Annotated in this window: 135 protein-coding genes and 8 tRNA genes (1 of these 143 cut by a window edge); 53 read left to right on the top strand and 90 right to left on the bottom strand. The window is 39.6% G+C overall.

From position 1 onward, the window contains the following. The 3 genes in view from JG735_RS02035 to JG735_RS02025 are tightly spaced (at most 39 nt apart) and all read left to right on the top strand, a layout consistent with a single transcriptional unit that may run on beyond the window. Positions 1–140 carry the 3' portion of a hypothetical protein gene (locus JG735_RS02035; protein ID WP_201333324.1) on the top strand. The gene continues 37 nt to the left of window position 1, outside the view, so 140 of the gene's 177 nt are visible here — the last part of the coding sequence; its start codon lies beyond the left edge, outside the window; its stop codon occupies positions 138–140. Positions 141–179: 39 nt separating this feature from the next. Further along, a complete protein-coding gene (locus JG735_RS02030) occupies positions 180–974 on the top strand; it encodes a peptide deformylase (protein ID WP_201335184.1) in 795 nt (264 codons plus the stop codon). Continuing rightward, complete coding sequence (locus JG735_RS02025) at positions 953–2149, top strand: dicarboxylate/amino acid:cation symporter (RefSeq protein WP_201335183.1); 1197 nt, start codon at positions 953–955, stop codon at positions 2147–2149. The genes JG735_RS02030 and JG735_RS02025 overlap by 22 nt, the downstream gene beginning before the upstream one ends. Here JG735_RS02025 and JG735_RS02020 read toward each other — a convergent pair. Genes JG735_RS02020 through rpe form a run of 3 tightly spaced genes read right to left on the bottom strand, consistent with a single transcriptional unit; the run spans position 2085 to position 4138 of the window. After that, positions 2085–2915, bottom strand: a complete 831-nt coding sequence (locus tag JG735_RS02020) for a 3'-5' exonuclease (RefSeq protein ID WP_201335182.1) — start codon at positions 2913–2915, stop codon at positions 2085–2087. The two genes, JG735_RS02025 and JG735_RS02020, sit on opposite strands and share 65 nt — an antisense overlap. Then, positions 2908–3498, bottom strand: coding sequence for a phosphoribosylanthranilate isomerase (locus tag JG735_RS02015; protein ID WP_201335181.1), 591 nt, complete (start codon positions 3496–3498; stop codon positions 2908–2910). Before JG735_RS02015 ends, JG735_RS02020 begins: the two co-directional genes overlap by 8 nt. Position 3499: 1 nt before the next feature. Beyond that, positions 3500–4138, bottom strand: a complete 639-nt coding sequence (rpe, locus tag JG735_RS02010) for a ribulose-phosphate 3-epimerase (RefSeq protein ID WP_201335180.1) — start codon at positions 4136–4138, stop codon at positions 3500–3502. Positions 4139–4269: 131 nt separating this feature from the next. On the opposite strand from rpe, the gene rpmB reads away from it, so the two are divergent. Genes rpmB through JG735_RS01990 form a run of 4 tightly spaced genes read left to right on the top strand, consistent with a single transcriptional unit; the run spans position 4270 to position 6235 of the window. After that, positions 4270–4473 (top strand): 50S ribosomal protein L28, encoded by a 204-nt coding sequence (rpmB, locus tag JG735_RS02005; RefSeq protein ID WP_012081696.1) that lies wholly within the window; start codon positions 4270–4272, stop codon positions 4471–4473. Positions 4474–4516: 43 nt separating this feature from the next. Next, the gene (gene argJ, locus JG735_RS02000; protein WP_201335179.1) at positions 4517–5701 is read left to right on the top strand and encodes a bifunctional glutamate N-acetyltransferase/amino-acid acetyltransferase ArgJ; all 1185 of its coding nucleotides are present in this window, start codon (positions 4517–4519) and stop codon (positions 5699–5701) included. Positions 5702–5732: 31 nt separating this feature from the next. After that, complete coding sequence (locus tag JG735_RS01995; RefSeq protein WP_201335178.1) at positions 5733–5963, top strand: DUF465 domain-containing protein; 231 nt, start codon at positions 5733–5735, stop codon at positions 5961–5963. 2 nt (positions 5964–5965) lie between these two features. Then, entirely contained in the window at positions 5966–6235 is a 270-nt protein-coding gene (locus JG735_RS01990) for a hypothetical protein (protein WP_201335177.1), read from the top strand. Here the strand turns inward: JG735_RS01990 and accA are convergent. The 4 genes from accA to fabG all read right to left on the bottom strand — a co-directional run bounded on the left by accA (position 6225) and on the right by fabG (position 9490). Beyond that, positions 6225–7160 (bottom strand): acetyl-CoA carboxylase carboxyl transferase subunit alpha, encoded by a 936-nt coding sequence (accA, locus tag JG735_RS01985; protein ID WP_201335176.1) that lies wholly within the window; start codon positions 7158–7160, stop codon positions 6225–6227. The genes JG735_RS01990 and accA overlap by 11 nt on opposite strands. A gap of 2 nt (positions 7161–7162) precedes the next feature. Beyond that, positions 7163–8386, bottom strand: coding sequence for a beta-ketoacyl-ACP synthase II (locus JG735_RS01980; RefSeq protein ID WP_201335175.1), 1224 nt, complete (start codon positions 8384–8386; stop codon positions 7163–7165). Between the two features lie 74 nt (positions 8387–8460). Beyond that, complete coding sequence (gene acpP / locus JG735_RS01975; RefSeq protein ID WP_012081691.1) at positions 8461–8697, bottom strand: acyl carrier protein; 237 nt, start codon at positions 8695–8697, stop codon at positions 8461–8463. A gap of 49 nt (positions 8698–8746) precedes the next feature. Next, complete coding sequence (gene fabG / locus JG735_RS01970) at positions 8747–9490, bottom strand: 3-oxoacyl-ACP reductase FabG (protein WP_201335174.1); 744 nt, start codon at positions 9488–9490, stop codon at positions 8747–8749. A gap of 79 nt (positions 9491–9569) precedes the next feature. Between fabG and mraY the strand changes: the two genes are divergently transcribed. From mraY to JG735_RS01940, 6 genes are all read left to right on the top strand, one after another. Then, complete coding sequence (mraY, locus tag JG735_RS01965) at positions 9570–10634, top strand: phospho-N-acetylmuramoyl-pentapeptide-transferase (protein ID WP_201335173.1); 1065 nt, start codon at positions 9570–9572, stop codon at positions 10632–10634. Further along, on the top strand, positions 10631–11818 hold the full coding sequence (locus JG735_RS01960) for a Mur ligase family protein (protein ID WP_236584137.1): 1188 nt from the start codon (positions 10631–10633) through the stop codon (positions 11816–11818). Before mraY ends, JG735_RS01960 begins: the two co-directional genes overlap by 4 nt. A 40-nt stretch (positions 11819–11858) precedes the next feature. Further along, positions 11859–11934 (top strand) — tRNA-Phe (locus JG735_RS01955). A 108-nt stretch (positions 11935–12042) separates the two neighbouring features. Beyond that, positions 12043–13920, top strand: a complete 1878-nt coding sequence (locus tag JG735_RS01950; protein WP_201335172.1) for a TonB-dependent siderophore receptor — start codon at positions 12043–12045, stop codon at positions 13918–13920. Continuing rightward, positions 13917–14339, top strand: coding sequence for a hypothetical protein (locus JG735_RS01945; RefSeq protein ID WP_201335171.1), 423 nt, complete (start codon positions 13917–13919; stop codon positions 14337–14339). The genes JG735_RS01950 and JG735_RS01945 overlap by 4 nt, the downstream gene beginning before the upstream one ends. After that, positions 14336–16225 carry a bifunctional diguanylate cyclase/phosphodiesterase gene (locus tag JG735_RS01940; RefSeq protein WP_201335170.1) on the top strand — a complete coding sequence of 630 codons (1890 nt, stop codon included), beginning with the start codon at positions 14336–14338 and terminating at the stop codon, positions 16223–16225. Before JG735_RS01945 ends, JG735_RS01940 begins: the two co-directional genes overlap by 4 nt. Before the next feature lie 132 nt (positions 16226–16357). On the opposite strand, the gene JG735_RS01935 is transcribed toward JG735_RS01940, so the two are convergent. Genes JG735_RS01935 through JG735_RS01865 form a run of 15 tightly spaced genes read right to left on the bottom strand, consistent with a single transcriptional unit; the run spans position 16358 to position 29880 of the window. Further along, entirely contained in the window at positions 16358–16915 is a 558-nt protein-coding gene (locus JG735_RS01935) for a putative peptidoglycan-binding domain-containing protein (RefSeq protein WP_201335169.1), read from the bottom strand. Beyond that, complete coding sequence (locus tag JG735_RS01930) at positions 16908–17228, bottom strand: phage holin family protein (RefSeq protein WP_201335168.1); 321 nt, start codon at positions 17226–17228, stop codon at positions 16908–16910. Before JG735_RS01930 ends, JG735_RS01935 begins: the two co-directional genes overlap by 8 nt. A gap of 25 nt (positions 17229–17253) precedes the next feature. Continuing rightward, complete coding sequence (locus tag JG735_RS01925; RefSeq protein ID WP_201335167.1) at positions 17254–17541, bottom strand: hypothetical protein; 288 nt, start codon at positions 17539–17541, stop codon at positions 17254–17256. Further along, a complete protein-coding gene (locus JG735_RS01920) occupies positions 17538–17957 on the bottom strand; it encodes a DUF1353 domain-containing protein (protein WP_201335166.1) in 420 nt (139 codons plus the stop codon). The genes JG735_RS01925 and JG735_RS01920 overlap by 4 nt, the downstream gene beginning before the upstream one ends. Before the next feature lie 3 nt (positions 17958–17960). Next, positions 17961–18617 carry a hypothetical protein gene (locus tag JG735_RS01915; protein WP_201335165.1) on the bottom strand — a complete coding sequence of 219 codons (657 nt, stop codon included), beginning with the start codon at positions 18615–18617 and terminating at the stop codon, positions 17961–17963. A gap of 9 nt (positions 18618–18626) precedes the next feature. After that, complete coding sequence (locus tag JG735_RS01910; protein WP_370583958.1) at positions 18627–20918, bottom strand: SBBP repeat-containing protein; 2292 nt, start codon at positions 20916–20918, stop codon at positions 18627–18629. Next, positions 20918–22078 (bottom strand): DUF2460 domain-containing protein, encoded by a 1161-nt coding sequence (locus JG735_RS01905; RefSeq protein ID WP_201335163.1) that lies wholly within the window; start codon positions 22076–22078, stop codon positions 20918–20920. Before JG735_RS01905 ends, JG735_RS01910 begins: the two co-directional genes overlap by 1 nt. Then, complete coding sequence (locus JG735_RS01900; RefSeq protein ID WP_201335162.1) at positions 22075–26340, bottom strand: tape measure protein; 4266 nt, start codon at positions 26338–26340, stop codon at positions 22075–22077. The genes JG735_RS01905 and JG735_RS01900 overlap by 4 nt, the downstream gene beginning before the upstream one ends. Further along, positions 26333–26491: a hypothetical protein gene (locus JG735_RS01895; RefSeq protein WP_201335161.1), complete on the bottom strand. Its 159-nt coding sequence runs from the start codon at positions 26489–26491 to the stop codon at positions 26333–26335. Before JG735_RS01895 ends, JG735_RS01900 begins: the two co-directional genes overlap by 8 nt. 5 nt (positions 26492–26496) lie before the next feature. Beyond that, on the bottom strand, positions 26497–26766 hold the full coding sequence (locus JG735_RS01890; RefSeq protein ID WP_201335160.1) for a hypothetical protein: 270 nt from the start codon (positions 26764–26766) through the stop codon (positions 26497–26499). 47 nt (positions 26767–26813) lie between these two features. After that, a complete protein-coding gene (locus tag JG735_RS01885; RefSeq protein WP_012081851.1) occupies positions 26814–27113 on the bottom strand; it encodes a hypothetical protein in 300 nt (99 codons plus the stop codon). 9 nt (positions 27114–27122) lie between these two features. Continuing rightward, positions 27123–28025, bottom strand: coding sequence for a phage tail tube protein (locus JG735_RS01880; protein ID WP_201335159.1), 903 nt, complete (start codon positions 28023–28025; stop codon positions 27123–27125). Further along, positions 28025–28228 carry a hypothetical protein gene (locus JG735_RS01875; protein WP_201335158.1) on the bottom strand — a complete coding sequence of 68 codons (204 nt, stop codon included), beginning with the start codon at positions 28226–28228 and terminating at the stop codon, positions 28025–28027. Before JG735_RS01875 ends, JG735_RS01880 begins: the two co-directional genes overlap by 1 nt. 9 nt (positions 28229–28237) lie before the next feature. Next, the gene (locus JG735_RS01870) at positions 28238–29197 is read right to left on the bottom strand and encodes a major capsid protein (protein WP_201335157.1); all 960 of its coding nucleotides are present in this window, start codon (positions 29195–29197) and stop codon (positions 28238–28240) included. An 11-nt stretch (positions 29198–29208) separates the two neighbouring features. Continuing rightward, positions 29209–29880: a hypothetical protein gene (locus JG735_RS01865; protein ID WP_201335156.1), complete on the bottom strand. Its 672-nt coding sequence runs from the start codon at positions 29878–29880 to the stop codon at positions 29209–29211. Between the two features lie 101 nt (positions 29881–29981). Between JG735_RS01865 and JG735_RS01860 the strand changes: the two genes are divergently transcribed. From JG735_RS01860 to JG735_RS01845, 4 genes are read left to right on the top strand one after another with little or no spacing between them, the layout of a single operon-like run. Then, positions 29982–30275 carry a hypothetical protein gene (locus JG735_RS01860; protein ID WP_201335155.1) on the top strand — a complete coding sequence of 98 codons (294 nt, stop codon included), beginning with the start codon at positions 29982–29984 and terminating at the stop codon, positions 30273–30275. Between the two features lies 1 nt (position 30276). After that, positions 30277–30648, top strand: coding sequence for a hypothetical protein (locus tag JG735_RS01855; protein WP_201335154.1), 372 nt, complete (start codon positions 30277–30279; stop codon positions 30646–30648). Then, positions 30645–31157 carry a hypothetical protein gene (locus tag JG735_RS01850; protein WP_201335153.1) on the top strand — a complete coding sequence of 171 codons (513 nt, stop codon included), beginning with the start codon at positions 30645–30647 and terminating at the stop codon, positions 31155–31157. Before JG735_RS01855 ends, JG735_RS01850 begins: the two co-directional genes overlap by 4 nt. After that, complete coding sequence (locus JG735_RS01845) at positions 31147–32430, top strand: hypothetical protein (protein WP_201335152.1); 1284 nt, start codon at positions 31147–31149, stop codon at positions 32428–32430. The genes JG735_RS01850 and JG735_RS01845 overlap by 11 nt, the downstream gene beginning before the upstream one ends. Before the next feature lie 2 nt (positions 32431–32432). Here JG735_RS01845 and JG735_RS01840 read toward each other — a convergent pair whose 3' ends face one another. From JG735_RS01840 to JG735_RS01795, 10 genes are all read right to left on the bottom strand, one after another. Then, positions 32433–32714: a hypothetical protein gene (locus JG735_RS01840; protein WP_201335151.1), complete on the bottom strand. Its 282-nt coding sequence runs from the start codon at positions 32712–32714 to the stop codon at positions 32433–32435. After that, positions 32711–34183: a hypothetical protein gene (locus JG735_RS01835; protein ID WP_201335150.1), complete on the bottom strand. Its 1473-nt coding sequence runs from the start codon at positions 34181–34183 to the stop codon at positions 32711–32713. The genes JG735_RS01840 and JG735_RS01835 overlap by 4 nt, the downstream gene beginning before the upstream one ends. Then, positions 34180–34437 (bottom strand): hypothetical protein, encoded by a 258-nt coding sequence (locus tag JG735_RS01830; RefSeq protein ID WP_201335149.1) that lies wholly within the window; start codon positions 34435–34437, stop codon positions 34180–34182. The genes JG735_RS01835 and JG735_RS01830 overlap by 4 nt, the downstream gene beginning before the upstream one ends. Further along, positions 34434–35630, bottom strand: a complete 1197-nt coding sequence (locus JG735_RS01825; RefSeq protein WP_201335148.1) for a PBSX family phage terminase large subunit — start codon at positions 35628–35630, stop codon at positions 34434–34436. The genes JG735_RS01830 and JG735_RS01825 overlap by 4 nt, the downstream gene beginning before the upstream one ends. Beyond that, a complete protein-coding gene (locus tag JG735_RS01820) occupies positions 35617–36003 on the bottom strand; it encodes a terminase small subunit (RefSeq protein ID WP_201335147.1) in 387 nt (128 codons plus the stop codon). Before JG735_RS01820 ends, JG735_RS01825 begins: the two co-directional genes overlap by 14 nt. After that, on the bottom strand, positions 35996–36388 hold the full coding sequence (locus JG735_RS01815) for a VRR-NUC domain-containing protein (RefSeq protein WP_201335146.1): 393 nt from the start codon (positions 36386–36388) through the stop codon (positions 35996–35998). The genes JG735_RS01820 and JG735_RS01815 overlap by 8 nt, the downstream gene beginning before the upstream one ends. Then, entirely contained in the window at positions 36385–36558 is a 174-nt protein-coding gene (locus JG735_RS01810) for a hypothetical protein (protein WP_201335145.1), read from the bottom strand. The genes JG735_RS01815 and JG735_RS01810 overlap by 4 nt, the downstream gene beginning before the upstream one ends. Next, positions 36551–37183 (bottom strand): hypothetical protein, encoded by a 633-nt coding sequence (locus tag JG735_RS01805; protein WP_201335144.1) that lies wholly within the window; start codon positions 37181–37183, stop codon positions 36551–36553. The genes JG735_RS01810 and JG735_RS01805 overlap by 8 nt, the downstream gene beginning before the upstream one ends. After that, positions 37173–38105 (bottom strand): DUF6291 domain-containing protein, encoded by a 933-nt coding sequence (locus tag JG735_RS01800; RefSeq protein ID WP_201335143.1) that lies wholly within the window; start codon positions 38103–38105, stop codon positions 37173–37175. The genes JG735_RS01805 and JG735_RS01800 overlap by 11 nt, the downstream gene beginning before the upstream one ends. Before the next feature lie 93 nt (positions 38106–38198). Then, complete coding sequence (locus tag JG735_RS01795) at positions 38199–38582, bottom strand: phage regulatory CII family protein (RefSeq protein WP_201335142.1); 384 nt, start codon at positions 38580–38582, stop codon at positions 38199–38201. 146 nt (positions 38583–38728) lie between these two features. On the opposite strand from JG735_RS01795, the gene JG735_RS01790 reads away from it, so the two are divergent. The 4 genes from JG735_RS01790 to JG735_RS01775 all read left to right on the top strand — a co-directional run bounded on the left by JG735_RS01790 (position 38729) and on the right by JG735_RS01775 (position 41298). After that, positions 38729–38989 carry a hypothetical protein gene (locus tag JG735_RS01790; RefSeq protein ID WP_201335141.1) on the top strand — a complete coding sequence of 87 codons (261 nt, stop codon included), beginning with the start codon at positions 38729–38731 and terminating at the stop codon, positions 38987–38989. A gap of 501 nt (positions 38990–39490) precedes the next feature. Further along, the gene (locus JG735_RS01785) at positions 39491–40210 is read left to right on the top strand and encodes a LexA family transcriptional regulator (protein ID WP_201335140.1); all 720 of its coding nucleotides are present in this window, start codon (positions 39491–39493) and stop codon (positions 40208–40210) included. Between the two features lie 163 nt (positions 40211–40373). Further along, the gene (locus tag JG735_RS01780; protein ID WP_201335139.1) at positions 40374–40553 is read left to right on the top strand and encodes a hypothetical protein; all 180 of its coding nucleotides are present in this window, start codon (positions 40374–40376) and stop codon (positions 40551–40553) included. Beyond that, positions 40540–41298 (top strand): hypothetical protein, encoded by a 759-nt coding sequence (locus JG735_RS01775; RefSeq protein ID WP_201335138.1) that lies wholly within the window; start codon positions 40540–40542, stop codon positions 41296–41298. The genes JG735_RS01780 and JG735_RS01775 overlap by 14 nt, the downstream gene beginning before the upstream one ends. A gap of 10 nt (positions 41299–41308) precedes the next feature. Here the strand turns inward: JG735_RS01775 and JG735_RS01770 are convergent, their stop codons facing one another. The 4 genes from JG735_RS01770 to JG735_RS01755 form a co-directional block, all read right to left on the bottom strand. Beyond that, the gene (locus tag JG735_RS01770) at positions 41309–41536 is read right to left on the bottom strand and encodes a hypothetical protein (protein ID WP_201335137.1); all 228 of its coding nucleotides are present in this window, start codon (positions 41534–41536) and stop codon (positions 41309–41311) included. 151 nt (positions 41537–41687) lie between these two features. Next, positions 41688–42344 carry a hypothetical protein gene (locus JG735_RS01765; protein WP_201335136.1) on the bottom strand — a complete coding sequence of 219 codons (657 nt, stop codon included), beginning with the start codon at positions 42342–42344 and terminating at the stop codon, positions 41688–41690. Continuing rightward, on the bottom strand, positions 42326–42529 hold the full coding sequence (locus JG735_RS01760) for a hypothetical protein (protein ID WP_201335135.1): 204 nt from the start codon (positions 42527–42529) through the stop codon (positions 42326–42328). Before JG735_RS01760 ends, JG735_RS01765 begins: the two co-directional genes overlap by 19 nt. Before the next feature lie 239 nt (positions 42530–42768). After that, a complete protein-coding gene (locus tag JG735_RS01755; RefSeq protein WP_201335134.1) occupies positions 42769–42987 on the bottom strand; it encodes a hypothetical protein in 219 nt (72 codons plus the stop codon). Between the two features lie 329 nt (positions 42988–43316). Here JG735_RS01755 and JG735_RS01750 point away from each other — a divergent pair, with 329 nt between their 5' ends. From JG735_RS01750 to JG735_RS01715, 8 genes are all read left to right on the top strand, one after another. After that, on the top strand, positions 43317–43655 hold the full coding sequence (locus JG735_RS01750) for a hypothetical protein (RefSeq protein WP_201335133.1): 339 nt from the start codon (positions 43317–43319) through the stop codon (positions 43653–43655). A gap of 72 nt (positions 43656–43727) precedes the next feature. Continuing rightward, positions 43728–43940, top strand: a complete 213-nt coding sequence (locus JG735_RS01745; RefSeq protein ID WP_201335132.1) for a hypothetical protein — start codon at positions 43728–43730, stop codon at positions 43938–43940. A gap of 446 nt (positions 43941–44386) precedes the next feature. Further along, the gene (locus JG735_RS01740; RefSeq protein WP_201335131.1) at positions 44387–44557 is read left to right on the top strand and encodes a hypothetical protein; all 171 of its coding nucleotides are present in this window, start codon (positions 44387–44389) and stop codon (positions 44555–44557) included. Further along, a complete protein-coding gene (locus JG735_RS01735) occupies positions 44554–45429 on the top strand; it encodes a hypothetical protein (RefSeq protein WP_201335130.1) in 876 nt (291 codons plus the stop codon). The genes JG735_RS01740 and JG735_RS01735 overlap by 4 nt, the downstream gene beginning before the upstream one ends. 1 nt (position 45430) lies before the next feature. After that, positions 45431–46201 (top strand): phage recombination protein Bet, encoded by a 771-nt coding sequence (bet, locus tag JG735_RS01730; RefSeq protein ID WP_201335129.1) that lies wholly within the window; start codon positions 45431–45433, stop codon positions 46199–46201. Then, positions 46198–46635, top strand: coding sequence for a single-stranded DNA-binding protein (ssb, locus tag JG735_RS01725; protein ID WP_201335128.1), 438 nt, complete (start codon positions 46198–46200; stop codon positions 46633–46635). The genes bet and ssb overlap by 4 nt, the downstream gene beginning before the upstream one ends. An 8-nt stretch (positions 46636–46643) precedes the next feature. After that, on the top strand, positions 46644–46901 hold the full coding sequence (locus JG735_RS01720; RefSeq protein ID WP_201335127.1) for a DUF6378 domain-containing protein: 258 nt from the start codon (positions 46644–46646) through the stop codon (positions 46899–46901). Beyond that, positions 46898–47215, top strand: coding sequence for a MazG-like family protein (locus tag JG735_RS01715; RefSeq protein WP_201335126.1), 318 nt, complete (start codon positions 46898–46900; stop codon positions 47213–47215). Before JG735_RS01720 ends, JG735_RS01715 begins: the two co-directional genes overlap by 4 nt. 216 nt (positions 47216–47431) lie before the next feature. Here JG735_RS01715 and JG735_RS01710 read toward each other — a convergent pair whose 3' ends face one another. Beyond that, a complete protein-coding gene (locus JG735_RS01710; RefSeq protein WP_201335125.1) occupies positions 47432–47650 on the bottom strand; it encodes a hypothetical protein in 219 nt (72 codons plus the stop codon). Positions 47651–47872: 222 nt separating this feature from the next. Here JG735_RS01710 and JG735_RS01705 point away from each other — a divergent pair, with 222 nt between their 5' ends. The 7 genes from JG735_RS01705 (at position 47873) to JG735_RS01675 (ending at position 50753) form a co-directional block, all read left to right on the top strand. After that, on the top strand, positions 47873–48103 hold the full coding sequence (locus tag JG735_RS01705; protein ID WP_201335124.1) for a hypothetical protein: 231 nt from the start codon (positions 47873–47875) through the stop codon (positions 48101–48103). Positions 48104–48242: 139 nt separating this feature from the next. Beyond that, positions 48243–48980: a Rha family transcriptional regulator gene (locus JG735_RS01700; protein ID WP_201335123.1), complete on the top strand. Its 738-nt coding sequence runs from the start codon at positions 48243–48245 to the stop codon at positions 48978–48980. Between the two features lie 20 nt (positions 48981–49000). Next, a complete protein-coding gene (locus tag JG735_RS01695; protein WP_201335122.1) occupies positions 49001–49180 on the top strand; it encodes a hypothetical protein in 180 nt (59 codons plus the stop codon). Then, positions 49177–49728: a hypothetical protein gene (locus JG735_RS01690; protein WP_201335121.1), complete on the top strand. Its 552-nt coding sequence runs from the start codon at positions 49177–49179 to the stop codon at positions 49726–49728. Before JG735_RS01695 ends, JG735_RS01690 begins: the two co-directional genes overlap by 4 nt. After that, positions 49725–49934: a hypothetical protein gene (locus JG735_RS01685; protein WP_201335120.1), complete on the top strand. Its 210-nt coding sequence runs from the start codon at positions 49725–49727 to the stop codon at positions 49932–49934. Before JG735_RS01690 ends, JG735_RS01685 begins: the two co-directional genes overlap by 4 nt. After that, the gene (locus JG735_RS01680) at positions 49906–50193 is read left to right on the top strand and encodes an HU family DNA-binding protein (RefSeq protein ID WP_201335119.1); all 288 of its coding nucleotides are present in this window, start codon (positions 49906–49908) and stop codon (positions 50191–50193) included. The genes JG735_RS01685 and JG735_RS01680 overlap by 29 nt, the downstream gene beginning before the upstream one ends. Then, positions 50193–50753 carry a helix-turn-helix domain-containing protein gene (locus JG735_RS01675; RefSeq protein WP_201335118.1) on the top strand — a complete coding sequence of 187 codons (561 nt, stop codon included), beginning with the start codon at positions 50193–50195 and terminating at the stop codon, positions 50751–50753. The genes JG735_RS01680 and JG735_RS01675 overlap by 1 nt, the downstream gene beginning before the upstream one ends. A gap of 302 nt (positions 50754–51055) precedes the next feature. On the opposite strand, the gene JG735_RS01670 is transcribed toward JG735_RS01675, so the two are convergent. Beyond that, positions 51056–51445 carry a hypothetical protein gene (locus tag JG735_RS01670; RefSeq protein ID WP_201335117.1) on the bottom strand — a complete coding sequence of 130 codons (390 nt, stop codon included), beginning with the start codon at positions 51443–51445 and terminating at the stop codon, positions 51056–51058. An 82-nt stretch (positions 51446–51527) separates the two neighbouring features. Here JG735_RS01670 and JG735_RS01665 point away from each other — a divergent pair, with 82 nt between their 5' ends. From JG735_RS01665 to JG735_RS01620, 10 genes are all read left to right on the top strand, one after another. Beyond that, positions 51528–51725, top strand: a complete 198-nt coding sequence (locus JG735_RS01665) for a hypothetical protein (RefSeq protein WP_201335116.1) — start codon at positions 51528–51530, stop codon at positions 51723–51725. Beyond that, a complete protein-coding gene (locus tag JG735_RS01660) occupies positions 51712–51996 on the top strand; it encodes a hypothetical protein (protein ID WP_201335115.1) in 285 nt (94 codons plus the stop codon). The genes JG735_RS01665 and JG735_RS01660 overlap by 14 nt, the downstream gene beginning before the upstream one ends. A gap of 54 nt (positions 51997–52050) precedes the next feature. Then, positions 52051–52638: a BglII/BstYI family type II restriction endonuclease gene (locus tag JG735_RS01655; RefSeq protein ID WP_201335114.1), complete on the top strand. Its 588-nt coding sequence runs from the start codon at positions 52051–52053 to the stop codon at positions 52636–52638. Between the two features lie 12 nt (positions 52639–52650). Next, a complete protein-coding gene (locus JG735_RS01650) occupies positions 52651–53280 on the top strand; it encodes an MT-A70 family methyltransferase (protein ID WP_201335113.1) in 630 nt (209 codons plus the stop codon). Between the two features lie 48 nt (positions 53281–53328). Next, positions 53329–53556 carry a DNA-binding transcriptional regulator gene (locus tag JG735_RS01645; protein ID WP_201335112.1) on the top strand — a complete coding sequence of 76 codons (228 nt, stop codon included), beginning with the start codon at positions 53329–53331 and terminating at the stop codon, positions 53554–53556. Between the two features lie 175 nt (positions 53557–53731). After that, positions 53732–53917, top strand: coding sequence for a hypothetical protein (locus JG735_RS01640; RefSeq protein WP_201335111.1), 186 nt, complete (start codon positions 53732–53734; stop codon positions 53915–53917). 141 nt (positions 53918–54058) lie between these two features. After that, positions 54059–54739, top strand: coding sequence for an antA/AntB antirepressor family protein (locus JG735_RS01635; protein WP_201335110.1), 681 nt, complete (start codon positions 54059–54061; stop codon positions 54737–54739). Then, positions 54736–54963: a hypothetical protein gene (locus JG735_RS01630; protein ID WP_201335109.1), complete on the top strand. Its 228-nt coding sequence runs from the start codon at positions 54736–54738 to the stop codon at positions 54961–54963. Before JG735_RS01635 ends, JG735_RS01630 begins: the two co-directional genes overlap by 4 nt. 324 nt (positions 54964–55287) lie before the next feature. Continuing rightward, on the top strand, positions 55288–55551 hold the full coding sequence (locus JG735_RS01625; protein WP_201335108.1) for a helix-turn-helix domain-containing protein: 264 nt from the start codon (positions 55288–55290) through the stop codon (positions 55549–55551). A gap of 40 nt (positions 55552–55591) precedes the next feature. Next, on the top strand, positions 55592–56674 hold the full coding sequence (locus tag JG735_RS01620; protein WP_201335704.1) for a tyrosine-type recombinase/integrase: 1083 nt from the start codon (positions 55592–55594) through the stop codon (positions 56672–56674). 17 nt (positions 56675–56691) lie between these two features. Here the strand turns inward: JG735_RS01620 and JG735_RS01615 are convergent. Beyond that, positions 56692–56768 (bottom strand) — tRNA-Arg (locus JG735_RS01615). Positions 56769–56824: 56 nt separating this feature from the next. Between JG735_RS01615 and JG735_RS01610 the strand changes: the two genes are divergently transcribed. Then, a complete protein-coding gene (locus JG735_RS01610; protein WP_201335107.1) occupies positions 56825–57343 on the top strand; it encodes a phosphoribosyltransferase in 519 nt (172 codons plus the stop codon). 98 nt (positions 57344–57441) lie between these two features. Here JG735_RS01610 and mqnP read toward each other — a convergent pair whose 3' ends face one another. Further along, complete coding sequence (gene mqnP, locus JG735_RS01605; RefSeq protein WP_201335106.1) at positions 57442–58299, bottom strand: menaquinone biosynthesis prenyltransferase MqnP; 858 nt, start codon at positions 58297–58299, stop codon at positions 57442–57444. A gap of 43 nt (positions 58300–58342) precedes the next feature. Between mqnP and miaA the strand changes: the two genes are divergently transcribed. Then, on the top strand, positions 58343–59242 hold the full coding sequence (gene miaA / locus JG735_RS01600) for a tRNA (adenosine(37)-N6)-dimethylallyltransferase MiaA (RefSeq protein WP_201335105.1): 900 nt from the start codon (positions 58343–58345) through the stop codon (positions 59240–59242). Here the strand turns inward: miaA and nuoN are convergent. From nuoN to JG735_RS01510, 18 genes are all read right to left on the bottom strand, one after another. Next, positions 59239–60726 carry an NADH-quinone oxidoreductase subunit NuoN gene (gene nuoN / locus JG735_RS01595; RefSeq protein WP_370583464.1) on the bottom strand — a complete coding sequence of 496 codons (1488 nt, stop codon included), beginning with the start codon at positions 60724–60726 and terminating at the stop codon, positions 59239–59241. The genes miaA and nuoN overlap by 4 nt on opposite strands. Continuing rightward, on the bottom strand, positions 60723–62249 hold the full coding sequence (locus JG735_RS01590; RefSeq protein WP_201335103.1) for an NADH-quinone oxidoreductase subunit M: 1527 nt from the start codon (positions 62247–62249) through the stop codon (positions 60723–60725). Before JG735_RS01590 ends, nuoN begins: the two co-directional genes overlap by 4 nt. 11 nt (positions 62250–62260) lie before the next feature. After that, the gene (gene nuoL / locus JG735_RS01585) at positions 62261–64150 is read right to left on the bottom strand and encodes an NADH-quinone oxidoreductase subunit L (protein WP_236584127.1); all 1890 of its coding nucleotides are present in this window, start codon (positions 64148–64150) and stop codon (positions 62261–62263) included. Positions 64151–64159: 9 nt separating this feature from the next. Next, positions 64160–64462, bottom strand: coding sequence for an NADH-quinone oxidoreductase subunit NuoK (nuoK, locus tag JG735_RS01580; protein WP_012081676.1), 303 nt, complete (start codon positions 64460–64462; stop codon positions 64160–64162). Then, entirely contained in the window at positions 64459–65013 is a 555-nt protein-coding gene (locus JG735_RS01575; RefSeq protein WP_201335101.1) for an NADH-quinone oxidoreductase subunit J, read from the bottom strand. Before JG735_RS01575 ends, nuoK begins: the two co-directional genes overlap by 4 nt. Positions 65014–65024: 11 nt before the next feature. Continuing rightward, positions 65025–65636 (bottom strand): NADH-quinone oxidoreductase subunit NuoI, encoded by a 612-nt coding sequence (gene nuoI / locus JG735_RS01570; protein ID WP_201335100.1) that lies wholly within the window; start codon positions 65634–65636, stop codon positions 65025–65027. Between the two features lie 9 nt (positions 65637–65645). Then, complete coding sequence (gene nuoH, locus JG735_RS01565) at positions 65646–66638, bottom strand: NADH-quinone oxidoreductase subunit NuoH (RefSeq protein ID WP_201335099.1); 993 nt, start codon at positions 66636–66638, stop codon at positions 65646–65648. Position 66639: 1 nt separating this feature from the next. After that, the gene (locus JG735_RS01560; protein WP_201335098.1) at positions 66640–69123 is read right to left on the bottom strand and encodes an NADH-quinone oxidoreductase subunit G; all 2484 of its coding nucleotides are present in this window, start codon (positions 69121–69123) and stop codon (positions 66640–66642) included. Next, positions 69116–71392, bottom strand: a complete 2277-nt coding sequence (locus JG735_RS01555) for an NADH-quinone oxidoreductase subunit G (protein WP_201335097.1) — start codon at positions 71390–71392, stop codon at positions 69116–69118. Before JG735_RS01555 ends, JG735_RS01560 begins: the two co-directional genes overlap by 8 nt. Positions 71393–71401: 9 nt before the next feature. After that, positions 71402–73444, bottom strand: coding sequence for an FAD-dependent oxidoreductase (locus tag JG735_RS01550; RefSeq protein WP_201335096.1), 2043 nt, complete (start codon positions 73442–73444; stop codon positions 71402–71404). 12 nt (positions 73445–73456) lie between these two features. Then, on the bottom strand, positions 73457–73699 hold the full coding sequence (locus tag JG735_RS01545) for an NADH-ubiquinone oxidoreductase subunit E family protein (RefSeq protein WP_201335095.1): 243 nt from the start codon (positions 73697–73699) through the stop codon (positions 73457–73459). 12 nt (positions 73700–73711) lie between these two features. Next, a complete protein-coding gene (nuoD, locus tag JG735_RS01540) occupies positions 73712–74944 on the bottom strand; it encodes an NADH dehydrogenase (quinone) subunit D (protein ID WP_201335094.1) in 1233 nt (410 codons plus the stop codon). A 9-nt stretch (positions 74945–74953) separates the two neighbouring features. Then, positions 74954–75745 (bottom strand): NADH-quinone oxidoreductase subunit C, encoded by a 792-nt coding sequence (locus tag JG735_RS01535; RefSeq protein WP_201335093.1) that lies wholly within the window; start codon positions 75743–75745, stop codon positions 74954–74956. Beyond that, positions 75745–76254: an NADH-quinone oxidoreductase subunit B family protein gene (locus tag JG735_RS01530; RefSeq protein WP_201335092.1), complete on the bottom strand. Its 510-nt coding sequence runs from the start codon at positions 76252–76254 to the stop codon at positions 75745–75747. The genes JG735_RS01535 and JG735_RS01530 overlap by 1 nt, the downstream gene beginning before the upstream one ends. Beyond that, positions 76236–76625: an NAD(P)H-quinone oxidoreductase subunit 3 gene (locus tag JG735_RS01525; protein ID WP_370583463.1), complete on the bottom strand. Its 390-nt coding sequence runs from the start codon at positions 76623–76625 to the stop codon at positions 76236–76238. Before JG735_RS01525 ends, JG735_RS01530 begins: the two co-directional genes overlap by 19 nt. A gap of 136 nt (positions 76626–76761) precedes the next feature. After that, positions 76762–78492 (bottom strand): ATP-binding protein, encoded by a 1731-nt coding sequence (locus JG735_RS01520; protein ID WP_201335090.1) that lies wholly within the window; start codon positions 78490–78492, stop codon positions 76762–76764. Between the two features lie 2 nt (positions 78493–78494). Then, positions 78495–79340, bottom strand: a complete 846-nt coding sequence (gene nfo / locus JG735_RS01515) for a deoxyribonuclease IV (RefSeq protein WP_201335089.1) — start codon at positions 79338–79340, stop codon at positions 78495–78497. Continuing rightward, positions 79333–79809 (bottom strand): hypothetical protein, encoded by a 477-nt coding sequence (locus JG735_RS01510; protein ID WP_201335088.1) that lies wholly within the window; start codon positions 79807–79809, stop codon positions 79333–79335. Before JG735_RS01510 ends, nfo begins: the two co-directional genes overlap by 8 nt. A gap of 45 nt (positions 79810–79854) precedes the next feature. Between JG735_RS01510 and JG735_RS01505 the strand changes: the two genes are divergently transcribed. Then, a complete protein-coding gene (locus JG735_RS01505) occupies positions 79855–80163 on the top strand; it encodes a hypothetical protein (RefSeq protein ID WP_201335087.1) in 309 nt (102 codons plus the stop codon). After that, entirely contained in the window at positions 80160–81410 is a 1251-nt protein-coding gene (gene tviB, locus JG735_RS01500; RefSeq protein WP_305080210.1) for a Vi polysaccharide biosynthesis UDP-N-acetylglucosamine C-6 dehydrogenase TviB, read from the top strand. Before JG735_RS01505 ends, tviB begins: the two co-directional genes overlap by 4 nt. Here the strand turns inward: tviB and JG735_RS01495 are convergent. From JG735_RS01495 to JG735_RS01485, 3 genes are read right to left on the bottom strand one after another with little or no spacing between them, the layout of a single operon-like run. Then, a complete protein-coding gene (locus tag JG735_RS01495) occupies positions 81407–81862 on the bottom strand; it encodes a Mut7-C RNAse domain-containing protein (protein WP_201335085.1) in 456 nt (151 codons plus the stop codon). The two genes, tviB and JG735_RS01495, sit on opposite strands and share 4 nt — an antisense overlap. Continuing rightward, positions 81841–82587 carry a metallophosphoesterase gene (locus JG735_RS01490; protein WP_201335084.1) on the bottom strand — a complete coding sequence of 249 codons (747 nt, stop codon included), beginning with the start codon at positions 82585–82587 and terminating at the stop codon, positions 81841–81843. Before JG735_RS01490 ends, JG735_RS01495 begins: the two co-directional genes overlap by 22 nt. Beyond that, entirely contained in the window at positions 82584–83243 is a 660-nt protein-coding gene (locus JG735_RS01485; RefSeq protein WP_201335083.1) for a S24 family peptidase, read from the bottom strand. The genes JG735_RS01490 and JG735_RS01485 overlap by 4 nt, the downstream gene beginning before the upstream one ends. 87 nt (positions 83244–83330) lie before the next feature. Between JG735_RS01485 and JG735_RS01480 the strand changes: the two genes are divergently transcribed. After that, on the top strand, positions 83331–84587 hold the full coding sequence (locus JG735_RS01480) for a DNA polymerase IV (protein ID WP_201335082.1): 1257 nt from the start codon (positions 83331–83333) through the stop codon (positions 84585–84587). A 28-nt stretch (positions 84588–84615) separates the two neighbouring features. On the opposite strand, the gene JG735_RS01475 is transcribed toward JG735_RS01480, so the two are convergent. After that, on the bottom strand, positions 84616–84885 hold the full coding sequence (locus JG735_RS01475) for an RNA-binding protein (protein WP_012081655.1): 270 nt from the start codon (positions 84883–84885) through the stop codon (positions 84616–84618). A 240-nt stretch (positions 84886–85125) separates the two neighbouring features. Here JG735_RS01475 and JG735_RS01470 point away from each other — a divergent pair, with 240 nt between their 5' ends. Next, a complete protein-coding gene (locus JG735_RS01470; protein ID WP_201335081.1) occupies positions 85126–87018 on the top strand; it encodes a methyl-accepting chemotaxis protein in 1893 nt (630 codons plus the stop codon). A gap of 2 nt (positions 87019–87020) precedes the next feature. Further along, positions 87021–88325 (top strand): chemotaxis protein CheW, encoded by a 1305-nt coding sequence (locus JG735_RS01465; RefSeq protein WP_201335080.1) that lies wholly within the window; start codon positions 87021–87023, stop codon positions 88323–88325. On the opposite strand, the gene JG735_RS01460 is transcribed toward JG735_RS01465, so the two are convergent. From JG735_RS01460 to JG735_RS01325, 28 genes are all read right to left on the bottom strand, one after another. Next, positions 88322–89143 carry a protein-glutamate O-methyltransferase CheR gene (locus tag JG735_RS01460; RefSeq protein ID WP_201335079.1) on the bottom strand — a complete coding sequence of 274 codons (822 nt, stop codon included), beginning with the start codon at positions 89141–89143 and terminating at the stop codon, positions 88322–88324. The two genes, JG735_RS01465 and JG735_RS01460, sit on opposite strands and share 4 nt — an antisense overlap. Next, entirely contained in the window at positions 89136–89660 is a 525-nt protein-coding gene (locus JG735_RS01455) for a hypothetical protein (protein WP_201335078.1), read from the bottom strand. Before JG735_RS01455 ends, JG735_RS01460 begins: the two co-directional genes overlap by 8 nt. Continuing rightward, a complete protein-coding gene (cheB, locus tag JG735_RS01450; protein WP_201335077.1) occupies positions 89635–90717 on the bottom strand; it encodes a chemotaxis-specific protein-glutamate methyltransferase CheB in 1083 nt (360 codons plus the stop codon). Before cheB ends, JG735_RS01455 begins: the two co-directional genes overlap by 26 nt. Positions 90718–90820: 103 nt before the next feature. Continuing rightward, positions 90821–90894: transfer RNA gene (locus tag JG735_RS01445), tRNA-Arg, on the bottom strand. After that, positions 90885–91175, bottom strand: a complete 291-nt coding sequence (locus tag JG735_RS09930; protein ID WP_201335076.1) for a cupin domain-containing protein — start codon at positions 91173–91175, stop codon at positions 90885–90887. Before JG735_RS09930 ends, JG735_RS01445 begins: the two co-directional genes overlap by 10 nt. Further along, positions 91168–93246 (bottom strand): elongation factor G, encoded by a 2079-nt coding sequence (fusA, locus tag JG735_RS01435; protein WP_201335075.1) that lies wholly within the window; start codon positions 93244–93246, stop codon positions 91168–91170. Before fusA ends, JG735_RS09930 begins: the two co-directional genes overlap by 8 nt. Before the next feature lie 101 nt (positions 93247–93347). Beyond that, positions 93348–93818, bottom strand: coding sequence for a 30S ribosomal protein S7 (rpsG, locus tag JG735_RS01430; RefSeq protein WP_201335074.1), 471 nt, complete (start codon positions 93816–93818; stop codon positions 93348–93350). 101 nt (positions 93819–93919) lie between these two features. Beyond that, entirely contained in the window at positions 93920–94294 is a 375-nt protein-coding gene (gene rpsL / locus JG735_RS01425; RefSeq protein ID WP_012081647.1) for a 30S ribosomal protein S12, read from the bottom strand. 89 nt (positions 94295–94383) lie between these two features. Further along, the gene (gene rpoC, locus JG735_RS01420) at positions 94384–98907 is read right to left on the bottom strand and encodes a DNA-directed RNA polymerase subunit beta' (RefSeq protein ID WP_201335073.1); all 4524 of its coding nucleotides are present in this window, start codon (positions 98905–98907) and stop codon (positions 94384–94386) included. Continuing rightward, positions 98885–103045: a DNA-directed RNA polymerase subunit beta gene (rpoB, locus tag JG735_RS01415; RefSeq protein ID WP_201335072.1), complete on the bottom strand. Its 4161-nt coding sequence runs from the start codon at positions 103043–103045 to the stop codon at positions 98885–98887. The genes rpoC and rpoB overlap by 23 nt, the downstream gene beginning before the upstream one ends. Before the next feature lie 119 nt (positions 103046–103164). Further along, complete coding sequence (gene rplL / locus JG735_RS01410) at positions 103165–103548, bottom strand: 50S ribosomal protein L7/L12 (RefSeq protein ID WP_201335071.1); 384 nt, start codon at positions 103546–103548, stop codon at positions 103165–103167. 20 nt (positions 103549–103568) lie between these two features. Next, a complete protein-coding gene (gene rplJ, locus JG735_RS01405) occupies positions 103569–104081 on the bottom strand; it encodes a 50S ribosomal protein L10 (protein ID WP_201335070.1) in 513 nt (170 codons plus the stop codon). Between the two features lie 75 nt (positions 104082–104156). Next, positions 104157–104864, bottom strand: a complete 708-nt coding sequence (gene rplA, locus JG735_RS01400) for a 50S ribosomal protein L1 (RefSeq protein ID WP_201335069.1) — start codon at positions 104862–104864, stop codon at positions 104157–104159. Positions 104865–104919: 55 nt separating this feature from the next. Continuing rightward, positions 104920–105345, bottom strand: coding sequence for a 50S ribosomal protein L11 (gene rplK, locus JG735_RS01395; RefSeq protein WP_012081641.1), 426 nt, complete (start codon positions 105343–105345; stop codon positions 104920–104922). A gap of 19 nt (positions 105346–105364) precedes the next feature. Beyond that, on the bottom strand, positions 105365–105895 hold the full coding sequence (gene nusG, locus JG735_RS01390; protein ID WP_201335068.1) for a transcription termination/antitermination protein NusG: 531 nt from the start codon (positions 105893–105895) through the stop codon (positions 105365–105367). A gap of 12 nt (positions 105896–105907) precedes the next feature. Beyond that, positions 105908–106087, bottom strand: coding sequence for a preprotein translocase subunit SecE (gene secE / locus JG735_RS01385; protein ID WP_201335067.1), 180 nt, complete (start codon positions 106085–106087; stop codon positions 105908–105910). A 16-nt stretch (positions 106088–106103) separates the two neighbouring features. Next, positions 106104–106179 (bottom strand) — tRNA-Trp (locus JG735_RS01380). Positions 106180–106208: 29 nt separating this feature from the next. Next, complete coding sequence (rpmG, locus tag JG735_RS01375) at positions 106209–106361, bottom strand: 50S ribosomal protein L33 (RefSeq protein ID WP_201335066.1); 153 nt, start codon at positions 106359–106361, stop codon at positions 106209–106211. A gap of 36 nt (positions 106362–106397) precedes the next feature. Further along, positions 106398–107597 (bottom strand): elongation factor Tu, encoded by a 1200-nt coding sequence (tuf, locus tag JG735_RS01370; protein ID WP_201335065.1) that lies wholly within the window; start codon positions 107595–107597, stop codon positions 106398–106400. Positions 107598–107684: 87 nt separating this feature from the next. Then, positions 107685–107759: transfer RNA gene (locus tag JG735_RS01365), tRNA-Thr, on the bottom strand. A gap of 87 nt (positions 107760–107846) precedes the next feature. Then, positions 107847–107923: transfer RNA gene (locus JG735_RS01360), tRNA-Gly, on the bottom strand. Positions 107924–107928: 5 nt separating this feature from the next. Next, positions 107929–108014, bottom strand: a tRNA-Tyr gene (locus JG735_RS01355). A gap of 31 nt (positions 108015–108045) precedes the next feature. Then, a tRNA-Thr gene (locus JG735_RS01350) sits at positions 108046–108122 on the bottom strand. A gap of 97 nt (positions 108123–108219) precedes the next feature. Next, on the bottom strand, positions 108220–110160 hold the full coding sequence (tkt, locus tag JG735_RS01345; protein WP_201335064.1) for a transketolase: 1941 nt from the start codon (positions 110158–110160) through the stop codon (positions 108220–108222). Continuing rightward, positions 110160–111035 carry a polyprenyl synthetase family protein gene (locus JG735_RS01340; RefSeq protein ID WP_201335063.1) on the bottom strand — a complete coding sequence of 292 codons (876 nt, stop codon included), beginning with the start codon at positions 111033–111035 and terminating at the stop codon, positions 110160–110162. Before JG735_RS01340 ends, tkt begins: the two co-directional genes overlap by 1 nt. After that, complete coding sequence (locus tag JG735_RS01335; RefSeq protein WP_201335062.1) at positions 111036–111347, bottom strand: YbaB/EbfC family nucleoid-associated protein; 312 nt, start codon at positions 111345–111347, stop codon at positions 111036–111038. 11 nt (positions 111348–111358) lie between these two features. After that, complete coding sequence (gene panD / locus JG735_RS01330) at positions 111359–111724, bottom strand: aspartate 1-decarboxylase (protein ID WP_201335061.1); 366 nt, start codon at positions 111722–111724, stop codon at positions 111359–111361. Between the two features lie 2 nt (positions 111725–111726). Then, the gene (locus JG735_RS01325) at positions 111727–112113 is read right to left on the bottom strand and encodes a ferredoxin (protein ID WP_201335060.1); all 387 of its coding nucleotides are present in this window, start codon (positions 112111–112113) and stop codon (positions 111727–111729) included. Positions 112114–112163: the final 50 nt, after the last annotated feature.

Genomic DNA, 112163 nt, shown 5'->3' with positions numbered 1-112163 from the left:
CATATGATGATAAAACGTACGGAACTATGATTCCAGGACCTTTTCAGCGATTCCTAAGAACATGCAAAATCTGGCAGTTTATCCGATTTATCATCATCAACCTCAAAATGTTGGCAGTCGTTTCTAAATCTCACCACTAAAACAAGGGGCTTTGCCCCCTTATACCTCAAAGGAACTCAATGGCAAAGATTCTGACCTATCCTGATCATACATTATTACAAATTTCAGGTTTTGTCCGAGACTTTAAAGATCCAAAAATCAATGAAATCGTCGAAGAGATTAAAAAGACAATTGAAGAGAACAACCTCCAGGCACTTGCCGCTATCCAAATCGGTGTACCTCTACGCATCATCGTTTTGAAAAAGAAGGATGGCAACTATGAAGTGATGATCAATCCCACGATCTATGGGAAAGAGGGACAATATTTTGCTTCAACGGAAAGTGATGAGAGTTTACCAAACATAGAAGTGACCGTCAATCGCTATCCTGTTATAAAGATCATGTATGAAGATCTTCAAGGCAACCAAAAATTTTATATTGCCAAAGATGATGAAGCAGTTCTGCTTCAGCGAAAGATCGATATGGTATTTGGTGGATATCTGTTTGATAAGCTCTCAAAAAAAGAGCAGAAAAAGTTTTTCAAAGAGTACGGAAGCTACGGTGACACTTGTCCTACCTATTTCATCAAAGACAGAATTTTAACAGCCCTTCGTCTCTTCTTGGTGGGTCATTTCTTCTTGCTTCTCCTTGCCATATTCGTAAATTTTGCTCGATTTGTTCTAACATACAATACGCCTCTTTTTCTATTGGAATTTGCTTGGCTTATTTTTTATGCAATCTATGCTCGATATGAAACCAAAAAATATAAAAACTGTACTTCCTGTCAAAATGCAAATATTATAGGAACAAGTGCTCTTTATATGGCAATAATAGCAGCTCTTTATGGAGGCTCATGGCTCATAAAAAGCTTTTGAGCGTAGAAAACCTCACGCTTATAGCTATTGGAGCGGGAATTGCCTTTGGCTACTTTTTTCCCGCACTCTCTACTGAACTCAAAGTAGTTGGCCAAATCTATCTTAAACTTTTAAAAATGCTTATCATTCCTTTGGTATTTGCTTCTATATTTATCGCTATCGCATCATTAAGTGGCAAAGAGGAACTCAAATCCATTGGCTTAAAAGCCTTTTTGTATTATCTGAGCACAACGGCCCTCGCAGTGCTACTTGGAATCATGATCTTTCATCTCATCAATCCGGGTGCCGGCGAACATCTCTTGCAAATCCCGCAAAATGTAACGATTGAAAAAAAAGAGCTTTCACTATCGGACTTTTTGCTCTCCTTTATTCCGGCCAATATCTTTGAAGCTTTAAGCAAAGGGGCAATTTTACCCATTATCTTTTTTACGATCCTTTTTGCTATCGCTACTCTCTTCATCGAATCACACAAACGAACAGTGCTCTACAACTTCTTTGATAGTGTTAATGATGCGATGATGGTTCTTGCAAAATGGGTTATCGCTTTAACACCGATTGGCGTTTTTTTCCTCATTGCTGCAACAGTAGCCAAAAATGGATTGGAGCCGATTTTTGAGTTATACAGCTATGTATTGACGGTCCTTCTTGCTCTTATGCTGCATGCTCTTATCACCCTTCCATCCATTGGATATTTCGTTGGAAGATTTAACTCATATCACTATTTTCTTCAGATAAAAGAAGCCCCATTGATCGCCTTTTCCACCGCATCAAGTTCTGCAACACTGCCTGTAAGTCTTGAAGTTGCCGAGGAAAAAGGAGGAGTCAGTAAAAAAGTAGCCGGGTTCGTTCTGCCTCTTGGAGCAACCATCAATATGGACGGTACCGCTTTGTACGAATCGATTGCAGTACTGTTTATTGCAAATATCAGCGGAGTGGAATTAAGTCTTGTTCAGCAAATAACTATATTTGTAACAGTCACATTTGCTTCTATAGGTGCGGCTGGAATACCGGGAGCAGGACTCATTATGATGACGATGGTCCTTGACAGCGTAGGACTCCCTGTTGAAGCTATAGCACTTATCATTACCGTTGATCGGTTTTTGGATATGTTCAGGACTGCTGTGAACAACTGGGGAGATCTTTTGGGGGCAAAGCTGATTCAGAAGCTTTTGTAGTCTTTTTTGTTTTTTTCCGTTTCGCACTTTTGCTAAATTTGATCAAATCCTCTGTGGTTTTCACATCATTTGGCAATTTTTCAAAAGACATCTGCAAAATCTTATATGCTGTTAATGCATCGGCATATGCGCGATGGCTTACAGCAGTATTGATCCCCAAACTCTCATTTAAAAACTCCAGACCATAGCGTTCACTTTGAATCGTTTTTCTCGCCAGATCAATGGAGCAAAGCTTTCTATTGGCCAACTTTTCAAAACCAAGCTGTTCCAGTTTGCTGGAAATAAAGTTGTAATCAAAGCGTACATTATGAGCAACAAAAACCGCATCGTGTAAAAACTCTTTAAAAGCCAGCAAAACCTCTTTTTGAGAAGGCGCATTCTCTAAATCTGTTTGTATAATACCGGTTAATTTACTGATGTACTCAGGGACATCCTCGGCATAGATAAAACTTTCAAAGCGATCAATAATTGTATCGCCTTTGAATTTGATGGCTCCTATCTCAATCACTTGGGCAAATTCCGGTTTGCTTCCATTTGTCTCGATATCGACAACGACAAACTCCTGCTCTTGGTATGGCGTTACCGCTGTTTTCAAAAAAATTGTATTCTCTTTTTCATCCAAAGGGAATCCTCTGGCTTTGAGTGTTTCATAAATAATTTGAGGATCTTCAAACAAGCCAAAAAGATTTTGCAAAAGCCCAAAAAACTGCTCTTTTTGCATCGGTTTTTTGGTCAATTTGAAAGCCAGTTTTTCCAGTTTATTCAAACTTTGCCTTTTGGATAAACTCTCGAACTTTTTGGGGATCTTTTTTTCCCTTTCGAGTCTCTACTCCACTACTTACGTCTACACCGTAAAAACCGTACCGTTTCACTTCCAAAACGTTCTTTGGACTAAGACCTCCTGCCAAAACGATTTTTGAGCAGTCTATATTTTCGAACCACTCCAGTGCCACTCTTCGGCCGGCTCCTCCAAACTCCGGTACATACGCATCTACCAGCCTGTAGCGATCGGAAAATTTTAAGATATCTTCAGCACTTTTTGCCCGGACTACTGGCAACGTTTTTGTTTGAAGCTGTTCAAAAAAAGACTCTTCCACGTCAAAATGGATCTGGGCAAGACTCATATTGCAATATGAGCAGATTTCATCGATTTTTGCAGGTTCTTCGTAAACAAACAGTCCGACCCGTTCTACAAAAGGAGGAAGCTTTTTGCTGATTGTTTTTGCCTCTTGGGGATGAATGTAGCGGGGAGACTTCTCATAAAAGACAAATCCTAAAGCATCTGCACCGGCTTCTATCGCAACAAGTGCATCTTCAAAATTTGTAATACCGCAGATCTTTACTCGCACATCATACCTTGAGACTCGCTATTGCCTGTGCATAGTCCTTGTGTCCAAAGACATAACTTCCAGCAACCGCTACATCAACACCGGCGGCTTTCAGCTCATGGATGTTTTTATCGCTCACTCCTCCATCCACTTCGATAAGACACGAAGGATTATGCTTTTCAATCAGTTCTTTCGTCTGTTTGATTTTGTCAAAAATTGGGATAAACTTCTGCCCTCCAAAACCCGGATTGACACTCATCAAAAGTACCATATCTACATATTTGATGATCTCTTCAAGCACATTAACCGGAGTTGCTGGATTGATGACAATTGCAGGAGAGATACCATAATCTCTTATTTTTTGCGCAGCTCTATGATGATGCTGTTCACTTTCGTAATGAAACGAAATAAATTTTGGCTTCAGCGAGGCAAAAAGATCGATAAAAAAGCTGTTGTCTTCCACCATCAGATGCACATCCAAAGGCTTCGTAGCCACTGCGGCAACTGCTTTGGCAACAACCGGTCCGATCGTCATATTTGGCACAAAATGGCCGTCCATAACATCCACATGGACAAGATCCGCACCAGCTTCGCAAATATCGATCACCTCTTTAGCCAAAATTCCAAAATCGGCACTCAAGATACTTGGGGCTACAAGCATTCATATCCTTTGGGTAAAATTGGTATAATTATACCAAAAGCAAAAGCTAAAAATTAGTTTAAATTAAGCTATTCTTAATCATTTTTTTCATATCATTCAAAACTCAAAAAAACCAAATAAAGGTGAAGGCAATGTCCAAAAAATGTCAAGTCACTGGCAAGAAACCGATCACTGGTCACAATGTCAGCCACGCAAACAATAAAACCAAAAGAAGATTTTTACCAAATATCAGAACTGTACGTGTTACGCTTCCAGACGGTACCAAGAAAAAGATCAAAGTATCTGCAAAGGGTTTGAGAATTCTTAAAAAGAAAAATTTTCAAGTGGACCTGTAACCGGGTCTCCTTTCTCCCCCTCACTTTTTCTCAAAGGCTTATCATGCATTTCCAGCTCTTTCCAATACAAAACCCTATTGAACATGTTGAAGGTTTTTATTGTGACGGAGTGATGGCAGGACTCAAAAAAGAGGGTCTTGATCTTGGATTTCTCTACTCGGATACTCCTGCAAATGTTGCGGCCATTTTTACGCAAAACAGATTCCAAGCAGCACCCATTAAGCATTTCCAAAAACATGCTATCAAAACAAGCAACTTTATTTTAGTCAATTCCAAAAATGCCAACGCCATAACGAGCGATGAGGGTATCGAAGATATCGAAGAGATTGTATCAGCCCTACAAACAAAATTTTCTCTTCACAATCCTATCATGAGTTCAACCGGGGTCATCGGTGTTCGCCTTCCAAAAGAGAAGATCATCAATGCAGCTTTATCGTTTGATTTACATGCAAAAAACAGTGAGCGTTTCGCCAAGGCCATCATGACTACCGATACTTTTCCTAAATATATAGGATTCAAAGTGGAACTTGATAATGGCTCATCTTTTCATATCGCCGGATTTGCCAAGGGTGCTGGGATGATCAACCCAACAATGGCGACAATGCTCTGCTTCATTGTAACCGATGCCAATATCCCTCAAGAAGCCATGAAACCTCTTTTACAAAAATATGCGCAAACCACGTTCAATGCCATCAGTGTTGATGGGGACACTTCGACAAATGATTCAGTTTTTTTGATGGCCAACGGAAAAAGTGGCACATATGACCAAGAAGCTTTTGAATATGCCCTTTATACTATCATGCACCATCTTGCTCTACAGATCGTCAAAGATGGAGAGGGAGCAAAAAAACTGGTAGCGTTTAAAATTACAGGTGCAGCCAATGATAAGGAAGCCCAAATTGCCGCCAAAGCCCTTACCAATTCTCTTTTAGTAAAAACAGCACTTTTTGGAGAAGATCCAAACTGGGGAAGAATCGCATCCACTATCGGTGCCAGCGGCGTAGAATGCGATGAAAAAAGACTCACAATCTCCATAGGAGATGTGGTTGTGTATGATAAAGGCCAAAACCTATTTGATGCCGAACAAGAAGAAAAAGCACATCAGGTCATGAAACAGGATGAATTTGTGATTCACTGTGATCTTGGCATAAACGACGGTTCATTTACAGCGTATGGATGCGATCTTGGCTATGAGTATGTCAAGATTAATGCAGAATACAGAACCTAAATGCTACAATTGAAAGAAAAAAGGAGCAAATATGTTAGAAGAATTTCCACAAGAATTGATCAACAAGATTCGTCAAGAAAACCCTCATTTTGACAAACTTATCGAAAGACACGATGAGCTGAAAAAAATCGTCAAGGATGTTGAAGAAGGTCGTGAACACATGGAAGATATCGAACTTGAAAAACTCAAACTTGAAAAACTTAAACTCAAGGATGAAGCATACGCCATAGTCATGCAATACAAAAAAGAGCATGGGATGTAACCATGGGACTTCACAAGCTCCAAAAAAAACTACAAAAAATATTTTCCCATCCCATTCCTTCCAATCTGGATTGGAAAGGGGTAGAAAATCTTCTCGAACACCTCGGCTTTACTATCGAACACACAAAGAAAAACCATATCAAAGTTATCGATAGCGAAGGAAAAGAGGTGGTTCTCATCATTCACAATAATGAAATAAATAACAAAGAGGAGATTGTTAAACTCAAGCACTTTTTGGAAGAGCATGGAATCAATGGGGAGACTACTCTTTAAATCTCCCCATATGCATCAATTTTTCGTATCGCTTTTCTAGGCGTTCTTTTGGATCCATCGCCATAAGCTCTTGAATACTTTTTACATAATATTCTTTCAACGCTTTTGCAGCACCCTCTTTATCTCTGTGGGCCCCCATAAAAGGTTCCTCGATAATATCATCGATAAGTCCAAGTTCTTTCAAATCCTCTGCCGTAATTTTCAAAGCTTTTGTGGCCTGCTCTACTTTCGAAGGGTCATTCCACAAAATTGCCGCACACCCCTCAGGAGAGATCACACTAAAAACGGAATATTTTAGCATTGCCAATTTATCGGCAACTCCAATGGCAAGCGCACCACCGCTCCCCCCTTCACCTATCACAATCGAAACAGTCGCGGTGTCAAGCATGCTAAATTCAAAAAGATTTCTTGCTATCGCCTCACTCTGCCCTCGCTCTTCTGCTCCGATACCCGGATATGCCCCTGGTGTATCGATTAGCATCAAAATAGGCAGACCAAATTTTTCGGCCATTTTTGCAGCCCGAAGTGCTTTTCTATATCCTTCTGGATGCGGCATACCAAAATTTCTTTTGAGCTTGTTTTTCGTCCCTCTCCCTTTTTGCTCCCCTATAACAAGAGTCTTTTGGCCATCGATGTATCCAAGGTAGCAAAGGATTGCAGGATCATCCCGAAAACATCTGTCTCCATGAATTTCATACGCATCATCCAAAATGAGACGGATATAATCAAGGGCATAGGGTCTATCTGGGTGCCTTGCAAGTTGGAGTTTTTGATAATCGCTCAGATTTTTATAGGTCTTGGAAGCCTCTTTTTGCAGATCCTTTTCAAATATCTCGATAGCAGCAGTATCGCCTCTCGCTTTCGCCGCTTCGAGCTCATTTTCGATCTCTTTGATTTTTTGCTCAAAATCGAGGTATGTTGCCAACTTTAAACCTTTTTGAATACGACGACACCGTTTGTACCGCCAAATCCAAAAGAGTTGCTCATAACAATTTCCAAATCTGCTTTTCTTGCCTCATTAGGCACATAGTCAAGATCACAGTCTGGATCAGGCTCTTCATAATTGATCGTTGGCGGAATAACGCCTTCTGTCAGCGCCATGAGAGTAATGACCGCCTCAATCGCTCCCGCTGCACCGAGACAGTGTGCGGTTTGACCTTTTGTCGAGCTGACAGGAGGACAGTTCTCTTTGCCACCAAACAGCTTTTTGATCGCCATTGTTTCATACCAGTCATTATATTTCGTGCTGGTTCCGTGCGCATTGATATAATCGACTTTATTAACACCTGCCATATTTAAAGCAGCTCTCATGGCTCTATATGCCCCTTCTCCTTCAGGAGCAGGAGTCGTGATGTGGTTTGCATCACCACTTTCTCCAAAGCCTATAAGTTCAGCATAGATTTTTGCCCCTCTTGCTTTGGCTGCCTCATACTCTTCTAGTACTAGTGCACCGCTTCCCTCTCCCATCACAAAACCGTTTCTTTTTGCATCAAAAGGGCGCGATGCATGCTTTGGATCGTCATTGTATGTCGAAAGTGCTTTCATCGCAGCAAACCCGCCGATACCAATAGGACAAATAGCAGCTTCAGAGCCTACAACGAGCATTCTGTCAGCTCCGCCGAGCATGATCGTTTTTGCAGCTTCTGTGATCGCATGGGTTCCTGCTGCACAGGCTGTCACGCTGGAAAGATTCGGGCCTTTGAGTTTATGTTCGATAGAGATGAAGCCCCCAAGCATATTGACAAGAGCCGACGGGATAAAAAACGGACTGATTCTTCTTGGACCTCTGGTATTGCAAACAACTGCATTTTTCTCGATCGTTGCGAGCCCTCCGATACCGGAAGCTGAACTGATTCCGAATCTATCATTATCTACTTCACCATCAAATCCTGCATCCGCCATCGCTTCACGCGCCGCCTTGATACCGAGCTGAATAAAACGATCCGCTTTTTTTACATCTTTCGGATCGAGTACCGTTGTAGGATCGAATTTTTTCACTTCTGCAGCAATTTTTACCGATTGGTTAGAAGGATCAAAAAGTGTAATATGATCAATCCCCGTCTCTCCATTCACAATAGCATCAAATGCGCTTCTTTTATCGTGTCCCAAAGAATTGATCATTCCAAGACCGGTTACAACAACTCTTCTCAAAACTACTCCCTATCCTTGATCTTTAGTCAATTGTACAAACTCACTAAAAATCAAGGGGGCTTACCCCGCTTGATTTAGGATTTGTGTTCTTCGATGTATTTTACCGCATCACCGACTGTTTGAATCTTTTCCGCATCTTCATCAGGAATTTCAATACCAAACTTCTCTTCCAACGCCATTACTAATTCCACAACATCCAAGCTATCTGCATTCAAGTCTTCTACAAATCGAGACTCAGGTTTTACCTCATCAGGATTTGCATTGAGCTGTTCTACAACTACCTCTTTTACCTGTTCGAAAATATCTGCCATTATGACTCCTTATCTGTATTGTGTTCGCCTGATTGTAACAAAAAAATCCTTATAAATACATTCCACCATTTACTTTAATCGTCTCACCTGTAATATATCCCGCGCCATCACTCAGTAAAAAAGCAACGGCTTCAGCCACCTCTTTTGGGTCACCAAATCGCTTCAGTGGAATTTTGGATATATAGGCTTCTTTAATCTCCTCTTTGAGTTCTTTCGTCATATCGGTTGCGATAAAACCTGGAGTAACACAGTTAAAACGAATCCCTCGTGCGGCCCCTTCAAGGGCAAAAGATTTTGTCATCGCAATCATTCCGCCCTTACTTGCACTGTAGTTGACCTGCCCTGCGTTTCCGGCTTCTCCGACAATACTGGAAATATTCACCACACTCCCAAATCTTTTTTTGCTCATCACCTTGAGCGCTTCTCGGCACCCTACAAAAGCACTTGTCAAATTGGCTCTGATGACACTTTCAAAATCTTCTACGCTCATACGCATAGCAAGTTTGTCTTTGGTGATACCGGCGTTATTAACAAGATAACTCAATTCCCCATCGCTATCGATAATCGTTTTAACAGCCTCAACGAAAGCTTTTTCATCACTCACATCAAAGCCAATGACCGCCGCTTCTCCGCCGGCTGCTTCAATTTCAGCTTTTATCGTATCAGCTGCCTCGGCTCCACTTCGGTAGTTGATCCATACTTTCAACCCGTATCCAGCAAGAACTTTTGCAATCTGCGCACCGATTCCTCTGCTTGCACCTGTCACAAGGACATTTTTTCCACTAAATAGCATTGCTCTCCTTTTACCAAATATTTACCTAAATTGTAGTAACATTTCTCTTCAAATCACTTTAACTGTATCAAGGCAAAAGATGCTCTACTATTTCTATTCCGTTTTTCATATCAATATATTCCAATACATTACAGTACGAGCCGGTATCGCCTTCTTTTTCGCATTTTTCTTTACACTTTATCTTATGCCAAAATTTATACGCTGGGCGATGAAAAAAAGCTCCTATCAGCCAATCTACTCTTTGGCTCCGGAACATCACAAGAAAAAAGCCAACACCCCTACGATGGGGGGAGTAGTATTCATATTTTCTGCACTTCTTGCTTCTTTGCTCACTGTCAAAATACACAACCCGTATGTTTTGGGAGCATTTTTAACCATTCTTGGATTTTTGGCCATAGGCGTCATTGACGATTATGGAAAAATAACCAAACGATCCAACCAAAGCGGACTCAGTGCCAAGAAAAAATTTTTTTTGCAAATCTTGGTTGCCTTTTTAGTATCACTCTATCTGTATGGATATGCCCACTTGAGTACAGATCTTTATGTCCCGTTTTACAAATACCCTCTTTTCGATATGAATATATCAGCGGTTCTGTTTTGGACACTGGTTATCGTCGCCACATCCAATGCCGTCAATCTTACTGACGGGCTGGATGGCTTAGCTACTGTCCCTTCCATTATGGCTCTTACAACGCTCGCCATTATTACCTATATTACAGGAAACGCCGTTTTGAGTCATTATCTATTGCTTCCAAAAATTATCGGAGTTGGAGAAGTGAGCATCGTTGCCGCCGCATTTGCGGGGAGTCTGATCGGATTTTTATGGTACAACTGTCACCCTGCGGAGGTTTTCATGGGAGATAGCGGCAGCCTAACATTAGGAGCTTTCATAGGATATATGGCTATCATATCAAAAAGTGAAATTTTACTCATTCTCATAGGTTTTGTCTTTGTCATGGAAGCACTTTCGGTCATCATTCAAGTTAGCAGCTTTAAACTAAGAAAGAAACGGGTCTTTCTTATGGCTCCTATTCACCACCATTTCGAACAGAAAAACTGGAATGAGAGCAAAATCATTGTTCGGTTCTGGATTATCGCTCTCATTTCAAATCTCATAGCACTCATTACATTAAAGATTCGATGATGATAGCACTTTTGGGATTTGGCAAGACAACGAAAGCATTGGCAAAAAAGTTTGGAAATGCTATATTTTTCGAAGAGATCGAAGAGACGTATCAAGATAATGAAGGTTTTTTGCACCAGCCTTTCAAAGCATTCGATCCAGCCATGTTCGATATCGTTGTACCAAGTCCAGGCATCCCACCATCCCATCCCACCATCCAAAAAGCCAAAAACAAAATAGTAAGCGAATATGATCTTTTTGCCCTACAGATGCCCTATAGCATCTGGGTCAGCGGAACCAATGGAAAGACAACCACCACTCAGATGATTACCCACCTTTTATCAGAAAAAAAGACAGTGGCAGGAGGCAATATCGGTACACCCTTGGCCAAACTAGATCCAAAGGCAAGAATCTGGGTTTTAGAGACGAGCTCTTTTACATTGCACTACACGAAAATTGCAAAACCAAATCTGTATGTTTTACTTCCTATTACTCCGGATCATATCAGTTGGCATGAAAGTTTTGAAGCATATGAAGAGGCAAAACTCAGACCCCTTTCGAAACTCAAAGAGGGAGAAGTCGCTCTTGTGCCAAAACAGTATGAACATATCTCTACCAATGGCTACCTCATAGGGTATGAAGGTATCGATGATCTGTGTGATCGTTTCAACATAGATCCATATAGAATCAACTTTCATGGCGCTTTTTTGCTCGATGCCCTCTTGGCACTTGCTGTGAAAAAGATACTGTTTCATAGGATCGATTATAAAACGATCAACACTTTTTCTCTTGATCCACATAAACAAGAAGAATTTAGAGATATAGAAGGGAGAGTCTGGGTTGATGACAGCAAAGCGACAAACATCGATGCAACTTTAGCCGCTATTTCGAGATATAAAGATACAAGGATCCATCTCATCCTCGGTGGAGACAACAAAGGCGTCAATTTGGAACCTTTGATCAAAAATCTGCACAATGTGGATATCTACGCCATTGGTAAAGCCGAACCACACATCATAGAAGTTGCAAAAAAGTACAACCTGCCGGTTCACAGCACAAAAACTTTGGAAAGAGCAGTCGATATGATAAAAAAGAGGATGAAAAAAGGAGAAGTGGCACTTCTTTCTCCAGCTTGTGCCAGTCTGGATCAGTTCAAAAACTATAAAGATCGTGGAGAAACATTCAAACAGCTTGTTTTAAGCTGATTTTTAACATTTGTAAGTATAATTTCATTCAACTTCGCTTGGCCAGATAGCTCAGTAGGTAGAGCAAGGGACTGAAAATCCCTGTGTCGGCGGTTCGAATCCGCCTCTGGCCACCACTCCTACTTATAACTTCAATCTTCAATTGCATCTATTTTAATAAATGCTAATTCTCATTTTGATAAAATCCCATATTCTTGTTTTTAAGAAAGATTAAGGAGCAATATATGAAAAAAATTGCTTTATATATATTGATATTAATTTTCTCATGTATTTCCTATGCTACAGATTTGGATACGCTGCTCCAAGAGTACAGAAAAGAAGCGGAACTCTCTAAAATCACAAAAAAAGAGAGTGCTGGTCTAATTGATATTTATACAAGAGATGATTTGGAGAAAATGCAGGCAAAAACGCTCCTTGATGTACTAAAAACTATACAAATGTTTCATCTAACGCGAACACCAAACAATCTCTACCTTTTCTCTTTTCCATCAACAAGCTATATTCCTCTTAGTTCCATCAGACTGTATATCAACGATCACGATATGACATCCACCTCTTTTGGCAGTGCATTACTGATATGGGGAGATATGCCTATCGAATATATCGACCATATAGAGTTTTATCGCGGCTCTTCCTCTATCGAGTTTGGCAATGAAACGGGTCTTTTTATAATTAAACTCTATACAAAAAAACCGGAAAGAGAGGAAGGTGGAAAAATACGGCTTCTTGCTGACAACAAAAAGAGCTACGAATCAGATATATACTATGCCCATACGACGGAAGGTAAATTTTCCTGGTTTGCATATATCAATAGTGACAATATCAACCAGAAAAAGTATTCCCATCTCAATCATTCAATCAGTAGCGACAAAGACGGCTACAATATCTATACAAATTTATTCTATAACGATTATAGATTAGAAATAGGCAATTACAAAAAAAAGAGCGACTCTTTTTTGGGACACAGTAAAGATTTTACGCCTGAAGGCGGCGGATTGGATGCAAGGCATCAATATCTCCATATCACAAAAGAGAGCAAGGAGAACTACAAACTCCAATTGGCCTATGACAATTTGTATTATGATAGAACCTACGTCGATCCATCAGGGATCAATGCCGGGAATTTGGGATATGTGACATATTACAACACGCATTTCAAAGACAAAATCTACTCCATCATTGCCGAAAAGTTTTTTCGATATGGCAACAACTCATTCTTACTAGGAGGATTTTACAAATATAAAAAATTTACAATGGATGGGACATTCGATACAACACAAACATCATACGAAAATGGGCTGGATCTTTACTCACTTTACATTGAAGACAAATATAACCTGGCAAAAAATAAGATGCTGATAGCCTCATTTAAACAAGATTTTTACCGGTATGACAAAAAGGTCCCCAATACCAATCAATCTGTAATAAGAATAGGCTATTTACAACATTTCAATCAAAATAAAGGAAAATTCAAACTTTTTCTTACCGATACATATCGCCCCATAGCCTTTTACAAACTCTATTCACCAAACAAAATTCCATTTAAAGCAAATAGCCAACTGAAAATGCCCAGAATTTTCGTAGTAGCGTCCAGCCTTCGATACAATCTTAATCAACAGCACTCTTTGCGATTTCAAGTGGGATACAATAGAGCTAAAAACGCTGTTATCTACTCTCCTTCATCCGGATACATCAACTATACAAACAAAAAAATAAAAAGATATATATTTTCCATTGAATATGACTATACACAAGACCTTTTCAACAGATATAAACTTGCCTTTTTTAAAGGATACAACAATCAAGATATCGAATACTCCCCAAAATATGGAGCACTGTTCCAGTCATTCAATAGTTTTGGAAAATATGACATTTACAACGAACTGACCTATAAAAGCAGCTACGAGTATGCCGGAATAAATGTTGATGCATCACTGGATTATACTGCTGCTATCAAATACCATTTTACAAAAGATTTTTCCATTGGAGTACGGGGAGAAAACATTTTCGGGACAGGTTTTAAACAAGCATACCGTAATCTTCCGTATGCCATTCCTGTCCTCGATAGAAAAATTTGGTTTAATGTGGAGTATCTGTTTTGAAAAAAATAACGCTTATTTTTCTGCTCATATGTAGTGTATCGGCATCAATATTTCAAATAGAACAAAAAATATATTCAACGGTCCTCCATGCTCTTTTTCCACATAAATACATTATCAAAATATGGACGGACGATGAGAAGAAAAAATCGCTTTTTCACACACTGCCGCTCAATGTACGGTTGGTAGAAGAACCAAACGAAGCAGATATCCTGTTTGTCTATCATAAACCAGATATCAAAACAGAAAAAATGATATTTGCTGGTTCATACCATCTATTAAAAATTTATAGAAAACAGGCCATCGGCGGTTTTTATTGGCAGAAGGGCCGGCCTAATCTGATTTTTCTCAAAAACAATATTCATAAGTACAAGATTGAACTCCCTAAAGAACTCCAAAAATATTTGGAGGATTCGATTTGAAAAGTTACAAATATATTTACAGTTTTCTCATTGTCACAATTATACTTTCCATTATATACCTCTTTTACGCTGTGTCACATGCCAACAAGCACATATCTATCAATATAGAAAAAACATTTACACGACAAGCACAATATTTCGCAAACAATATCGAGGAAGTTGTTAAAAAACGGGTTCCAAAAAATCTCTATTCTACGCTTCGAAGCCATCCCAAGTTACGTGAAAATCTTCAAGATGCATTATCGTTGCTCATCACACCAACATTTAAATATGTCTATATTTTGTATAGAGACAAGCATGGCAAATACAGATATCTCCTTGACGGAAGCAAAGAAGACAGAGGCGAATTTGATGCTCCATTGAACGTGGATATCGAAAATTGGAACCGCGTCTATGATAGCGGGAAGGATCAGATAGTCCTTGAAAAAGATCTTGAAACACTGTGGGGCACCTATCTCAAACCGCTTCGATACAAGGGAAAAACAGAAGCTATCATTGCAATAGATTTTTCTACAAATCTGCCCTTTACCATATCTTCTGTTATGGAACCGATCAAAAATATCTTTTACTACATTTTTCTGTCTTTTTTTCTTCTGCTGCTGATCCTTTTGTGGCAAATGCTTCTTAACATAAAAACTAGAAAAGAGGTCTTTATCGATCCTTTAACCCAAGTGTACAATAGAAAATTTCTAAGAGAATTTATCAATTCCCGGTATCAAGCCCAAAGATATCAAATCTTGATGCTTGATATCGATCATTTCAAGAGAATAAACGACATTTATGGACATAAAGCGGGAGATTACGTTTTACGCGAGGTTGCCAGACTCATAAAAAAGAGTATCCGAGAAGAAGATCTTTTGATCAGATTTGGTGGAGAAGAGTTCGTGCTCTTTATATACCGGGAAAATAGAGACTCCAATATTGCAAAAGAGATTGCCGAACGTATCCGAAAGGTTATCGAACAAGAAGATTTTATCTATGAAACACACCATATCAAAGTAACTGTCTCTATCGGTATCAATCTCCATCCGGAATATTTCAAAAGTCCAACCGAAGCCATAAAATATACAGACGAGTTACTCTACGTTGCCAAAAGACAAGGCAGAAACCAAGTCATTGATGAAAAAGAGCATAACCAACACAATAAAGCAATAGAAGATATCAATATCAACAGTGTTAAAGAGGCATTAGATGATAATCGAATTATCTGCTATTATCAGCCAATCTTTGACTTAAAGAACAATTCCATTGTCAAATTTGAAGCATTGGCACGTATGATTGATCAAAAAGGCCATATCATCACCCCAAATCAATTTCTCACTCCAATTGCTTTTACCAATGTCTATAATGACTTGACGAAAAAGATCATAGAGATTGTATTTCAGGCCATACATACCTATAACGTGCATATCAGTATCAATTTAAATATGTCGGATATTTTAGATAATGTCATTTACAGCACAATAATAGAAGAGATCAAACAGAACAAAAATTTGGCAAAATGGCTTACGATTGAACTTTTGGAGTATGAATCGGGACATATCGAACGATTGAAGGAACGACTCAAAGAAATCAAAAGTTATGGCATACAAATCGCCATAGATGATTTTGGAAGCGGATACTCCAATTTCAGTATTTTCCAGCATCTTCCCATAGATATTTTAAAAATAGACGGTGAACTTATCAAAAATATTGAATCTTCTCATATCTCATTTGCAATTACAAAATCGATTGCTCTTTTTGCAAATGACCTACAAATCATGACCGTTGCAGAATTCATTCATAATGAAAAAACATTGGAAATTGTAAAAAACCTTGGCATTCGATACGGACAGGGATTTTTCCTTGGAAAACCAGAACCGCTGGAAGTTTATATGAAACAGTAAATGGCGCGCCCGGAGAGATTCGAACTCCCGACCTACAGAACCGCAACTTGAAATAAAGCCCCAAAATACCGAAACTTAAACGAAGGTGTCAGCAGACATTTTCAACTTTTTGCTGACAGTTATTGAAAAAAATCACACCGCCTTTGCCCTGTTCACCCACCCATCTTCATACTTCGCAAATCTTTTTGGGTTTGACCTCACAAGCTCCTTGTAGTACTTGAGTTCCTCGAAGTCATACCCAACATCAAAAAGATCAACATCATATTCATTCAACGCCTTCAAAGTTTTTGGACCTACAACCCCATCTACTTTTACTCCAACTAGTTCTTGAGCTTTTTTGATAGCGTTCTCTATCCCAGTATTCACTCCAAATACAAAAATCTCCTCGGCTATCTTTTGGCTCTTCACGTCATACAGCTTCGCCCTGTTCCAGTATTTTTGGCGGTAGATGTTTTTGACTTCTTGCACAGCATGAGTATTATTACACAAAAGTTGTGATAGTTTTTTTGGATCGCTTTCGATCTCTTGATACTTTGCCAATTCTTTCCAAATATCTGCATCTGGATGTTCCTTTTGATATATCCCCATGAACGTCCAGCCCTCTTCACCATCGTTCCAATGCAAAGCATCGTCACAATCTTTGAACTCAAGATGCTTCAATGCTTCAAATGCGTGATTGAAATCAGCCATCCAGTTTCACTCCTATCTTTTTTGCAATATATTTTTCAAGAGCACTAATGCCTCTCGTTCCTTGATGTGCAGATATACCTACAAGTGCAGCGGTTAAAGGTTGTTCTATGCCAGCATATTCACACAAGTAGAATGTAATCACACCCAAAAAACCACTTATAACCATATCTCCAATCCACTCAGAAAGTGAAAAATGTTTGATAGTGCCATTTCTTATTTTTCTAATTGTATGTGCAGTTCCGCCCCATAGTGATAATGCCAAAACCCAAAGATAGGTAAAAAAACTATAATTTGTCGGATCTTTGTGAGGCATATCAATCCTTTTCACCACCAACACACTATCGTGATGATGTATTTGTCTCTTTTGTCGAATTTGATTCTGCAACTTCCTTTTTTGCTTCCTCGATTGCGGGTTTTATGATTTTTCTCGAAGCATCATAGGTTGCTGCCATAGCATCGATCTCTTTGAGTTTTTCTTGCGTATCTTTTGGAAGCTTGTCCCAGTTGGCTATCACTACTTTTTTGCCTGCAACATATATCGTTTTTGCCGCATTGTAGTACGGATCGGTTGCACATCCGGTCAATAGGATAGAACTACCGAGTATTGCAAGTAGAGTTCGTTTCATTTTCTGCCCTTCATAGGTTTTACTTTGATATATTCTCTCGCTTTCAAGACTTCTTCGCCTTTGTGACTTCTCCATACTCTCCAACCAAACATCCGAACAGCATAGTACATAGTGAGTCTTTTCCACTTCTTTACCCCAAGCTCTTCCATAGCTTCAAGAAACAATAAGTCACATTCCTTTCTTGGCAAGATTTCTGCCTTGTAAAGAGCGTCATGGAGTATGGCAGCTTCAAGGTATCTTCCAGCAACAGGTGGAAAGATGTTCCAAAAGATTTTTGGCACTGAAGCACCATCACTTACCCAACCACCTTTTACAGCTACATCCCACTTTTTGCCCTTGTATCTGAATGGTAGAACCACCTCGAAAGAGTTGGTGGTTCCTTCAACATGATCTATGACTATGTTGCCTATAAACATTTATCATCCTTGCAATGGGTATGGAATTAGATTGAGACTGACAGCGTTCAATTCATCGAACGTCGTTGCCTGTTGAGCCACAGCTGATTTTATTGCATATTCAGCTTTGCACGCTTGAACCCAACCTTGTCTGACCGAAACTTTTAATAACTGATCGATTGCAACTGCATATTTAGCCTCTTCATCCGTATCTGCAAATGTAGCTACTTCTTTTAAATTTTCAACTTCTGTTTGAAAATCCGATGTTCCTTCAATCACTCTTGCAGCAGATGTAAAAAACTTTTGATACAGATTGTCTGTTGTGTATGTGGATGGAAAATGGCTGATTAACCAAGCTCCCCAATATTCCTTGTCGTTCACATCGCTTCTTTGTTTAATTTCTGGATATGAAGTTTCTATGTGCGATTTCGTTTCTTTCTCAAAAATGCGAAGTTTCTTTGTTTTCAATTGTCTGAATTTTTGTTCATCTATTTTAGCTTTCTCCTCTGTCGTTCTTTCACGAACTTTTATGCCACCACTTTCTCTCCATACGACTACATAGTCTGGATTTTTTGTTGTAATATTCATATCTTCAATGATGGTTGTCCCGAGTGACTTGTTCGGGACGCTTTCTGTTATCGCAAGTATTTTTAGCGTTTTATCGTCTATTTTTATATACATATTATCTCCTTAGAATGTTCCCGTTGATACTGTCCATGTTTGAGCAGTAGGCGACCATGTTTGAGCAGTAGGCGACCATGTTTGAGCAGTAGGCGACCATGTTTGAGCAGTAGGTGTCCAAGTTTGTGCAGTAGGTGTGAAGGCAACATCAGTTAATGTAAAAGTTATCGATCCAACAGTTATCGAGTATGTTCCAGAAGGGATATTTAGATCATTAATAAACTTTGAAACATAATGATTATATGTAGTTCCATCATTTGATTTACCACATACAAACACATTTCCATTTGCATCTGTAGATATACCATATAAATAATCGGCATCTCCACTATCTATTGTATATTGCGATATCAGGTTTAGATCATTATCGAACTTTACTATGTAAGCATTATATGTAGTCCCATCGTCACTGTACCCAGCAACAAACACGTTTCCGTTTGAATTTATATCAATTGAAATAAAAGTATCAGTACCAGTACCACTATCAATCGTATATTGCGATATCAGGTTCAAATCATTGTCAAACTTTGCTATGTAAGCATTATATGTAGTTCCATCGTAGCTATGTCCGCATACAAATACATTTCCATTGCCGTCAATAGACATTCGGAATGAATAATCATCATTTCCACCATCTATTGTATATTGCGATATCAAATTTAAATCATTATCGAGCTTTGCTATGTAGTGGTTGTATGTAGTCCCATCATTGCTATATCCACATACAAACACGTTTCCATTTGCATCTACTGAAATCCACCTGCCATAATCAGCGTTTCCACTATCAATCGTATATTGCGATATCAGGTTCAAATCATTGTCAAACTTTGCTATATAGCAAACAGAAGTGGTTGCAGTACTGCTATATCCACACACAAACACATTTCCATTTGCATCTGTAGATATACTATACAAATAATCACTATCTCCACTATCAATCGTATATTGAGATATCAAGTTTAAGTCATTGTCAAACTTTGCTATATAGTAGTTGTACGTAGTTCCATCATTACTATATCCGCACACAAATACATTTCCGTTTGCATCCACTGAAATACCTGTGACCATATCACTGCCTGTGCCACTATCTATTGTATATTGAGATAATAGATTTAGTTTGTTGTCCAATTTTGCTATATAACAATCATACTGATTTCCAGATGTAACCCATCCACATACAAACACGTTTCCATTTGCATCTGTAGATATATCATACAAATAATCATTATCTCCACTATCAATCGTTGCCATAATATTGTAATTATTTGTAACAGTTACTCCTTCTGTGAGACTGTCAGAACCACCATTTCCATCATCCACCGTGTATGTAAAATTTACTATTGTGTCTGCTGTGTAATCTGGAAAAGTTACATGAAAAACATTCGGGATAGTTGCATCTTGAGTAATCGTCACATTAGCGTCATCCGCTGTAACGCTGTATGTCAGCACATCACCATCTGGGTCTGTTGCATCAATAGTCACATCGTATGTATTGTTGTCGTATATGGTACTGTTTGACCATGTGACTGAATTTATCGTTGGCGCAGTATTTGCTGGTGTCATGAAGCTAACTACATCGCTCCATTCTGAAATATGATTGTCACTGCCATGCCTAACTCTTACATACATTGTGGTCGATGGGTTGCTTCCATAGTTCGGAGTCCATGATGTGAGATTTGACGATCCGGCGTAACTGTCAACCAAAGTTGTAAATCCACTATCTGTTGCAAGTTGCCATTCAACAAAGTCTTGAGTTCCAATGAAGTTTTCTTTTGTGGCAAAAGCCGACGATTCTATTGTTCCGCTGAAGTCTATTGCACCATCCGCTGGAACTATTATTGATGGTTTCGCTACTTCACCTCTTGCAAAAAACTCGTCGCTAATCTTTTGTGAGCTCCATGTTTTATCAGTAGCTACAAGTAGATCGTCGATCGTCCCTTCAGGTAGTGTTGCAACCGCTGCTTGGGCTTTTATTGCCCAGTGCTTTGCGCTATATTTTCCCGTTTCAACTTCTACATCTTCAGCTTCTTCAGCCCATTTGTACGCTTTTAGCTCACTGTTAGCAGCATTCGCCTCGCTCGTTGCGGCATTTTGCGCGCTTGCTTCCGCATTGTTTGCGGCTGTTTGAACTTCTCCACTTAATGTATTCATGTTGTTTACAAGTGTGTTTGTCTCAGGCACGAAGCTGTCGTTGAAATAGTTGAGATAGATATGAACACTATTTGCGAACGTGTCCTTATCCATCGTTGTTTTGTCTGGTACCTGCCCGTTAAACACGGTCAGTGTCGGCAATTGTGTCATCACGCTACTCCTACTATCGTTGTTGTGGTTTCAAATTTGACGGGATTGTCTATCGGCATCGAGAAATCCTCAATATACGCAATGTTCGTCATCTCGCTGAATCTATCCGTCTCATCTGGGATAAAAAGCACGTTTTTCCCTACGATCTCTCCAACTTTTTGAGCCACTACGTTGAAATCCGGTACGTCGAACACCACTTTGGCTTTGAGCACTCGCACGTGTCCATATCGGATCACTTTTCGCGTGTTTGTAAATTCATCGTTTTGAATCTTGCTTTTATCTTCAAAAGAAAGTTCCGTGCCATAGAGCGTCAATCCCAAATCTCTTGCGCTTCCAATGACAATCGATCCGATCTTTACTACTCCTTCCGTTCCGCCATCAAATGTGAGTCTGAGCGTAGCGTTTGGAAGCCATTTGATGTCCGTTGCAATGACGCGGGTTTTTTCTTTTATTTCGTCGTAGAAATACTCAGAAAAGCTTATACATCCTATGTCTCTACCACTTACCACCCTGACTTCATCCGCAAACTGATAATCAGCTGTAATAGCAGCTCCGTCAGCTGGAGCGGTCGTGAACGTAATCTGCCCCAGAGCATTGTCTATCGTGTAGTCGGTATCTCTCGTCTGCACTACACTGTTAACGTATATGGTCTCCGAATCTTTGACGATATTTGTATTCGCAAGTTGAAACGTTGTTGTAGTGCCATCACCAGTCCCTACAATTTCGCCCGTAATCGGATTTTTATCATTGTCTATCAGCTCAAGAAGCAGTTGTGCGAAATGGATATTCACAAGTCCTACGGTATCGCATCTGCTAAATGGCATTTCCAGCGTGATATTCTCCCCAACTGATTGTGCGCCTATTTGCTCGTCCGTTGAGAGCATTTTGTAGGAGTTCACAAATCCCCAGTCGATCCATTTGGACTGGTCGGATGGGGGAAACACACCGCTGACGTTGTCTGCTGCACATCTGTATATCGTTTTGAGTTCTGGGACGATGACATAGTCACCCGTATTATATGTAGCAGCTGGATCATAGTTTGGATATGTTTCGTCCGTTACACCGCTGATGTTAGCTGGTGCTTCATATACCGTCTTGGTGTAGGTATATCCGTTGTCGGTCACTGACAGTATCGTTGTTCTTGGCTGGACGTATCTCATGCAAATCTCCTGTCAGTCTGCAATACTTTTGTATTGTTCGCCGTTTCTTTGTTGTATTCCTTGAGTGCTGCTACTTCTCTTCTGAGTGCTCGTATCTCTGTAATGAGTTCTTTTTGATTCAAAGGATCGTTTGGGTCTTTGAGTGGAATGACCGCCTCATGATAACCAGCTTCCCCAATCAATGCTGCTGTAGGTGCCGTAACGATACCTCCCTCTGCAAACGGATGTAAGATCGCATAGTTTGCAGCGTTTTTGATGGATTCCTCGATCACCTCATGCGGCACGTCTCCATTGTACGAACTCTCATCGAACAGTTGCGTTGCAGCATAGGAGATGGACTTTGCCAAATCCTGAGGCGCTATATCACCGCTTTTGACAGCTTCGACCCATCCTGCGGCATCTGTATCAGGCGGACGACCAAGCACTTCCATGTATGTTTGATAGACAAGATTGTATGCTTCACTTCCTCCTCCGCTGCTATCGCTTGGAGCGGTAAGGACCTGGTAGCTCGCAACCTTGTTTTGGCTGTCCTGGATTGCAGCCATAATTGCGTTTTGCAGCTGTATCAGCTGTTGAACGATAGGCGAATCGTAGCCAAGATATTCGGCATACTGATCGATCATCTGATCCACGAAAGATTGATACTCGCGCTCGATGGTGAGTTTGAGCATTTCCATGTATCGCTGATAAGTCTCGTTGATCTCACTTATTTTGTTTTGCAAGTCAATATTCGCCTCTACGATTGCAGACTCGATCCTGTCTGTATTGGATTTTACATCGTATCTATCCGCCATATCGTCAAGCAGATTTGCCATCTTGTTAGTTTCAAACAGATACTCCTTTTGTGTCGATGAGTTCTGTTTGAGATACTCCTGATACGCTGAAGCATAGTTCAATAGATTTTCTACGTCTTTATCCGGATTTATTCCGTTTGCAAGATCGTTTCTGACTCTGCCAAGATATTCGTAGAACCGATCTTTTGCGTACGTCGTGCCTCTGAGGGCAATTGCTCGAAGTCTGTCGGCACCGCGCCTGAGCTGATCGAGATAGCGCGTAATATTTTGTATAACGCTTTTCTCTTTGTTTAGCTGATTAATCCTGTCGTTATAGCTCTTTTGTGCATCCTGTATCTCTTTTTGTTTGAGATTGTTGATGGCAGCAAGAACGTTTTGTACCGTCTCTGGCGTCGCATTGGCTATCGCCTCAAGCAGTTGCGATATGTTTTCGATCGGCTTTGCGTTCAAAATTGCAAGAGCGCTTTCGAATCGTGCGATGCCTTGCGTGATAGTCTGTTCGATCGCCTGTTTGTATGCTCTTTCAGCGTCTGTTGCCCGCATTAACGCCTGTCCAAGCTGATTCCAGGACTCTATCGTATCTGGAGTCGGACTTGCTTCGATTGCTTTTTGCATGAGATCGAGATAGTTGTCCACGGTCACGTTTGAGGCATCCATCGCTTTTTGAAGGCTTTGCAAATCCTCTTTCGCATACTCCATCTTGAGCTTGAGGGCTTCTATGTCATTGCCAAACGTCTTGGCTTTCCAGATGGAGAAGTCTCTACGTGTTTTGAGATATTTGCCAAACTCTTCCGTCAATGTTTCCGTGATTGTCTTGTCTATCGATTTTGCGTAGTCGATCCATATCTGCTTGAGCTGCTGGGTGAACTCGTCGCTTTGGATATCTTTTCCAGTAATATGTTGAACGAAAGAGGAGAGAATTGTTTTTTCAAGCGCATCCTCTTTGTCCCATATCTTTCCTGGTGCGAGATACGTCCACTCAGCCTCTTTTTGGAATACCTTCAAAAGTATCTCGTCAAGCGCCTGGAACGTCTTTTTGAGTCTGTTTTTGACAACCTGTGAAACGAGGCTGTACTCGTCACCGCTGCTTGAACTGAACCATCCGTCTTTTTCCCAGTGTTTGTACGCTTTTATGGTTTCGTCGGTGATGTTTGACGCACCAACGTAGTCGAAGGCCTCTATCCCTTGGGATGTGTATTTTTTCTTGCCAAAGATGCCACCGATTATTGAGCCAATCACACCGCCTACGATAGCACCTATCGGACCGCCTACGGATGTTGCAGCACCGATAATCCCGCCAAGCGCGCCACCTGCAGCACCACCGACTCCTGCGTATGAGTTTGCACCGAAAAGCATGTCACCAAGAGAACCGATAGCATACCCGCCAAGACCACCTGCAATTGCACCGGTTGCGCCCATGCCGATATTGAACGCATTGAGCCCAGCCCCACTCATATATGTTCCACCAGCAAGCCAGTTTGCTGATCCGGCCAGGCCAAGTCCAACTGTAGGTGAGAGATTGTACACCATGCCTGCAAGTTGCCCCATATATGCTGATGGTGCATAGAGTGCGGTTGTCAATATTCCTGTTGGATTTGCTGCAAAACTTACACCTGTTTTTATTGCCGCAGGCAATGATGCAATTGTTGCTATATCGCTTATTGGACTTCCATCTGCTGCATACGCCTGAATATGCCCGCCGGTTGTTACGATCTTTTGGCCAACTTCGTTTTGATAGACTCCATCTCCCAAAGCCTTCCATCCGGCCTGAGTGAGTTCTTTTGCTATGGTCACACCGTTCATGGAGACTTGCGGTAGGCCGATCATACCTGCAAGAGAGTTTGTGATAAATCCGGCAAACGCTGAGCTTATACCTCGTGCAAAGGGATTGATGATTGAGCTTAAAATATCATTGAAAAGGTTTTTTAGGAAATCTTTGAAATCGTGAAATTTACCAGTGACAGCATCAAAGAAGTTATTGTTGAAGCTGTCATAGATATTGGTTGAGACTTTATCAAAGGTGGTTTCGATGTATTTGGCGGTGGTTTTAGTTGTTTTTTTAATTTTCGAAGTTGTATTTTGAAAAGCACCATCTACAGCGCCTTTAACTTCTTTTGTTGTCTTTTTGGTGGTGTTTTTCACATTGCCTTGAAACTTTTTGTAGTATTCTTCCGCTTTCTCAAAGATTTCTTTGAACTTGTCGCCAAGCTGGTTGTGTTTCTCGTTCGCAAAATCTACATAATCTTGAACTTGATTTTTAAGCTTTTTATAGAGCTTTTCTGATTCTTCCTCAAATGCTGTGAAAGCTTGGGGGACTTTCATTTTTTGGAGATTGTCTATCCATCCTATCTTCAAGAATCCAGGGAGTGCATTGTTGATCGATTTCGCTTTATCCACTATCCAGTTGTATGCTTTTGCTATGCCGATTCTTATGCCATTGAAAATCTTTTCAAATCCAGCAGCAGCCGTGACAATGGCAAGTTTGAATGCTGTCCATTCAATTTTAAGTATTTTAATAGCTTTTATTACAACATCCCATTTGTATGCCATCTGAACAACAGCTTTAGCTACAAAACGGATGCCGTTTATGAGCCATTCGCTCCACTCCTTTGCTTTTGTTTTGCTTTTATCTACTGCACTTGCAAACTCATCACCGATTGCTTTTGTGATGGATTTGATGTAATTAAAAAGCCCCGCATCCATCACATTCTTTTTTAAAATCGTCCAATTGTCCGCTATATTTGAAAGAATGCCCTCAAGTGTATTGGCACGCTCGTTTGCAGCGCCTTCATACTTGCTGTTCCATATCGCCTCAAGCGTACTTTGGATAATCTCTTGGTTATTGTCTATTACGATATGCTTTACTTTTCCGCTTGCATCCGCCCATTGAAAAGCTACCTTGCTCCCCTGATTGTATGCTTTGATCCCAAATTCTTTGAGGCGCTCAAACTCTCCGTTTACCGCATCTGCTATCGCTTCAACTGCTTGGTCGAGCGGCTTGCCCATAGCTGCTGCAGTATCACCAAGGGACTTTAGAAGTCCCTTTGTAGGTTCGAGTCCATATGCTCGAAGCTTTACAAACGCTTCAGTTGTTTCTGCAAGTTGGTATGGAGTAGTCTTAGTGAAATGGACTATCCATTGCATTGATTTTTCTGCTTTTTGGCTGCTCCCCTCGATGGTTTTTAGTACCGCATTGAATTTTTCGAATTCCATTGCAGTACCAGTAAACGAACCACCGAGGGCAATAGCTGCATCTGCAAGTTGTTTGAGCGCATATACGGCCACGCCAATGTGAGCCATATCTTTTATTCGTTTTGTAAAACTCTCAATATTTTTGATAGATTTAGCGGTAGTATGCGATAACTTTTCTGTGGCTTTATCTAGTTTACTGACTTCGCCAGCAAACACCTTAAGATCGCCAGTTTTTGCGTCAGTTTTGATGATAAGCTTGAGTTCTTTTTTAGCCATGGTATAATGATCCTATGGAATTTGTACTTACATTTTTAGGTTTTGCGATCATCTTGCTTTTCATACTTCGCATGGACGCAAGATACGTGATCATTGGCGCTATATGGTATGTACTGCTAAGCGTCAAGGTTGATACGTTCTCTGTCGTCACAGCTTCTATCCTTTCGCTTTTTGTGCTTCTTGCGCCCAAATTAGTCCGCCTTGTAAAAAAATCGGCGTCCACTCTTTAACCTCAAAGTTATTCCATTCAAGAAAATCTTTTACGGCCTCGTATTTTTTACCTACTACTCCGCCCATACCGCCATATTCCCATGGCACTTGCAAAAAGATGCGAGATGCTGCAAAGTAGATCGGATTGTCAATAACCACAATCTTTGATGCTGGATTGCTTTTGATCTGCTCAAGTTCATCCTCATCAAAACTCAATTCCCCGATCCCTTTTGCGTTTTGCTCGCACCATAGATAAAAACGCTCTATCTCCTCTTGCGTCGCTTTCCCAGCTCTTCCTGGAGACCCGCTACAAATTCAAAGATGTTCCCATACTCTTCAAGTTCCTCGATCATTTTTTGCTTGAGTTCTTCATCACCTACAATATTCTCTTCAAGCAGTTCAATATGGAGTTGATAACGTTCATCATCGTCCATATCGCCTACTTTTGAGAATTTCTGAATCTGTTTCGTATTGAGGTCTTTGAACTTGAACTCAGCTTTGCTCCCATCGAGAAATTCAAACTCGAATGGAAACTCGGTTAATTTTGCACTAAATTTTTTCACTCACCCTCCTTATAGATATGTAATCGTAAAATCGTTGCTTGCCAAAAACTCTCTTGTGGCTTCAAGTTCATCCGTTCCACTTTCACTGATATTTGTATAGCTAAGCGTTGGTAGATGCAACACAAACTTATTGCCACTTCTATCGCTCAAGGTCACTTCAAGAGACTTGATTGCGCCACTTAAAAACTCGCCCCAATATCCGATATCGTTTCCGACTTTTTCTGTGATGGATACTTTTGCTGCAAAATCGGATCGATAAAAGCTCTTATCACCAATTGCATATATCTCGTTGATTTGGTTGCCCATATCAAAACTAACGCTTGTAACTGGCAATGTATTACCACCTAGAGTCACGGCCTGAGCAGAAGTAACAACGAAAATGTCATTATTGTCTAACGTTACAGATGGATTTGGCTCTTCAACCGGAGTATCGCTGTACCCTTGGATATCAAATTGTGCTTTTGCAGGTGCTCCAACTTCAAGATCGAGTTTCAAATTAGCACTCACACCTGTAAAGTGCCGTTTGATGCCATCGAGATACCAAACTACCTCACCTGTGGCCAATTCATCAGAATTAGGACTATATACATATGCATCGTTTGCACCGTCACCATCCGTATCAACTGCTTGACCGGTGAGTCCTGCCATTTTGAACAATTCATCGAGTTTTGGCACATTTGCCCCACCACCATTGCTCTTGAGAAACGCACTAATTGTCCCACTTGCCACCAAGTAGTTGCCATCCACCCAAGTCTTAGTGGTCCCCATCTGCCCGTCATACTGCTTATACTCACCCGTTTTTGTAGTAAAACTTGGGCTAAATGGATCGCTGATATCCACAACATTTGATGCTGTAGGCGTTGCGCCGACCGCAGCTAATACAACGCTGTTCTTTACGAGTCTTTTTGCCATCACTTAGCTCCTCTTCTGCTCTTTTTAGAGCCAATCAGTTCAAGGTTCTCAACTCCTGTAAATATTTCTTTATCTTTTTCAGATGCCACAATCTTGTCAAAGCCTCTCAAATCCTCTTTTTTGAAAAATTTGATGTTTGCTCTTACGACAACTTCATCAGCGGACGCCTGATATTGTCCACTGAAATCAATTACTCTTTTCATAGGTTATTCCTATGCGGTTTTGGCTACAACGCCTGCAGCAGCTTTAATATCGCTTACAAGCGTCCAGCTTGCAGTACTGCCAAGTACAGAGTCGCTCGGGTTGATACCTTGGGCTTTGTTGTAGCTAAAGCCTTTTACCTTGATCGTATAAGCGCCTTCGGCCTTGAATCGATACCCTGCGTTTTCTTGTGTAATGTCAAGATCGCTCAAGATTTTCACAACTTCGCTCTCATCGATAGTAATTGCACCGGGAGTCAATCCAAGAGTGTAGTATCCGTTTTCGTTTACTCCATCTCCATTCAGATCCTCGCTCCATTGAAGCGCTGCGTTATCGACCATCCAAAGTTTTCTACCAAGTGTTCCAATCTGTGCGCCATAGACAGCACCGTAGCTAATCTGATCTGCAGTAGAATTAAGCGCATTTTGAAGCAGCTGATATGCAACCATGGATGGAGCCACAAACACCTTCACATCCTCGTTCATGTCTCCAAGTTTGAAAACAGCATCGGCAAGAGTTTGCACATCCGCTGCAGTAGTTCCGTCACCTGCGACAAGCTCCGTTCTTGAAGTTAGAGCCGCAACCAATGCTATAAGCCCTTTTTCTATTGTCCATCGCGAGATCTTTTCTCCGATCTTGTTTCCGATCTTAGAGTTCATATTCTTAACGGTCGTACCATATCGCTCAAGCTCGGTATTCGTAACAAACAAATCCCCTCTAAAGTAGAGTTTGACCGCAACATCTTCGCTTGTAGATAGTCTTTCTGGCGTTACAGCCGTGTCGACCGTCGGGTCTCTTCGCACGATGTTTCCAAAATCGTCGAAGAATGTTTCCTCGATGTAGTCGCCTTTGTGGATATTTCTACCCACACTAATCGCACCGCCTGTAGCAGTCTTGGCATTGAGCAGATTGTCTCTAATGCTGTCAATCGCGGTAGTTTGAATTACCGTATCTTTGATTTGAATTGCCATTTCCTATCTCCTTAATCTGGTAGTTGTAAGAATGCTTCCTGTCCATGTTTTTGGACGAACTCTTCGATTTCATCATCACTCATTTCGCTCTTCTTCTTGCTCCAGTTTCCGCTTTGCGTATTTTCGATACCGCTTCCTGGATTGCCTTTTGCCCTAAAAAGGTTTGGTCGCTCTTCGACTATCGCTTTCAAGCCCTCTTCCAAAGGCATCAGCTCATCACCTTTTTTGAACCGAATTTCACCATCAACGACATCGATATGTCTCGATTTGAGAAAATCTGCGACAATCTCGCTATCGATTGGCTCATATTCAAATTTTGATAGAGCTCGTGACAGCTCGTTTTCAATTCTTAGATTTCTTGCTGAAGCCTCAAGCTCACTTAACCTTTTTGTCAGTTCCTCTTTTTCTTTTCTCTCAGCCTCAAGCTCTTTTACAAGCTCGTTTTTACCTTCCTCTTTCGCTTTTTGGATCTTCTCGTCCAATGAGGACAACTCAGCCTCTAGCTTCTCTTTGGATTTGGCTACCTCTTCGTAGTTTTGCTGAAGTTCTTTATATTTGACCCTCCAGCTAGCAGCCTCATCTCTCACGTCTTTCAACGCTTTACCTATCTCGTCATCCAAGACTTTCGCCACCTCTTCGCTAATCTTCCCTGCCTCAAGCATCTCTTGTAGCTTTTGAAACATATAGACCTCCAGTCTTTTTGTAAATCATAGAACTACTTTGTAAAGAAATGGGGGTAAAAAGTTGACAAATAGGTGATAAACTCAAACAAAAAGGCTTTTCAATGCTGTATACGTATGAAGATAGCTTTTTGATCAAAAAAGTAGATGATGTAGAACTGCAAAGCCTTGAGGATAAAGCCATCCAAGAAGCAGATAAACTCGGTATCACGGATGAGCTTTACAAAGAGCAGTTTGTAAAAGCAAAAGTCTACACACAGATTGCCATTAGGCATATAGAAGCAGACGGTATGAAAGAGAAGTATGATGCGTACAAAGTCCAACTTGATGAGACATACAAAAAAGCCAAAACAAACTCTCCATCCAATATCTCAAGTATGTCTATAGCGAGGGGGTAATATGTTTGAATTGCTGCTTGAAATCAAAAATATACTACTCACAATAGGAGCAAAGAGTGTAGAGCTTGGCATAGAAGAAGGAATCAGCGCGGACGATACGCCGTTTATTAGAATCGTGCCATCTGTGAACGAGACTGGAGAATTCAACAGAGAAGATCTTGAGTTTGAAGTCTATATCGGCACGGATATCAAAGAGACTCTTCAAGAGACCTACCAAGAACATATGGATTTTGTTGTAAGTATTAAAAGTGCGCTTCACCTAAAACAGATTGGCACCGGTATATGTTATTTCCAAAGAGCGGTTTTTGATAAAGACGTTGTCAAAAACTTCAAGGTTGCAATGATGAGTTTTGCACTGAAGGATATCAGTTGAGAGTAGAGATACAAGGACTTAGCGAACTGCAAACTCTTTTTAAAAAGCTGGATAAAGACAGCAAATGTGATTTAATAACAACTCTTTTGAATAAAACACACGACTTAGCAAAAAAGAATATGGCAAAACACCATAAAACCGGAAAAATGGAGCACAATTTATACAAAAAAAAGAGTGGGTGCGATACAGCAGTAGTTGGGATAAGTGATGAAGGGATGATGGTTGACTGGAAAGGAAAAAGCATCAATTATGCTCTTTTTGTCCATTTTGGGTCACAGCCACACTTTATTCATCCAAGATTTAAAAAAGCTCTTCGGTGGAGCAAAGACAGCAATGTATACCATTCAGATTACAGAGCTAAAGACAGAGTGCAAGAAAAAACAATATTCGCCTTTGCCAAAGCAGTAAGACATCCTGGTTACAAAGGCGATCCGTTCCTATACGACGCACTGGATGAAGCAAGCAGTGATGTAAATCAAATATTTGGGAGATTTGTAGATGGACTATAAACAAACATGGCAGTTTGCCTATGAGGCATATAAAGGCGATGGCGGATTCAGCGATGGTGGATATATCGACAAATATCCAAGAGAAAGCGACGAAAAATACAGCAACAGACAAAAAATAGCCTTCTATACCAACCTTTTTGCTCCAAACGTTGCACGATATATCGGGTATATCTTCAAAAACAGACCGATAAGGACTTCATCCAACAAATTTATTCAAATGGTTTTTGATGATTGCGACAAGCGAGGCAATGATACAGACGTGTTCATGTCCAATTTTGCAAAAGAATCAAAAGTCAGAGGAGTCGGAATAGTTCTTGTGGATATGCCAAAGGATGTCGGACAGACAATAGGAGATCAACTCAAAAACAGGGCTCTTCCCTTTTTCACATCCATTGCCCCAGAAAACATCACGGAATATAAAATAGACGCATACGGCAACTTCGAGTATGTAAAATTCAAAGACACAATAGACAGATCCGAGCCTGGCAATCCAAATATTATCAATGTAGAACGATATTTCGACAAAACATCTTGGCAGGTGCTTCAAGGTGGTGAAATCATTGAATCAGGTAAGCACAATTTAGGCATAACCCCAGTTTTAATATTCAGCGAGACCGGGAAATTTCCAGATGTTGGCGAGTTCACACAAGTTGCTTCAATCGCCAAAAGGCTGTACAATCTAAGAAGCGAACTAGATGAAATCATGCGGGGACAAACATTTAGCGTTTTAACAATCCAAGCGGATAGTCCAAGCGATTTTGAACTCAAGCTCTCTACAGACAACGCCATCATTTACGGCAAAGAGATGACGCGCCCAAGCTTCATCGCTCCAGAAGTAGGACCGGCCAATATCTATCAAGAAGAGATTGAAAAACTTGAATCACTAATAGATAAAATTACATACAACTTCACCACGAACCAGGCTCAAGAGAGCGGAATTGCGCTTGATATCAAATTTCAAGGACTCAATAGCTCATTATCCAACTTTGCTATGAGATTGGAAGATTTTGAGGCAAGACTATTTGATATTGTTTGCAAGTATTTGAACATCAACAATGATATAACTATCCAATACTCAAAAAGCTTCAGCATTGTAGATATTACAAAAGAGTTTAGTACGCTTGAAGCGTTCAAAGAACTTGGGTATTCGGCACCTACATATGAAAGATTAAAGTTGCTGCAGATTATTAATAATGATTTAAATTCCATTGATATTGAAGATATGGATAAGATTAGAAGCGAGTTAGAAGATTTAGAAAAGCAACAAAAATAATCTTAAGCTGCTTCTATATTATGTTTTTTGAGATTTTTAAGAGCGAGCTTGTAAATAGGGGTCAAAATATCTTTGAAATATCCCTTTGGGAGCTTTTCATATCTTTCCACGAGTTTTTTATCAGCTTCTACAATTTTATCAAGAGCATCAGGATATTTTTGAAGTTCAAGACGGATAGGGATAGTTAAATCTTCAAATACATAACTATCCGCTTCCTCAAAATCTGCATATTTCAATTCTACATTGTAAGTTTTTATCAATTGGGCATAATCTTTATTTTTCATTTTCTAACCTTCTTCACAGGAATGTTTAAAATCTCAAATGTTTTAGCATCACCTTTAAATATTATATCAGAAAAATTTTTACTCAAAACAAATGCCGTTGATATCTTTCCATTTTCAAAAAATACATCTACCCAAACATCGCCCGTATTGTAATATATTCTGTCATGTCTCTTGTGCTGTTTCTTGAATTCGTTTGTAAATTTTTTCCATATAATTATATCTGGCTCAAAAAAAGCCTCTTGTATTCTTCTTATGTAATCTTCTTCACTGTCAACAGCCCCTTCCTCCTTTCTTTTGATAACATGCTTTTTGTACTCCTTTTCATTTAGCCACAAATCCTTAAAATTATCCTCATTTAGTTCAATGATAGCTTGATAAATTTTTTTATCAATTCTCAAAAACTCTTCTAATTCCTCTTTTATCGCTTCTCTCATCATCTCATTATACAATTTTTTGCCTTGTAATACCTCTTTGTATTTTCTTATTGGATACTTTGGTCTAAGTCTATTAAAAATCCTCTCAATATCCTCTCCTCGTTTAAACTCCTCGAGCTTTTGATAACTACCAAGGATCTCCTTTTGTTCATATTTGCTAAATTTTGCCATTGTCTCTTTTTGGGCTTGTTTAAAACTTTTTGGCCTGATCTTTTTGAATCGTTCTTTCTCTTTTGATGTAAGATAGTGAGGTATGTATTTACACCTACAAAATGGATGCAGCGGTAGTGTTCGCATCTGCTCCTTCGGCACTACTCCTTTGCCATAGCCGATATCGAGATTTGCATAAAAATCACAAATATCTGTTTTTGGGTGGGAGGAACTCATCTCAAACTTTACAAACTCCACTTCATCATCTTCAAGATATTCCACCGCATTTTGCCAATTTTTTGCTCTAAAAATTTCAGTTTGAGCAATTCTATTTGCATAAAACCTCGCTTTTTCTTCTATTGCAACTCTAAGAGCCTTATCCAGTGCTTTTTTGTTCTTTTTTTCTATTACTTCCAATAGATGCGTATAACCTGCTCTTAATGGCAATGTTTTAAGCTTATTGACCTGCTTTAAAAGTTTTCTTTGGGCATTTGGATTGTTAAGCTCTTTTTGCAGGTATTTTGGCAGCTTCTTTTTGGCTTCTACCACCTCTTTATCTCTAAAGCCATACCCTTCATAAAGCTTTCTTGCAAGTTCCCCGATCGTCTTTTTCGATTTGATATGTTCTTTGATTATGTAACTTGCTCTTTGTGCAGCCTCTTTTGCGTTTGCATAGAGCACATCTGAAAGTTTTGCTCCTATGAGAATTTCTGGCGGGATACTCTTCAAAGTTGGTTTAATTTCAGACTCGATATACTCTTGGACCTTTTCGTTAAATTGTCCAAACTCTTCAAGCAAAATCTCTTCTATCTCTTTAATAGAATATCCCTTTTGCAACAGTTCTTTTATGCGTTCATAGAGCTTTTGGGCTTCTTTATCTATCATAGTCCGTTCTTCCTAAGGATCTCATATATCCCTTGCCGACTTTTTCCATACTCCTGGGCCAATCTTAACACAGATGAAGGTTTGCTCATACCAGCTTTTCTCATCTTTTTGTAACTATCTACAATAAGTTTTGACATTATCTTTCTTTTTGGAAATAAAATAGAATATCCAGCGCAAAATTTAATTACCTTTTTATAGTTCTCCTCATCAAGCACCAGCTGTAAAGTCTCAAATGGGAGCGTCTTGTATCTCATATCAACCCTATCTTCATTGATTTTGCGCTGTTCCTCTTGCGAATCAAAGGCGATAATGCATACCTGATAGCATCGATGCAGTGATTATTCTTATCTTCTAGTTGGGGCAATATATCCCCTGCACTATTAGTCTTGTAGCTATAGAGCCTAAACTCTTCGGCGGTATGCTTGCAGTTTGGATTGATGATGATCTTTTTGAAACTTTTCATAAACTCGATCCCATCCTCTACGCTTCCTTGCCATTTTGGAGCGGGTCTTATCGTAAATCCTCTTGAATTGAGAAAATTGATCGTCTCTGGTCGTGAGCTGTCCGCTCGTATGATATGTTTCCTGCTGCCTGCGACTTTTTCAAACAGATTTGGCGTATCATCGAGGGTGCAGCCTACTTTGTATGCTTCTTGGTCGATGTAGAGATACTCTCCTATTGCCCACACTCTTACAAGCGTTGTAGGGTCCACCGCAAAGCCCCAGTCAGCGCCATAGTAAACCTCTTTAGAATTACCAACATCTATCGTATCGATTACGAATTTATCCCTAAAAACCTGCGCATCGCTGTAAGTAATGCATTCGCCCTCCCATACGTGCATATACCGCTCATAATCCGTTCTTTTATCGTACTCCATCTCTTCTCTTAGGACATCTGGAAAGTATGGGTTGTCTTCGTAGGTAACCTTTTTAACAAAAGCATTTGATGGAGGATTGACCACAAATCGTTGATAAGTTGGATCTTCTACAAAGTATGGGTTGAAACTGACCCATATCTCGCTTCCTGGCTTTCTGATGGTCGGGATAAGTATTTGCCAACTCTCCTCACTCACAGTTTGCGCCTCTTCAACCCAGCATATATCCACGCCTTCGGTCGATTTGATGGATTGAATATTATGTCTGAGTCCTTTGAAAATAAACTCGCTTCCAGTCAGTTTGTTCCTAATCTCTCTTTGCGTTACTTCAAAGTTTGGCAGCTGGTATTTATCTATGAGGTCGCTCAAGAGTCTATGGACGCTGTCACTGATGGAGTTTTGAAACTCCCGCGCACAAAGAACTCTAAGAGTTTTTTGACTTGCAAGTACAAGAAGCGTCAAAGCGAAATTGTAGCTTTTAGCGCTTCCTCTTCCGCCATAATAGACTTTATAGCGATACGGCTTCACAAGCGCTTCAAATGGCTTTAGCGGGATATATTTAATCTTTGCCAATGACTATCTCCACATCTACTGGCACGATGCCTTTGTGCTCAATCTTTTGCGTATAGTCGCCTCTAAGTTTGCTCAGTTGATCAGCGGCTTTGAGTCGATCCTTCATCTCTACTCCATCGTGTCGTATCACCTCAGTGTAAAACTGCATAAGTTCTTGCACACTCATGATTGCTTCATCTTCGGCTTTTTTTCTCAGCTCTTCAACCCTTACCCTAACCTTATCCCTTTCCAACAACATTGAAGCTTTTGACCAAATAGTTTCATCTTTCATATTTTTAGCGTTATAAGCTCTTCTATACGCCTCGCTTGCATTTCCTGTTTTTACATACTCAAGACAAAATTTCTCTTGTTTTTGCGTCAGTTTTTTAGCCATCGTTATACTCCCGGATAGCCTCTATCGCCTCATCAGCCGAGTAACAAACAATTGCTTTGTAACCTTGCTTGTTCAACTCCTTGATCCACTTTTTCTGCTCATCTCTCAAAAAACCGCCCTTCACCTTCATCTCGATATAGAGTCCGTGATACTCGCCGTTTGGCATAGGAATACACAGATCCGGTACTCCTGGACTCATTCCTTCTCGTTTAAGTTTATTGATGTACTTTGATCGCATGGCATGGTTTTTGATTGGAATCCACGCACCGTTTGGAATAGCAAATATCGGGATATTGTTCCACCTGCAAAATTCAACTACTTTTGACTGCTCATCATGTTCGTTTGGTTTGTAGCTTCTTTTGATTTTGCCAATAATTTTATTCATCTCACACCCTCAACGCTTTTTAGCTTATGGCTATCATTCCACGTCAGTTTCACACCACAACTGCAATGCTTTTGCGTATCTTCGTATCTTTCAGCTTCAAAACTTGCGGTGCAGTTGTAACAATCGGCAAAGAAGCGCTTACGAATACGCTCTTGCTTTTTCTTAGCCATTCACTACTCGCTTATTCGGAATTTTCCGAAGCACACTCGTTGCGATCTGTTTTTGCTGTTCCTGTCTTACTTTTGGCGGTAAATAATCGCAATGAATAAGCTTCGGTTCTTTGAAATCGCTTTTGAGATAGCCTACAAGCTTTGTGCCTCTGATGTTTCCAGCTTTTGCGATCCGCTTGTATGCATCCACAAAATCCTTTTTGATCCAGGTATCGTCTGAGTTGAAGTATGCTACGTGATCGTGAAACTCTTTCCAACTGCCAAAGAGCGTAAAAATGGTCTCAGCTATAAACGGATCGTCAAATTCGATATTTTCATAGACTCCAATATTGATAGCCGTAGCTTTTGCGGTTGTGTATGCTTTGTTTGCGATGAGATCCAAGTCAGTTTCATTTTGCAAAGCCTGGATAAAATGCGCTGGCTTTGGCATGTAGGAGTAGTTCCAGGATTTGAGGAGCTTCTTAGCAGCTTCGCCAAATTCCCTTGTGCTACTAAACTCATCTTGCAATACAAACCAGTAGCTCTCAAGCACATCGTCGCTCAAGCTGTCGCCTGTCACACTTCTGCTGACGAATTGTAAAATCTTTGCAAATTCCGCTCTTGTTTCTACCGTATCAGCCAACATGCTCTACTCCTTTCGCTCTACTTGCAAAGCTGCTTATCGCTTCCATTGCCTCTTGTTTGAAGTTGTCCTGTTTGCTTGATGTTTTTTGTGGTGAACTGCTCCGCAGATAGTCAGCCTGTATTGTCTGCCATTCACGCTCTTGCATATACGCAAAAAGCTCATCAATACTTTTGCCAGTAGCTATACTCGTATCATGCAGATTTTTCAATACGCCTCTAACGCCTAGTTCCGTCTTGAATGGCTTTTTGATTTTTCTCCTGTAAGCAAGAAGCTCTTTGAGAAATGCTTCATCTTTGCCTATGATCTCAAGTCCAGCTTGCACCTTCTCATCTTGCAAGCATTTATCAAGTAAAGGCATATCGGCTTCTTTATATAAATCCATTTTGCCGAGTTTTGATAATTCAATCCTGCCATGCTGTGAGCAATAATACTTGCCATTAATTGTCATAGCCGATTTTCTTTTACAAGTGCTATTTTTGCCTACGCATTGATTATCCGAGAAGAAAAAATGAACCGAGACCTTATCTATCTCTTTATTATCATTTACATTTACATTTACATTATCATTTACATTTACATTTACATTAGGTTTTGTTTCGGTTTTAGTTTGGTTATGGCTTAGGTTTTCATTTGGTTTTTGGTTAGGTTCTGTTTTGGTTTCTGTTTCATTCTCCTCTTGGTTTTCATTAGCTTTTTTAGGTCTACCGCCTTTCTTACCATTCTCATATCGTTTATTATTTGCTTCAAGTGTTGGTTTTGCCATTAAAAAGATTGCTTTAGCAGTGTTTGGAAGTTCATCGGTAATATCATTATCATTAAACATTAATTCAAAAATTGCACGATAAGCGTCAGCTCTTTGGTTTTTTGGTAGAAGTTCTATCGCTTCATAATATGATTTGTAGAATACAAAACTATCTCTCATAGTTGGTCCTTCGATTAATTTTCAATACCCTTACCGCAGGAAAGGACCAACAAAACCTGCGGGCATTCACTGCGGTAAAGGTATTGCGGAGAGTCATTTCAAACTCTCCTGTAGTTCAGCTGCAAGCTTTCTAAGCTGATGGGCGATATCATTAATTTGGCTTTTTTCTGCCTCATCTAATACACCATCAGCTATTGCCTCTTTGATAGTTTTTGCAAGGCTACCTTGCACTTCCTCAAGGCTAAATGCCTGTAGTGTGACTGCAATAACTGGATCATCTGATTTTTGAGGATTTGTTTCTGGCTTGCAAAGGGTGTAGCCATAGCGTTTGGCTATATATTCAAGAGGAGAGTAGGCGGCAGTAATATCCATTATATGAATGAACTCCGTAAGTGTCAGGTCATATGGGCTCGCAGGTTTCAACTTGTTTTCAAGCGTCCCCTCACTTAATCCAATTTCGTGCGCAAAATCTTCCATAGTGAGCCCATTTCTTCTTATGTCCTTCACGATGGAGCTTCTAATCTTCTTTAGTAGGTCCCTGTCTTTTGGCGCTTTGTTAAATGTGTAACTCACGATGAATCCCTTTGATATAATTTGTTATATTTCGAACGAAAGGAAATGAAATGGAAAAAAATATTGATTTAAAAAAAGTGAAAGACGAAGTAGTCCCGTTGGAAAAGACAGCCGCCATAGCTTCATACCAAATATGCACCTGGCTCATTGATGTTTTAAAAGCCAAAGGAATCCTTGAACAGGATGAGATAATTGGCGCATTGAATGACATGATCAAACTAAATGAAAAAGCATATAATGAAGACAATGCACGCATTGTCAACCACCGTGTTGCTGAAATTCTGAAGATTGAGCTTCAGAGACAATCTTGACCGTCTTGCCGTCTCTTATAGGCAAGACCGCGCTAAAATCATCTCCATCACTCTTGAAACAATTTCTATTTTCAAGTTCTTTTACTCTTTTCTCGAGATCTTTCAATCTTTTTTCAAGTATGTCTTTTTCTCCATGTTTCATAATACCTTCTCCCCCTTTGATGTATTGGTATTGGTGCACTCTTTGCTGTTATGATTTAAATAGGATTTGATGTCGAGCCAGGCAGAAAATGGAATAACTCCTCTTTGATGGAGATCAAACCTAACTTCTGGATTTGGTTTTCTGTCACCTCTAAGTATCATGTTCACAAGAGGAGTGCTTGGTTTGTAGCCTAATACCCTTTTATAGGAATTAATAAGTTCAGATTTTATAGTAGTTCTAATTGTTTCCATAATTGAATAATACGATATGTATTATTAAACGGTGCTTAATTGTAATCCATTTTGTACTTTTATATCTGATACAATTAGTATTTATCCTACATATTTGAAAGGTTTGAAATGAATTGGTTTGCCAAAAATCTTCGACACTATATGGATGAAAAGAAGATAACGGGCGAACAACTAGCTAAACAAATTGGTGTTGCGACAGCTACCGTAATTCATTGGGCAAATGGCAGACGATTTCCAAGAGACGAAGAAATGATAAGAAAAATAGCTGATGCTTTAGGTGTAACAGAACAAGATCTCTTCGACCCATCAAAAAAAGAGATGATCGTTAAAGACGAACTTCACAACAACCCCAAAAAGTATGTTAGCGAGCTTCCAGAGCTGCAAGTTCTTAGAGATATGTACCGTCTGCCTTTAATGGATATAGGCGCTGGGGCAGAAGCTGTTTTGAACGCAGAGATATTGGAATCCATTTATATACCGATGGAGTTGCTCCCAAAAGATTTCAATCCAAAAAATGTAATCGTTGGTAGAGTGATAGGCGACTCCATGGAACCAAAATTTTATGAGAACGATATTATATTTTTCGATATGGTAAACGGACGAGACGTAATACTTATGGATGGGATCTATCTTGTGCGCTATGGAGACACGGTACAAATAAAATCAGTTCAATTTCTTGGAAACGGTGACATACGCATCATAAGCTTCAACGATAATTATCCGCCATTTCAGCCGGTCAAAGATCTTGGCGTGGATTGGGAAATATTGGGTAAACCGTTTTTTTGTTGGCATGCAAAATTTTGGTCAAGACTGCAAGAGAGGAAGTAAACCTCAATGAAGATCAACGCCACTTCGAGATATACGGAAAGGTTGTGAGGTGTATTATATAATTTGTCAAAACTATTAAATATTTTGAAACATGGCGCTATTATGCGTATGGCTAAGTTTATATTAATAAAATTTTTATATTATTTGTAAAGAGGAGAGAGTCATGAAAAAGCAGTCTTATGAGCAGATAAGAGAGTATCTTCATATATGCAATGAAGAGATGTCAAAATTTTTTAATACTATATATACACGAAGACAGAAAGAGCGTAAAAAATTTGAAAAAAAATACAAAAGAGTATCTGCAGACATAAAGAGAGCGAGAAAAACAGATGGTATTATATGATTTTTTATATCTTGATCGAGATAGAGTAGATTCTTTTTACGCTCAATTGTTTGAGGGGTATTTAAAACAAATTGAGAAAGAAACAAGTGCAGATCAAAAAGAAGCTGAAAAGGTAGCAGTCGGAATCAAACCATTTATGAATGGAGAACTTTCAGGATATAAAACTATAAAAGAGTCCAAAAAAGAGACAGTAGACCCTGAACAAATTGTAATTATCGATACTCTCTCAATACTTTCAAAAAATTCATACAATATCAATAAGGCAAAACAGGGAGATATAGTCAAAGTAAGTGGCAATCTCCACATTGCTACAAATAATATGTTAAAGATGTTTGTTGATGTAGGTGAAATATTTAATGAACCAAGATCAACAAAAGAGAAAAAGGAGCTAAAAAAAATAAAACAACTCCTGACATCGTTTTTAAATCATGTAACTATAGAATCTATAATGCTTCTTAAAACTGGGTCAAGATCGATTGTAGGTTCTTTGAAAAAAGAATTTTTACGGGAAGATCCAGAAACATTTCAGTTAAAATATGGAGCCAGCGGAATGGATAATGTTACCGTACTTGGATTTTATGAAAGCGACCATGATGAAACTGCGATGAATTACCATCCTAGCGATGATTTCATAAGCTCAAGCAAGCAGTTTGCAGAAGGGATAAAAAATCTCTTTTTCCCGCCACATTCGTCTGTCATTACCCCAATAGCAATATATAAAGAGATAGAAATTGTAACTGAATAACATGCACTTTTTACTTAACCCTCCTCACCTCAAACTTCCTATTTATCACAAACACCGCAATTCCATATTTTTTAGCTAACCTCTTTATCTTGCCTATATACCTATTATCCCGCCTCGTTTCCTGAATTAGAACTATTCCAGGCTTCTTACCCGTCATCATCGCATAATATAGCGCTTGTCCTACGCTCTCAAATGCTTTTCTCCCAAAATCAACCTCAAAAGCATAGTTTGATGTCAAACAATCCACACGAGAGCGGTCAGGCAGGCGATATTCCATCTGACCGTGGACTTTATTGCAGAATATCTTTTGATAGACTTTTTCTTTATGGAGGTGTTTGGCGTGGAGGGATGACAATAAGATAAGAATTATAGATAGTCTAATCAATTCATTACCCCAATAACTCAATCATTATTCTTTCAAAATCCGATCCAGCTTCTTTGAGTTTCTCAATTTTTTCCATCAATCTTATCATTTGATAAACATCGGATATTATCTCTGCTATCCTTTTTGTAACTGGATTTTCTTTGACAGATTGAATATATAGTCCTAGTCTCCCACCTGCAATAGCTAATTTATGTAATAAGGCTCTTGGTCCAGCGCATGGATACATGTCGATTGCGTTCAATATGTCATCCATTATATCGCGCAGTAATGGATCATCTATCTCATCATAGAGCGATTTAGCCTGTTCTTTAAATTCATCCAAATCTTTCAATGTTTCATCATCCATAGCAAGAGAATAACCGTCAAATATTTCTCGCAGTTCATCTGTATTGATTGATTTGAGGTTATTGTATGGGATTGTAAGGCAAGTATAGTCAAACAGTTTTCTTGTGCGCTCTATTGAAGATGTTTTCTTGCCTTTATTCACAAGGAACTTCTCTATCTCGTCAAGATCCTTGTTTATCATATAAAGACAAAATATCACTTCAAAGGGCTTATCGTATCCAAAATACGCCTTAAAGTTCTCAAGCATATTCTTTTGCGGATTGAAATTTTTCAAATTGCCCAAATGGTTTGCAATTCTTATCGCTGGATTTTGCATAAATTCGCCTTCATAACAAAGTTACATAAGTTTCTCAGTTCATCGGCTCTCTTGTAAATAGAGTTGATAAATCTCGCCTCTTCTTCACTAAATGTGGCCTCTTTTTTATTATATATAGCTTGCCTTAAATCTTCCAGTATCCTATCGGTTTCTTTGTACTTCTCCAAAATCTCTTTTTCGATCATTTTCATTCCTTTTTAATGATGTATGTGGGAATTATAGCATAATAATACACTTTGTATTATATTTAAGCTGGTATTAATAATACATATCGTATCATTCTAACAGAGCAACACAAAAAGATCTGAGTTCTTTAACAATGCGGGGAGAGAAAGGTCGAAGATGGAAGAGATGGTTAAAGACCTGATAGCGATCCAGGTCTTCGCTGCAATAGCTAATCCTTTAATGGATGAGGAAGTAAAAATTAAGATTTTAAAGATTGGTTGTAAGCATCATAAAACTTTTGAGCCTCTTCTTCGCTTTTACCAAGAAGAGTTGGCAAAGCGTAAGCAAAGGCAATCTGATGAGCCAAAATCTGATCCAAAAGAGCTTCGATTCTTGGGACAGATTCAGCAGCCTTTCTAAGCTTCGCTGCTTGTTCTTGCAGTTGCTGATTGATGCCAAAATTTGGATCGATATTCATATGGACTCCTTGAAGTTTATTCTCCCCGCATCCAATTATATCGCTTAACTGAGTCATTTACGAATGGCTCTGAGAGCGATACTTGACAACTCAGCCCCTTTGGCAGGAGAGCACCTGGAGTGATTCCAGGAAGGGGCTTAATAGCCGCTGGTAGCCGAGCCACGACAGCGGTAAAAGCTTTGAAGTCCCGATCCTACTCCCTTTCCATCTTATCGGATCGGGACCTGAGGGCTTTAATCCACTCCCAAGGATGTATAAGCACGGGATGACGAGCGGTAATGGCTGCCATTAGAGCTATGCAAGCGATACTTAACCACAAAGGTGCATTTATGAAAGATAAAATTTTAAAGATAAGAATAGCTAGGATCGCAACAAAAACGCTTTCTGCTAATAATTTTATAATGAGCAGACTAGCCTTTTTTATCATCTGGTATCTGTTCATTTCAGCCATCCTATGGGGAATTTTCTTTTGCTGTGGCGTTCGAGTATGTTTTCTAAAGAGTTTGCTATGGTTTCTGGTGGTTGTGTTCTTACTCCTTCTAGTGCATTCTCTAGCGACCATAGCTTCAATGTACAGAACACAAGCGAAGCTACTAAAAAAAGGAATACACTACTTAGAGCAACAACTATCTCAATCAAATGAGTGCGGAGGAGATCGCAAAGACTGATATCCATCTTACTCCCTTTCCATGCAAGATAACAGATTATACCAGCGAACAAACCAACATAAAGGATAAATCATGGAAAACCCAACACTACGACTGTCAAAACTCCACCGTGCAGCACTGAAGCGAGGTGCAAGAGAAGGAAAAAAGGTGAAAGACTTCGATGCACTTCTTAAAGAAGAAATGGTGAAACTTGAAAAACAAAACAGAATAAGTGAAGCAAGGGAAGTAAAACACACATTCTTTGAGCATTCGTTTACTTCAAGAAATTTTGGGATGGAGTGGTAAGAATGGCAGCGGAGCGCCCAATCCCCGCTACCGTTTCCTATCTAATGCGTAACCGCAAGCAGTATATAGCCCACAGCCAACATAAGATAGGCAAAAGTTGCAAGCCAACTTGTGTGCTCCATGTGCACCTCCTTATTATGGGATGCCCACCTCTGACCCGTTAAAACACGCCAAAAAAAAAGCCCCGCAGGAGAAACTCCTACGAGGCTTAACGGGCACATGGAGCTTGGGCGTACTCCATACACAAGCTGGCTCGTTCATCTTCGAACTTAGCCCAAAGGGCTACTTCAATTATAAAGCGCTACACCTTAATTGGAGATAAAAGGAAAAAACATGGCACTTAAAATCAAAAGAAAACGCAAATATGCAGTTTGCTACCTCTTCGGCGTGTTTTGGATTGATTCCAAAACAAAGAAAATCTTAGGCAATTGGTAAAAGGAGAGCTCATGGACACAGTAACAGCAATGGGATGGAGTATCGTAGGTGCCTTCTTTTTTATGCTTATAGCAGGAATTGGCATCTACATAGTTGAATTTTTTGAGCGGATTAAGAAGTCAAAAGACGTCGATATTTATGAGCCTTATGGGTATGGAAAATATAGAAAGGTGGAGAGATGACGAACACAAAAATAAGAGCTTCAATTGCACATAAATGCACAAAGTGTTTAGTTGATTATCTTTTAAACGGACAGGATGAAAGCCAAAGTGGATCAGCTTTGATGGGCACGCTAATCCACAATGGCTTCATCCCCTACTATGAAAAGATAATCGGCAGGCGTATAGTATATCGTGAAAAAGCTTTGGAGAACGAATACTTCACTGGGCACATTGACGGCTTTATCAAAGCAGATAAAAAGCTTTTTGAGCTAAAAACCGTCAACAGCTGGAAATTCCAAAAAATCAAAGAGCCTCTTGATGAACACATCACGCAGGTAAACATCTATATGGCTATGCTTGGCATCAAAAAAGCCCACATCGTCTATCTTAACAGAGACAATGGAGAGCATAAAGCCTTTGATGTGAGTTTTACACCGATTATCTACAAAGCGGTAGAGCAAAAAGCAAAAGAGGCGATCGAGCTTGCAAAGCAAGGCGCAGAGCCTGAAAAGATAGAGCTTGATGAGTTTGAAACATGTGATCCATACTGCAAGTTTAATACAAAAACACTTTATAAAAAGCCCGAAGATGAAAAGGAGTTAAAAGAGTTAAGCCACAAAGACGAACTACAAGAGCTTTTCAATAAACGCCAAACTTTGGCTTTTCAAATAGCCGAACTTGAAAGCAAGAAAAAAGAAGCCGAAGAGCGCATAAAACAGATAATGAGCGAAGAAAATGCAAAAAAGATAATCGACATTGGGCTAAGCTTCATAGAGACAAAAAGAACTATTTTTGACACTAAAAAATTTAAAAGCGACAACCCTGACATCTATCAAAAATACATCAAAAACAGCATATCACAATCACTTAGATTTCCAAAGATAGGAGCATAAAATGAAAAACGAAGTAGTACCAAAACAAACAATCGCACTTACTCAAGTAAGTGAAGAGGTAATCATGGATTATCTGCAAAGCTTGGGCAATAATCTACCCGAGCACCACATCAAAAAATTTATCCATATAGCAAAAGCTTTCAATCTTAATCCATTTCTTAGGGAGATTTACGGCATACCATACGGAAATAATTTTAACATCATAGTCGGCTATGAAGTCCCTATAAAAAGAGCTGAAAGAAGCGGAAAGCTTGCAGGATGGAGAGCTTGGACTGAGGGAAGCCCACAAAATGGAGATTTAAAAGGTTGTATCGAGATAAAAAGAAAAGACTGGGAAGAACCTTTCTATCACGAAGTCTATTTTGATGAATACAATCAAAATAACTCAATGTGGAAGAGCAAACCCAGAACTATGATTAAAAAAGTAGCAATAGCACAAGGATTTAGGCTTGCATTTCCGGATGAACTTGCTGGAATGCCTTATACAGCTGACGAGATAGAAGTAGAACCAGTTGAAACTCCAATCATTGAGCATACGAACGATACCACCACACAAGAAAGAGACATTAAAAAAGAGTTTGCAACATATATAGCTAATCAAGGGGTACCAAAACAAGCCTTTAAACAATTTGCAGAATTTGCAATGAGTAAGATGGATATTGATTTTAAAAATGATGAAGTAAAGATAAAACTACTTGAAGATAAAGAGACGTTAAATGGTCTCATTCAAAGCTTTTTGCAATATGTTAGCGAAGCTGAGGAAGCGCTATGAACCTAAACAAAGTGATTTTACTTGGCAACATCGTCCGAGACATCGAACTGCGCTACACATCATCAGGCACGGCGATATCAAAAACCGCTATTGCCGTAAATCGAAAATACAAAACACAATCAGGTGAGCAAAAAGAGGAGGTTTGCTTCATAGACATCACCTTCTTTGGACGCTCCGCCGAAATTGCAAACCAATATCTTGGCAAAGGCAAACAGGTACTTATCGAGGGACGGCTTGTGCAGGAGCAGTGGACGGACAGCAACGGACAGAAAAGATCCAAGCATTCCGTGCAGGTTGAAAATATGCAGATGCTCGGGTGCAAACAGGATGGACAGCAAACGCAACAGGTGCAGCAACCAGAGAAAACCGTTCAAAGGCAAAAACAGGCGAATAGACCAGAGATGGATATAGATGATGATGAAATTCCATTTTAGGAGTAGATATGATTGAGCAAATACTACAAGAAAGACAAAAAACACATGGGGACTTCAAAGAGCAAGCAGAAATCTCACAAATACTCAAAGACCAGATAGCCCTCACTGAAGGCTACAAGAGAATGCTAAACTCGACTCAAAGAGAGGCACTGCAAATGATAGCACACAAAATTGCACGAATACTTGCAGGCGATCCAAATGAGGTTGATCATTGGAGAGATATAGCAGGTTATGCAACATTGGTAGTAAAGGAGCTTGAAAAATGAGAGATACATTCAAAAATATTAGACAATGGGCTGATGATAGAAAATTACTCACAAATTCAACACCACAAGCCCAATGGATGAAGCTTAGTGAGGAACTTGGCGAATTATCCGTAGCTATTCAGAAGAACAAAAAAATAGACCAAATTGACGCTTTTGGTGATGTAGTTGTGGTGCTTACAATCATGGCAGCACAGCTTGGACTTGAGCTTGAGGAGTGCGTTAAGGCTGCGTATGAAGAGATTAAGGACAGGAAAGGCTATATGAGCAAAGATGGAGTGTTTGTGAAGGAGAAGATAGAGAATGAAAAACAATGAAATTATTACCAAAGTATGCAAAGAACTCGGAATAGATAAGGATAAGATAGACAAAAGTCCTACTCTAAACAAGATACTACAAGAGTATCAAGAGTATAAGACTTTTGAGAAAGTTCTACAGAGAATAACGGGCGTTGATAGGATATTGAATAATATTAATCGACAGTTTGTGTAAACAAAAAAAAGAGGCATGAGTGAGAGGGGCAAATTACAAATTTAACCTATATCGTCTCTTTTAACCAATGCTTCTATAAATTCATTGGCTTTTGATTTAAATTCTTTAGCTGCTTTTGAGGGATCATCAATATGTTTGACTTGCTCAAGAGCATATTGTAAAGCATAATGAGCATATTCATCTGGCTTAAGAGCAACTGGGAGTAGCTTTCTCATATTACCCTTTGGTGCCAGTTCTTTTGTATTGAAAGAAATATACATTGTTTTCCTTTCTTGCCCCTCTCAAACAAATTATACATAAAGGAGAAAAAATGACATCACCATACGAAGAAAAATTTAGGCAATTCAAAATACGGCTTTTAGATAAAATTATAGATATATTAGACACAATGGACGAAACAGAGAAGATCGTGTTTATTGAGTCGTTTCTCAATGAAGAAACGAAAAATGAAATAATACTAACACTTGTGCTAAAGGACAAAGATGGAAGAAAATATCGTCAAGAAGGTGTGCAAAGAGCTGGGACTAACGTATAGGGAGTTGGCAGAAAAAACTGGATATAAACTCGATACTATTAATAAAGCAGCCTCAACTGGGAAAGTGAGTGAACCTTTGCAAAAAGCTATAGAACTGCTTATTGAGCTTGAAAATACTAAAAAAGAACTTCAAAACTATGAAGAGTTGAAACGAGCTCTTAAAAAGGCACTTGAATAGCACTCGGATTTTAAATCCTTGTGCATAATCAATAAAAATCTACAAAAAACTTGCATTTAATCCATATCAAGCCTTGACATAATTGTATTTTTTACATTATAATCCATCTTGATATTGTAAAAAATCCAAAGGAGTCAAGATGGATGTTGTAAAAGATACTACTATAGTCAAGGTATTCAATGGTGTTCCATCAGTTTCACATATCGTGATTGCAACGCTTTCAGATAACAATATAGAATCTATATCACGTCTTATAAGACAGCATAAATCAGATTTTGAACTTTTTGGAACTCTAAACTATGAACTAATAAAAGTAAAAGCTGGCCGAGGGGCTAGTAGAAAAAAGATTTATTGGCTAAACGAACAGCAGTCTTACCTACTTCTTACATATTTAAAAAATACAAAAGAAGTAAGGGACTTTAAAATCAGGCTCATAAAGGAATATTTTGAGTTTAGGCAAAAAGCCACCCAGCCACCTGCCAACTGCCCCGCAGAAAGATTTGACGCACGCATAAACGGTTACAAAAGCCAGCTTGCCCAACGCAAAAAGCAGATCGAGGAGCTTCAATGGAGAGTTTTGTCTTTGGAAGAGGAGCTTAAACGCTATAAGCAAGGCGGTAAGTATATTCTGCTGGAACACAACGTATTGGATCTCGCAGGCTCTTATGCAAGACTGAGAGAGCAACTCATAGGCACAGCAGAATCGCTCGAATATATCGCCAAAAATGTAAGAGATCGAATAGAGACGGTTGATCAATTCATCAAAGCGATAGAAAAGACATTACCGAAAAGCAAAAACGTTGTTAAGTCCGCCACTAAACATATAAAAACACAAATGCAGTGGCAAGACGTTTTTGTGAAGAATAATATCAAATAAGACTTTGAGGGGGATTTAAAATGAACGTCCAAAAAGGAAAAATTTACCGACTGAAAGACAACATCTACGGCTTTGACAAAGAAGTCAAAGTCGTAAGCATTGACAGCAAATATATCAAACTCATAGGACTACATACTAAAGACACAATGTTCCTCTCAAAAGAAACATTTGAGAGATGCTATAAGGAGGTGGAGCAATGAATACAAAAAAATTATCATATGCTCAATTTAAAACTTCAATACTTTATATCGCTGCATTAAATAGTTTTATAGCAGAGCATATAGCTGATGAAAAAGATAGACCAACATGTGAAATATATCACAATTTTGCATGTTCACTTGCTTTAAGTGTCGCACCACATGGAATTAAAAACGTGTTTGCATTTTTGTATAACTTAACTCAAATAGCTCAAAATACATTAGTGTTAAATGTGGACTTATCCACCCTTGACGAAGAGTATATGAAAGCTTTTGCAGCTTTTCAAGGATTAGTGAATGGAGATTTAACCAAAAGTAGAAGATTAGTAGAAAAATACGGGCTTAAAGAGTATGTAAGCGATATGACAGATAACTTTCTAACTGAAAAAGTAGATGAGTTCATATCGTTTCTGAAAAAAAACAATGTGAAATCTCCGTTTCGCTTCTATGATGAATTTAAAAAATTTAGTAGGAAATATAAGCTAAAGGATGAAACTGAAGAAGTATTGAAAAAATATTATGAAAAATATAAAGATGGAGGATGCAAATGAACAACAGCAATGGACTCCCACCAGATATAGACTATCCATTTGGACAAGAATCGGAAAAAATATGCAAAAACTGCACATGGTACGACGATCCATGGGGCGATGGAAAATATTGGTGTGGTAAACACGATGAGTGGCCAGAACCAAATAATAGCTGCAAAGACTTCAAGGAGCGAGGCAATGATAACCAAAACCCAACTACTCAATGAAATAGCAAATGAGCTATCGGTGGAATACAAAGGAATGACCAAAAAGGCTATAAAAGATATAGCGACTTCCATCCTGGACAAAATCAGCGAACACCTGCAAAACGGAGAGGATATACGAATCATAGGTTTTGCAAGCTTTCGTGTGAGAAAAAAGAAAGGCGAGAGAATAAAAGTGTTTGATTTTGCGACGGGGCAAATCAAAGAGATCACTCTCAAGCGAAATATTGTCACCGCAAGAATATCAAAAAAGGCGAGATGATGGAGTGCGAAGTATATGATCATTGCGTACTGCGCAAAGATTGCGAAACTTGCCCACAATGGTATCAAAGCTATGTAAAAAAATGCAAAGAAAAAGGCGTTCCAGCAACGCAGATGAAAAGAGGCAGTTTCACACCAATGGATGTAACGCCAAAAGGAGAAGATATGACAAAAAAAGAAGCAGCAAAAGAGCTTGGAGTGAGCGTTGCGACAGTGACTACATATCTGTCACAAGGCAGACTCAAAGGCGATGGCAACGGGAATGTAGTGGATGAGAGTATTGAAGAGTATAAACAAAAAAGAGATGAAAATTTGAAGGCACTCAAAGAAAAGAATCAACCCAAAGAAACAGAAACTTTTGAAGAAGCTATGAAAAAAGTCGAGCAAGTCAAACCACACCGAAAAGGAATGAAACTTATCGATCTCCATACATTTGAAGAGGCACTCAAAGCTGCATACCAGCAAGGAAGAGCGGAAGCTTTGAAAGAGCTAGAAAGTGAAGCGATCACGTTGGATGATGTTTTGAATGAATACATCCCAAGAGTGAAACAAGGAGCATGATATGACACAAATAGCATATCATATAGCGGGGGTGATGTGATCAACAATCTTTAGTATATCTATCGTATTTATCGTGGTCCAATAGCCTATGCAATTCTATATAGTCCTCATACAAAAGATACAAAATGCGATAGTTTTTGTTTACTCTTACACTGTAAAGATTGTCTGCGCGCTTGCAGGTAATATGTTTATTATGAAGTGAAGGATGCGATGGATTCTCACATAAAAGTTGAATGGTCTTTTTGACTTGATTGTGAACGGATTTATCTTTTATTTTTGATAAGTCCCGTTCGTATAACCTGCTAGGCCTTATTCTCATTGTTTGCGATGATCAGCCCAAGTTCTCTTTGGGCAATCATAAGTTTATCAAGGATTTTATTGGAAATATCCAAAAGCTCAGCATGAGATTTAATCACGGGAGAGAGTCTGGCGGTAAAAGATTTGAGCATATCGTAATCATCATCAAGCTTGAAAATAAGCTCCTCAAACCTACTTTTATCATAAGTAAGATCATCGATGATATCAACGAAGCCATCTATAAACGCAAGAGTGTGTTTAGCGTGTTCTAAAATCTCTTTGGCTTCATCATCTGTGATAATCTGATTGTTGTGCTGCTGTACATATTCGGTTTTATGCAGCGTTTGGACAAATTTATCTATTGGAGATAAATCGTGATGAATTGCTTCAAACATATCGCTACTCTCAGTGTTTTTATTGGATTATAGCTAAGGTTTTATAAATCTAAGTAAACCTAAATAAATTAAAGGAGACAAGATGACATTTAGAGAAGCCATACAGCAAGTCATAGACAGTATGAGGCACTGGAGCTTGTATGCGGATGACTATTTCAAAGAAAAATACAACTTAAAAGATGACCTCAAGATAGCAGATGAGTTAGAAGAAGCTATAAAGGACAAAAAACACATCAATCTTGATGATGAGATGCAGGAGCAAACCAATGCCAACACTTGACGAACTATATGGCAAAAGCCTTGATGAATACTTTGAACGACTTGATAGTGAGATCGACTGGGAGCGAGTAGCAAAAGAAAAATCCAGGTATTTTGTCCCAGCAAAAAATGAAATAGAGATCAAAATGCTTCAAGAAGCATATGATGAGCTTGCGGCAAAGAATGAAGAACTTAATGAGTACGGTTTACAGCTTGCTATCAATCGCAGACAAGCGATTGTAAAGAAGAGAAAGCATTTGGAGAGGCTAAAGAAATGGAATAAATCCCTATAACGAACAAGGCAAGATAAAGTTTTGCTACAATTCTTGTAAAAAACAGGAATCTTAATGGGGATTGATCTACTGCCATCTTTTATTCTTCAAAATTATGAAATACACGAATGGCGCCACGCTTGTGCCATCCTCAAACAAGACTATCCAAGTGAATGGAAAGATGTTATAGAGATGCTTATGCAATTTAGACTCTATAGGCACGATATTATTACACCTGGTGGTAGAAAGTCTCCAATAGCAAATTTTTTCGATCAATTTTTGTATGAACGTGGGTGGGTTGAAAAAAGGTTTGATACTGCAATAGTAGTAGATGAGAAGCGTTATAATTCACCAACTCATAAAGTTGATTGTTTTAAAAACTCAATAGCTCTTGAAATTGAATGGAACAACAAGGATCCTTTTTTCGACCGAGATTTAAACAATTTTAGGCTTTTGTTTGAATTGCGGGTTGTCAGCGTAGGTATTATAATTACACGATCAGACTCACTGCAATCTATTTTTGACAAACTTGGAAAAGGAAAATCGTACGGAGCCTCAACAACACACATGAGCAAACTTATTCCAAGAATAGAAGGTGGTGGCGGGGGAGGATGTCCAATTCTCGTTTTTGGGATTACAGATAAATTGTATATAGAAAGTTAACAAGGAAACAACATGGATGTCGTTCAGGATTTTTTGAAATCAATAGGTGACAAAAGATTTTACACCATATTAGCAGACCCACCTTGGCAATTTAAAAATAGAACCGGTAAAATGGCGCCAGAGCATAAAAGATTAATGCGCTACCCCACTTTGTCACTTGATGAAATCAAATCTATTCCAGTCAATGAGGTTGCTCAAGAAACAGCACATCTATATTTATGGGTTCCAAATGCACTTCTGCCACATGGGCTTGAAGTGATGGAGGCATGGGGTTTTACATATAAAACCAACATTGTATGGTACAAAGTCAGAAAAGATGGAGGACCAGACAGAAGAGGTGTTGGTTTCTATTTTAGAAATGTAACCGAATTATTGCTTTTTGGCGTAAGGGGGAAAAATGCTCGCACGCTTCAACCTGGACGATCACAAGAAAATATTATTGTGGCGCGAAAACGTGAACACTCACGAAAGCCAGATGAACAATACTCTATAATTGAGTCTTGCAGCCCTGGTCCCTACTTGGAGATGTTTGCGAGGGGCAAACGCGACGGATGGTTTGTATGGGGAAACCAAGCAGATGATTATGAACCTACTTGGAGTACTTACAAATATAATTCAAAAAATATCATATCAGTAACTTAATAATTCTCTCATCTAACACTATTTACACATCAAAGTCAAAGGCTTGAAATGGAAAAAGAAAACATCGTTAAAAAAGTCTGCAAAGAACTTGGAATTACACAAAAAGAGCTGGCGGAAAAAATAGGCGCTGCCGAAGCAACTGTAAGAAACTGGAGCGCAGGCAAAGAAGTGCCCAAATGGGCAATTAAATCTATGGAACTACTCCTAGAAAACCAAAAATATAAAAATCTTGTATCAGCTATAAAAAATCTTCAAAACGCTCTCAAAGAGATATAAATTTTAAATAAATATCTCTCAAAGATAAATATATCTTGACTTTTAATCTCTTTTAGTGATATAATTCTCTTGTTTGCCTATCTGTGAGATACAAAAACTAATAAAAATATCTCACAAAGGCAAATGTTCTTTAACAGTCAAGGGGATTGAGTTTTAGCTGTGTTATAATGAGAAGATGAAAAGAGAAACGATAAAAGAGGCTGGAAAACTGCTACTTGATTTTACAAAAATCATTGTAGCAGTAGCCATTATAGCCCCACTTGTCAAAAGTGGGAAAATGGATATAGCTCCATTTATCTTTGCTACCATTTCGGCAGCAAGCGGGTTGTATCTCATAAACAAAGGAGCTAAAGATGAGTAGCTTAACGATAGCTTCTGCCATTATAGCAATTATAGGCGTTGCTTTTGCACTTTATGTGCATTTTACTACTTCAAAAAAGGCTAAACACGGCTAAACTCTCAAATCCCCTTGACTAATAAAAAATTTAGTCAAGGAGGAACTATGACTATTCCTACATCTACACTTCAAGCAGTCTTACCAATTCAAGATGTGCTTTTTGCAGGTGAAACAGAAAGAGCGGTTAATGCAAGGGATTTGTGGCAAGCATTAGAAATAAAGAAAGATTACTCATCTTGGATTAAAAAACAGATAGAAAGTCTTGATTTAGAAGAAAAAGTAGACTATATCTCATTCACCCAAAAAGTGGAACGAGAAATAGGCGCTACAATTCGCAAAGAATACATGCTTACACTTGACGCAGCCAAACATATAGCAATGGCTTCAAAAACACCTCAAGGCAAAAAAGTGCGCCAATACTTTATCGAGGTAGAAAAAAGAGCAAGACAAGTTAGCCAGACTCCACAATCACCTATGGAGATACTTGAAAACTTTTTTAAAGTTGCAAAAGAGCACGATAACCGCATAGCAAAATTAGAACAGACAAAACGCCTTGAACATTGGCAAGAGAAAAGGCTCAAAGATGCAGTTGATGATAAGGTCTTATCGCTTTGTGACGGGGATCTGAGTAAGCGGAAAGTCATCTATCCCAAAGTGTGGAGACTTGTCAAAGATAGATTCAATGTCCCAAGATATGGAGAAATTCCAGCGGTAGAGTTTGAGGAGGCTCTGAAGTTTGTGCAGAAAATCAGAGCCATAGACCTCATAGAAGGAGTCGCCTCATGAACGGCTCCATCACATACGAAAGCTGGAAGTATTATAGCATAAAATTCGAGCTTATTAATGCAAAACTGCAAATTTTGGCTATGGCATTGGACGAATTTTGCGATTTTCAGGACAAAAGACTCTTTTATGTAAGAGATTGTATTGAAGAACTTGCCAAAGAGTATATGGATATACTTGAAGATTTCAACAACCTAAAAACCATCCATCCACAACCACACAATTAAGCACACTTAGTCCTTTACGGGATTTTTCCCGCTACCATAAAAATCACTTTTAGGTGTATGTCACTATATACCCAGTTGTGATACACATCTAAAATTCCCACAAAATCGGCGTTATAACTTTGCCCTTATTATGTACGGAATAAGGGCATACACTAAACGCATCGAAATCGACACCTTGAACACCACAAGAAAGGATGAATAATGCAGTATCAAGAAATCATTATTAGCCTTGTTATTTCTACTCTTGCAACACTTAGTTTTTTTACAGGGATTGTATTAGGAATACTTAGCTGCAACACTAAAAACAACAAGAAAGGATAACCCATGTCCTATGCAAAAAACAGAATGAAAATAGAACTCAATGATATCTACTTAACAATAGAGGAAGCAGCAGACTATATAAGAGTGCATCCAGATAGTATTTACAAGTTGATAAACGATGGTACTTTTATACTAAATAAGCACTATTACCGCCCAAAAGGGCTAAAAATTATCCGCATCAAAAAAAGCGCCCTTGATGATTTTATGATGAACGCCGAAAGCGAAGCCGAGAAACTTGCTGGGGAGCTGTTGAAAAATGTGTGCTAAAATAACCAAGTCTGCTGGCACCTTCAAAGGAGGTGCAAAAATGGCTTCCGTTTTCACACGAAACGGCGTTCTTTACATTCAATACATGTTCAATGGGCGAAAAGTTCAAAGAAGCACGAAGCTCAAAGATACCAAAGAGAATAGGCAATACATCGAGAAAGAGGTCATTCCTGCGCTTGAGCGCAAACTCGCACTTGGCATAACGGACGATAAACGCTTAATCAAATACGCAAAGCTTTATCTCAATGAAAAAGAGCATCTAAAAACATATCCGCAGCTTGAACGAATAGTGGATGTGATACTGGATCACTTTGGAGCCAATACGGATATAGACAAGATCAAAACCTCACAAATAAGAACATGGTTGAATTCTTTTGATAGAAAGAGATCAACTATCCAGAACTACAAGACGGCTCTCAAAGGCATTTTTGATTTAGCTCTTGAAGATGAAGTAATCGAAAAAAATCCTGCGACGGTTGTGCAAATCAAAAAGAACGAACCAAAGCCGGAGATAGAGCCTTTTTCTCCAGAGGAAGTGAGATCCCTACTCGATAATGCAGAAGGCTGGTTTAGAAACTTTTTGGGTATAGCCTTTTATACCGGTATGCGAACAGGCGAAATAATGGGCTTGCAAATAAACGATATACAAGATGATTATATCATAGTGAGACGCTCTATAAGAAATAGAGTTGTTTCGACAACAAAGACAAATAAAGAGAGGATCGTTCCAATCCTTGAGCCTGCAAGAACATTCATTGAGGATCAGCTTAAGATTGCCAAGGAGAAAAAGACGTTATTCTTATTTACGGATAAGGATAACAAATATTTCCATTCTGCGTGGCAGTTCAAACCATTGTGGAAAAAATTGCTTCGTGCTTGCAAAATTGCTGACAGTAAAAGGATGTATAACACCAGACATACTTTTATCGTTTCAATGCTTAAATCAAACAGCGTGTCTGTGCTCGAATTAGCCCAAATTGTGGGACATGTAGGTCCTGAAATGATATATAAGAATTATGCAAGGTATATCAAGGGAGAGCATCTAAAAATCAATAGGCATTTGGACCCGTTTGCTTGCAAAATTGCTGACAGTTCAAACCTTAAACGAAAATCCAATGCCTAAGAAGTCCCGTAGCACCGTGGCGCGCCCGGAGAGATTCGAACTCCCGACCTACAGAACCGCAATCTGTTGCTCTATCCAGCTGAGCTACGGGCGCAAAAGCGATGGAATTATACCATAATTTCTTTGAATTATAGTAGCAAAAGGGGAAACATGTTCAAAGACAGGAAAGATGCGGGTCAAAGACTGGCATTAGCTTTGGAAAAATATAAAAATAGAAATGACGTTATTGTTTTGGCAATTCCAAGAGGAGGCGTAGAAGTAGGAGCCGAAGTTGCGAAATATCTTCATAGTGATTTCGATCTTTTAATATGTAGAAAACTTGCCTACCCCTTTAATCCAGAAAGTGGATTTGGAGCACTGTGCGAAGATGGCACACTTTATATCAATGAGTATGCACTTCAAGGCGTTACACAAGAGGATATCTATGAAGCGATACAAAAACAGCAAATTGAGATCCGCCACCGCATCCAAAAACTACGAAATAACAGACCTCTCAAAAATATTCAAAACAAAATTGTCATACTAGTTGACGATGGTATCGCAATGGGTTCTACTATGACTGCAGCGATTGAGATGATAAAAAAAATGCAACCCAAAAAGATTGTTGTAGCCGTACCAACCGCCCCCCTGAAGCTGTGCGCTATTTTTCACAAATTGCCGATGAGGTGATAGCCCTTTTCACACCATATCCTTTTTATGCAGTCGTAGATGCATACGAGCGATGGTATGATGTGGATGATGAGGAGGTTTTACAAATACTAAACAATTTAAAAAACTATATCAAGAACGATAAAAATAAAAAAAACGATGCCTAAATAGCCATTGACTGTAAAAAAAGCTCTATCAATTTTTGAAAAATCTTTTGCAACGATTCTATGTTCATACCATAACATCACTGCCGAAACGATAACAGCCAAATAGGCAAAAAATCCAAGATGCGCTTCTACAACAAAAAAGAGCCAAAACAGTATCGTTAAAGCATGGAACAGTTTTGCCAAAAAGAGTGTGCACTCATGACCATAGCGGGATGGAATAGAAAAAAGGCCCATCTCTTTGTCAAATTCCATATCTTGCAAGGAGTATAGCAGATCAAATCCTGCAACCCAAAACATCACACCAATTGCTAAAAAAACACTCCACAATGTTATCTTTGCTTCGACTACCACTACACCAGCTATAGGTGCAAGTCCCAATGAGAGGCCCAAGATAAGATGTGCAAGTTCGCTAAATCGTTTAAAATAGCTGTATCCCCCAAGGATGAGAAGAATAGGAAAGGACAAAACAAAAGCAAGCCAATTGATCATATACGCAGTAGCGACAAATATAATCGCATTGAGTACGATAAAAGTAAGCTGCCACTCCTCTTTGATTCTTCCATCGACACTCGGTCGCGTAGCGGTTCTCGGATTGAGCTTGTCGATATCTCTGTCAAGATACCTGTTCACACCCATAGCAAAATTTCTTGCACTTGCTGCTGCAATGAGCCCCAAAATCAACAATCTCCATCCAAACCAGCCATTTGCAGCTACAATCATAGCAATAAATATAAAAGGAAGACTAAATATGGTATGTTTAAACATCACAAATTCGTTGAAATCTCGTAACAATTTTGCAATCTTTTGCATCACCACTCCATGGATGTTTTTGGTATTATAGTATAATCGCACCATGAAAGAAATAGCAATAATTGGACCTACAGCAAGCGGAAAAAGCGATATAGCCATTGAAATAGCAAATCAATGCAATGCATATATTCTTTCTATCGATAGTCTTAGTGTATATAAAGAGATAGATATCGTATCGGCTAAACCTTCAAAAGAGGAATTGAACCAAATAAAACATTTTGGTATCGATGTAGTGTACCCCAATGAGTATTTTAGCGTCGAACGTTTTATCAAGCTTTATCAGGAGACCAAAAAGTGGTGTAAAAAAAATCAAAAAAATCTCATCATTGTAGGTGGTAGCAGCTTTTATCTTAAAACACTTCTTACAGGTATCTCACCGTTTCCTCAGTTTTCACCCAACATTCAAAAAAAAGTAGCACAAATTATTCGCGATATAGAGAAAGCGTATATCCTCTTAACAAAGATTGATCAAAATTTTGCAAAAAAGATTTCAAAAAATGACCGGTATAGAATAGAAAAAGGATTGATGCTCTATTACCAAACTGGTCTGACACCAACCACTTTTTTTCAAAAAAATCCTCCCACATCGATCAACCAAAATATAGAAATTTATGAAATAGCGATTGACCGTGAAACTTTGAGAAAAAGAATAACACTAAGAACAAAAAAAATGATCGAAAAAGGACTGGTTGATGAAATATGTAAACTCGAAAAAAAATATACCAGAGAACCAAATGCAATGAAAGCAATAGGAATCAAGGAGACATTGCACTATTTAGATGGAAAGATCAAAAACATTTTAGAACTTGAACAATTAATCGCAATGCACACTGCCCAACTCGCCAAAAGACAACAGATCTTCAATAAGACACAATTTACAAAAAAAGTCTCGCTAGAATATAATGAATTGAAAAAGAGAATTGTGCAAGCACTGGCGGATTAAAATCCGCTGATGCTTACATAATTTGTAATAAAGCCAAGCAATGGGGATACAAAAATAAAAGAAAAAATAGTCAATACTGCTGAAATACCGACAATTGTTTTGAGTGACAAAGAAGCATTTTTGAAATAGACCGTCTGACTATCGTTGATTGGATCTCGCATGAACATATACACTACAAGCTTGAGATAGTAATAGGCGCTTATAGCACTATTCAATGCCATGATAAGAGCAAGGATGATATAGCCAGAATTAACTGCTGCACTCATCACATACAGTTTTCCCCAGAAGAGACTAAATGGAGGCACTCCTGCAAGACTGAGCATAAAAATTGCCATGATTGTTGCGGCTACCGGCATGATCTGTACAAGACCGGAAAATTTCTCATATGGATGGTCAAACCGGTCATGCCAAATATTGGATTTGTGTCTCGAAATCCAAAGCATTGTAAAAGCCCCGAGATTGGTGAACAAGAACATGATCCAATAAAGGAAAAGCGCACTGTTTGCCTGTGTTGTGCCTATCATAATTGCCGCCATTACAAATCCTGCATGGCTGATAGAGCTATATGCAAGCATTCTTTTCACATCGTGCTGCACGAGAGCCACGATGTTTGCGAAAGTCATTGTTACCACAACAGCAAGATAGAGAATGTCTCTCACCCATGTAATATCACTGTGGATCAAGAATTCAAACAACCTCATGGCGACAACAAAACCAGCTATTTTTGGCACGACAGACATATACCCCGCAAGTGCAGCACTTGCACCTTCATATACATCCGGTGTCCATGTATGGAAAGGTACCATAGAGAGTTTAAATCCAATAGCAGCAATCATAAACGAAGTTGCAAGCAAAACAACCCATATTGGCTCATAGCCTCTATCTGCAAGTACTTCTGCAATTTTATAGATCTCAACACTTCCGCTCAGACCATAAAAGAGCGCTGCACCAAAAGCGTAAAAGCCAGCTGCGAGTGCACCCATCGTAAAATATTTAATCGCGGCTTCAAAAGATTTTTCTCGGTTATGCAAAGCAATAAGAGTATACAGGGAAAGACTTGCCGTTTCAAGACCTATAAACATCAAGATAAGGTTGTCAGTCGCAACCATAAACTGAAATCCAGAAACCATAAAAAGGAAAAGAGCAAAAAACTCTGGCAAACTGAATTCATGAAATCTTTTAGACGTCAGGGCCAACGGAATGAAAAGCATAGATGCAACTACAATGATAATTTGAGAGATGACAGCAATACCATCTACCAGCATAACATCGAAAAATCCCCGTGTATTTGTCTGTAACCCCACAATGGCACCAAGATCAAGTGCAAGAAATAGAATCGACAACATGACATACAATGATTTATGTAGGTTCTCTTTTACCAAATCGACAATAAGTATAGTCAAACCACCGGCAATTGCAATGAGCATAGGGAAAAGGGTGGCAAGATTGAGTGATTCCAGACTTACTTTAATAGGCTCCATTATTTTGCCTCCAATTTAACTGTATTGTGACTTAAAAGATCTTTTGCTTCTGGTGTGATCGCTTTTTTCTCCATTAGTTGCAACATATTCTCTACACTTTTGTTGATAGGTTTTAACACTGGGTTTGGATTGACACCGAGCCAGATTACAACAACCACCAACGAGATCAATGAAGTCAACTCTTTCCAATTGAGATCAGGAAGATTTCTGTTTTTTTCATTTGTCAAAGGTCCGAAAAATGTCAATTTATATACTCTGAGCATATATGCTGCACCCAAGATAATAGAAAAACCTCCAAGAAATGCAAGAGCAGGAGAAACTTTATAAAATCCCATCAAACTTAAAAATTCACCGACAAATCCTATTGTGAGCGGCAAACCCACAGATGCCATTGTCATAATTCCAAAAATGAGTGCATATTTAGGCATTACTGAAGCGAGTCCACCAAACTCTACAAGTTTCTTTGTGTGTCTTCTGTCATAGATATTGCCCACAAGCATAAACAGAGCACCACTGACTATCCCATGGCTTATCATCAAAAAGATGGATCCTGCGATACCTTCTACGTTCATTGCGAATGTTCCCAAGATGATAACACCCATATGAGAGATAGAGCTGTATGCGATCACCTGTTTCATATCTTCCTGTGCATACGCCACCATTGCCGTATAGATAACCATGACTACGGCAATTACAGCAATCGGCGTGATTAGTGCGATAGAGGCATCGGGAAAGAGTGGCAGTGAAAGTCGCACAAAACCGTATGTCCCCATTTTCAGTAGTACTGCAGCCAAAATAACTGAACCGATTGTCGGTGCCTGCCCGTGGGCATAAGGAAGCCATGTATGGAATGGAAACATTGGAACTTTGATAGCAAGACCCAAGAAAAATGCAAGGAACAGCCATATCTGATAATCATATGGAAGTATGAGTCTATGCCAGTCCGGAATTGCAAAGCTGATTGTCCCTGTCGCCACATAATATAGATATGCCATGAAAAGCATACCTACGAGCATGATAAGTGAACCGAAAAAGGTATATAAGAAGAATTTGATAGCGGCATAAACACGCAGTTCGCTCCCCCAGTAACCTATGATATACAACATCGGTACAAGAGAGAGTTCCCAAAAAATATAAAAAATGACTGCATCCAAAGCAACGAATACACCCACCATTGTCATCTCTAAAAAGAGAAGAGAAATGATCATATTTTTAACATTTTTTTCGATTGTAAGGGAGATTAAACCAACCAATGTAACAAATGTCGATAGCACGATCAAAAACAGAGATATACCGTCAACTCCCAAAAAGTAATTGATGCCATATTCCGGTATAAGAGGTAACTGTTCTACAAATTGGAAATGACCATTATTGTAGTCAAACATCAGCCACAGTATCAACGAAAGAGCAAACTCTATAGCAGCTATTGTTATGCCGTATGCTCTTATGTTGTCCTTTTTAACGATAAAGCCTAGCATACCAGCCAATGCTGGGAAAAATACCAATAGTGACAAAATATGATCCATAAACTCTCTCCTTACCGTACCGGACTATATAGAATGATTAAAACAAGCAGTATTAAAAGACCGATAACCATCCAACGAAGCATCTTGGATAGGTTACCACTTTGCACGACACGTCCAGCAAAACCAGATTTATAGATAACATTTGCTATAAAATCGACAGTCGCATCCACAATTCTTAAATCAAGCTCTTTCCAAGCAATATTGGACAATATTTTGTATGGTTCAGTAAACAGTTTCTCGTAAAGAATAGGAATATAGTATTGATTGTATAGCAGTTTATAGAAAAAGTTCTCTTTCCATTTCTCGCTGAAACCACCATGACTATATTTGTATACAGCAATACCGATACCGGTTAATGCAATCAATGTTGTCAATCCAATGAGTGCAACTACAGCAATTCCATGAGAATGGAAATGATATTCTGGCAAGAGTTTTGTAACAAACTCTTCAAACGAATGCTCAAAGAAACCGGCAATAATCGCCAAAATTGCCAAAGGTGCCATAGCAGCTAACATATACCAGTGTGCTTCATGCGGATGAAATCCATACTTTTTATATCGTTCTTCACCGAAGAAAACAAGCATGATGAGTCTGAAGCTATAAAATGCTGTCATACCAGCGCCGACCCACAGCATAAACCATAAGATGTAATGGTGGGAATCAAATGCAACTTCCAAAATTTTATCTTTTGAGAAAAATCCTGCAAATGGATAGATTCCAGCAAGAGCCAATGATGCAATGACCATCATTATCATCGTCCATTTCATCACTTTGCCAAGGCCGCCCATTTTAAAAATATTGAGTTCATCATCCATCGCATGCATAACATTTCCAGCACCCAAGAAGAGTAGTGCTTTGAAAAATGCGTGTGTCATGAGGTGAAACAGTGCAATCCAGTATGCTCCGAGACCGCCGGCCACAAACATATATCCAAGCTGTGAAAGTGTAGAGTAGGCAATGATACGCTTCAAATCTGTATTTACTAAAGCCATGGATGCAGCAAATACGGCAACAAATGCACCTAAAGTCGCAATAAACAGGCCGATATCAGGAATTTGCGAATAGATAGGAAAAGCTCGTACAACGAGATACACGCCTGCAGTAACCATGGTTGCAGCATGGATAAGTGCAGATACTGGCGTAGGACCTTCCATCGCATCAGCCAACCATGTATGAAGCGGAAATTGGGCCGATTTTCCCATTGCACCAATGAAAAGGAAAATACCCATCATTGTAATGACCGCAATATCTAGAAGGTTAACGTGTGCAAATACAACATCATATTGTAAAGAGCCGATATGCCAATAAATGATAAAAAGTCCGATGAGCATTCCAAGGTCTGCTATTCTGTTCATTATGAACGCTTCATTTGCAGCCCATGACGGACTGATGGATGGGTTCACATCTCTTGTCTCATCTTTCTTGTAATACCAAAAGCCAATAAGAAGCCATGAACAAAGACCTACACCTTCCCATCCTATGAAAAGACCGGCAAAGTTGTCACTCATCACAAGAACAAGCATTGAAAAAACAAACGCACTCAAATAACTGAAAAATCTATTAAAACCGCTGTCATGTTCCATATATCCGATAGAATAGATATGGACAAGCGTTGATACAAGAGTAACAGTTACCATCATGATAGCCGATACCTGATCGACAACAAAACCAAAAGGAATATTGAGTGATCCGGTTGTAATCCAGTCAAATAGTGTCACATGTACAGGCTCTTCAGTCGCTGCAACATGAAAGAGCAGGAGTACGGATGCAATAAATGAGATTGCAAGCAGTGTTGATGTAACAATCCCTGTAAGCAGTTTTTTTGGCTGCATGCCAAATAGTCCTGCAAAAAGCGATCCGACCAGTGGGGAAAATAGTGCTATATATACATATTTTTCCATGCTCATCCCTTACCCGTTCATAGATTGGAGGCTATCTAGATCGATAGTTCCTCTTCGTTTATACCAAATAATCAACAGACCAAGGCCAACTGCCACTTCACTTGCTGCAATGGCAATGATAAAAAATGCAAAAAGCTGCCCAGTCAAATCTCCGTAATATTTTGAAAATGCAGCCAATGCAATATTCACAGCATTAAGTGCAATTTCTGTTGCAAAAAAGAGCATCAGTAGATTTTTTCTACGCAAAATACCTACAAGCGCTATACTAAAAAGTATGGCAGACAATATGAGATAGTGTGTCAATGTAATCATTTGCCAGCCTTTTCTTCGATTTCATGATCAATTTTCAACGTTATACTCTCATCCATCCGTTTACTTGCCAAAATGATACCCGCAATCATAGCCACCAGTAGCATTACAGCAGCTAATTCAAATGGAACCAGATATTTGGTAAACAGCACGATACCAACCGCTTCTGCATTACCAACTTCATCACTGACTGGATACAAAGCATGCACTTTGTCGGAAATAATCGGTGTCAATAGGATAATAACAAGAAGAAGTGCAACCATTCCGGAAAGAAAAAATACGATTTTCTTAGACGGGTTTTTCTCTTTTACATCTTTTGTCGTATCCATAAACATCATAGCAAAAGCATACAGGGCCATAACAGCACCGCCGTAGACTATGATTTGAACGACACCGAGAAAATCCGCATCCAAAAGAAAAAAGAATGCCGATATAAATACCATTCCTGCGGCCAATGCGCTCATGGAATGCAGAGCGTTCTTGCTCATAACAGTCACAGCAAACATAAAAATTGTCAGTGCTGCGAAAAGATAGAATGCAATTGCTTCAACCATCGCTATACCTTTTAATACGCTAATGGCGTTTTTTTGATTAATTTGTCTGCTGCCGGTGTAGGCGCACCAAAACCTGGAAACTCTTTTTGTTCTTTCAATTTGTCAAGTGGTGTGAGCATATCCTCTTTCAATGCAAAATGCGCTCTTTGTTCACTTGCATTTTCATAATCTTGACCATGGACAATGGCAAGCTCTGGGCATACTTCCGCACAATACCCGCAAAAAATACATCGGCCGAAATTAATCGTATATTGTGTTGGTACTTTTCTTCCGTTTTCATCGACTTTTGTATCGATTCGGATACAGTTAGCGATGCAGATCTTTTCACAAAGTCCACAGCCGATACAGCGCTCATTACCACTCTCAAGCAGCCGAAGCAGCTTATGGACTGCCCGATATCTTGGTCCAATTGGAAGTTTCTCTTTTGGATACTGAATTGTATGGATATTAAATCGAATCATTTCCAATAGCGTAATTTTCAAACCGACAAAGAGTTCAAGTTTTACACTTCTTTTCAAAACTCTTTTAAATTTTTCCCAAGGCGTCTTTGGATATGGCTCTATTTTCACTTTATAATAGTTTTGTGATCCATATCTATTTGTAAACTGTTCTAACCCACTCATAATTCCCCCTTAGATACTCATCACAATACCGGTAATCACTACATTGATCACCGCTAGAGGCATCAATACTTTCCAGCAGAGCCACATCAATTGATCCGGTCGTACATGCGGCCAGGATGCCCGTGTCCACAAGAAAAGAAAGAAAAAGAAAAAGACTTTGATCAAAATAGCAATCGCACCTGGAATAAATCCCCAATCATTGAATCCGCCAAGAAAAATGAGACTAACCAAAAATCCTATTGTGAACATGTTTGCATATTCACCGATGAAAAACATTCCCCATCGCATACCGCTATACTCTGTAGCGTACCCTGAAATCACTTCCGCTTCATGCTCTAGTAAATCAAACGGCGTTCTGTTTGTCTCCGCATATCCTGCAATCAAGAAAAGAATAAATGCAAGAGGCTGTTTCCAAATCAGCCAATTTCCTATGCCTCCTGCCTGGTAATTGTTAAAATCCACCAATGAAAGGGACCCTACAATCATCACTGGTGCCAAAACAGAAAGTCCGGTAACAACTTCATAGCTTAAAAACTGGATCGCAGTCCGAGCTGCACCGAGTAACGCCCATTTGTTTCCAGAAGACATACCAGCTAGCAATGGTCCATACAATCCAGCAGCCATTACTCCTAACACAAACAGCAATCCAACATTGATATCAGAAATTATCGGCTTAACCGTATATCCACCGATTGTAAATTCCGGAAACATCGGAATCGCCGCCATAGCGATAAAAGCTGTGGCCGCTGTGATTACCGGAGCTATCATAAAAACAGGGCGTACTGCTCCTTGCGGTACAAAATCCTCTTTCGTAAAGAGCTTGATACCGTCAGCAAGAACCTGTAACAATCCGTATGGTCCTACATGCATCGGACCAAGACGGCGTTGCATAAATGCAAGTACTTTTCTTTCTACATAGGTACCAAATCCGGCCAAAGCCGAAAAAAGCCCCAGTACAATCAGTATCTTAAGAATGGTTGCTATAACAAACGCTGCATCCATGTTACACCTTTTGAATTTGTACTTCGCTAAATCGATATCCCGCAAAAAGCGGTGATATATCAATATTTGTATCAAACGTGCCTATATAGGCTCCCGATCCAATTTTGTCATCAAGGGCAACTTCTACTGTAATATTAGTATCATCTTTTTGAAGGTTTACTTTATCACCCTCTTCAAGGCCCAATTCATTCAAAAATGTTTCACTTGCATACAATTTGCCATTTTCTGTTAGCTGATGCGCTTTGTTGGTGAACGGGCTAAACTGCAAAACCGGCTCACATCGATAGACCACTGTACCGTTGAATTCCGGCAGCTCAGCTATCGGCTCAACGTTCTTTCTTGACAAATTCACTCTTTGTGGCTCGATCACGTACCCTCGCCGCTCGCTTCCATCATTTAAAAACTCGTTTGGCAGATCATCGAACGCTATTGGTTGATACCCCTTCTCTTGTGGAAGCTCTTTTGTAAATTCTATTGTATACTCTTTATCACTCACTCCGAGAGCTCTTGCAATATCGTTTAGTACATAGCCCTCATATGGCAATGCTACGTTTGTCGGTACTACCCGTCTATCGATATTGGTAAAAGTCCCCTCTTGTTGGTTGAGAGCTGGCATATCCAAATCGCCATCACCCAAAGCGCTCAGTGTAAAGTCCCCTTTCGTGTTGTAGCCTATACTGTACGCACCATCCTCATCATCCAGGTCACAAATGAGTGCTACGCCCAGACTGTTTGTCTTTGGTGGTATGATCATCACCTCGAACTCTGTAAATCGATCGATCAACCCAGCCAGTCTCGCTATATTCTCCGCTCTTGGATGTGCGTACAAATCCTCTCCAAGTATGAGTGTGAATTTTTCAGCTTTTGATAGCACTTTACTCAATTTTTCCATCAACTCTTCAGGAGCATCAAGCATGTCATAAAGTTTGCTCACCTGATACTCAACCTCTTTTTTGACCTTTTTGGGTACCTCTTTTTCTACTTTTTTCTGAACTTTTTTCTCTTTGCCCGTTTTTTCATCAACGATCGTCTCTTCAACAATCTCGACAACTTTTTCCTTAATCGTCTCCTCAATCTCTTTGGTTTTTGTAACCATCAACGAATCAAGATACTCTTTCACATATTTTGGTAATTTCTCTTTATCACCAAATTCTTGCAATATAAGATAGAGTGCAGCCTCTTCTTTTAACGGTTTGTGATAAACAGGCACAACTGTTTTTCCAAGAGACTCTATGACCGGATCTTTTATAGGATGAAAATAGATTCCTCCGCCTTTATTCATTTTTACAGCATTGTTAAACGCAAACCGTACTCTCGGATTGTCACTTTTCAATGCTGTCCCTATAGAAACTACAAATTGACTATTATGGATTGTTTTCACATCGGCTGTTGGTAATGATTTTCCGCTGTATTGACTGAAATTTTCTAAAAACTGCTTATACTGTTTGGCATCCTCATTGATGAGTTTATAGTCAAATTTTTCTTTGAGCTTCTGGAGAATATATGCCTCTTCATTGGTAATATAGGAAGTAAATCGAATCGTATCCGCTTTTTTGAACGCTTCTAAAGCGTTTTCAAAAGCCTTTTCATCCTTTTTGGCCTTGTTTTCAAAATCAAATCCAAATCGTCCTGCTCCGCATAGCGGCTGATAATGAAACTCATTTGTGACGCGGTAGATTTTTGGTTCAGGGTTTTCGATAGAGGTGTGTTTCGTTTCATAGTACATGTGGCAGGTAGCACTACAATGTGCACAGGCCGCTGGAATTTTTGTAAGTTCCCAAGAGTTAGTCGTATAGTGATAATCTTCGCTCACCAGTGCTCCAACCGGACAGACACTGATACATTCACCACACCATGTACAATCAAGCTGATCTCCTGTAACCGCTCCGATAATCGATTTTTGCAGTTTGTTCCACATAGCATAGGCGTCTTTTGGCATCTCATCTTTCCACTCTTTGCCAAGCTTGTCTCCGCCCCGTGGAACGGTTTTTAGCGCCGCATCGCCTATCATATCCTTACAAACAGTCACACAACGCTCACACACGATACAGAGTGACGAGTCATAATGGATAAAATTCCATTTTTTGACTGGCCTATAGGTGTCTCGAATGGCATAGTGCTGCTCATCCACTTTCATCTCTAATGTATAGTTTTGCAACTCGCATTCGCCACTTTGATCACATACGCCGCACTCCAATGGGTGGTTCACATCATAGACTTCCATGATGGCACGGCGCTCTTTAAGAATATTTTCCGTGACGGTAACGATATTCATACCATCTTTGGCTTTGGCATTACACGCATAGACCTGCTTACCATCTGCTTCTACAAGGCAAAGCCTACATGCCAGCGTCGGAGAGCAACCTGTTAGGTAACAGATGGCAGGAATAAAAATACCGTTGGCTCTGGCTACATTGAGAACGTACTCGCCTGCTACCGTTTCACACTCTTTTCCATCAATCGTAATCTTAATCTTTTCACTCATGATCCGCTCTCTTTGTGATTTTTACTCGTTCATATCTGTAGGATGACTGCATATCAAAATACTCTATCCCCATATCACTCACTCCTAATAGGGCAACTGTACCCTTTAATTTAGGATCGATACGAAATGTTTTTGCTATTGCACCAAATTTTGTTTGAATAATAACTTGATCTCCATCGCTCAGTTTGGCAGCTATGGAAAACTGCTGCGATCCTATCAGCTCACAGGACCAATTCAACTGATGCGCTTTGTTGGTGAACGGGCTAAACTGCAAAACCGGCTCACATCGATAGACCACTGTACCGTTGAATTCCGGCAGCTCAGCTATCGGCTCAACGTTCTTTCTTGACAAATTCACTCTTTGTGGCTCGATCACGTACCCTCGCCGCTCGCTTCCATCATTTAAAAACTCGTTTGGCAGATCATCGAACGCTATTGGTTGATACCCCTTCTCTTGTGGAAGCTCTTTTGTAAATTCTATTGTATACTCTTTATCACTCACTCCGAGAGCTCTTGCAATATCGTTTAGTACATAGCCCTCATATGGCAATGCTACGTTTGTCGGTACTACCCGTCTATCGATATTGGTAAAAGTCCCCTCTTGTTGGTTGAGAGCTGGCATATCCAAATCGCCATCACCCAAAGCGCTCAGTGTAAAGTCCCCTTTCGTGTTGTAGCCTATACTGTACGCACCATCCTCATCATCCAGGTCACAAATGAGTGCTACGCCCAGACTGTTTGTCTTTGGTGGTATGATCATCACCTCGAACTCTGTAAATCGATCGATCAACCCAGCCAGTCTCGCTATATTCTCCGCTCTTGGATGTGCGTACAAATCCTCTCCAAGTATGAGTGTAAACCTATCTTCTTTCAGTCTTTTTTTGCGGTTCAGTTTTGCTAAGATATCTTCGATCTCCTCTTCCCCCACACTTGATTCCGCACTGAGGTAACCCATATCGAGTTCATCAAACCATTTTTGATCAATTTTGGATTTTGCCTCTTCACTAAGGAGCGCATCAAGCAGCATTCCCATAACCGCTTCTTCACTTCCAACTTCATATTTGACAAATTTGGTAACGATTGGTTTTAAAAGATCGTCTTCCACCGGATGCATATTGATGATTTGTGCGTTTCTTTGTTTATGTGCCACGGTAAATGCATAACGCACAGCAGGATTGTCTGAAGAGGCAAAACTTCCCAAAAGTACAATAAAATCACTTATTTCAACTCTTCTTAAATCTGCACTATAAAGGCTTTTTCCGCTATATGCTGCATAGTTTTGCAAAAATTTTTGATAGTTTCTTGCCTCTTCATTGATGAGTTTATAGCCAAATTTTTCTTTGAGCTTCTGAAGAATATATGCCTCTTCATTGGTAATATAGGAAGTAAATCGAATCGTATCCGCTTTTTTGAACGCTTCTAAAGCGTTTTCAAAAGCTTTTTCATCCTTTTTGGCTCTATTTTCAAAATCGAATCCAAATCGTCCTGCCCCACACAGTGTTTCAAATTCAAACTCATTTTTCACACGGTAAATCTTTGGCTCGAGATTTTCGATTGAAGAGTGTTTTACCTCATAATACAGATGACATGCTGCACTACAGTGTGCGCAAGCCGCTGGGATCCTTTGAAGTTCCCATGCATTGGAGGTATATTTGAAATCACTGCTTATAAGTGCGCCTACCGGACAGACTGCAATACACTCTCCACAGAATGTACAATCAAGCGTTTCGGCATTTTTAGGAACAATTTTTGATTTATATCCGCCATATTCGATCTCGATAGCATCATCACCAATCACTTCATTGCATACATGCACACATTTTTCACATAAAATACATAGACTCGGATCATACTGGATGTAGTTCCATTTTTGGATTGGTCGATATTGATCCTTTGCAGTAAACTCTTGCGTATCGACTCCGAACTCCAAGGTCTTGTTTTGAAGATCACACTCGCCACTCTTATCACATACGCCACACTCTAGTGGATGGTTCACATCATAAAGGCGCATGATGTTTTGTCGATGTTTATAAAGCTCTTCAGAGTTTGTTCGCACTTTAATATCTGGTACAACTGGAGTTTGACAACTGAGAACAAACCCCTCAACTCCTTCGACCTCTACAACGCAGAGTCTGCATGATTCGATAGGCTTTACTTTTGTCAAATAGCACATTGTAGGAATATAGATCCCCTCTCGTCGTGCTACTTGTAAAATAGTTTCACCCTTTTGGGCGGTAACTGTTCTTCCATCTATTGTAAACTTAACCATGCTCTACCTTTACACCGCTACCATAGCGATATAGTAACATCGCATACACCGCTCTGCCTCTGCAATCGCCTGCTCTTGGGTAAAACCAAGATTCACTTCAAGTTGAGTGGATTTTCGCTCCTCAACTGTCAGTTTTTCGCTCACCTGTCTTGGAAGTCCGGGAAGCCAACCTGTAATCTTTTCTTTTTTGTCATATACTTTCAATGCTCTCAAATGATCTTCCATGATCTCTTCATCCGTAAGAGTCACTTCACCTGTTTGAACATAACGACTGATGACACTAGCTGCGCGTTTAGCCTGTCCTACTGCATTGACGATAGTCATCGGACCATATTCGCAGTCTCCTGCTGCAAAAACGCCTTTTTTTGAACTCATATAGGTTTTACCATCCGTTTTGATGGTACCCCAGCTTGTCAGCTCTATCTCCCACTCTTCAGGCAGATGAGAGAGATCTGCACTTTGGCTCACAGCAGGTACCAAATAATCACATTCAATTGTAAAATCTGCACCCTCTATCTTTTTAAGTTGTGGTCGACCACCGTTTGGATCGGGAATAAGTTCAAATCGGTTGACTTTCAATGCTTTCAAGTTGTCGTTTTCATCGGTAATAATCTCTTCAACAGCAGAATAGAAAATAAACTCCACACCCTCTTCCACAGCTTCATGGTACTCTTCATAGGTGGTATTTCGAATGATAGTTGCTTCATCCCGACGATAGAGCATAATCACTTTTTTTGCATTGGCCCGTACGGCACATCGAACCACGTCCATGGAGGTAAACCCCCCACCAACACATACCAGCGTCTTTCCTGTCAAATCCACATAATCTGTGTTGAGATGCTGTTTTTCTTGAATCTCTTTTGGTACAGGAATCCCATATTTGACATAAAGGTTGATACAATCAAGGAAATTGATGGCTGGCCAATACCCTTTGATCTCATCTCGCTCATTCTTTGCGCGAACTTTTTTGGAAATTCTTGTTCCTGTCGCTATCAAAATAGCGTCATACTCTTTTTCAAATTTTCTCATATCATCTGCCGTAACCCGCTTACCGGTGATAAAGCGAACCCCTTCGAGCGATGCGACCGCTTCTATGTCTTTATTGTATTTTTCTACCGGCATTCGATACTGTGGAACACCTACAGCTACTTCTCCACCAAGTACCGGCAACTCTTCATACACATCACATGCCACTCCTTCAAGAGCCAGATAATAGGCTCCCGCTAGTCCAGCAGGACCGGCTCCTATGATGGCAACTTTTTTACCATTGAGCGGTTTTTGTTTTTTAGGATGGAGCCAAAAAAGGCCATGTTCATCCTCAAAATCAGCTCCGATTCGCTTCAATTCCATAATGGAGATCGGCTCATCCAGGTTCGCCCTTCTACACTCATCTTCACACGGGTGCGGGCAGACTCGACCACAAGTATGTGCAAGTGGCATCGTTTTTCGTGTTGCCATTAAACTGTCGTCATATCGTAGATCCCGAACTCCCTCAATATACGCTGGAATATCCACGTGACTCGGGCAGGCATCCATGCATGGAGCCGTTACTTTTGCTATGTAGCTGATTTCAGGATTGTTATAGTATTTGGAAGGTTTTTTATTTTGAATCAACTCATCGATTTCATCGGAAAAATGCTCCAATATATCAAGAAGCGGCTTTGGAACGGTACGACCTATCTCACATTTGCTGGTTTCCATCATCGTTTTGGAAACCTCTTTGAGATGATCTACGTCACTCTTCTCGCCTTCTCCTCTGGCAATCTTGTCAAATAGATCGTATAAAATCCGTCCCCCCCATCTTCCTGGAGCGCATCTTCCGCACGCTTCTGAGTAGACTTGGTACTGTTTGGCGTATTCTGTCGCAAGTTTGACCACATCTACATCTTCGCTCATGAGCGCAATACCGGCCCATCCGATAAAGGCTTTTGAATCAATATCGGTATTGTACTGGACTGGAAAGTTGAAAGCAGACTCTACCCATTCTTCTTTCGGTTTTCCCCGATTGTCGATAAGCTCATCTTTCCACGTCGAAAAATATACTTTACTCACAGGAACATCCCCCTATTTCTTTCGTACAACGATTGTCCAGTCCACTTCATTGAACTTGAGTGAGTTTAATAGTTCATATCCGGCCTCTTTGATAACATCGGCACTCTTTTGTACCGCTTCAAAATTCTCTTTGCCGTTAACGACTACCTCAAACAAAAAGATGGCTACTTCGCCACTTTTGACCTCTTTATCCAAAAGCTCCAACATTCTGTCATAAAAATTTTCATGCAAATGTCTTAGATCATATCGTACCATTGTCCCCTCTTTTTATCTGTCGATCTCACCAAAAACGATATTGGTTGAACCAATAATCGTTACAACGTCTGCGAGATAGTGTCCCGGCAATAGATCTTGCAAAATACCCGTATGCCAAAAGCTTGGTGCTCTGATTTTGAGCCTATATGGATATGGCTCTCCTTCGCTTCGAATGAAAAATCCAAGCTCGCCTTTTGGCGATTCTGTTGGAACGTACACTTCTCCAACTGGTGGTCGCATTCCTTGCGTCACCAAAACAAAGTGCTGCATCAAAGAGTAGTTTTGTGTCATGATATCCTCTTTGTGCGCACTGATATATTCAGGAGCATGAGCCATAAGTTGTGGCTCTGTCTCTTTGTACATTGGAATAAGCTGTCTAATAATTCGAATAGATTGTCTCATCTCTTCCATATAAAGAAGGTAACGGCCATAACTGTCACACCGGTCACTTACCGGAATATCAAAATCGACCTCATCATAAAGCTCATACGGCTCCTCTTTTCGGATGTCATACTCAATGCCGCTGCCTCGTAGCATAATTCCACTACATGCCCACTGCTTAGCCATTTCTGGTGGAACGACACCTACATTTTCAAGACGCATTCTCCAGATTCTATTTTCTGTCAAAAGCCCCTCATAGAGCTTGATCTGATCTGGCAAGTTGTTCAAATAGACATTGAGTCTATCGAGCCACCCCTCTGGAATATCTAACGGCACACCGCCGATTCGGACAGAGCTGTGTGTCAATCTTGCTCCACAGTAATCTTCGATCAAATCCATTGCATACTCACGCTCTCTGAAACAGTATAAAAAGACACTCATAGCGCCAACATCCAGAGCGTGTGTCGCCAGCCAGAAAAGGTGGGAAATGATTCGGTTAAGTTCAAGCAAAATCATACGAATCACTTTTGCCCGTCTAGGTACCTTGTCTTCGATGCCAAGGAGTCGCTCAACCGCCAAAGCAAAAGCGTAGTTGTTGGATGTGGCAGCGATATAGTCCATTCGGTCCGTTGTAGGCAAAAATTCATTATAGATCATATTTTCGCCCATCTTCTCCATTCCACGGTGTAGATACCCGATATCAGGAACCGCCTTTGTAATCTGTTCCCCATCCATTTCAAGGATGAGTCGAAGCTGACCGTGAGCAGATGGATGCTGTGGACCGAAGTTGATCACCATCTTGTTATCGTCACGATCAAAAACAAGGTTTTCAAAATATGGCTCTAATCTGTTTCTTTGTTGCATTGCTGGCCCTTATCTCGTTTTATCTACGATTTTTGCTTTTTTGAGATCAAATGTCTCTACCAAAGGTGCATCTTCGTTGAAACTCTCTATACGTTCTGGCTCACTGTTTGGATCGGCACATCTTGGCACCTCGTGATAAATGCGCGCAAAATTACATGTATCGGTAGTACTCACATATGCTGGGTCTCTCTGCTCTGGACCGATAACATCTCGATACTCTTTTCCAAAAATCTTATCCACTTCATACCATTGAGCCGCTTCATCTCCGTGGAGCGGATATGTTTTTCGAAGCGGGTATCCTACCCAATCTTCAGGCATCAAAATTCGTTTGAGATATGGATGGTTGTTGACTTTGATTCCAAACATATCATACATCTCTCGTTCACTCCAGTCCGCACTTCGAAAAAGAGGTTCCACGCTCTCGATTGCTTCATTCTCTTTGATACGGCATTTGACGCGAACTCTCTTTCTTTTGCTCATTGCAAGCAGTTGGTAAAAGATCTCAAACTCTCCATCTTTTGCCAAATAATCAATAGCACTCATCTCGCTCAAGATATCATACCCACACTCTTCTTTGAGATGTTTGAGTGTTGATACGTTGTCTTTTGCATTGATGATGATGACCATCTGGCCTCTCTCGATGTAGGCATCTTTAACATCGATTTGTTTTTTGAGGCTTTCCAAGTCCGCTTGAAATACCTCATCTTCTACCGGCTCATGCGGAACTCTTGGAGCCACCCAGAATCGGTCGGTATAGTATGATTTTTTTTGAACATTGTCTTTTGGTCTGTATGGTCTCATCACACCAGCCTTTTTGGTTTTTGTTTTTGAAAGATAGATCGTTTACGAAGTTTTTTCTGCAAAAGCATTACAGCATACTGCAGTGTCTCTGGACGTGGTGCACATCCGGGAAGGTAGATGTCTACAGGGATCACTCTGTCCACACCCTGAACCGTTGCGTATGTATTAAACATTCCACCGGTATTGGCACAACTTCCCATGGAGATAACCCATTTTGGCTCCGCCATCTGATCATAGAGTCTTCTGATAAATTCGGCATGTTTTTTTGTAAGCGTCCCAGCAACGATCATCACATCTGATTGGCGCGGACTTGCACGAAAGATCACACCAAATCGGTCAAAATCGTATCGGCTCGCACCACTCGCCATCATCTCGATAGCACAGCATGCCAATCCATAGGTAAGTACCCAAAGTGAGTTTGTTCGTCCCCAGTTGACCAGTTTGTCCACTGTTGTCAATGCAACTGGCAATCCCGCATTTGCTGCGTAATTTACTTGATGCTGTGCCATTCCAATGCTCCTTTCTTCCAAGCGTAAATAAAACCGATTGCAAGTAGCAAGATAAATAGAATCATCTCTGCAAAACCGAACCATCCAAGAACTTTAAAATCCACTGCCCAAGGAAACATAAAAATAATCTCAACATCAAAAAGGATAAAGAGTAATGCTATTAGGTAAAACTGTGCAGAAATCCTGTTTGGCTGCTTATCCGGCTCAGGACCACACTCATAAATAGCCACTTTGAGCTTTTCCGTATCGAGTCTTGCAAGATAACGACTGACAAATCTGGCTGCCGTCGTGGTAGCAATGAAAGCGACTGCGGTAATTACAAACAACAAAAACGCACCAAAATAGGGATGCGCCACATTCATATGACTCATCATCGATTCTCCTTAATTTTTTGGCAATTTCGCCCAGACTATCTACTTGCAAGTGTAACAAAAAAGGTTTTAAAAGAGTTTAACCTCTATTTTCAAAAAGAAAAGTTCATTCGCTCTGTTTCCGAATGTTACAAGGCTATTTTAAAAACCCCAGAGATTTCTCATCTCCAAAGGCACTTACCTTCTCTTTTTCAATCTCTTCCACAAAATCTTTCAAAGTAAAAACGGGATTCTCCTTGACAGCTACTTTATAGGCCGTATTTTTGATGACGATATTGATCTGACCGCCTGTCAATTCATAAGAGGCCAGTTTTTCGATATCGAATCCCTCTTCAAATTCGGCATTTTTGGGAAGCATCATCTCCCAAAGACGGACTCTTTCTTTGAAATTTGGTTTTTTAAATTCTATTTTATAGTTGAATCGTCTAGAAAAAGCCGGATCGATCGTTTCAAGAAGATTGGTCGTAGCAATGAGTACTCCCTCAAAATTTTCGATCTGCTCCAAAAAGATATTTTGCATCTGGTTGTGCATCTTATCTGCACTGCTTCCGGGTCCTTGCGTTCTCGCACTCAGAAACTGATCCGCTTCATTGAGCAAAAGGACCGGCTCCGTTTTTGCCTTGGAGCTCAACTCTTTATAGGTATCAAAAATTTTCCTTACATTTTTCTCACTCTCACCTACATACATGGACAATATTTTTGAGCAGTCAAAACTGAGTACCTGTTTCTTAAGAGACTTTGCCAACGAAAGGGCTGTCAGCGTTTTTCCGGTTCCTGGAGGTCCGTAAAAAATGATTCTGGCATCGATCCCTTTTCGTTTTGGTTTGATTCCCCATTTTTTGAGTCTTTCTGCTACACGCTTATCCATTTGATTTAAAAGACTATCGAGCGTTTTTCTTGTTTGAGGATGCAGCACCACGTCATCCAGGGTCGTTTTTGGCTCAATCAGTTCAAAAATGTCTTGATCTTTGATCAAATTTTGAAGTTTTATCTTTTTGTTTCGCTTCTTGTCTGGATGAATGATGCGCTGCATCACATCTTCAACGATGAAAAAGCTCCGTGAAAGACCACCAAAAGGAGTCAAAATCTCGTCATAATCAATGAGTCCCGATGAAACAAGCTTGGAGCTCTCCTCCAAAAGCGTTCTATTTTCAATTCTTTCGTACTCGTTGAAACTGATCAGATCAATGAGTGCATTCATCTCCCGAAGTCCCCCTTCGGTTCCTGCATACTCCTCCTTCAAAAGAGCCAAAAAGATAATCCGCTCTTTTGGTGAAAGATCATACTCTTTGAAAAGCTCCTCTACAACGATTTCGTTTTTGGTAACCTGCAATCGCTCCTGTATTCTTGTCTCCAAAAGATTGATCTTATTTTTCAAACGGTTGATTGTCGGCGCATCAGTACTATAATTTTGTCGTGCCTGCACAATCTTTTGATAGAGCTCTATACGAAAAAATTGATCTTGAAAATAGTCCAAATGATCGTTGTAAGGCTTAATGTCAGGCAAAGCAAGCTCTACGTTTCCCTCTTCAAGCAGTCTCAAAAACGGCACACTCAATGCCACATCGGTATGTAATAGCTCCAGTTTCGTATAGTCGTTGCTTTTGAGCGCCCCAAAACCACCCTGTACAAGCCAGCCAAGATCGAACAGTTTCTTGATGAGATCGAGTTTTTCTAAATAGAGATAGCTATCTTCTCCATACAGTTCGCTCAAAAGATCATACACATTGACTTCATCAATGCCGCTGATATATTTTTTGGTTAAAAGCTGTAAAATTTTCGCCTCTTCTGCACTGCATTTGAGATGAGGAAAGATCTTACTCTTTTCAACCTTTTTTGTTTCAATGAAATCACGCAACAGTTCCATTCTCACTCCACAAATGAATAGAGAAGTTCAATCTCTTTATCCCATATAGTATCATCAATAGTTTCCAAAATCAAAGGAATATCATCAAGTCTTGGATCGTTCATGATAAAACGAAAAACGTCCAATCCTATCTCCCCTTTGCCAAGCGAATGATGCCTATCCACACGAGAAGCAAATTTGGCTTTGGAATCATTGATATGCATCCCTTTGAGATACTCAAATCCTACAATTTCATCAAAGGCTTGCATCGTTTTATCATACGCCTCTTTTGTTCTGATATCGTATCCAGCCGCAAACATATGCGCTGTATCCAAACAAACCCCAACTCTGGATTTGTCAATCGATTTATCAATCAAATAGCGCAAGTGTTCAAATTTGTAACCAAGATTGCTCCCCTGTCCGGCTGTATTTTCTATAACCAGTGTCACTCCGCTGCTTTGGCGAAGCGTCTCGTTCATCGCATCGGCAATCCTATCCAGACACTCCTCTTCACTGATCTTTTTCAGATGGCTTCCTGGATGAAAGTTGAGTTTATCCAATCCCAGCTGTTCACACCGATGAACTTCATCCAAGAAAGCTTCCAAACTTTTTTGTCGTTTCTCATCTTCCGGATGGCCAAGGTTAATCAAATAGCTATCATGAGGCAAGATATGCTTTTTCTCAATACCACAACACTCCAGATGCTCATCAAACTTTTCGATGTTTTCTTGTGTAAGAGATTTTGCTTTCCATTGACGTTGATTTTTTGTAAAAAGTGCAAAAGCTTTTGCTCCGATATTTTGTGCATTTTTTGGTGCATTTTCCACACCTCCGCTTGCACTTACATGTGCTCCAACAAATTTAGCCATTGAGTTTCCTTATTTTGATCAAATTTTTGTTTTTTCTGTCTTTAAAATAGATCTCGTTCAAATTGAAGCGGTAGATTATATCAAAGTTTTTCCCCATAACTTCCTGTTCAAAACCTCTTTGTGTTTTTCGCAGATTCTCTCCATGAAATAGGGGTTTTCCTATCAAAATATGATAAAGAAGTCTGTCAGGATATATTGGAAGCAAAAAGCGCTTATTGAAACTTTTATACGATAGACAGCCTTTCGTTTCGATACAGACATTTTTCCCCAACTTCATTGCCAAAATCGGAGTCCCTGCACTATATATAGAGAGCTCTATTGTAGAACCACTATATTTTAAAAAGCCCGTCCCAACAAATTTTATATTTTGCGTTTTCCAAACAACTGCAACAGCCTCACTTTTTTGTATCTGTTTCACAGCACATCCGCTCATAAAAAAAAGCATCATAATAATCAAAAGTTTTTTCATACGACCTCTATGATATAATCCATAATTAAAAGAGATGGAGCGACCTTGAACAATCTTGAATTTTTCTTCTATCTTTTCGTTTATGGAGCCATTTTAACATATCTTATACTCGGTTTTATTATCAGTTTCGAATCGATGCTGGCTCTGTATGGTGTTAAAAGCGCCATTCGCTGGATTCGGGAGTGGCATTCGCCTCAAACCTACAAAACGATGCTTATTATTTTCTTACCAATGCTGCAACTAGCCTATCTTTTTTTGGAGATTATTCCCCATCTCATTGGTCTCAATAAGCAGATCAAATCCTTTGATTTGGATAGAATCTACATAAGTGTCTTTCCAAAGGAATGTTCATGACCCTTTGCATCATCGGCCTCGGCTACGTAGGCTTACCATTAGCCGTAGAGTTTGGCAAAAAGTATGAGACAATCGGATTTGATATCAACGCCAAAAGAATCGAAGAGCTCAAACAAGGAATCGATAGAACACTGGAAGTGAGTGAAAAAGAACTCAAAGAAGCAAAAAATCTCTTCTTCACAACTTCTATCGAAGATATCAAAAAAGCAAATATCTATATCGTTACCGTCCCAACACCTATCGATACACACAAAAATCCAGACCTCACTCCTCTTGTCATGGCTTCAAGAACTGTTGGAAGAGTTCTTAAAAAAGGTGATATCGTTATCTATGAAAGCACCGTCTTTCCAGGATGTACCGAAGAGGTATGCGTTCCAGAACTAGAGCGCGAAAGCGGATTGAAATTTAATAAAGACTTCTTCTGTGGCTATTCCCCTGAACGCATCAATCCAGGAGATAAGGAGCATCGTCTACCAAATATCAAAAAAGTGACTTCTGGCAGCACTCCTGAAATTGCAAAAAAAGTGGATGCACTCTATAAAAGCATCATCACAGCTGGCACTCATCTAGCACCCAGCATTAAAGTAGCAGAGGCTGCAAAAGTGATAGAAAATGCCCAAAGAGATATCAATATCGCTTTTGTCAATGAACTGGCACTCATCTTTGATAAACTGGGCATCGATACACTCGATGTGTTAGAAGCAGCTGGAACCAAATGGAATTTCTTGCCATTTAGGCCAGGGCTTGTTGGAGGACACTGTATTGGAGTAGATCCATACTATTTGGCCTATAAAGCAAAAGAGGTGGGATACCATCCACAAATCATCTTGGCTGGCCGAAGAACCAATGATGAGATGGGTGTCTTTGTAGCCAATAAGGTGGTGAAACTGCTTATCCATAAAGGGCATAAAGTCAAAGGAAGCAAAGCACTAGTACTTGGTATCACTTTTAAAGAGAACTGTCCGGATATCAGAAATAGTAGAGTTATTGATGTAATACAAGAACTCCAAGATTTTGGAATAAATGTAAATGTATATGATCCATGGGCGGATAAAGAGGAAGTACAAAGAGAGTATGGCATCAAGCTTTTGGAAAAAAGTCCAGAGTTTAACAACTATGATGCTATCATTTTAGCTGTGGCGCATGATCAGTTTAAGCAGCTTGATTTTTCAAAGAGGCCTGAAGAAAGTGTGGTCTATGATATTAAAGGGGTGCTTCCAAAAGAAGTGGTAGATAAAAGGCTTTAGCCACATACCTGCTCTATGAACCTTTTCATCTTTTCAAAATGGCTTCCATGCCAGTAGATCCGTCCACATGTTGGACAGATCCAAAAATCTGTATAGTATTTTTTCACTTTTGGAGGCAGTCTATCAAGAATTTTCTCTTTTTCGATAGGCTCTAAAGGCGTGTTATCCACAAGGCATCTGCTAAAAGGTTTGCACGCAAGATCAGGGCATCGTCGCAAAACCTCTTTTACCTGCATATCCAGCTCTTTAGCATTTATCAAAAGGCAGCGTTTTGAATCTCTTTTGCAAAGTCTTTTGTCTTTTGAGAGAATAAGGCGATTTTGCTCTTTGGCAATATGAAGCAGCTCATTATCTTCAATTGTATTAAAATAGAGGGTATCAAACCCAAGAAGTCTTAGATATTTGGCAAGTTTTGCCAAATGCACATCGGCTACAAATCCCCGACAATCCATGCTTTTCCTTTTTTTGCATACGCTTTTGCATCCACCGATACAAAACGGTAGCTCTCTATCAATACCTCATCCTTTTGTTCAAAAACAATTGCAGTAAGTCTATTTCCATACACGGCTCCCGTATCGATCCCAAAGCTGAAACGATCTACTCTTGGAGTCAAAAAGGGCTGATGCCCATAGACGATATATCCAAACCGGCCATCATACAAACTGCTCCACCAAAAATGTTTTTTGGGATCACTTCTTTCAAGTACAACAAAATTCCCTTTTTCATCAAGATATCGAACCCGCATCACTTTGGCAGCCTCTTTTTTATCAAGCGCATACAGATTGGTTGAGGGAAGTACGCCTGCATGAATGATGGTAAGCCTCTTTTTTTGGATAAAAAGAGGAAATGATTGTAAAAACAAAAAATCCTCTTGTTCCATCGAACGATACACTTCGAGCTCTTTTTGCGACAGATGCATAGGATTTGGCTTTGATGTGGTTATGCGTTCCATTTCATGGTGATGGTATCGTAACAATTTATCCTCATGATTACCACGCACACATTGGATATTTTCTTTTCTTACGTAACGAAGTGTCTCTAAAGAGTATGGTCCTTTATTGATAAGATCACCAACACAATACTCTTCATCACCTTTGCTGATACGAAGCTTTTCTCTTAGCTTTTTTAGCTCATCCAAACAACCATGGATATCCCCATAGATAATGAGCCGCCTCATACAATCCGCTCCACACTGCCGATTACTTTTCCGATCACCTGCACCTCATCACTCTGTACCACTTCCACAGGATAACTTGTATTGTCCGAAATCATCTCCAACTTTCCATCAAGTCTGAGGCGAACCCGTTTTACAAAAAGGCCCATAGAGGTAGAAAGGAGAAAAATACCCCCTTTTTTTACGTCCAGCTCACTTCTATCCACAAACAAAATACTCCCATCTTTGAGTGTCGGCTCCATAGAATCACCAAGAAGATGGATCGCTTCAATATGTTTTAAAGCTCCTCTGCCTCCAAGCATCTGCACAATCTCTTCATCGATATAGAGTTTTTGTGCAACAAGTTCATAATTGAACGCCCCTCCTCCAGCACTTGCATTCACCTCTTTAAAGTAATGCACATACGCAAACTTCTGAGTGCTTTCTTGTAAAGATTCTGGATCTTGGTTATACAAAAGCCAGTTGATACTGATCTTTCTTTTGGCACAAAAATCCAAAATTTCTGGTAACGGGAGCTTTTTTCTTTTTTTGAGCATACTGAAATGCTCTGGTGTGATACCAAGTGCAGCCGCTACATCCTTATCGTACACTCTTTTGCCATCGATCTCTTTTGATAAGACATCTTTGATCCGTTCGATCACCTCTTCCACTTGTAACATAGCTACCTCAATTAACAATTTGTTAATTATTTTAACATCATTTTAAATAATTGTTAATATTTAACCAGATCAGATATAGGAGGTATCATGAAAATCCATATCGATATCGATGCCTTTTTCATCTCGGCTGAAAGAGTGAAAAATCCTTCTCTTCGCGATATTCCAGCTGCTGTAGGAGGAAGAGGTGATCCTTTTATATTCGATCCTCGTTATCAACATAAAATGGATCTTTTGCAAAAACATCAAGGCGCTTTTGTTCCATCGATCTTTTACGATGCTGATATGGAATTTGATGAGTATTTCAAAGAGGGAGAAAAAATTCGAGGCATCATCATAACATCAAGTTACGAAGCAAGAAGATATGGCGTAAAAACCGGAATAAGTGTTAAAGAGGCATTGCAACTCTGTCCGCATCTCAAAGTCGTTCCACCAAATCATCTTTATTACCACAAACTCTCAAATGCTCTGCACAATCTTTTGCAAAAAGAGATACCTGTTGTTGAGCAGTTCAGTATCGACGAATTTTTTGGTGATTTGGATGGCTATATTGATGATGAATATACCGAAACCTTCATCCGGCACTTGCAGATTCTCATCAAAGATAAACTTGGACTTCCAGTATCCATAGGCGCGGCAAAAAGCAAATGGACAGCAAAACTTGCCACAAGCTATGCAAAACCAAACGGAGTCAGAGTGGTTTGGAATGTTGATGATTTTATCAAAAATATTCCTGTTGAAAAATTCCCAGGTATCGGTAGAGGCTATCTCAAAAGGCTACGGCGATACGGCATTCAAACCCTTGGTGAAACAAAGAATATCAAAGATATCTTTTATAGCTGGAAACTTCCTGGTATAACTCTTTATAAAAGAATCTGGGGAGAAGACAATGAACCCCTTTATCCAAAACGTCCAAGAAAATCAGTAGGTATTTCAAGAACCATCGATCCTATTAGCGATAGAAAAGAGGTGCAAAGAAGGGTCATTGTATTGGCCAGGCACTTAAGCGACTCAGTCGCCAAAGAGCATCTCAATCCAACACAATTTGTTTTATCCATCAAATATGATACGGGATATAAAAGTAAGGCACATTGTATTCATGAGTCCTCTTTCAGTGAAGCCAAATGCAAGCAGATTGCACTCGAACTCTTCCACAAAGCAGATATCTATCCAACAGCATCGGTTGTACGAATCGCACTTCGATGCCTACGATTCAAAACGTATGGATACTATGAGCTCTTCAATTGGGAAAAAGAAAAAAAATTTACAAAACTTTTGCAACAAAGCCAAAAGGTGCGTCAAAAGTATGGAATGGATTTGATCAAATGGGGAGTTGAATTGATGTAGTGGCGGCAAAGCCGCCTTTTGGAGAATATTAGTTAAATTCTCTTCGAGGTCGTTGCTCTCGCGGTCGTGCCTCATTTACTTTTAGTGATCGTCCACCAAACTCACTGCCATCAAGTGCTTCGATTGCAGAATCTGCACTGCTATCATCCATCTCAACAAAACCAAACCCTCTTGGTCTACCTGTTTCTCTATCGTTGATAAGTTTGACAGAAGTCACTTCACCATACTGAGCGAAAAGCTCTCTAACGTCCTCTTCATTTGAAGAATAAGGGAGATTCCCTACATAAATCTGCTTCATCGAATGTTCCTTTGAAAATAATGCATCCCGTATTTGTACGGGTAGGAACATTATAGCGGGTTTTGAAGAAAAAAGATAGTATAACGGGGCAAAGCCCCAAATCTATTTCGATCGATGCGCAACATTATAATAACAAAAATATCTTCATTGTGTCAAAATTGTGACATTCTATATTTTATAATTTATTTAAGCTTTTAGGAGTAACATATAATTAAGGCAGAATATCGATAAGGAGTTAAAATGGCATTCAAACAACATTATAGTCATGACGACCAAGCTATGGAACAGGTAGAACAATCTCTACCATCTATAAAAACTCCACAAGCAATCCAAACACAATCCACTGCTGCAAAGAACGTTGATGAGAGTGTACGAGAAGAATTAGCCCGTATCTCCCAAAACTTTTTGAAAGAGATTGCCGAAGGATATACTGCGATAGAAGAGCTGAAACAAACAATGGAACAGATCGCTGCAGCAGCTGAACAAAGCGCTGGAGCGGCAGAAGAGAGTCTAAGCGCCATTACACAAATTAAAGAGAACTCCTTGATGCTGGAAAAAGAGACGAATAAAATCGTCGTCATTTCCAACGAGTTGGAAGATATATTTTTAGAAACGCAAGAAAGTATAGGTGATACAAAAAACGGGATGGAACAAGCTTCAGAATGGGCTAGTAACATTGTCCAAAAGAGTCAAGAACTTTTTGAAACTTCTCAAGAGATAACAGAAGCGGTCAATATCATTCGAAATCTTGCTCTTATTGCTTTAAATGCCGCCATTGAAGCAAGTCGCGTTAAAGAAGAGGGGGAATCTTTCAATGTCATGGCCCGAGAAATACGTCTAGTCGCTTCAAAGTCAAATGTCTATGCCCATAAAATTGAACAGGTTGTCGATATCATCAAAGAAAAAGTAGAAAAAAGCAAAACGGATATTCTACAAGTCAAAGATGAAATGGAAAAATCTTCACAAAAGGCCTACAGCTCTTATCAAAAAATAGAAACAATGGTCCACACAATGGAACAATTTGTAAAAGATATTGATACCTTATTACAAAATATTCAAAAAGTAGTCCAAGAAATCGCTATTTTACATAGAGGTGCAGAAACGATTGCTAGTGCCGCAGAAGAGAGTGCAAGTGCGGTGGCACAAGTAACAAGTACTATCAGTATGCAAAACACAGCATTTTCTCAAATAGAAGAAGCAGCTAAAATGATCAATATTCTCATAGAGTCGCTTCATTCTACCGATAAAGAGGGTATCAAACATGAATTAGCCACAGCTTCAGAAGAACTTTCAAGCTCTGTTTATGAACTTAATAACTCTATGGAACAGGTATTAGAAGCACTTATGCAAATTGAAACAGCTGCAGAATTGGCTAAAAATGATGCCAAAACAAATGCAGAAGTTGCTCAAAAATGTGTTCAACATATAAAAGAAAGTGTAGGGACGGTCGAAAGTGTTTATGAAGAGATTAAAAAAGTACAAAAAGAATTTCACACTATTATAGAACTTATCTCAAATGTGCAACAATCAACAAAACAAAATTATACTCTTGCAAATGATCGGAAAAATGACTTGCAATTCATCAAATCTAAAATCTTAACTCTTAGTAATCTCATACGAAAAATCGAACTCGCTATTGTCCAAGTTGCAAGTATCTCTATCAATGGTGCTTTAGAAGCTATTCGCCTCGGCGAAAAAGGACAAGGATTCCGAGAAGTTTCGAACGATATTCGAAATCTTGCAATCGATTCCGAAAACGATCTAGATAAAATCATTGAAATTATTGATGAGATCCAAGATCAAAATGACACAATGCTTGTCGATATCAATAATATTATTTTAATTCAAGATAGGGAACTCAATAAGCTTGAAAAACTCAAAACAGAATTATCCAGAAATATACAGCAACTCGATCATATCCAAAAAACAATCAAAACATTTTCCGAAGCAACAAATCAGATGTTACAAGCTCTTGAACAATCTCTCATTGCATCTGAGCAGATACAAGAAGCTGCTGAGCTTAGCTTTACGAATGCTTCCCAGTCAAAAGAAGCAGCGCAAATCATTCAAAAAATTGCCAACGAAATGCAAAATGATATCACTCAAATTAATCGCATCACACAAAGGTTGTGAAGATGGAAACAACTGTTATCAAATTTCGCGTAGACAGGCACGTCTATGTCATTTCGACAGAATATATACAACAGATTTTTTATGTAAAGCAAATAACTCCTATGCTTCACATGCCAGAGTATGTCATTGGAAGTATCCAGCATGGTTCATCACATTATCTACTACTTTGTCTAAAAAAAATTCTTAATATTGGAGAGTGCGATGAAGTTTCCAACAAACCTGTTCTCCTTCTCTCTTTCAATAATAATAAATATGCATTTTTAATCGATGAGATTTTGGCCTTGGAAGAGTTTACACAAAATAGCTCAACAGTAGGTGATTTGTATGAAAAAAATGATGTTGTCTTTCAAGAATTACCTCTTCAGCATGTTTTACAATCTATTACAATGCCACCATTACAACAAACAGAACAAAAAAAGATTATCAAACAGCAAAAAGAGCAGTTTCGTCCTTTTTTACTTTTTACACTTTACGACAAACTTTATGCTATTGATAATCATTTCATTCACTCTATTGTTCCACTATCTCACATGAAAGCCGTTCAACAATTGCAACACGATTGGATAACAGGAATTTATAACTATAAAAATAGAGCTTTGAAAGTAGCCGATTTAGCAAAAAAATTGCATTCAAATTCATTGAAAGAAGGTTCAGTGATCATATTACAACACGATTCAAAAATGCTGGGACTTTTAATAGAACGTATCGAAGGACTCGTCGACATTGAGCGTGACAATATTGTCAGTGAAAGTGATACCAATCAGCTTTTTGAAGGGTATTTTCACTACCAAAATAGCATAATTCCTATTATTTCATCACAATTTCTTCAAAAAAATATAGACAACTATGGTTTAACAACACAAGAAAAGGAAGAACAATTGAACAAAGAGCAAAATGAAGAAGATCTATTGCTTTTCTCACTTTTTCATGAAGATTATGCAATACCTATAAAAAACGTTGTCACTGTTTTAGAGTTTTCCAAAACAAACATAACAAACAATGCTCTTACAACCAATAAAAATATTTATGGACTTATTTTACATAAAAACAAAACCTACTATCTTATAGACATTGCAAAAATTTTACAAAAAGAGCTTATTCCAAATGATGAATCGAAAATTATTATCATAAAAAATGATGTAGGAGAAGAGTTTGCAATCATCGTTGATAATATCAAAGATATCGTCTCAGTTCCTTCAAGCAATATCGCCCATTTATCTAATACAACCTCCCTTAGTGCTGGTATCGTCACATTAAAAAACAATTCTCTCAATCTTTTTAATACAGGATGGAGCTCTTTTCATTAAGCTTTTTGATAGATAATACTCTCTCCTTTTTTCACTCGTTTAAAAATCTCCATCTCTGCCGGCACTTTTTCAGCATGGCCTAAAAAGAGATACCCATGCGGTTTCAAAAGGGCATGAAAGGTAGCCAGTATCTCTTTTCTTGTTTTTTCATCAAAATAGATCAGCATATTGCGTGAAAAAATGACATCAAATCTTCCAAGTTTTTTCATTGCATAAAAGTCCATAACATTGACCACTTTAAACGTAAGGCCTTTTCGTATCTCATCGATGATTTTATATTGATTACCCTCTTTTACAAAATATTTTTGCAAAAGATGAGGAGGAATCTTACTCACACTTCTTTGATTAAAAACACCTTGTCTCGCTTTTTGAATCATGACTGAATCAATATCTATTCCAACTAAAACAAAATCTCTTTTTTGAAATATCTCTTTTGCATGCTCCATGATATAAATTGCGATAGAGTAGAGTTCCTCACCTGATGAGCTTGGTGCTGTCAAAATATTGATCGATTCATGTAGTGGACGCAATTCATCAAGTTCTGGCAGTACCTCTTCTACAAGAGTCTTAAACTGATACGCTTCACGGAAGAAATAGGTTTCATTGACTGTAGTAAGATTGATTAGCTCTTGCAATAGATGTTCATCTTTTTTAAAGACAAGACGATTATAAAAGCTGCTAAAATCATCAAAGCCTTGCTTTTGGATAAAATCTTCAAACTTTCTTTTATAAATTTTAAACAGTTTGTCATCATCAATATAAATTCCTGTTTTAGCCAATATAAAATCACGGAGTTTTATCAGATCAAAATCATTCATTTTCACTCTTTCGATGATAAAGTTCAAAAAATTCTTCTAAAATACGCAAACGCTCAAAAAGATCATCATGGAGTTTCTCAGCAAATCTACGAACACTTTGGCAATCTCCATATTCCAATAACCCCTGGAGCTCTTCTCCAGAAATCGGATACTCCTTTAATAGTCTTTCAACGTCCATAAATTCACAACAAGATAATATATATGTAAAAACATTTTTTCCAATACCGTTATTTTTACACAAAAGAAGTTGCTGTAAAAGTTTTTTATCCTCTTCTCTCTTCAAACAATCAAGTCGTGCAAAAACGTAACTCGAAAGTTTTTCAATGCCAGGTTTTTGACAATGTTCTAAAATCATTCGGAGAAGATAATGATACTCTTTATGAATAAGCATATAATCAATGGCAGCGAATACATCATCTTCTTCATGTTTTTCAAACGATTCAATGTATTCACGTGCTTCTAAAAACTCTCTAAAACGAGAAATTGGTGTTTTATCTTCTATCTTTTTTAATGCCATTTTTACTCCCAAAAGCAATTATTTCTTGTAAAATCTCATCAAAGGGCAATACTTTTACTGTTCCCCCTCTTACATACGCCTCTTTTGGCATCCCATAGACCGTCGCACTCTCTTCACTTTCTGCTATCGTATAAGCGCCTGCTTTTTTCAAAGCCACCATCCCATCTGCACCATCATCACCAATTCCAGTTAACAGTACTGCCATGATGTTTTTTGGATTCATCACCTCCAACGCACTAAAAAACATCTCATCTACACTTGGAACAAAAAAACGGTTACTTGTATTTGGAACAAGCTTACACACAACCTTGTCACCATCTCTTCGGAAATGAAGATGCTTTCCACCTTTTCCGATGATCATTTTTGCAGGTGTGAGTTCTTCACCATTTTTAGCTTCAACCACTTTTATTTTACTAATACTATCAAGTCTTTCAGCAAACTTTCCAGTAAATGTCGGTGGCATATGCTGTACCACACACACAGGATAAGGGTAATTTTCTGGTAACGACCTCGCTATTGCTTCAATAAGTTTTGGCCCACCGGTCGAGGCACCAACAAGTACATATTTTTTATCATCTTTGGGAGCAAATTCTGTAGGTTGTTTTATAACAGGGGTTTGTACAATAGCTTTCTTTTTTCTCGCAAGAAGAGCAATCTTGTTAATTTTCATTATCTCATTTACTTTAAATTCAAACTCTTTGATAAAGTCTGCTCCAGCTGTTGCAAGCCTTTGATCTGGTTTTGTAATATAATCCAAGGCTCCTAATTGAAGTGCACTCATTGCTATATCGCCATTCTCAACAGCATACGTACTTACAATGAGAACTCGTGTAGGATTCTTCTCCATAATGGACTGTAACACATCCAACCCATTTTTCTTGGGCATCTCTATATCGAGTGTAATAAGGTCATATTGATTCTCTAAAGCTTTTTTCTCACCCTCTTCCCCATCTTTGGCGACATCTACCTCGAATCCGAGTCGTTCCAACTCTTTTTTCAAAAATCTTCGAACCAATGCCGAATCATCAATAACGAGCGCTTTTGGGCTCTTTTTCATCTGTTTCCTTTTCTCAAGACTATTATCTATTACTTAATTATACAATCTATTTCAATATGAAAAAATAAAATTATCTTGAATAGGACAATGATGAAAGAGAAAATGTCCCGGGCGGGATTCGAACCCACGGCCTCAGGATTAGGAATCCTGTGCTCTATCCAACTGAGCTACCGGGACCCACAAATATAAGTTACGCCTGTAGGTGTATAAGCAGTATGTGGAGTTTGAGGTTCTGATTCGAACCGATCGCCTGGTTCTAAGCGTACTGTTTTGTCATCTTGTGTAATCTCTAAAACACCCTCAATAATCCAACGCACTTCATAATGGGGATGCGTATGAAGAGGATATCGTGTATGAGGAGCATCTCGCCAAATAAATATGTTAGAGAACCCCTCGTTGTGAAGGGTCTCTTTTATTGTTTTTTCATCGGTTATACCGGTCTTTATAACCTTAGCCATTGCGTTTTTTGATGATTTCATCTGCAACGTTTTTCGGTACTTCTTCATAATGATCAAATTCCATAGAGTAGGTTCCCCGACCCTGAGTGAATGATCGAAGATCAGTTGAGTATCCGAACATCTCAGCAAGTGGAACCATAGCAGTTACGATTTTATTGCCTGCTCGATCTTCCATACTTTGTACTTGTCCCCGTCTTCGGTTGATATCACCTATAACATCACCCATATACTCCTCTGGAACTTCCACTTCTACTTTCATAATTGGCTCAAGCAAAATTGGATTTGCTTTTTTTGCTGCCTCTTTGAATGCCATAGAACCAGCAATTTTAAACGCCATTTCACTAGAGTCAACATCGTGATAGCTTCCATCATACAGTGTGGCTTTTACATCAACCACAGGATAACCGGCAAGCACACCATTTTGCATCGCTTCTTGGATACCTTTGTCAACTGCTGGAATATACTCTTTTGGAATAACACCACCGGTGATATTGTTGACAAACTCATACCCTTTACCTGGCTCTTGTGGTTCAAGTTTGATAAATACGTGACCATATTGACCACGACCACCAGACTGTTTTGCATATTTGTACTCTTGATCAACAGGAGCTTTAATTGTTTCTCTGTATGCAACCTGTGGCTGACCAACTTCTGCATCCACTTTGAATTCTCGTTTCATTCGATCAACGATGATTTCAAGGTGCAACTCACCCATACCAGAAATAATTGTCTGACCAGTTTCTTCATCCGTATGCACTCTAAAGCTTGGGTCCTCTTCAGCTAGTTTCGCTAACGCTGTAGCCATTTTTTCTTGGTCAGCCTTAGTTTTTGGCTCAACTGCAACAGAGATAACTGGTTCTGGAAACTCCATTTTTTCCAAAATTACCGGATGATTTTCATCACAAAGAGTATCACCAGTAAGTGTATATTTCAAACCAACAACTGCACCAATCTCACCTGCTGGAAGTTCTTTAATCTCTTCTCGTTTATTTGCATGCATTTTAAGAAGTCGTCCGACTCGCTCTTTTTTCTCTTTTGTTGAGTTCAGTACATAGCTTCCGCTTGAAATCTGTCCTCTGTAGACCCGAATGAATGAGAGCTGTCCAACAAACGGGTCAGTCATAATTTTGAATGCAAGAGCTGCAAATGGTCCGTTATCTGTAGATTCAACGCTTACTTCCTCTCCGGTTTTCGGATCAATACCTTTAATCCAGCTTACTTCTGTTGGTGCAGGAAGATAATCAACAACTGCATCAAGAAGTGTCTGCACTCCTTTGTTTTTAAACGCACTACCACAAAGCATTGGGGTGATAGTCATATCAAGGGTACCTTTTTTAATACCTTTTTTGATCTCTTCTATTGTAAGCTCTTCGCCGCCAAGATATTTATCCAAAAGTTCTTCATCAGTTTCCGCAACTGCCTCGATAAGCTTTTCTCGATACTCCTCTGCTTTTTCTTTGAGTTCGTCTGGTATATCGATTACTTCATATTTTGCTCCCATTGTTTCATCATCCCAGACAATCCCTTTCATTTCAACGAGGTCTACAACACCTCTGAAGTTGTCTTCTGCACCAATTGGAATCTGAATAGGAACAGGATTTGCTTTGAGTCTTTCTCTAATTTGATTTTCTACATTGTAAAAATCTGCACCGATTCGGTCCATTTTATTGACAAAAACGATTCTTGGTACATGGTATTTGTTCGCCTGTCTCCATACCGTTTCAGACTGAGGCTGAACTCCACCAACTGCACAAAAAACTGCTACTGCACCGTCAAGTACACGCATACTTCGTTCAACTTCGATTGTAAAGTCAACGTGTCCTGGGGTATCGATGATGTTGATTTGGTGATCTTTCCAAAAACATGTAGTTGCTGCAGAAGTAATTGTAATACCTCGCTCTTTCTCCTGCTCCATCCAGTCCATGGTTGCTGCACCTTCGTGCACCTCACCAATTTTATGTGAAATCCCTGTATAGTACAAAATCCGTTCTGTTGTTGTTGTTTTACCGGCATCGATATGAGCAGCGATACCTATGTTACGGACCTTTTCAATAGGTGTTTTTCTTGCCATTTTTTATCCTTTTTTATGCATAGTGTATTGAGGTTTTTGAGAATATGAAGAGGCGAAGAAATCTTCGCCAAAAAAGATAGTTTGATACTCTGGACGCGATTTTACCATCGGTAATGTGCGAAAGCTTTGTTCGCTTCAGCCATTTTATATGTATCTTCTTTCTTCTTGTATGCTGCGCCTCTTTTGTTCGCTGCATCAAGAAGTTCATTCGCCAATCGCTCAGCCATCGTCCGTTCGTTTCTATTTCGTGCCGCATCTACAATCCATCGGATTGCCAAAGACTGCTGTCTTACAGGTCTTACTTCAACCGGTACTTGGTAAGTTGCACCACCGACTCGTCTACTCTTTACTTCGAGCAAAGGTTTTACATTTTCGATCGCTTCGTTAAAAACATCGATCCCTTTTGCTTCTTTGTCTTTTTCTTCGATCAATTTGAGTGCATTGTAAAAAATCTTTTGTGCAACGCTTTTCTTTCCATCCCACATCAATTTATTGATAAATTTTGTAACAACTTTACTTCCGTAAATCGGATCTGGCATTACTTCCCGTATAGGGGCTCTTCTTCTTCTCACTTCTAGCTCCTTCAAATATTTTTTACTCAGACGACTAAGCCTCGCCTGTGGCTATGAGTGAGAACTTAAATTGCTTTAATTTCTCACTACGTTTTTGTTAATTACGATTTTGGTTTTTTTGTTCCGTATTTCGATCGGGATTTCTTTCTGTTTGCAACACCTGCAGTATCAAGGGCACCCCGAATAATATGATATTTCACCCCTGGCAAGTCTTTTACCCTACCACCTCGTACAAGTACGATAGAGTGCTCTTGCAGGTTGTGACCTTCACCTGGAATATAACTAATCACTTCATATCCCGAAGTGAGTCGAACCTTTGCAACTTTTCGAAGTGCAGAGTTTGGTTTTTTAGGTGTTGTTGTATACACTCTCGTACATACACCTCGTCTTTGTGGGCATTTTACAAGAGCTGGTGATTTTGATTTTTTAATCACCTTTTTTCTCTCTTTTCTTACCAATTGGTTGATTGTTGGCACTTTCTCTTCCTTTCTCGCAAAATTAGTGGCTAATTATATTCAAACAAATATTATAACAAACTTAATTTAAACTTTTTGTAAGCCAAGAGTTACCCTTGGCTTACAGTTTCTACTTTCACTTTTCGATCTTTATAAAGACCTGTTCCCACAGGAATGAGTCGTCCGATAATGACATTTTCTTTCAAGTCTTCGAGATAATCCACTTTTGCGCTCACACTCGCTTCTGTTAAGACTTTTGTCGTATCCTGGAATGAAGCCGCACTGATTACAGAGTCTGAGCTTACTGCAGCCCTTGTGATACCAATCAAAATAGGTTCAGCAATTGCTGGCTGTCCGCCAAGTCGCAAGATTTTCTCATTCTCTTTTCTAAACTCTTTTTTGCTGACAAGATCGCCAGGAATAAATTTCGTATCACCACTATCCACAATCTTCACTTGTCGAAGCATCTGAGATACGATAATCTCGATATGTTTATCAGAGATATTCACCCCTTGGCGTCGATATACCTGCTGAATCTCGCTCACCATGTAGTACATCAACGCTTTTTCACCAAGTGTTCTTAGAATATCATGGCCACTTACCGTACCATCAGTGAGTCTCTCTCCCGCGTGCACAAACTCTCCGTTATGGACAAGTATCTGCCTATTTTTATCGATCAGATACTCAACAGTTTGACCGGTATCGGCTGTAATGATAATTCTTTGTTTTCCGCGGCTAGGTTTTCCAAAACTCACTACACCATCGATCTCAGCAACAACTGCCGGATCTTTTGGACGTCTTGCTTCAAAAAGCTCACTTACTCTTGGAAGACCCCCGGTAATATCTTTTGATTTAGCCGCAGCTTTTGGTGTTTTTGCCAATGTTTGGGCAAGCTTCACCTCTTGACCGTTCTGTACGTAGATGGCGGTCTTTGGATCAAGGACATACCGGATAATATCACTGCCATCTTTCGGCGCCAATACGATCGCCGGTTTATACTCTGATGGAATATATTCATTGATAGTAAGTCGAGTTTCGCCAGTAAACTCATCTACTTGCTCAACGGCTGTAACACCCGGAATGATATCTTCAAACGTAATAACGCCCTCTTTCTCTGCAATGATAGGCACAGAGTATGGATCCCATTCTGCAATAACCGTTTTATCGGATTTTGCCGGCATTGCGATTACTGTATCCTTCTCTACCGGCTGATCATCAGCAACTTCGATAATGGAACCTCTTGCAATATAGTGTCTTGCCGCTTCTCTTCCCTCTTCATCAGCAATCACTGCAAAAAGACCTTTTTCTTCGATCTTTTCTCCCTCTTTCACACCTTCAAACCGTTCAAGATAGTCCCCTTTGAGTTTGTAATATTTCACAACCCCCTTGGCACCACTGACGATTTTTTGTGTCACAGGAGCACCATCTTTCACTTTTAGGATTGCGGCATACGGGATTCTATTTGGAATATTCCATCCCTCTTTGATAATTTCCACAATACTTTCACCCGCTTCTACCTTTGTACCACTTTCATAAGGTAGATAGAGCTTTCCTTCTATCTTTCCACTTACACCTGCAAGTTCATTCGGTCGTGCAAAATCACTCTTTTTAAAGCTATATCGTACTTTTTCTTCTCCATTGGAAAGAGTAATTAAAACTTCATCATGAATCGGTTTAACTTCAAGTTCTCCGTCAAAAAGAGCTTTGATTTTTGGCTCAACAAGCAATACTGCGGCATTTCGTCTGTTTGCTACTATGATCTTGCCATCTTCTGTTTCATATGTTTTAAGGTTATAGTATCGGATGAAGCCCTCTTTAGTTGCTACAACTTGTCGCTCTTCCGCACTTCTACTTGCCGTACCACCAACGTGGAATGTTCGTAGGGTCAACTGCGTTCCTGGCTCCCCGATAGATTGTGCAGCAATAATTCCAACTGCTTCACCAGGTTTAACGAGCTTTCCTTCAGCCATATTGAGGCCGTAACATTTCGCACAAACACCTTTTTCCGCTTTACACGTTATCGGTGTCCGAATGGTTACAGACTTGATACCAGCCTCTATGATCTTTCGCGTTTTTTCTTCATCAAGAAGTGTTCCTTCGCTAAAGAGAATCTCATTGGTTATCGGATCCATGATATCTTGTGCCAAAACACGTCCAAAAATTCGGTCTTCCAATGGCTCGATAAGCTCGTTTCCTACTGAGATATCGGTAATCTCAACACCTTCGTGGGTTCCACAATCATCCATTGTAATTTTCACATTTTGTGCAACATCCACAAGTTTTCGTGTCAAGTATCCCGCATTCGCTGTTTTCAAAGCCGTATCCGCCAGACCCTTTCTCGCACCGTGCGTTGAGATAAAGTATTCAAGAACGTTCAGACCCTCTTTAAAGTTCGAAATAATTGGTGTTTCAATAATAGTACCATCAGGTTTTGCCATCAACCCTCGCATACCGGCAAGTTGTCTGATCTGAGCCGAACTACCCCGAGCACCTGAGTCAGCCATCATATAAACAGAGTTAAAACCGTCTTTATCATTTTTCATCAGTTCCATCATCTCTTTAGCCACTTCGTTTGAAGTGTCAGTCCAGATATCGATGATCTTATTGTATCGCTCTTGCTCTGTTAATAGACCCGCTTGGAACTGTTGCTGAATCTCTTTGACTTTTCGTTTTGCCTCTTCGATGAGTCGCTTTTTCGAATCAGGAACTTTAATATCGTATGCACTGATAGAGATACCTGTTACTGTAGAATATTTAAAACCAAGCTCTTTGAGGTTGTCTAAAAATTCTGCTGTAATTTTTGGACCACCCTCTTTAAATACATAATCTACAAGATTTGCGATATCTTTCTTTTTCAGTACCTTGTTCCAAAGATTGACTGGTACAAAATCTGGTAGGATAGATTTGATAATGAGGCGTCCAGCTGTTGTATAAATAACCTGATTATCGATCTTTGTTCGTATTTTTGCATTGAGATCAAGATAATCGGACTCCAGTGCTGTCATCACTTCGTTGATATCGGCAAAAAGTTTATGCGTTCCTTTTGCGCCCTCTTTCTCTTTAGAAAGATAGTAAATTCCCAATACCATATCCTGTGTAGGTACAGCGATCGCTCGTCCCGACGCAGGAAGCAAAATGTTCATGGAACTGAGCATCAAAATCTTACATTCTGCTATCGCCTCTTCTGTAAGCGGTACATGCACTGCCATCTGGTCACCGTCAAAGTCTGCGTTAAACGCAGAACAGACGAGTGGATGCAACTGAATTGCTTTTCCATCAATCAAAACAGGATGGAAAGCCTGGATAGAGAGTTTATGCAATGTCGGTGCACGGTTCAAAAGAACAGGATACTCATCAACAATCTCTTGCAAGCACTCCCAAACCACATTGTCTTTGTCTTCAATCATCTTTTTGGCTTGCTTGAGTGTCGTAGCATAGCCTTTCTCTTCAAGTTTTGCCAAAAGATGTGGTTTGAAAAGCTCCAATGCCATCAACTTAGGAAGTCCACACTGATCCATTCGAAGATTTGGACCTACAACGATAACAGATCGTCCACTAAAGTCGACCCGTTTACCAAGAAGGTTTTGTCTAAAACGTCCTTGTTTCCCTTTGATAATTTCACTGAGTGACTTCAATGGTCGTTTGTTTGCACCTTTAACGGCATTACCTCTTCGGCCATTATCGATAAGAGCATCGACTGCTTCTTGCAGCATTCGCTTTTCGTTTCGAACGATAATTTCAGGTGCATCAAGCTCAAGCAGTCGTTTGAGTCGCTGATTTCTGTTGATTACTCTTCGATACAAGTCATTCACATCGCTCACGGCAAACTTACCGCCATCCAACGCAACAAGCGGTCGAAGATCTGGTGGAAGTACCGGAACGACTGTTAGCATCATCCATTCTGGTCGGTTGCCACTATTTAAAAAGCTTTCAATGACTTTGAGACGTTTTACGATCGTTTTTCGCTTCGCTTCAGAATTGGTATTTTTCATCTCTTCGCGAAGCTGTTCAAAAGCCTCGACCAGATCAAACTCTTCCAAAAGCTCTTTGACAACCTCGCCACCCATTCTCGCATCAAATCCGGTATCTCCGAAATGCTGAACAAGCTGCTGATACTGCTCTTCATTCAAAACATCATACTTTTTCACCGGATTTTTCTTCTCAAAATCGTAATAAGCTTCCCCAGGATTTTTGACGATATAGGCTTCATAATACAGTACTCGTTCCAAATCTTTCATTTTCACGCCAAGCAGTGTCCCGATTCGGCTTGGCAAAGAGTTTACATACCAGATATGCGCAACTGGTGTGACGAGTTCGATGTGCCCCATTCGGCTTCGTCGAACCTTGCTTGTGGTTACCTCAACACCACACTTTTCACACACCACGCCTTTATAGCGCATCTTTTTATATTTTCCACATAAACACTCATAATCTTTGATAGGACCAAAGATTTTTGCACAAAAAAGCCCGTCACGTTCCGGTTTCAATGTCCTATAGTTGATAGTCTCAGGTTTTTTTACCTCACCATAAGACCATGAAAGGATTTTTTCAGGGCTTGCAAGGCGAAATTGTATCGCCTTGATATCTTTTGGTCTTTTCTCTTCACCGATTTCAATTGGTACCAGTTTCTTCATCGTCTTTTACCTCATCTAAGATTTCTACGTCGATTCCAAGGGATTGTAACTCTTTTGTCAAGACAAACAGCGTCTCAGGAATACCTGGTTGTGGAATAGGTTCGCCTTTTGTAATCGCTTTATAGGCAGCGACCCTTCCTTCCACATCATCTGATTTGATCGTCAGCATCTCTTTAAGCGTATGGGCTGCACCGTGCGCTTCAAGTGCCCACACTTCCATCTCTCCAAATCTTTGTCCTCCAAAGAGTGCCTTACCACCTACAGGTTGCTGAGTAACCAGTGAGTAAGGACCAGTACTTCGTGCATGAACTTTTTCATCGACAAGGTGATGGAGTTTGAGCATATACATATATCCCACCGTTACACGCTCTTTAAACTTCTCACCCGTTCGTCCATCATAGAGTTCCGTTTTACCATCTAGATCCATTTTTGCAAGTTCATACAGTTTTTCAAACTCCTCAGCAGTCACCCCTTCAAAAACAGGAGTAGCAAATTTGACCCCTTTGCTCCAGTCTCGTGCATATTCGATGAGTTCTTCATCACTCATCTTCTCAATGGTCTCTTTTGCATTCATCAGTTTTGCCACATCTGCAATTTCAATCATTTTAGCTCGAAGCTCTTTGACAAAATCTGCCCGTTTCGCTTCAAAGATTTCTTGGATTTGTTCGCCAAGTTTTTTACCGATCAATCCAAGATGGACTTCCAAAATCTGTCCGATATTCATCCGTGATGGAACCCCAAGCGGGTTAAGGACGATATCAACAATTCGTCCATCTTTTGTGTATGGCATATCGATCTCTGGAACGATGACGGAGACAATACCTTTGTTTCCGTGTCGTCCGGCCATCTTGTCCCCAACTTTGAGCTTTCTCTTTGTCGCGATGAAAACTTTGACAAGTTTTACAACACCACTTGGTAAAATATCCTCTTTTTCAAGGATTGCAAGCTTTTCTTCATGCTCTTCAGTCAGTTTTCTTTTCTCATTTTGAAAATGGGTTTTAATAGCGTTATATTTTTTCTGTACCTCTGGCGCATAGGATTTTACAAGTGCATTGAGCGCAAAACGGTTGATTTGCGAAAGTTCCTCTTTGGAAATTTTCTGTCCTGCTTTGAACTCTTTATCTTTGATCTTCGCATCTTTCTCCAAAGGCTCTTTTGATAAAAGAGAGATGATTTTGAGCATCTCTTCTCTATCGATCATCAAGAGTTTATCGTGGTGCTCTTTGGAAAGCCGCTCTTTCTCCTCTTCATATGCTTGGATCGCACGTGGGTCTTTGTCGTACCCTTTTTTCGTAAAGATCTTGACATCAACAACGACACCTTCCATCGATTGTGGACAATACAGGGATTTATTAACCACATGACCCGCTTTTTCCCCGAAAATTGCTCGAAGAAGCCGCTCTTCTGGGCTTGGTCGAACCTCCCCTTTTGGAGAGACCTTTCCAACAAGAATCATTCCCGGTTTCACATAGGTACCGACTTTTACGATACCGCTCTCATCGAGATGCTCGATCTCCTCTTCTTTGACATTCGGAATATCCCGTGTAATCTCTTCTACACCGTGTTTGAGCTCTCTTGCTTCAATCTCTTTTTCATAGATATGAACGGAAGTAAACTCATCATCTCTGAGGATTCGTTCACTTACAACAATCGCATCCTCAAAGTTGTATCCGTTCCAAGGCATAAAGGCAACAAGCATATTTTTGCCAAGTGCAAGCTCTGCATGATCCATGTTTGGACCATCGGTAATCACTTGACCGGCTTCTACAAATTGTCCTTTTTTGACGATTGGCTTTTGGGTAAAACAGGTGTTCTGGTTCGTTCGAAGATTTTTTTGCAAACGGTAATGGTCGATATAGGCCCCATTCTCATCTTCACCTAAAATGTAGATATTTTCACTATCAATCTTCTCTACAACACCGCTTCTTTTTGCTCGAATAGACTCCCACGCATCCCTTGCAACCACTTTTTCCATACCGGTTCCGACCATAGGAGCTTCTGTTCTTAGAAGTGGAACCGCCTGGCGCTGCATGTTAGAACCCATCAATGCCCGGTTCGCATCATCATGTTCCAAAAATGGAATAAGACTTGCAGCAACACCCACAACCATTCGTGGAGTTAGGTCAATCAGTTCCACTTTGCTTTTTTCAACAAGAATAATCTCACCATCTTTTCTCGCCTCTACATAGTCGCCTTTGATTTCATTGCCTTCGATAATCTCCGTATTGGCTGGGGCAATTATTTTTCCCTCTTCCTGGGCAGCCGTAAGATAGACTATCTCATCGGTAATCTTTCCATCTTTTACCACTTTGTATGCAGCCTCGATGAAACCGAGTTCATTCACTTTTGCATAGGTTGAAAGGGTATTGATCAAACCGATATTCTGGCCTTCTGGAGTCTCAATTGGACAGATTCGGCCATAATGTGTAGGGTGAACGTCACGGACTTCAAATCCCGCTCGTTCTTTGACAAGCCCCCCTTCTCCCAAGGCAGAAAGTCTACGTTTATGCGTAATTTCACTCAGTGGGTTTGTTTGGTCCATAAACTGGGAGAGCTGACCAGTTGCAAAGAACTCCAAAATCGTATTGGTAATCATTTTAGAGTTAATAAGATCATGTGGCATCAACTCATCTAGGCTGCCACTGATCGTAGACATTTTATCTCGAATAGCCTTTTGCATTTTTACAAGACCGGAATGCAACTCATTTGCCAAAAGTTCACCAATCGCCCGGATTCGTCTGTTCCCAAGGTGGTCTCTGTCATCAATATGGCCTTGACCATTTTTTACTTTAATGAGATACTGTACAGTTTTGATAATATCTTCACTTGTCAAAACAGTCACATATTCAGGAACATCTAGCCCCAATTTATGGTTCATCTTCATACGACCGACACGGGTAATGTCGTATCGCTCCGGATCAAAAAAGAGTTGCTGGATAAATGCTTTTGCAGTCTCTTTTGTAACTGGCTCGCCAGGTCGCATCACTTTATAAATACGAATGGCAGCTAAATCATTTTCATCTTCGATGCCTTCTGTCTGTTTCAAAAGTTTCAAACTCTCTTGATCTGCTATAAAAGAGTTTATGATCGCTCTGTCTTTTCCGCTTGCAATGTCATTGACAATCTCGAACTCTTCAATACCTAGATCCAAGATCTTTTTGAGTTTATGCTCATCGAGTTGTGTCAATGTATCATACAGTACTTCCCCACTTTCTTGATCGATGATTGGAGACGCCAAGTGTCTATCCATCAATACATCGAGTGGGAATTCTATATACTTCACACCTTCTTCAATAAGTTTTTGTGCTTTTTTCTTTGTGAGTCGCTTGCCAGCTTCTACAATCAAATTTCCGTTTTCATCTCTCACATCAAATTCAACGCGCCCGATGAAATCTTCTGGACGAAACTCAATAAAAAATTTGTTGTCTTTTACAATGATTTTTGTAATCGGGTAAAAAAGTTTCAAAATATCAAGTTTGCTGTATCCAAGCGCTCTAAAAAGTATCGTAGAAGGTATTTTTCTTCTTTTGTTGATTCGTACATACAGTATATCTTTTGGATCATACTCAAAATAGAGCCAAGCACCGCGATCTGGAATGATTTGCGCTGTATGAATCATCGTACCACTGCTTGTAGAAGCCTCTTCTTCTTTAAATATAACACCAGGGCTTCTATGAAGCTGATTCACAACGACTCGCTCTACACCATTGATAATGAAAGAAGTCCTATCTGTCATATACGGGATGTCTCGAACGTAAATAGACTGTTCTTTGACATCTTTCACACCAGTTTTCTCACCGCTCTTCTCATCCCGTTCCCAAAGAATAAGTCGGATGTTCATTTTCAAAGAGACACTGTAGGTGATGCCTCGTTCCATACACTCTCGTACAGTGTATTTTGGCTTGATTATTTCACTGCCGACATATTCTAAAGTTATTCTGTTATGAGGGTCGTGAATTGGGAAAACTGATCTGAAAACTTTTTCAATACCACTATTTTCGCGGCTTTTTGCATCCGCCATCAAAAAGTTTTCATAACTGCTCTTTTGCAACTGCAAAAGATTGGGTACATCCAATTCCTGTGGAATTTTGGAGAAATCTACACGAAGTCTGCTTCCGGATTGTAAACTATTTAGCATAGGCTAACCTCTATTTCTGTAGTTTTGTACCATATGGTTTTGGTAGGAGGGGGTGTATTGTACTATAGATAAGCTTAAGAAGAGGAGAGCTCCTCTTCTTTGATTTATTTAAATAAGGTTTATTTAATTTCTACTTTTGCGCCAGCTTCTTCGAATTGTTTTTTGAGTTCTTCTGCTTCTTCTTTGCTCACACCTTCTTTGATTACAGTTGGAGTGTTTTCAGCTGCCTCTTTTGCTTCTTTAAGACCAAGACCAGTTACTTGTCTGATCACTTTAATAGTGTTGATTTTTTTAGGACCAGCGTCAGTCAAAACAACGTCAAATTCAGTTTTTTCTTCAGCAGCAGCGCCACCTTCAGCCGCGCCTCCAGCTACAGCACCAGCTACAACAGTAGGTTGTGCGCTTACACCAAATTTTTCTTCAAATTCTTTAACGAGTTCGCTAAGTTCCAAAACACTTAGATTAGAGATATACTCAATTACATCTTCTCTTGTACAAGCCATGTTCTTCTCCTTTTTATTTTTTAGCTTTCTTTTTGTTGTCGAATATTTTCAAGCACAGTTACGAAATTTTGTTTCGGTGCATTCCATACATAGAGCAAATTTCGTATAGGTGCAGTCCAAACAGATAGAAGCATACCAAGAAGCTCCTCTTTGCTTGGCAACTTGCTGTACGCTTCAATTTTACTAACATCAGCGACTTCGCCCTCAAAATAACCTTGTTTGATCTGGAACTTATCTTTGTGCTCTTTTGCAAAATCAGTTACCGTTTTTGCAAGATCGACAAGATCATCGCCCCAAACCAAAACGTTGGTATCTTTGAGTTGAAAGTCTTCAACGCCGTTGTTTCGAAGAGCAATCATTGCAAGAGTGTTTTTTACGACTCTTACTTTGAGTCCCTTCTCTTTTGCAATACGTCTTAACGACTCAAGTTCGGAGACACTCATTCCCTTGTAGTCGCAATCGACGATCGCAGCAGCGTTTTTAAACTCTTCTGTGAGGTACTGAACAACCTCTTCTTTTTGGCTGCGTGTCAAGCTCTTTTCCTCCTTTCCGACAGAAGACTTCAAGCAGGTCTTATGGGTGCCCGCTATCTTCAGTCTAAGATAAAATTACCCTTTAATATCCATAAGTTCTTGAGTATTGAGTTCAACTGCTGGACTCATCGTAAGAGACAAAGCCGCATGTTGAATATATCGGCCTTTTGCAGCAGCTGGTTTTAACTTGTTGATCTGAGCGACAAATGCTTCAAGATTCTCTTTCAAAGCCTCTTCAGAAAAACTTGCTTTTCCGATACCGGCGTGGATGTTCCCTTTTTTATCGACTCTAAAGTTAACCTGTCCAGCTTTTGCATTTTTTACTGCCTGACATACATCCATTGTCACAGTACCTGTTTTTGGGTTTGGCATAAGACCTTTAGGGCCTAAGATTCGGCCAATCTTACCAACAAGACCCATCATATCAGGTGTAGCAATAGCGATATCAAAATCTATATTGCCGTTTTGAATCTGTTCTACTAGATCTTCAGCTCCAACGATATCTGCTCCACACTCTTTTGCTTCATCCGCTTTGGCACCTTTTGCAAATACTGCGACTCGTACAGTTTTTCCAGTTCCGTGAGGCAGAACGACAGATCCTCGTACCATCTGATCAGCGTGTCTTGGGTCGACACCAAGGCGAAGAGCTAATTCTACTGTTTCATCAAATTTTGCTGATTTTAATTCTTTTACTTTTTTTACAGCTTCATCGATTGAATAGATTTTTCCTTTTTCAATCTTTTCTAATAATTGTTGATATCTTTTTGAGTGTTTCTTTGCCATTTCCATCTCCGCTTATTTTTTTGCTACCACGTTATTTTTCATCCTGTGGTGGGGATTAGTCGACGATTTCGACTCCCATACTTCTACAGCTTCCTGCAATGATTCTTTTTGCAGCTTCTAAATCAGTTGTGTTTAAATCTGGCATTTTTGTTTTTGCAATCTCTTCGAGTTGCGCCTGAGTGATTTTTCCAACTTTATTTTTAAGTGGATTGTCACTTCCTTTTTGTATGCCGGCCGCTTTTTTGATCAAATCGGTTGCCGGTGGTTGCTTCGTTACAAATGTAAAGCTTCTATCACTGTAAACAGTAATGACGACAGGAATGTTAAATCCCATCATGTCTTTCGTTTTTTCATTGAATGCTTTACAAAACTCCATAATATTGACACCACGCTGTCCGAGTGCTGGTCCAACTGGAGGTGATGGATTTGCTTTTCCTGCTGGAATTTGTAATTTAAATTGATCGACGACTTTTTTAGCCATACTGTTCCTTTCCGCTTAGTTATATAATTTTTTCAACTTGAGTATAAAGTATTTCTACCGGTGTACTTCTACCAAAGATTGAAACATTGAGCTTCAATTTTCCATGCTCCATATCATACTCTTCGACTACACCTGTAAAGTTCGCAAATGGCCCTTCTGTAATTCGGACCATTTCGCCAGGCTCGTAAGAGATTTTTGGCTTCGGTGCACCTTTCTTCTCAGCCTTTTCCATGATTTTGCGAACATCGGCTTCACTGATTGGAGTCGGCTTTTTCGATTCGCCTATGAATCGTGAAACTTTTGGCAAACTTTGTATTTTTTGCCATAGATCAATATCAAGATCCATATTTGCAAAGACATATCCAGGATATATGCTTCTTTCTGTTATCTTTTTCTTACCGTTTTTGACTTCTATGACATCTTCTGTTGGCACAACAACTTCTTTTATTCTGTCTTTGAGATTTTCTTCTTCAGCCAAGTTCTCTATAGCTTTTTTTACGGCTTTTTCACTTCCGCTATAGACTTGGATTGCATACCATTTATGTGCCATATGTTTCCTTGATTACATTATATGTGATAGGATGAATGACATTGTCCCATCAACTAAAGCTAAAAAGAGCGCTACAACAGTTACTACAACAAAAACAGCTATATATGCATTTTTGACTTGCTCTTTCGTTGGAAAAATAACTTTTTCTAATTCTTGTTTCGATAATTTGATATAGGATATAAGTTTTTCCATTCGATTTCCTTCGTAATGGCAGGGCAGGAGGGACTCGAACCCCCGGCCAACGGTTTTGGAGACCGTTGCTCTACCAACTGAGCTACTGCCCTATATGAAAGAAGTGAGAAACCTCACTTCTTTAAAGCTTTGCTTCTTTATGTTTGGTATGTTTTTTGCAGAATTTACAATATTTTCTAATTTCAAATTTTTCTGGATGTGTCTTTTTGTTTTTTGTTGTGTGATAGTTTCTTCTTCCACACTCTTCACATGCCAAATGAATAATATCTCTCATGTTGTGCCTCTTTCATTGGGGCAAAGCCCCAAAAAATTATTCGATAATTTTACTTACAACACCAGCGCCAACAGTTCTACCACCCTCTCGGATAGCGAATCGTGTTCCCTCTTCAAGAGCGATTGGTGCGATAAGTTCAGCGTTGATTTTTACGTTATCTCCTGGCATAACCATTTCAACGCCTTCTGGAAGTGTGATTGTTCCAGTAACGTCAGTTGTTCGTACATAGAACTGTGGTCGATATCCACTAAAGAATGGAGTGTGTCGTCCACCTTCCTCTTTTGTTAGTACGTAAATTTCTGCTTCAAATTTAGTATGTGGTGTGATAGTTCCAGGTTGAGCAAGTACTTGACCTCTTTCAACCTCTTCTTTTTTCGTACCTCGAAGAAGTACACCTACGTTGTCACCAGCTTCACCTTGATCAAGCTCTTTTCTAAACATTTCAACGCCGGTAACAGTTGTTTTTTGAGTTGGTCGAAGACCTACGATTTCAATTTCATCTCCAACTTTTACAACACCTCTTTCGATTCTACCAGTAACAACAGTACCTCGACCAGAGATAGAGAATACGTCTTCGATTGGCATCAAGAATGGCTTATCGATGTCTCGCTCTGGAGTTGGGATATACTCATCAACCGCTTCCATAAGCTTAAGGATTTTTTCGCTCCATTCACCGATTTTGCCCTCTTTTGCTTCTTCCAACGCTTTAAGCGCAGATCCAGCGATAACAGGAACATCATCACCTGGAAAATCATATTCATTCAAGAGTTCTCGAACTTCCATTTCAACAAGCTCAAGAAGTTCTGGATCATCAACCATATCCTCTTTGTTCAAGAAAACAACGATGTAAGGAACACCAACCTGTCGTGCTAGAAGGATATGCTCTCGTGTTTGAGGCATAGGACCGTCTGCTGCAGAAACAACAAGAATCGCTCCGTCCATCTGAGCAGCACCAGTAATCATGTTTTTCACATAGTCCGCGTGACCTGGACAGTCAACGTGTGCATAGTGTCTTTTATCTGTTTCATACTCTACGTGAGAAGTTGCGATCGTAATCCCTCTTTCTCTCTCTTCTGGTGCATTGTCGATTTGATCATAATCTCTTTTTTCTGCATACCCTTTTTCTGCAAGTACTGCAGTGATCGCAGCAGTAAGAGTTGTTTTACCGTGGTCAACGTGACCGATAGTACCGATGTTTACATGCGGCTTGGTTTTGACAAACTTTTCTTTTGCCATATCTTTCCTCCATTTGAGATTAAATTAACGGGCGTATTATACTAAAAATAAGCCTAAAAACAAATTATAAATAAACCTATCAGTGAATGGAGCCCAGAAGCGGGATTGAACCGCCGACCTCTTCCTTACCAAGGAAGTGCTCTACCACTGAGCTATCTGGGCGTCACCAGTGAATTTTTGAAAATGATTATTGGAAGCATAAACTAAGCAATGAAGATCGAAGCACTGTTAGTTCAGCTCCCAGTATCATGGAGCGGGAGACGGGACTCGAACCCGCGACCCTCAGCTTGGAAGGCTGATGCTCTAGCCAACTGAGCTACTCCCGCATGACTGGTGGTGGGAGGAGGATTCGAACCTCCGAAGGCGAAAGCCAGCAGATTTACAGTCTGCCCCCGTTGGCCGCTTGGGTATCCCACCAAGTCTTTCACTGGTCAAACGCTGATATTCATGGAGCCGGTGAAGGGACTCGAACCCCCGACCTGCTGATTACAAATCAGCTGCTCTAGCCAACTGAGCTACACCGGCATCGATGAATGTGGGTGAAATTATAAGCAAAAAATTTCTCTATGTCAAGTGTTTTGCAATAAAAATTTTATCTGTTTGGGAGATACCCTCCCAAACATTACCCAAGGAGTTCCTGAACTTTTTGGATGATATTTTCTATAGTAAAGCCATACTCTTTAAAAAGCACATCTCCAGGACCACTGGCGCCGAATCTGTTTTCCATACTGATCATTGCATCTGCGAAGCGATACAGCTCGATTCCGGCTGCTGCCTCTATTGCCAAAACTTTTGTCGATGGATCAAGTACTTCTTTTTGATATTCAGGGTCTTGCTCCAAGAAAAGCTCCATACATGGCATACTTACCACATTGGCGTTGATCCCTTTTTCTTCCAAGTGACATCCGGCTTTGAGTGCAAGCATCACTTCGCTGCCACTTGCCAGAAGTGTCACAGAGGCATTGTCTCTTTTTTTGATGATATAAGCGCCTCTGTTTGGATCTCCAAAATCCCTCTTTGGTTTTAACACTTCTAGTTTTTGTCTGCTCAATACAAAACCGCTTGGTTTATCAAGCTTCAGTGCTACTTTCCAGCACTCGATATTTTCTGTCGCATCTGCAGGTCTGAATGTATAAAAGTTCGGCAGGGCTCTAAAAGTTGTTAGCTGCTCGATTGGCTGGTGCGTCGGACCATCTTCTCCCACGCCGATACTATCGTGCGTCCAGATAAAATAGTTTTTGAGGCTGCTGAGCGCAGCAATCCGAACTGCCGCTTTTTGATAGTCACTGAATACAAAAAATGTTGCATTGAATGGAATCAAGCAGCCATACGCTGCCATCCCGTTTGTAATAGCGCCCATCGCATGTTCACGAATACCAAAATGGAAGTTTTTTCCATTTGGAAAATCACCCATACCTTGCAAGTAGGTTTTGTTTGAAGGAGCAAGGTCTGCACTCCCTCCTACAAAACCCGGAAGCGCTTTTGCTATTGCATTCAAAATCTTGCCATTGCTGTCTCGTGTAGCCACTTTGCTTCCTGGTTCAAACTCAGGCCACTCGATTGTATTGAAATCAGGATTTTGCAATCTTTCAAGCAGATCCACCTGCTCTTTATATGGGGATTCAAGAATGAGCTTTTTCCACTCTCGCTCGGCCAAATCTCCTTCTTCTATTGCACATCGAAACCGCACCAAGACATCTTCTGGGACATAAAACGCTTCATCTTCTGGAAAACCTGCTTTTTTCTTTGCACACCGGATATCCTCTTCTCCAAGTGGTGCACCATGTGAGTGGGGATCCCCTTCATAATGGCAGCTCCCTTTTGCAATGATCGTATTTGCTTTGATCAAAACCGGTTTTTTTCTATTTTTTGCCCATGTCAAAGCTGCATCTATCTCTTTGTAGTCATGTCCATCGATCTCGATTACATCCCAATTTTGGGCGCGGAAGCGTTCCAATACATCTTCATTCCACGTTATTGCTGTATCGCCTTCGATAGTAATATGGTTGCTATCGTAGATCATGATCAAGTTGTCAAGTTCAAATCGGCCCGCCAAGGCACACGCTTCATAGCTGATTCCCTCTTCCAAATCCCCATCACCACATAGACAGTAGACTGTATGGTCGATGATTTTTGTCGTTTCTGAATTTAACAAAGAGCCAAGATATTTACTGGCCATTGCCATTCCCACTGCGTTGGCAACCCCTTGCCCCAACGGTCCCGTGGTAATTTCTACTCCAGGAGTATGACCATATTCAGGATGACCCGGCGTTTTACTTCCATATTGACGAAACTCTTTGAGATCCTCCAGACTGATATCATATCCCCACAAATACAAAAGAGAATAGATAAGTCCTGTCGCATGTCCCCCACTAAATACAAGACGGTCACGATTGAGCCATTTTGGATTTTTGGGATTATGTTTGAGATGTTTGGAAAGCACAACAGCAATATCAGCAAGTCCCAAAGGAGCACCCGGATGGCCGCTATTGGCTTTTTGTATCATATCCAGTGCCAAAAACCGGATGGTATTTGCCATTTTTTGCATCATTGCTTCATTCATTAACTATCCTTTGTAAAGTTTTTATGTCGAAATAGATATTTCCCAAGAAGATCTTGCAGGGATTCAGAAATATCTTGATCAAATTGTTCTATCTCATCTTGAAGTTTTCCAGCTAATCGATCTGCCTCTTCAGTTGCTCTATGTAATCCAAGAAGATTTACAAAAGAGTTCTTTTCCTCATCGTTTTGTGTGGTTTTTCCCGCTTCTTCAGATGTGGCAACTTTATCCAATATATCATCTTGAATTTGAAACAAAAGACCCAGATCGATACCAAAATCGTATAAACGGTTCTGTTCTTGTATAGGCAAGTCTACAATAACTGCACCCATTTGCAGTGACGCGGCAATCAATTTGGCTGTTTTATTGATATGCAGCTGCTTTAATTGATCAAGAGAGAGTCTTTGCTTTTCAAAATAGCAATCAAGAATCTGTCCATGAACCATACCCTCAACACCACCATTTTGAGCCAATATTTCTGTCAACTTTGTCCTTGTATCACTGCTCAATGCACTTTTTGCGATGCAATAAAAAGCGTGCGTGTTGAGTGCATCACCAACAAGGACCGCTGTCAACTCATCAAATTTTTTATGAAGAGTTTCTTTGCCTCTTCGCAAATCTGCATCGTCCATTACCGGCAAATCGTCATGAATCAATGAATAGGTATGGAAAATCTCGACTGCCACGGCAATATCTAAGGCCGAAGGAATTAAAAGAGGATTTTTTGCCTGGACGATACTTAAAAGCAGAAGCGGACGAAACCGCTTCCCACCAGCTTGCAGCATATATCCAAGGGCATCTGTATAAAAAGGATGAAAGGATTGTACGTTTGGCAGATTTTTTTGGAGATGATCTTCAAAAAGTTGCAGCAGCTGCATCTATTTTTGTCCGAAAATATCTGGAGTCATCATAGATAAAGCACTTCTTTGCTTATCCTCTTCCACCATTTTCAAAACATCATTGATCGCACTGATCAATAAGATCTGTAACGATTCCTTATCTTCTAAAAGAGAGTCGTCAATTTCGATATCGATAATTTCTCCTTTGCCATTTGCCGTTACTTTTATCAGCCCGCCGCCGCTTTTGGCAACAAAACTTTTACTCTCTTGCTCCTCTTGTAATTTCTTCGCTTTTTCCTGGATCTCTTCAAAAACTTTTCCAAGATCTCCAAGATTCATTTTGTCAAACATCGTTTCCTCTTTTACATATAAGAGATAATCTCTTCAATATCATTTTTGTCGTTGACCAAAACTACTGTCGGTTGATAATCATTCAATTCTTTTTCATCGAATAGAGCGTACGCAACTATGATAATCTTGTCTCCCGGATGCGCTTTTCTTGCGGCAGCTCCATTGAGACAAATATCTCGTTTTCCACGCTCCCCTTTGATCACATAGGTTTGGAAACGCTCACCATTGTTGATATTGAGAATATCGACTTTTTGCCCTACACGAAGCTTTGCAGCTTCCATGAGCTCTTCATCGATAGTAATGGAGCCGACATAGTTCAAGTCGGCATCCGTTACCGTTGCTCGATGAATTTTGCTATAGAGCATCTCTATTTGCATTCTTACGCTCCGCCTGCCATTTTGATAACATCAGCAATACTCATAGGCTCATCCCAGTACTCTTTTGGTATGAGATACTCTTCTACCGGATTTCCACCAATAATATGCTCTTCTATAATTCTATCAATTTTTTGCTTATCGAGTCCAACATACATATAGTGGCCAGGCTCTACCAGCATCACAGGACCCAACTGGCATCTGTTTAAACAGCCTGTTCGGACAGGCTGAACCGCAGCAATAATACCTTTTTCCATCAATTTTTGTGCCATATATTGAAAAAGCTGTTGACTCTCTGGATTATTGGCGTTTACACAACTTGGCTTCGGAAAACCTGGAGGTGCTGATTGTTCACATTTGAAGATATAAAATGTCGGCTGAGGGATTCCCATCGTAACTCCTTTAAATAATACAAATTTTGTCTGAATTGTAGCAATATATA

This window comes from Nitratiruptor sp. YY08-10 (genome assembly GCF_016629565.1).
In the GTDB taxonomy this organism is placed as follows: Bacteria; Campylobacterota; Campylobacteria; order Campylobacterales; family Nitratiruptoraceae; genus Nitratiruptor.
This window is presented reverse-complemented; position numbering and strand designations above follow the sequence as displayed.

Excerpts from the sequence above, each read along its gene's own strand:
- JG735_RS02030 (WP_201335184.1), top strand. The coding sequence starts at position 180 with ATGGCAAAGATTCTGACCTATCCTGATCATACATTATTACAAATTTCA.
- JG735_RS02025 (WP_201335183.1), top strand. The coding sequence starts at position 953 with ATGGCTCATAAAAAGCTTTTGAGCGTAGAAAACCTCACGCTTATAGCT.
- rpe (WP_201335180.1), bottom strand. The coding sequence starts at position 4,138 with ATGCTTGTAGCCCCAAGTATCTTGAGTGCCGATTTTGGAATTTTGGCT.
- rpmB (WP_012081696.1), top strand. The coding sequence starts at position 4,270 with ATGTCCAAAAAATGTCAAGTCACTGGCAAGAAACCGATCACTGGTCAC.
- argJ (WP_201335179.1), top strand. The coding sequence starts at position 4,517 with ATGCATTTCCAGCTCTTTCCAATACAAAACCCTATTGAACATGTTGAA.
- JG735_RS01995 (WP_201335178.1), top strand. The coding sequence starts at position 5,733 with ATGTTAGAAGAATTTCCACAAGAATTGATCAACAAGATTCGTCAAGAA.
- JG735_RS01990 (WP_201335177.1), top strand. The coding sequence starts at position 5,966 with ATGGGACTTCACAAGCTCCAAAAAAAACTACAAAAAATATTTTCCCAT.
- acpP (WP_012081691.1), bottom strand. The coding sequence starts at position 8,697 with ATGGCAGATATTTTCGAACAGGTAAAAGAGGTAGTTGTAGAACAGCTC.
- fabG (WP_201335174.1), bottom strand. The coding sequence starts at position 9,490 with ATGCTATTTAGTGGAAAAAATGTCCTTGTGACAGGTGCAAGCAGAGGA.
- mraY (WP_201335173.1), top strand. The coding sequence starts at position 9,570 with ATGCTCTACTATTTCTATTCCGTTTTTCATATCAATATATTCCAATAC.
- JG735_RS01960 (WP_236584137.1), top strand. The coding sequence starts at position 10,631 with ATGATGATAGCACTTTTGGGATTTGGCAAGACAACGAAAGCATTGGCA.
- JG735_RS01950 (WP_201335172.1), top strand. The coding sequence starts at position 12,043 with ATGAAAAAAATTGCTTTATATATATTGATATTAATTTTCTCATGTATT.
- JG735_RS01935 (WP_201335169.1), bottom strand. The coding sequence starts at position 16,915 with ATGGCTGATTTCAATCACGCATTTGAAGCATTGAAGCATCTTGAGTTC.
- JG735_RS01930 (WP_201335168.1), bottom strand. The coding sequence starts at position 17,228 with ATGCCTCACAAAGATCCGACAAATTATAGTTTTTTTACCTATCTTTGG.
- JG735_RS01925 (WP_201335167.1), bottom strand. The coding sequence starts at position 17,541 with ATGAAACGAACTCTACTTGCAATACTCGGTAGTTCTATCCTATTGACC.
- JG735_RS01920 (WP_201335166.1), bottom strand. The coding sequence starts at position 17,957 with ATGTTTATAGGCAACATAGTCATAGATCATGTTGAAGGAACCACCAAC.
- JG735_RS01915 (WP_201335165.1), bottom strand. The coding sequence starts at position 18,617 with ATGTATATAAAAATAGACGATAAAACGCTAAAAATACTTGCGATAACA.
- JG735_RS01910 (WP_370583958.1), bottom strand. The coding sequence starts at position 20,918 with ATGACACAATTGCCGACACTGACCGTGTTTAACGGGCAGGTACCAGAC.
- JG735_RS01905 (WP_201335163.1), bottom strand. The coding sequence starts at position 22,078 with ATGAGATACGTCCAGCCAAGAACAACGATACTGTCAGTGACCGACAAC.
- JG735_RS01900 (WP_201335162.1), bottom strand. The coding sequence starts at position 26,340 with ATGGCTAAAAAAGAACTCAAGCTTATCATCAAAACTGACGCAAAAACT.
- JG735_RS01880 (WP_201335159.1), bottom strand. The coding sequence starts at position 28,025 with ATGGCAAAAAGACTCGTAAAGAACAGCGTTGTATTAGCTGCGGTCGGC.
- JG735_RS01875 (WP_201335158.1), bottom strand. The coding sequence starts at position 28,228 with ATGAAAAGAGTAATTGATTTCAGTGGACAATATCAGGCGTCCGCTGAT.
- JG735_RS01870 (WP_201335157.1), bottom strand. The coding sequence starts at position 29,197 with ATGGCAATTCAAATCAAAGATACGGTAATTCAAACTACCGCGATTGAC.
- JG735_RS01865 (WP_201335156.1), bottom strand. The coding sequence starts at position 29,880 with ATGTTTCAAAAGCTACAAGAGATGCTTGAGGCAGGGAAGATTAGCGAA.
- JG735_RS01860 (WP_201335155.1), top strand. The coding sequence starts at position 29,982 with ATGCTGTATACGTATGAAGATAGCTTTTTGATCAAAAAAGTAGATGAT.
- JG735_RS01855 (WP_201335154.1), top strand. The coding sequence starts at position 30,277 with ATGTTTGAATTGCTGCTTGAAATCAAAAATATACTACTCACAATAGGA.
- JG735_RS01845 (WP_201335152.1), top strand. The coding sequence starts at position 31,147 with ATGGACTATAAACAAACATGGCAGTTTGCCTATGAGGCATATAAAGGC.
- JG735_RS01840 (WP_201335151.1), bottom strand. The coding sequence starts at position 32,714 with ATGAAAAATAAAGATTATGCCCAATTGATAAAAACTTACAATGTAGAA.
- JG735_RS01835 (WP_201335150.1), bottom strand. The coding sequence starts at position 34,183 with ATGATAGATAAAGAAGCCCAAAAGCTCTATGAACGCATAAAAGAACTG.
- JG735_RS01830 (WP_201335149.1), bottom strand. The coding sequence starts at position 34,437 with ATGAGATACAAGACGCTCCCATTTGAGACTTTACAGCTGGTGCTTGAT.
- JG735_RS01820 (WP_201335147.1), bottom strand. The coding sequence starts at position 36,003 with ATGGCTAAAAAACTGACGCAAAAACAAGAGAAATTTTGTCTTGAGTAT.
- JG735_RS01815 (WP_201335146.1), bottom strand. The coding sequence starts at position 36,388 with ATGAATAAAATTATTGGCAAAATCAAAAGAAGCTACAAACCAAACGAA.
- JG735_RS01810 (WP_201335145.1), bottom strand. The coding sequence starts at position 36,558 with ATGGCTAAGAAAAAGCAAGAGCGTATTCGTAAGCGCTTCTTTGCCGAT.
- JG735_RS01805 (WP_201335144.1), bottom strand. The coding sequence starts at position 37,183 with ATGTTGGCTGATACGGTAGAAACAAGAGCGGAATTTGCAAAGATTTTA.
- JG735_RS01800 (WP_201335143.1), bottom strand. The coding sequence starts at position 38,105 with ATGAGAGATAGTTTTGTATTCTACAAATCATATTATGAAGCGATAGAA.
- JG735_RS01795 (WP_201335142.1), bottom strand. The coding sequence starts at position 38,582 with ATGGAAGATTTTGCGCACGAAATTGGATTAAGTGAGGGGACGCTTGAA.
- JG735_RS01790 (WP_201335141.1), top strand. The coding sequence starts at position 38,729 with ATGGAAAAAAATATTGATTTAAAAAAAGTGAAAGACGAAGTAGTCCCG.
- JG735_RS01785 (WP_201335140.1), top strand. The coding sequence starts at position 39,491 with ATGAATTGGTTTGCCAAAAATCTTCGACACTATATGGATGAAAAGAAG.
- JG735_RS01780 (WP_201335139.1), top strand. The coding sequence starts at position 40,374 with ATGAAAAAGCAGTCTTATGAGCAGATAAGAGAGTATCTTCATATATGC.
- JG735_RS01775 (WP_201335138.1), top strand. The coding sequence starts at position 40,540 with ATGGTATTATATGATTTTTTATATCTTGATCGAGATAGAGTAGATTCT.
- JG735_RS01765 (WP_201335136.1), bottom strand. The coding sequence starts at position 42,344 with ATGCAAAATCCAGCGATAAGAATTGCAAACCATTTGGGCAATTTGAAA.
- JG735_RS01760 (WP_201335135.1), bottom strand. The coding sequence starts at position 42,529 with ATGATCGAAAAAGAGATTTTGGAGAAGTACAAAGAAACCGATAGGATA.
- JG735_RS01755 (WP_201335134.1), bottom strand. The coding sequence starts at position 42,987 with ATGAATATCGATCCAAATTTTGGCATCAATCAGCAACTGCAAGAACAA.
- JG735_RS01750 (WP_201335133.1), top strand. The coding sequence starts at position 43,317 with ATGAAAGATAAAATTTTAAAGATAAGAATAGCTAGGATCGCAACAAAA.
- JG735_RS01745 (WP_201335132.1), top strand. The coding sequence starts at position 43,728 with ATGGAAAACCCAACACTACGACTGTCAAAACTCCACCGTGCAGCACTG.
- JG735_RS01740 (WP_201335131.1), top strand. The coding sequence starts at position 44,387 with ATGGACACAGTAACAGCAATGGGATGGAGTATCGTAGGTGCCTTCTTT.
- JG735_RS01735 (WP_201335130.1), top strand. The coding sequence starts at position 44,554 with ATGACGAACACAAAAATAAGAGCTTCAATTGCACATAAATGCACAAAG.
- bet (WP_201335129.1), top strand. The coding sequence starts at position 45,431 with ATGAAAAACGAAGTAGTACCAAAACAAACAATCGCACTTACTCAAGTA.
- ssb (WP_201335128.1), top strand. The coding sequence starts at position 46,198 with ATGAACCTAAACAAAGTGATTTTACTTGGCAACATCGTCCGAGACATC.
- JG735_RS01720 (WP_201335127.1), top strand. The coding sequence starts at position 46,644 with ATGATTGAGCAAATACTACAAGAAAGACAAAAAACACATGGGGACTTC.
- JG735_RS01715 (WP_201335126.1), top strand. The coding sequence starts at position 46,898 with ATGAGAGATACATTCAAAAATATTAGACAATGGGCTGATGATAGAAAA.
- JG735_RS01710 (WP_201335125.1), bottom strand. The coding sequence starts at position 47,650 with ATGTATATTTCTTTCAATACAAAAGAACTGGCACCAAAGGGTAATATG.
- JG735_RS01705 (WP_201335124.1), top strand. The coding sequence starts at position 47,873 with ATGGAAGAAAATATCGTCAAGAAGGTGTGCAAAGAGCTGGGACTAACG.
- JG735_RS01700 (WP_201335123.1), top strand. The coding sequence starts at position 48,243 with ATGGATGTTGTAAAAGATACTACTATAGTCAAGGTATTCAATGGTGTT.
- JG735_RS01695 (WP_201335122.1), top strand. The coding sequence starts at position 49,001 with ATGAACGTCCAAAAAGGAAAAATTTACCGACTGAAAGACAACATCTAC.
- JG735_RS01690 (WP_201335121.1), top strand. The coding sequence starts at position 49,177 with ATGAATACAAAAAAATTATCATATGCTCAATTTAAAACTTCAATACTT.
- JG735_RS01685 (WP_201335120.1), top strand. The coding sequence starts at position 49,725 with ATGAACAACAGCAATGGACTCCCACCAGATATAGACTATCCATTTGGA.
- JG735_RS01680 (WP_201335119.1), top strand. The coding sequence starts at position 49,906 with ATGATAACCAAAACCCAACTACTCAATGAAATAGCAAATGAGCTATCG.
- JG735_RS01675 (WP_201335118.1), top strand. The coding sequence starts at position 50,193 with ATGGAGTGCGAAGTATATGATCATTGCGTACTGCGCAAAGATTGCGAA.
- JG735_RS01670 (WP_201335117.1), bottom strand. The coding sequence starts at position 51,445 with ATGTTTGAAGCAATTCATCACGATTTATCTCCAATAGATAAATTTGTC.
- JG735_RS01665 (WP_201335116.1), top strand. The coding sequence starts at position 51,528 with ATGACATTTAGAGAAGCCATACAGCAAGTCATAGACAGTATGAGGCAC.
- JG735_RS01660 (WP_201335115.1), top strand. The coding sequence starts at position 51,712 with ATGCCAACACTTGACGAACTATATGGCAAAAGCCTTGATGAATACTTT.
- JG735_RS01655 (WP_201335114.1), top strand. The coding sequence starts at position 52,051 with ATGGGGATTGATCTACTGCCATCTTTTATTCTTCAAAATTATGAAATA.
- JG735_RS01650 (WP_201335113.1), top strand. The coding sequence starts at position 52,651 with ATGGATGTCGTTCAGGATTTTTTGAAATCAATAGGTGACAAAAGATTT.
- JG735_RS01645 (WP_201335112.1), top strand. The coding sequence starts at position 53,329 with ATGGAAAAAGAAAACATCGTTAAAAAAGTCTGCAAAGAACTTGGAATT.
- JG735_RS01640 (WP_201335111.1), top strand. The coding sequence starts at position 53,732 with ATGAAAAGAGAAACGATAAAAGAGGCTGGAAAACTGCTACTTGATTTT.
- JG735_RS01635 (WP_201335110.1), top strand. The coding sequence starts at position 54,059 with ATGACTATTCCTACATCTACACTTCAAGCAGTCTTACCAATTCAAGAT.
- JG735_RS01630 (WP_201335109.1), top strand. The coding sequence starts at position 54,736 with ATGAACGGCTCCATCACATACGAAAGCTGGAAGTATTATAGCATAAAA.
- JG735_RS01625 (WP_201335108.1), top strand. The coding sequence starts at position 55,288 with ATGTCCTATGCAAAAAACAGAATGAAAATAGAACTCAATGATATCTAC.
- JG735_RS01620 (WP_201335704.1), top strand. The coding sequence starts at position 55,592 with ATGGCTTCCGTTTTCACACGAAACGGCGTTCTTTACATTCAATACATG.
- JG735_RS01610 (WP_201335107.1), top strand. The coding sequence starts at position 56,825 with ATGTTCAAAGACAGGAAAGATGCGGGTCAAAGACTGGCATTAGCTTTG.
- mqnP (WP_201335106.1), bottom strand. The coding sequence starts at position 58,299 with ATGCAAAAGATTGCAAAATTGTTACGAGATTTCAACGAATTTGTGATG.
- miaA (WP_201335105.1), top strand. The coding sequence starts at position 58,343 with ATGAAAGAAATAGCAATAATTGGACCTACAGCAAGCGGAAAAAGCGAT.
- JG735_RS01590 (WP_201335103.1), bottom strand. The coding sequence starts at position 62,249 with ATGGATCATATTTTGTCACTATTGGTATTTTTCCCAGCATTGGCTGGT.
- nuoL (WP_236584127.1), bottom strand. The coding sequence starts at position 64,150 with ATGGAAAAATATGTATATATAGCACTATTTTCCCCACTGGTCGGATCG.
- nuoK (WP_012081676.1), bottom strand. The coding sequence starts at position 64,462 with ATGATTACATTGACACACTATCTCATATTGTCTGCCATACTTTTTAGT.
- JG735_RS01575 (WP_201335101.1), bottom strand. The coding sequence starts at position 65,013 with ATGGTTGAAGCAATTGCATTCTATCTTTTCGCAGCACTGACAATTTTT.
- nuoI (WP_201335100.1), bottom strand. The coding sequence starts at position 65,636 with ATGAGTGGGTTAGAACAGTTTACAAATAGATATGGATCACAAAACTAT.
- nuoH (WP_201335099.1), bottom strand. The coding sequence starts at position 66,638 with ATGGATGCAGCGTTTGTTATAGCAACCATTCTTAAGATACTGATTGTA.
- JG735_RS01560 (WP_201335098.1), bottom strand. The coding sequence starts at position 69,123 with ATGAGTGAAAAGATTAAGATTACGATTGATGGAAAAGAGTGTGAAACG.
- JG735_RS01555 (WP_201335097.1), bottom strand. The coding sequence starts at position 71,392 with ATGGTTAAGTTTACAATAGATGGAAGAACAGTTACCGCCCAAAAGGGT.
- JG735_RS01545 (WP_201335095.1), bottom strand. The coding sequence starts at position 73,699 with ATGGTACGATATGATCTAAGACATTTGCATGAAAATTTTTATGACAGA.
- nuoD (WP_201335094.1), bottom strand. The coding sequence starts at position 74,944 with ATGCAACAAAGAAACAGATTAGAGCCATATTTTGAAAACCTTGTTTTT.
- JG735_RS01535 (WP_201335093.1), bottom strand. The coding sequence starts at position 75,745 with ATGAGACCATACAGACCAAAAGACAATGTTCAAAAAAAATCATACTAT.
- JG735_RS01530 (WP_201335092.1), bottom strand. The coding sequence starts at position 76,254 with ATGGCACAGCATCAAGTAAATTACGCAGCAAATGCGGGATTGCCAGTT.
- JG735_RS01525 (WP_370583463.1), bottom strand. The coding sequence starts at position 76,625 with ATGAGTCATATGAATGTGGCGCATCCCTATTTTGGTGCGTTTTTGTTG.
- JG735_RS01520 (WP_201335090.1), bottom strand. The coding sequence starts at position 78,492 with ATGGAACTGTTGCGTGATTTCATTGAAACAAAAAAGGTTGAAAAGAGT.
- nfo (WP_201335089.1), bottom strand. The coding sequence starts at position 79,340 with ATGGCTAAATTTGTTGGAGCACATGTAAGTGCAAGCGGAGGTGTGGAA.
- JG735_RS01510 (WP_201335088.1), bottom strand. The coding sequence starts at position 79,809 with ATGAAAAAACTTTTGATTATTATGATGCTTTTTTTTATGAGCGGATGT.
- tviB (WP_305080210.1), top strand. The coding sequence starts at position 80,160 with ATGACCCTTTGCATCATCGGCCTCGGCTACGTAGGCTTACCATTAGCC.
- JG735_RS01495 (WP_201335085.1), bottom strand. The coding sequence starts at position 81,862 with ATGGATTGTCGGGGATTTGTAGCCGATGTGCATTTGGCAAAACTTGCC.
- JG735_RS01490 (WP_201335084.1), bottom strand. The coding sequence starts at position 82,587 with ATGAGGCGGCTCATTATCTATGGGGATATCCATGGTTGTTTGGATGAG.
- JG735_RS01485 (WP_201335083.1), bottom strand. The coding sequence starts at position 83,243 with ATGTTACAAGTGGAAGAGGTGATCGAACGGATCAAAGATGTCTTATCA.
- JG735_RS01480 (WP_201335082.1), top strand. The coding sequence starts at position 83,331 with ATGAAAATCCATATCGATATCGATGCCTTTTTCATCTCGGCTGAAAGA.
- JG735_RS01475 (WP_012081655.1), bottom strand. The coding sequence starts at position 84,885 with ATGAAGCAGATTTATGTAGGGAATCTCCCTTATTCTTCAAATGAAGAG.
- JG735_RS01470 (WP_201335081.1), top strand. The coding sequence starts at position 85,126 with ATGGCATTCAAACAACATTATAGTCATGACGACCAAGCTATGGAACAG.
- JG735_RS01465 (WP_201335080.1), top strand. The coding sequence starts at position 87,021 with ATGGAAACAACTGTTATCAAATTTCGCGTAGACAGGCACGTCTATGTC.
- JG735_RS01460 (WP_201335079.1), bottom strand. The coding sequence starts at position 89,143 with ATGAATGATTTTGATCTGATAAAACTCCGTGATTTTATATTGGCTAAA.
- JG735_RS01455 (WP_201335078.1), bottom strand. The coding sequence starts at position 89,660 with ATGGCATTAAAAAAGATAGAAGATAAAACACCAATTTCTCGTTTTAGA.
- cheB (WP_201335077.1), bottom strand. The coding sequence starts at position 90,717 with ATGAAAAAGAGCCCAAAAGCGCTCGTTATTGATGATTCGGCATTGGTT.
- JG735_RS09930 (WP_201335076.1), bottom strand. The coding sequence starts at position 91,175 with ATGGCTAAGGTTATAAAGACCGGTATAACCGATGAAAAAACAATAAAA.
- fusA (WP_201335075.1), bottom strand. The coding sequence starts at position 93,246 with ATGGCAAGAAAAACACCTATTGAAAAGGTCCGTAACATAGGTATCGCT.
- rpoC (WP_201335073.1), bottom strand. The coding sequence starts at position 98,907 with ATGAAGAAACTGGTACCAATTGAAATCGGTGAAGAGAAAAGACCAAAA.
- rpoB (WP_201335072.1), bottom strand. The coding sequence starts at position 103,045 with ATGCTAAATAGTTTACAATCCGGAAGCAGACTTCGTGTAGATTTCTCC.
- rplL (WP_201335071.1), bottom strand. The coding sequence starts at position 103,548 with ATGGCTTGTACAAGAGAAGATGTAATTGAGTATATCTCTAATCTAAGT.
- rplA (WP_201335069.1), bottom strand. The coding sequence starts at position 104,864 with ATGGCAAAGAAACACTCAAAAAGATATCAACAATTATTAGAAAAGATT.
- rplK (WP_012081641.1), bottom strand. The coding sequence starts at position 105,345 with ATGGCTAAAAAAGTCGTCGATCAATTTAAATTACAAATTCCAGCAGGA.
- nusG (WP_201335068.1), bottom strand. The coding sequence starts at position 105,895 with ATGGCACATAAATGGTATGCAATCCAAGTCTATAGCGGAAGTGAAAAA.
- secE (WP_201335067.1), bottom strand. The coding sequence starts at position 106,087 with ATGGAAAAACTTATATCCTATATCAAATTATCGAAACAAGAATTAGAA.
- rpmG (WP_201335066.1), bottom strand. The coding sequence starts at position 106,361 with ATGAGAGATATTATTCATTTGGCATGTGAAGAGTGTGGAAGAAGAAAC.
- tuf (WP_201335065.1), bottom strand. The coding sequence starts at position 107,597 with ATGGCAAAAGAAAAGTTTGTCAAAACCAAGCCGCATGTAAACATCGGT.
- tkt (WP_201335064.1), bottom strand. The coding sequence starts at position 110,160 with ATGAATGAAGCAATGATGCAAAAAATGGCAAATACCATCCGGTTTTTG.
- JG735_RS01340 (WP_201335063.1), bottom strand. The coding sequence starts at position 111,035 with ATGCAGCTGCTGCAACTTTTTGAAGATCATCTCCAAAAAAATCTGCCA.
- JG735_RS01335 (WP_201335062.1), bottom strand. The coding sequence starts at position 111,347 with ATGTTTGACAAAATGAATCTTGGAGATCTTGGAAAAGTTTTTGAAGAG.
- panD (WP_201335061.1), bottom strand. The coding sequence starts at position 111,724 with ATGCAAATAGAGATGCTCTATAGCAAAATTCATCGAGCAACGGTAACG.
- JG735_RS01325 (WP_201335060.1), bottom strand. The coding sequence starts at position 112,113 with ATGGGAATCCCTCAGCCGACATTTTATATCTTCAAATGTGAACAATCA.